The organism is Candidatus Clostridium radicumherbarum, assembly GCF_045310525.1.
In the GTDB taxonomy this organism is placed as follows: domain Bacteria; phylum Bacillota; class Clostridia; order Clostridiales; family Clostridiaceae; genus Clostridium_AT; species Clostridium_AT radicumherbarum.
The window spans coordinates 1-115,343 of the sequence record NZ_JBJHZY010000003.1 but is presented as its reverse complement, the minus strand read 5'-3'; the positions used below and the strand labels follow the sequence as shown (position 1 = coordinate 115,343).

Below are 115,343 nucleotides of genomic sequence, written 5' to 3'. Positions count from 1 at the left end.
GCATAGTTAATTTGATCTACTGGTAAAAGTCCTGTTAAATTTCCAGTTCCATCAGTATTATAGGTATCTGTAGCAATTTGATTAATTATATCAGAATGTGCTGTTATTGAGTTATAGGAAGAGCTGTCTCCAGGATAATAATAGGTTGCATAGCCTAAAATTACTTTAGAGGAAGGCTCACGCAATAAGGCATTAACAATAAGGTCAGAAACAACTGCGGTTCCACCAAGTACCTTTAAGGATGAAATATTATAATACTCTGATTTAATAAAATTATTTGTATTATAATCTGTACCATCAGTTAAAACTAAAGAGGAAGAGGTTAAAGCCGCTGCAGCTGATCCAGTTAGTGCATCTGCAAAGTCATTTCCTGTACTTATATAAACCTTATTAAAGTTTATAGCACTTGAGAACTCCTTAATTACAGCCAAATTTGTCTCATATCTGTTAACTCCAGCTAGTCTCTTATATGAGCCTAACGAAGCTGCTACAGTGTCACTAATTACACCACTGCCACCTATTACATATTTTTCTCCGCTGCTATTTAACGCAAGGTTCTTTATATTTGAAGCTATTGTATTAGAATTTGTTAATAGTATTGGCATTTGCTTTGCGGCAGCTATGGGCGCAATTGACAAGGCATCAGGAAAATTTTCTCCTGAAGCTATAGCCACACCATTACTTGTCCCAATTATCTGAGCTACTTTAGCACTGGTTTCATACCTATCCTGCCCTTGTATTCTTGTACATTGAATATTCAGTCCATTAAGAACACTTTCAGCAGCTGAAGATATGACTCCAGTACCACCAACTATAAATACGTTCTTGGCACCAAGTCTTTGAATTTCTGCTACAACATTAGTAGGAATTGCAGCATTTTGGGTTAATAAAATAGGTGCATCATATTTCTTAGCTAAAGGTGCGGCACATAGAGCATCTGGGAAATCTTCCCCGGAAGCAATAACTACGTAATCTGAGCTTTGCCAAGAATCTTGTGAAACCTTTATTGCTGTCTCATACCTATCCGTTCCTGAAAGTCTAGCAGCGATTGGTGCAGCAAAGGCCTTATATGGAACAAGCTGTGCTGCAATGCACAGTGCCATAACGGCTAATATGATTTTTCTTTTTACCATTCATGTCCTCCTATCATAACATTTAATAAAATCCATTAAATAATACCAAGGAATTATACGTATATTATCATATTTTTTAGGGACAAAATCATCATGAAATATATCCCAACAAGGTTATTAGCCTGCAGAATAGAGCCTTTAATTTAAATAAATGATGCTAATCTTATAATTTATTTTTTTAATAAGGTAACAAAGCCTATTACTAAAAATATAATATTACTGTAGGTAATTTTTTTTGGAGGGTTTTTAATGTATTATAGTTTTCCAGAAGAGGATATCAATGATGAATTAGATATCAATGCAGATCAAGACCGCCGCAGAACAAGCGACCATCACCATCATATGGGTTGTAACATGCCAATGCCTTATATGATGGAACCAATGCATATGTGCCCATATATGTACATGTGCCCTATGATGTATAACGTAAGCCCAATGATGATGGAAAATAATCAGATGCCAATGGACCATGAAATGGAATCTGATATGAGCGAATACTCTGATGATGATATGATGTCAAGACAACGTCGTCCATATCACTACATGCATCCATACTATCATCCTTATTTCCCAATGTATCCAATGCACCCAATGCACCCACAGCATCCAATGCACCCAATGCATCCAATTCACCCAATGCACCCAATGCACCCAATGCATCCACAGCATCCAATGCACCCAATGCATCCAATGCCTCATCATATGGGAAGGGATGAAGTAGAATAAAATAATGGCAGCCATATGACTTATTATAAAAGTCTTATGGCTGCCACTATCTTTTTAACTTTTATCCTCCTGAGTGGCTTCTTCCACCTTTTCTAAATAATCTGTCTGATTTACAATATTATTTTCAAACTGCTTTATTGCATTTTTTGTGAAATTTCCTAAAGCTTTTGCATTAACTCCACTTAAATCATTGAAATCATCTTTTTTACTCAAGCTGCTTCACCACCTAGTTTCTTAAGTTACTTAGATATAATATGTGATAATAAAGTGGATTTATTCACTAAAAGTCTTTTTTATATAATCTTATTAAATATTATATATGCTATTATATTTATTCTAATTTTAATTATTCAGTCTGAGGAACATAATCCAAACTTTGAAAAAAGTATACAAAATATGCCTATATATGTTAGTATTTAAATTAATGTATATATGGTGGTGATTTCATGAATAAGAAAGTTATTCTAATAATGTCAGTAATATTAATATCAGTTTTACTTATGGTGTATTTTAATGAAACTAATCTGCATTCAACTCCGGTTATCCAAAATAATTATCCTATTAAGCAAAACTTACAAAGTAATCTTCAAAATGATAATTTAAAGATTACCTATAAAGATGGTGTAGATGCTGCAAGCTATGCTTTTTCAGGTATGCAATTTTATTTAGATAAAAAAGCTCAATTACCAACTCAAGCTTATAACTATTCAACAAAAAGTAGTGAGCCGTTTATTGATTTCATTAGTGGACTCTCAACTATATCTGCATATATGGCAACTGGAGATGTTAAATACCTTGAAACTGCAAAAAAAACAGCGGATTTCTTATCAAAGGTTTTACCGGCAAACAATATAGTACCTGTATTCTCTACCAAGGATGAAAAAGTAGTTGATAATTCATCTATTATGGCAGGTACAAATGGACAAGCTACTATCCTAGAATTCATTTCATATTTAGCTAAATATGATTCTACCTATAAACCATTAATGAATAGAATAGCAAGCGGTTTATTAAATAATTGTATAAATCCATCTAATAATTTAGCATGGTTCCAAATAAATACTTCTACAGGAAAACCAATAATGTCAGATACTTTTGGCTATGAAAGCCAATTAGGAAGCCAAAGTGTCAGTTGTGCTCAAGCATTACTAACGGCATATGAGACTGATTCTACGAAACAAATTTATAAAAATGAAGCGTTAAATATTTTGAAATCTATATGGAGGGTTAGAAATAAATCAACCAATCTGATAAGTGAAACCTATGATGTTATGAATAACAAGGTTGGGAAAAAACTATATCCCTATGATAACTTTAGATACGATGATATGGGTGGAGCTTATATCAGAGGATTAAGTATGGCTTATTTAATTACAGGTGATAAAGATATTAGTCAAATTGCCCAAACTTATATACCAGCTATGATAAATGCAGTATGGGATAGCAGTATTGATGGTGGAGCATTTAGATATTTAACTACAAAAGATGGACAAGCAAATGTAAGTTCAATAGAAACAATGCATGGACTTTTTATTGCAACATTATTGCAAGCAAATAGTATTTTTTATAATAATCAAAATGAAAATATTATAAATAAATGTACATTAAATGCAGAACACACTATTATTAATAATTTTTCAGTAAAAAATAATATGAATCCCCATATGGTGGATAAAAATGGTAACTATGCAAATAAAGCAAGTGACTCTCAATTAGGGTATTCTATAATTCAATACCCTCTAGGGTATGAATTATTATCACAAGTTACCCAAGATAGTAAATATCGACTTAAAAGTAATACAATAGTAAAGACATTATTGCAAAGGCATAAAATAGGCGATAATATAGATTCCCCCCAGGGTTTCTTAAATATAGTTGAAACGCAACCTCCCTATGGATTCGAAATGAACTACTCAGCACCACTTTGGATGAATCAAGCAATGTATATACCTTCTTTTTTATTGTTCAATAGTATTCATCCCAGCAAAGGCGTAAACATAGAATGGTATCATGGGAATGTTCCAGGAGTTTTTGGCTTAGCATGTGATATGCCGTTTTGGGACAATGATGCTGTAAGTGTATCAGATAATAAAATAATATTAAGTAATGTAACAGGTGAAGGAACTATTGATTTTAGTGATGTAGGTTATGATCTTACAGATGTCTTAATTGACGGCAAAGAATATAAAGATAGTTTATCAAATAATATTTTAAAAACTAAATCTGGTTCACATAAGTATGAAATTGTCTTACAAAAATAAATGATGTATTCTCATGGAATGCACCTTTTTGAGACATGAAGCTTTATAAAAAATTCAGTATAGTAATAAAAAGCTCCCTAATTATAGAGAGCTTTCTTCTACTGTATTTTTTGTGATAGTAGTTTAAATTTATTTATAAATATTATAATTTATCTAATAAGACTGTGATTTTGTACTTGGAATTCCTAGTATGTCTTGGACTGGTACAAAACTATAGCCCTGTTTTTCAAGTAAATTTATTATTTCAGGAAGCGCTTTAACAGTATTCGATAAATCCTGGTTTTTTCCACCAGCGCAGTGCTGAAGAATTATTCCACCTGGATAAACTTCTTTGCTTACAAATTTCATTATCTCTGGAGCCGGAGTTTTAGCCCAATCTCTAGTATCCACTGACCAATCTATTATACTGTACCCCATCGAAGATATCTCTTTAACTTGCTGAGGTGCAAGTGCCCCATAGGGAGGCCTGAACATGGCAGTCCGTACACCAGTAATTTTATAGAGCTCTTCTTCAGTTTTATTTACTTCTTCCTGCATCTTATCAGCTTGAATTTTAGTCATTAGAGGATGATCCCAAGTATGGTTCCCTATTGAATGACCTTCAGCAAAAATACGTTGTACTATCTCAGGATGAGCTTGGGCTCGTATACCTACTATGAAGAAAGTTGCTTTAATATTATACTTTTTTAGAATATCAAGAATTTGTGGTGTATAATAAGCATCAGGTCCGTCATCAAAAGTCAATGCTATTTGTTTTAACTTTCTATTTTTAGAATTATAAAAAACCTGTGATGCTGCTTGCGTATGTTCTGGAGGACTAGGTATTACCTCAGGTCCACCTTTTAAATCTGGAATACTTTTATCAACCTTAGGATTAATAAGCTTCAAATCACCCTTTTCTGATACTTGAGGCTTATAGTTGTTTTTAACTTCCTTAGTCCTACCTAAAAGTTGTCCTGTAATAAATACACCAATGATAAGAATAAAAGCAACAATTAATGCAATAGATTTTGAAGATAATTTCATAGCCAATACCTCATTTCTAAATGTATTTAAGTACATAACACCTAAATTATATAATATTATGCTTAGAGGTAATCATAGAGAACTGTATGTCACTTTTATTATATAATAACTAAGATAAATTAATCAAAAGGTAAATAATTGCACCTAATTAAATCAATCCTTATATATTATGCATATCAAAACAAAAAAAATGAGCCTCTGCTCCTTTTTTATCTAGCATACTCATTATAAATGAAGATATTTATTTTCTTGTCAAGCTCAACACTTAAATCTAATAATTCTAAATCGTTGGTAATTATATCTTTAGCTGAAATCATTATATTTAGTTTAGCTCTTAAATCTTCAATTTCACTATTTATAGTCATTATAATTCACCTAATTTCTCAGTATATAATTTAATAACAATTTTATTTTATCTGCTTAATTAGCATAATTCAATATATATTAAGAGAATTTAACATTATTATAATTAATTCCCATAAATTAAAAATGGCTTATTTTCTCAAAGAAATATCATCCTAATATGCCTTAAAAATATTATTTCTTGGTCATTGGTAATATACGCTACAGGCCCTGCATTATTGTCCTATAATCTTGTTTGCATTTCACCACCTACCTTCCACATAGTAACTTCTATGCTAAAAGGAGGATTTCTGCTTTGTCCAATTATTTAGTTAATGTTTCTTAATCAACATTCTAAAGCCATTAATTATAAATGTCATTACAAATGGGCCTAGCATCGTTACAATAATTATTGCCCATACTATCCTTATTTTAGTTTTATCAAGTTTCAATTGGCTCACCTTCTTTATAATAAAAATATCATAAAGAAGAACTATCTTCTGTAAATAAATTGTAAATTCTTATTTATTTTTGCTCTAAAGCTCCATGCCTATTTCTTGCTCTTTTATATAATAAAGCTGTAGGCTTCAAAAGCTACTACAGCTTCTAGTAATCCAGTGCAACGATTTTAATAACATTACGCACAATTGCTTGTTGATAACTCTAATCATTAGTTTATAATTATTATTTTTTTTTAATAATAATAAGCAGTCGGTAGTTTATGCTTCCAACTGCTTAATATTTGTGAATTAAAAGGGGGACCTTATTATTCTACACATTTATTATTAAGGCAGTGTTAAAATAATAAATATTATTGTTAATTTGTTTTGAATAATCTGCAAGTAAAAAGCAGCTACAAAATGTAGCCACCCATTATTGATTCTTATTAGTTGCATTTATTTCTTGCAATCTCTCCTCTGCCGATTTAATTGCTTCAACACCTGCTTTACATAGTACATTAATACCTTTTACAATAGTTACTATTACAAATGCTTCTACTAACTCTTCCATAGTTAAACCTGATTCTATTGCGGAAACAGCATGTGCCTTTGCACCACTTACTTCATCATCTAAACTATCTAATATAGTGAAAATTAATTCCCTTGTCTTTTTTGGCAAATGCCCATTTTGAATAGATTCACGCATTACTAAATACCCTTTTAACCCATCTGGAGAATATTTAGAGAGTGCTTCAGCAAAAGGCGGGTTCCATTTTAACTCATCTTTATAATAATTAAGTATACCTTTAAAATCGTCCATAACCAAACTTTACCTCCATTTGAATTCTCATTTATTTTTCATTGTGTTTTAGTGTTATTATTATATTCTGCATTCAACTTACGATCCCTCTAAAATATAAAAGATCCTAAGGATTTCTCCCCCGGATTTAATTATTTACTAACTTTGGTCTTGTCTATTTCTAAAATCTTCTTTTCACTTCTTATGGGTTCCACTATTTCCTTAATAGCCTCCATTGGTGTCCCCAGCGGACACTTTATTTAATCATAATATAGTTAATTTTAATTTTTACAAATTCATATCTCAACGACATAAAAAAGTCCTATGTGACGTTATTTATTAATGTCTTATGGGACTTTTAATGAACGTAACACAATATGTATTGTGTCGAGTTCATTAAGTTTTATAGATGGATTATTTAGCATTGCTAACTATATATCTTTTTTTATAAAAGTTTCAATATAATGAGGAGCTATCCCAGAAATTTTTGTTATTGACTTACTACATTATTATCTTTTTGCTTATTTAACAGTAAGCTTTATTATATTATAAATTTCATCATCAGATAGACTTGATTCCCCTTCAATAAGTTCTAATACTTTACTATGTTTATCATACCTTCAAATTAAATTTTTTCTAATTATATATAACTTAGTAGACATTTACTTTTCCAAAATCAGAGTATATAATTTAAATGCAAATTATATTTATTGGGGGATTTAACTATGAAAATATCTTTTAAAAAGGTGCTTAGTGTTTTATTATTAACAACACTAATATTCTCTTTGCTAGGGTGTTCTAAAATGCCGAAGCCCGATGAATCTGTTTCAGGTTTCTTTGATGCATTAAAAAAACAAGATGTAGTCACTGCTGCTAAATTTATTAAATCTGACACCAAAAGCGGATTAAATTATGATAATACTGAACAAGAAAAGGTGGTTAAGGAAGTATTTTCAAAGCTTGATTATCAGATTGAATCATCTGAAGTAAAGGGTGATAACGCAACAGTTAAGGCTAAGATAACCTCAGTTGATTTAGTAAAAATTACTGGAAAAATGATTTCTGATTTATTACCAACTTTTATGGCACAAGCTTTTAGTGGAAATCAGACAAGTGATGAAGAATCTCAAAAGCTCGTAGACCAATATTTTTCAAATAGTATTAATGATCCTAAGGCAGAAATGACTGCTACTGAAGTAACAATAAATTTAGTTAAAAGTGATGATAAAAAGAGTTGGATTATTGTACCTAATGATGATCTATTAAATGCTATGACGGGAAATCTGCAAAAGGCGTTTGCTTCTCTTAATTCGAATAAATAAAAAACAAAAACCCGAGGTTTCTCTCGGGTTTTTGTTTTTGTGGACTATGTAGTGTAACATTATCATTAATTGTATTATCTATAGGTTCTTCATGAATAGACTCTGTCTATATTCCGTTAGGTGTAATAGTTTATAAATTTTCAAACCATTCATAAACTGGAGCTCCTAAAGAAAATCGAACCCACGACCTACTGATTATGAATCCGAGAAAGCTGATTCTAGATAATTATATATTGTTATATCTTGTTATGTTAAATCAATAATCTCAGATAATGATGTTTATCTTATGTTAAGATATTATGCTAAAGTACATCGTATTAGGTGTATGAATAGGTGTATTTCAATATAATAGAAAATACTACTTTATTCATATAAGTAATTAAAAACATTTTACATCCCCTTATTTTATTTATATATCAACATTATTAACAATAACGGTGTGAATATATGCCGCGAAATCCTATTTACTAATATGTATATACTTAGTGAAAAAAAGCCTCTATACCACTTATCGGCTACGTAAAATCCTTTACGCTACTTACAGGCATACAATAACTTTTAATCCTCACTTACAACCCCATCCTCAATTTTAATTATCCTATCTGCATGTTTTGCCACATTCATATCAAGGGTAATTAAAACAAGAGTCTGATTATTATATGACAGCCTGGGGGAGTTGTTGACTTCAGGCTGTCACCCCAGCGGAGTTTTACCCCCATGGGTACGCGACATATGTCGTTAACTGTCTTATTCATGCAGCGTCTGCTTAGTTACAGGATATTCAAATAATACTATGATTATGATTAAATATATAAAAATGTAATATTGACAGAATAATGTAAAGATGCTACACTTAAATCGTAAGTAGTAAGTAGTAAGTGATAAGTAGTAAGTAATTGGCAAAAAAATACTTTTAAAAATTTGTTAATTAGGAGGAATTAATATTATGGAACTTCGTTTTTCTCAGAACTTCTCACTGGTAGCACTAAATGCACAAGATAGTCTTCATCTAACCAATGCAAAGAAAGTGGCTCTGCGCTGCATGGCTGCCGCTGCCATTTTAGAATTGTATCTGGAGCAAGGATTTACTATAGATAAGGGTATGGTTACTTTCAATAGGAAGGATCTGGAGAGACCTGAAATCACTCTGTATCAAGAAACAGTTTTAAAAGCTGTTTTAGGCAGAAAAGAAAGCTTAAGTGATACTCTTCCGCATTTACTCACCGTTGTCAGTAAATTATCAAAGAAATATTTATTAAAAATTGAGAGGGCCTATGCAGATTCTCTTATTGGGGATCATGCCTTAGAAGAAATTCCGAATTTGCTCGGATGTGATTTACTGTTTGACACTGCTGGTGTATCAATGAAGGAATATCGCAGTAATGAAGAATTATTTACAAAAGTGATTGAAAACCTTCGTGCTGAAACTCTGGAAGAGGGGCTAATGACCGATGAGTCTATCTTCATGCTCTGGCTGATGCGGGAAAGCGGCTGCTTTAATGATATCTTTTCCGATGAGGAGTTGAAATGGGTAAGAGTACGCATGAGTGAATTGTACGAAAACAGCAATCTGGCAAGAAAAGTTTTACCTGTTGATATTCATAGTTCACTAGAAATAGCAATAAAGAAATTTCTTAGGCTAAAAAGAGCTGCTATGAGTACTCCTACAGGTACAGGTATCACTTTTGCTTTCCCTGTTTTTGAGCGTTCTCAATCTGTTTTTATCGAAACTGAAGCTTATTTCGAAGGTAAAGAAGAACGATTGCGTGATGTACTGACACGGCTTAGGGAAAAGGGTCATAACTATACTGTTTTACGTGAAGGGGCTGTGCCGCTTATAAAAATAGATAATCTCATCTATGAAGCCGTACCATATGCATTTAATGGTGGTAAAATGCCAATTCACGGTGTCCGTTTAAGAAAATATCCAATATATTTATGATTGGGAGGGATTTGTATGTCCCGTCAGCGTACCATTGAAAAAATACTAGCATCAGAATATGTGTCCATCGGTGAACTAGTACGCCTAACAGGATGCCGTTACAGCACACTAAAATTCTATACTGAAGAAGGAATGCTTCCCTTTGAGCAGGAAGAGGAAAACCTGACAAGGCGATTTCCGAGAGCTAAAGCGGTAGAGAAAATTAAAGAAATACAGGAACTAAAAAAAAGAGGGCTTAGTATTCCGGAAATAAAAGATATTTTGTTACGATAGATGACAATTGCAATCGGGATGACCTAATTTTGACCTTAAAATTTATCAGTAGGTGTATATTAAGGTGTATTAAATAAAATTTAAGCTCTAGGATTTCCTAGAGCTATTGATTTCATATGGAGCTCCTGAAGGGAATCGAACCCACGACCTACTGATTACGAATCATATACCTTCTTTTTTAATGAGTATTTTTAAACTTAAATAAATCTCTATAATCCTTTATTCATCAGCATTTAAAACAATATCTTTCTCATTCATTCTTATTCATCGTCAAGTATGTTTTTGTGTTTTCCCGTCATATTTCCCGTCATTTTTATAAACCCTATTTTTTACTCTTTACTCTCTCATCTTTATCAACAAGTCTCTTTATATGTTCTTTTTCAAGTGGATAAGTAATATCATTTATTTCGGCATACTGTCTCCATTTCCTATAAAGCGGTATTCCATCAAATAATGATTTTAATTTAAAGGCATCTTTCACAGATACAGTTTCTATTTCATTATTATATTCAAGAACTGTTCCATTTGATACCTCGTACTGAAGATATTTGCTACTCAGGGATGCATACGCGAGCTAAGTGAGCAACTTAAGTATTTCATTGAATGACCTCAGAAAAATCATAGAACAAGTGGTCTAACTCAATGCTTCCAATAGCATCAGATTGATATAGGCAACTATAATGGTAAAATTCTACGTTTTCATTATTAAGAAGCACAAAATCATCCACCAGCACTCCTAAAAGCAAGTCCCTTTGCAACTGTTCAATTATGGCAGTGTTCTTTGGAACATCAATAGTTTTTACAACATATCCAAACATTATGTTACGCTTATGATAAGAAGGATACTTAGGTGAATTAACAACAAATCGAGAGACACCCTCTAAAATATACTGGCGATTCAAGTGATTTTCTCCATCAATACGCTTACATTCAATGAGGTAGTAATCATTTAGGTCGGCGAACCAATTATTGGATACAACCTTTATGTCACATCTCCCTCTATACTGGTCTTCGTCAGGAATAAACGTTTCCGGAGATTGCGGAATGAACCTTAAGCCCCAATTGTTGAAATTAAGGTGCTGAGCCACAAGCCGATCCGTGATCCTGTCTTCATGATTGTGTAGGTGCCTTCCAGTGTTTTTGCATGCTTGGATCATATCTCGGCTACATTGATATAGGTGCACGATTATTAAACTAAAAAGCCCTTTCTCAAACGCTATATTATTAGACTCATTCTTAAAGCCGCCCATCAAATATCCCCTCCATTTCTTGAGAGAATTTGATTAACAGCTTCCATCAAATCAAGTTGTGCTATTGCAGGATGCCAATTTTTATAGTGGTTTGGCTTAACTATATAGAAAGAATTTTCTTCGAAGTTAATAACATCTTTTAATTCAAAGAACAAATCGTTTATTTTATACGCTGAAAATTTGGTTGAAGCTTCCTTGGAAGAATCACGATCATTTATAACTTGAAACCATTTTTGTGGTTTTTCATCTTGCAAAACTACTTCAACTGCACTGTAATGTTTGGCAATTTTTTGATAAACATTAATTAGTATATGCTTTTTTGATGTTGCAAATACTGCAGCTAAATAATCGTAAAATGGTTTAGCATACAATTCAAAATCCTTGATTTCAGCGTCACGATATATATTATGGTCATTACTTTGGGTTAATTGTGGAATTTGTATACTAAGTGCGTAATCAACAAATTCATTGTCTAAAAGATGAAATGCTTTAAGGATGAGATATTTTAGTTCTTCCATATCGCAAGATGTATCTTTCGAGATAGAAAGTTCATTATTTGTATTATTTGCATTTTGGATTTTCTCCACAAGTTGAGCAATATCATCTGCATATATATACGGAAACAAAAGGATTTCATCCATCTGTCTTTGTTCCCGTTCAACGCCTAAAGACGAATTAAGCATTAAATTAAAATAGGCATAAGCATTTGAATTTAATAATCCAACAATATTAAGTAATTGTGTTTTTTGTTCAACAGAGCCCTTAATTGCATAAAAAGCTTCTCTAAAAATAAAACTTGTCTCGGAATAAACAGCTCGCATAGTATAATCACTCATATCAAGACCGCGTCTGACCAAGCAGTAGGGGGCCTCGTATAACTTTTCATTGCGAATACTCTCTACTTTTCTTTGATTAAAAGAAGTTAAGCGGCTTAAATCAATTTGAAAATGATCAATCGCTGTAGATTCCAAAAACGATCTGCCTATTAAATGTGAGGCATCTTTTTTATTAACTTTACCATTACTATCTTTCGCACTATATTTCATGCCTGTTCCGACTATCAATTTCGGAGATTGCTCACTAATTGCATCTCCAAGGGTCTTATATTCATTTTTTATTCTCAGAATGTTATCAATATCTCCTGTTAATCCATAAACAAGTGTTTTCCATACCCAATCATTCTCAGCGAGTAATCGCTGCTTAATTTGCTTAACATCGTTCTTTTCAACAACAATAATGTTAAACAAACGAAAGAAAATATTCGGTTTCATAGAAATGTATTCAAAGCGATTCTCGAGCACATTCTTATCTGAGAAACGATATGACAAGACCACCGCAGGAGCATCAGCGTTTTTAAACACAAGCTTGCGAACGGAAGACAATTCAACAATTCTCATGATTTCAGTGTTATTGAGTAGGTAGCCTCTGAAACTTTTTGAAGGCTGTTTTTGCATATACAGTAGCTTTGAGTGCAACACAAAACAGCATTGCGTGTTTGCACTGCTAAAATCTTTCGAGCGAAGAATAAATCCTCTGCACGTATCGCTATTCTGCATATATTTTTTATAGTTTCGTTTTGTGCAATAGTCCGTTTGCAATTGATTACCTTTTCCCCACGGAGGATTACCAACAATAAAATCAAATGCGACTGTCTGAAGTGATGATAATGCATCCTCATCAAAAAAATCCTTGGCAAAAAGGTTTTTCCCCTTAAGGTTAGGCAATACAAACTTGTTAAGTGTCTTTGGGTTTTTATAATCTAAAACAGCAAGGTATAGTGAAAAAATAGCAACATCTATAGCATCTGGGTTAAGGTCAACGCCATAAATATTTTCGGTCAATATACGCTGTAGAACTTCATTGTCATCAGTAAATTGCGCCCCGTTAAGTTCTTTTTCAACCATGCGGCGATAGCTTTCAACTAAAAATATTCCGGAACCACAGGATGGGTCTAAGACTTTACATTTTCCATTATCTCTGACAAATTGCGAGATGGAATGATCTAAAATATAATCGACCAAGTATTGTGGTGTATAAAAGGCATTATCTTTATCTCTTTTTTCTTGTCCTAACAATATTTCATAGATATTACTAATCAGTTCCACGGGAATAATGTTAAAATCGTATAGGTCAAAAAAGGAAAGTTGACCTGTCTTGGTGTCAATATTGGCCGATAGGAAATCGCGCAATACCTGTAGAACATCAACCGTTAGGCTAGAATCATAAATCTCATTATTAAGTTCAAATAAGTTTCCATTAAATTTTTCTTTTAAATGTGAAAATAACGCATATAAATTTTCCTTATGGTCTAATAATTCCAAAAATGAATTTCTCGAAACTTGAACATCAGACGAAAAACCAATGTAGTCCAAATCGACACCACGATCAATAAGGTATCGAATAAAAATAAGTCGTAACATCAGTTTGGTCGCGAAAGAAACATGGTACAAATTTCTTAGCTTCTCAGTGATATCAGCTAAATTGCTCAACAAGCAATCGTTAAGCTTTTCGCCGCTGAACTGTCTATCATATTTTCCCCAAAAGTTCTGATTAGTGATATCCCAATAGGAAAAGGGAGAGTTTTCGTCAATTGTGTCTGCTGCAATGCTCCCCACTTGTTCTAAAATGCACTCTTCTCTGTCAATAAAACATCCATTATATATTTTTACATCACTGGTTCCACAAACTATTACAATTGGAATTTGAGCGTTCCAAATTTTTCTGTTTAATTGTTTGCTTTCGTCTTGATTTGGGTGCTCTTCAAAAAACAGAACAAAAGGGTTATCATCGATCAGGTAAATGGCATACGGAGAAAGTTCATCCAGCACCTTTGCTGTGTGGGCAGAAAGTAATGCATCACTAAAGTTATCGTGCTTATATTTTAAGCATGATGACTCAGCATATCCCATTTGTTTGATGATTTCATCAATGTGTGCCAAAAACTCACCCCTATCTAATTTGTGCGTGTTCTTTTATCAAGTATTACCTTGAAGAAAAATGCAATACGGACACACCAAATCTATTTTAATTATTATAACAGACAACAAGCTTAATATCAATTATACAGTAACTTTTAAGCCTAATTAAAGAGATTGTAAATCCATCTTAAAAGCATTCATAACTCTCTTCGATCGTTTCTTACGGCCGAAACCTGCAAGATATTCTGCTTTACCATTTGCTCGTAAAACATGCCTAGTCCGAGTTCTTCACAAATCAAAGCTTTAATAGTCATATCACTAACAGCCAGGGACATTTACAAACTAGTTCTATATTATACTAGCACCATATCCGGATTTATCTTTATATTATTCGCACTTGCCAATGTATCTGGATTTATTTTAAGATTAGCTAAATCACCCCATGTTAAAGTATTTTTCCCTATTATCTTTATTAAACCTATATATATTTAATAGTACATTAGCATCTAAAACAATTATTCCATCCTTTTTAATATTATCAATAATATTTCCACTTTTCATATTATATTCAAAGAAAGCTTGTTTCATTATAGCTCCCCCTTTTAATATAAGGTAATACTCAATCTTAATATTCTTTTCTAAATAACACCCAAATTTACATTAGATTATTATTCATGTTTAATTATATCTTTCAAAAATTCTATTTTAATTATACAACTGTTAAATCTCTCTATATTTGAATGATATACAACAAAAGCATATGGTAAAGATAAAACTTGAATTATCCATTTTAAATATTCAATATCATATTCTTTTAAAGGTGCACTAAAAATATAATTTAAAATATATTCTTTTATAGGAGCATTTAATAATGCAAGAATCAAAAGTACAATAAATGGAAGCGTAACTTGAGACGTTTCTTTCTTTGATGAAAGTTTATACTTCCAAAATGATAATATTTCTTTTTTAGGTAGTTTATCTTTATATATCAATTTATTTATATTCGGAAATTTATTGTCAGTTAAATATGTATTATATTTTTTTAACTCTGCATAATTGAATATTTCTTCAACTCTTATACATATATCTATTTCATTTTTAAATAAAAATCTTACAGGCCCTTCAAAAATAAAGTTTACTATAAAAAATATGATATACAAAAAAGCTACGCTGATTAAAACAAAGCTTATTGCCAGAAATTTTGATTTTATCGATATTAATATTGAGGATGCTAGTATCAGTATATAAATGAAAATTATATACAATTTAACAGAAATTTTTTCGTCTTTTAATAAAATATGTTTCAAAATTTCTTTATTGCATTTTTTAAATAAGCTTTTCGTTTAAAATCCCCCCCGTAATTTATTCAATTACCATACCATTAAATAAATTAAGATCAATTCAAATATTATTTATATTATTTTCGCATTAGTTTTACAATTTACGAATATATTCGCAAATAAAATTATAACATTCTTGGGTTCTATTTCACATGTTTTTTTGTTAATTTGTAAAAGTTTACTATTACGAATATTATTTCAGAATTAATTAAAACATATAAATCTATTTACATTTTTCTAAATAAAAACACAGACCTTATCGAGTCTGTGTTAAGTCAATCCTGTAGTTTATTATTTAAAATTGAAATTAAAAATAATATAGGTATCCTTAATCCTAATAAATTTATAGAGTTACTCTCAATTATAAATGCTCTATAATAACTTATTCCCTATACTTTGAACTTATTTAAATTATTATAAATTTTCATATTTATAATACTATTTATATACCTTATTATTCCAAAGGTTTTTCCTAATATTTGGAGAACTATTATTAATAGTATATAATAAACTGGAGTTGATAATGTGGATGAAGAATCATTAAATACTAACTCACTTAATAAACTATTTAATACCGTATTAAAATATTCTATAATCTTTCCTATAGTTATCTATTTTATAGGATTTATATTCACTACTGGGTTTTTGGGTGCATTTGTCCCAAATAGTTCGCCATTTGAGACATTAACTACCGCCTACTGTGGATTTTTACCTTTCTCAAAATATTTATATATTTCTAATGGAATTATTTATTCAATAACTCTTATACTTTGTACATTCATTTCAATGATTTTATATTACTCTTTGTATAATTTTTATATTGAAGATAAATTTCCTTTTGTCAAAAGAGTAATTACTAGTGATACTTTTCTAATCATAGGTGAATTAATACCAATCATAATCTGTTGTTCTTTAGTAGCATTTATGCAATATAAATGGTTCACTTTCTATCATGAGATTCTTTATAATGCCATGCTTATCTTTTCTCAAATAATTATATATAAAGTAATAAATCTAAGATTAGAGTTATTAGAAAAAACCAAGACGAATGACCAGCTTGTTAAAGCTCGGAGCGACAAATACAACTTACTTTTACACAAGTTTTATATTTTCATACTTATTTTCTTTACTATAATTATCTCAACATATATTTGGGGAGTACAAACATTGGATAAAAAGTTAAGCCTTTACGAATCTGGAGCCCGGTCTTTTACATTTGCAAAAGTAACTACAATAAACAATTTGTCCAAAACTTATTATTATTTAGACACTACCTCAGATAGTTTTATTGGATTTACTGCAACCCCATATTCATTAGTTGTTATTCCAAAATCTCAAATAAGTAAATTAGATATTTTTCAACTAAATAAGGAACAAACCTATGAAAAATACAGCTTCACTAAGCAAGAAAGCAAGGATGATATTAATGAAGAGTTAGAAACAACAGTAAAGGAGTATTATGAATCTAGATTTATAAATAAAGATTATAAAAAATTTGCTAGCTTATTATCAAAATCATATTTACAAGAAAAATATCATCTTTCAATCGATACTTTAATTAAAAGCTTAGAAAAAAATTCGAAATATTCAGATAGAGATATTAGTGAATATATTAATTATGAATCTTCTATTCCTGTTAAATTTAATGACTCTTATCAAATAAATGTAATTGAATATTGGGTAAATGACCGGTCTTATTCAACCTTTTTCTTAAAAAAAGAAAATGATTCATGGAAAATTAGTAAAATAAATTTATCGAATCAACCTTTTTCATTAGTTGAAAAATAAAATTTTCAAAATAAATAATTATGTAAATACCTCTTGTTATTATCACATGAACAAAAGACTGAGCTATAAATAATAGCTCAGCCTTTTTTGTCTCCATAAATACCCACGATATTTTTTTATGTCCCTTCGTGGCACCAGAGGGATAGTCTAGTTTGTGGTGTATGGAGTACGTCTACATTCCACATTAAACTCCAAAGCTCTAATGCTCTGCACTAATAATATTATACCATATATCACTAAATATCTAACTGTAATTATGTATACCTCTTATATTTTAATAATGTAATTCTTTTCTCATCTCCTTAATAACAAGTTCTATATCTGGTAATATTAAATACTGTTCGACAAAACTATAATCTTTTTTTAGCTGCTCTTCACTTTGCTTATATTGTTCTTTACTTATTATAATTCTTTTATCAACTTTATTTATCAAATTAACAATAAAGCTTAATTCCATTACTAGTCTATTTAATGAACCTATAATACTGGATACCTCTTTATTTTCTTTGATGTCCATAAATTTAGATGTTCCATAAACTTTTTCGTAATACTCATCTGTTAAACTTTCCGATATATTTTTTATTTGCTCTAAAACTTGTTCTCCTAATATTGCTATTAAATCTTTTTGTTTATGTGTTGGATATTTGTTGTTTATCATTATTTTCTCCTTTTTTAAATTGTTAATTTAGTTAATTGGGTTTCAATGTTATTTAACGAAACTATTCAATTTTTTCTATAGGTAATCCAAGGTCAGAAAGATATTTTATTGGAATATATATTCCTTCATCTTCCTTCCAAGATACAGCATCTCTTTTAATGTGAATTCCTTTGCCTTGAGGAACTTTGTTTAAGAATAAATCTAAATTCAACTGCCAGTTATCTACTTCATTATTCGGCGTAGCTGTCCATGAGAGAGAATCTGTCCATGAATAAGAAATAGATTTGCCTGAATTAATTCCTTCACGAATACTTTGATTTGTGCCTTCTTCTAATCTAGACAAGAATATTTCTAAATCTCTAAGGTAAATAAACCCTTCGTGTGGTGCATCTGTGGTGTAGTCACTCCCTGAAGGTAAATTTTCATAATCACATGTATAAGTTACCCCATTAGCTGATAGATTGATTTTAGTATCTTTATCCAAAATTTGTAACTTAAGAGATTTATCTTCAAATTTATTAGTTGTAAGCTTATTAACATTTTTATTATTAACTTTATTATTAAAATTAGAATACAAATACACTCCAGATATTATTATAGATATGCCTATACCAATCATAATACTTTTAAATGATATTTTCATAATAACTCCTCCTAAAATTGTTCCAATTCATTTTTCCTATTAAAATACAGGTGTGATACTGGGGGCTACTCATGAAGCCCTTTTTTATACTCCATAAGTATCCATAAGCTTTTTATATTTTGATGTTTTATAAGCAAGTAACTTGTCCACTTCTATAGGTTCTTTAAAGCCAAATATAATAGATTTTTTATCTAACCCTAGTTGTCCAAAACGTTTATGCTTAATTATTTTCTCCTCTACTAAGCTATCTGTATGCCCTTTTTTCATTCCTAGTAATCCATTAGTGTTATAGCTCTTCTGCCATACCTTCTCAGTACCTGCTAATTCACTAAAGTATTTCTGAGTTTCCAATTCCCCAACGCCTAAAATTACCTTATAGGAAGTATTATCAATAATAATTTTCCTTATTTCTTTGCCATAATGTCTATCTAAATCTGATAATGATTGAACAATAGGCACTATATGGACATTTCTACTTCTTAAAGTACCCATACCTTCGACTAATCCTTCAACTTTTCCTAAACGTGGCAACTCATCAAGTAACATTAATATTGCTGGTTGTTGTTTGTCTTTCCTCTTTGTTAAATATCTAAATGTCTGTGAAATAATACTCGCTATCAATCCTTTGTATTGACCTAACATACTTTCGTGTATTCTTAAGTAAATTGTAGCCCCCTCTTCCAAAACAGCAGGTGTCCAACTTGTTTTCCTTGTAGCATTTCTTATTTTTTCATCACTTGCAAAAGTTAATATATATGTCCTGAGAGTTGAAAACACGCCAGTTAAAGTATTTTCAGCTATTCCATTAGCAGCACTACACAATAACTTAACCCGATTATCCTCACTGTTAAACAGCTCTTGTATTAGCTGATTAGGTTCTGTAATTAGTACCCTTTCGCAAATGTCACCAAACGCTTGATTTTTATTAATTCCATCCAATATTGCGGAAGCAAATACCCCTTGAGCACATTCACTCCAGAATTTATCTCCAGTAAGTGGTGTTGGTATTATGTTTCTAGCTAATTCTGTAGCTCCATCTATTCCTTTAATCTGCTCTAATGGATCATAGCAATCACAATCAGCACTATCAGGGTCGAATACATAAACTTTACTGCCCATAACTTTTTCTCTATATGCTCCTGTAAATCCATGAAGCTCTCCCTTTATATCAACCACTATAGCTGCACCATTCCATGTGAATAGTGTTGGAAGTGATATGGATTGTGTTTTTGCAGTACCTTGTCCACCTATTACAATTACATGACCATCTTCTGTTTCAGGCATAGAATATACTGTCGAGCCTTTCTTTCCGAATATAATTCCTTCTCCATCATTACTACTCGGCTTAATACCTTTGGCATCACCACCTAGAATAACCCCCTTAAACACTACGTATATCAAATAAACAGTACCAATGAGCCATATCCATCCTAATAAACTTGATAATACTTTATTTGTTACTAGATTCGTGATACCACCCATAAGCATCAAACCTAAGAAGAAAATACCTACGCTTTTAATTATTTTATTAATTAGCGTGTTATCTTCTAATTTAACAGCTAAAAACTTCTTATAAGCCCCTAGAATGAATATATCCATCACTAGGTAAAACAAACCATCTTGTACAGTTCTATTCTTTGTTACTGAGCTAATAATAAGCAATGCTATAAAGAATACTGCAAACCCCTTAATCATTGTACTTATTAATCCTGATGGCTTCTTTGGAGTTTTCCTTTTCATACTGTCACTACCTTTCTAATTGTACTTCCTTAGTCCTTGTGTTCTGTTGTTCTTTAACACTTGTCTCTAATTGCTTTTCAGGCTTTTGTTCCAACTGTTTTGATAACTTTTCTTCCTTTTTCTTTTCCTTCAACTCCTCTTTATATCTAGCATTTTCAGAATCTATAAGTCTTTTAACAGAGCTTTCTCTTTTTGAAACTTCATCCTTAAGCTTATAAAAATCTTCCTTGGTATTAATTCCATTGTCTTTTAATACTTGTTTTTGAGTCTCAATTTCCTTCTTAATATCTTTTATAACCTGGTTTCTTTCAATATTGCCCCTTATGTCCAGGAGCTTGTTTTGGCTCTTTAAGTCCTCAATTTTCTTTTCAGCATTATTTATATAATTCATAGCCTTTTCAGAACTCTTTAAAACCTGTTGTTCCTTGTTTTCTCCTTTAATTACACTTACTAGCTCTGCCTGGTGAGTTTCTATGCTTCTCTTACTCTCTTCATAAACCTTTATACCTGATATTCTTTGGTCATAGCCTAGATGCAAATTACATTCATTAGCCATGTTTAGTAAATCATTATATTGCTGATAAGTATTATTTAGGTGCTGCATTTCCCTACCGGTTATTCTGTCTATAGATTCTAGGTTTTTGTAAAGTTCCTTATCTATCTTCTTAGCATTATCAAGCTCTTTTTTCATATCAATCGTTTTAACTTCCTGTTTGATAGGCTCTTTTTCTTTTACAAAATCCAAGCTCTTATTAACATCAATCTTATTTTCAGTAGGCTTTTTAAATGAATGAAGAGAATAGGCAGCATCTTCAACTAACTTATTACCTGATTTATGAAGGCTGTATGTCATATCCTCAACTAACTTGTTGGCTGACTTGTGAAGGCTTGTAGTAATATCCTCAATTGTGTGATTTGTTATCTTCATAAAATCATATATTATTCCACTCGGTTCTTTTTTGTTAATTTTTGCTTTTTTAGCTTTAAGCCTTTGCTCTTCAGATAACCTCTTCATATATTGGTCAAGTTCATTTGTGATAGGATCAGGAAATCTATTTTCATCTGTTTTCTTTTTTCCCTTGTATTTATCAGCTTCTTTGAGATTTTTGAAATAGTCGTCCATTTCGAAATTTATACGATTCTCCATATATACCCCCTAATTTGTATCCACTAGGAACACTTTTTATATTGAATGCCCACAGTGGACTTTTTTTAAATGTTGGTATCAGCTCCTTTCAAACATATTTTATATAAAGATAATACCTACGTAATACCAGGTATTATAGTAGTATTACTTTAATAATTTTGAAAATTATCTTTCAAGTCCTAAGTTCTTTTTATTCTCTACTTCTTTAGAAAGATTATTGCTAATATCGTTAGCAGACATATTATTGCTGTTGGAAATGCTCCTATCATTGTTATTGTTACTTTGTCCATTAGTGTTAGTTTTAGTTTCTCTTGCTTCGGAAGATTCTTGTAAACCTCTTGTTGTACCTCCCTGGCTAGATACTTCGTAAACTTGTCCATCTGCTGCGTTTGCTCTGATACTATGTTTTTGTAATTGCTCGCCAGCTCTTCCTGACCCTTTAATATCTGTTCTTGAAGATCCACCACTTTCCCTATTGATGTTATTAGCTCCTTTGATTGCTCCTTGTTTTGAGAGTTCTGTATATAGATCTGCTCCAGTAGGCTTTGAAATACTGCTCTCTGCTCCACTAGATTTCTGCTTACTTCCTTCAATAGCTCTATTGGTGGCACTTGCAATAATTCCTGGTTCTGCTGCTCTTGTAATTCCTGAAATGTTTCTTTCTGCTCCTCTGTCATATTGTTCTTTAGTAACTCGTTTAAATCCACTTTCCATGACCTCCTTCAATAAAGTTCCATCATGTAGCTTATTATCTCTAATCTTTTTACCGTCAGGAGTTGTATAAGTTATATACTTCCTGGTATCACTCCAATTAACTTTGTAACCTTTGCTTTCCATATCCTTTATAAAATCCTCTTTGGTTTTACATTTTAATTGAGATTGCTTTATATCAATTATGATCTGACCTTTCCACCAGGGAGTATCTTTGTTGATAGCAGCTCTATACTCATTATTAGACATTCCTTTTACTTTTGCTGTACCTTTATCTTTTTCAGCTTTCTTTTTATTTTCAATAACACTTAAGTTCTCTCGCTCGCAAATCTTATCACTTTCTTTTTTGATTTTATAAGCTCCGTTTTCAACTTGATACTTTTTGCCATTCTTATAACTAACTGAATTTATTACAATATGATTGTGTATATGGTTTTTGTCCGTATGTGTTACTACTAAACATTCATGATATGGAGCTATTTTACTAGCTAGCTCCGTTCCTATTGCATGAGCTTTCTTTGGGTCGACCTCACCAGGTTTAAAGCTCTGTATTACATGAAAATATTGAACGCCATTCTTTTTATGATAATGAGTTTTAGTGTAATTCATTTCATCCTTTACATTCTCAGGACTGCAATTAACACCAGAAATTAATTCTTCATTTGTTTTTTTGGGATTAGTAACATATTTAACTATTTTACTTACTGGACTTTTTGAGCTAAGAGATTTAATACTTGCCATATTTTATTAAGCTCCTTTTGAGTAAGCTGTAAATCTTTATTACAATCAAAGATATTTCCACTATTTAAGACCTTAGCAATTTGATTAAGATTAGCACCTATCTTTTTAATCTGTGTAACCAATTCATCCAATCCCTCAATGACAATAACCTCATTATCAATTACCATAGTTCTCAAAAACTCGCTCTGTTTTAATTTAGACTTTCCTACATTTTCTTTTAATTTGTGCAGCTCTTCATCTGACACATAGAATTTAATCTGATGATTTTTAGAACGTGACATAACTAACCTCCCTTCTCTATTTTCACAAAAACGGAAGCGTTAGCTTCTGTAAACTAAATTGAATTATTTCAATTTAGCCCTAAAGGAGTCCAGGGGAATACCCCCTGGCAAGCAGTGTTTGAGTACTCAAACACGAAGCTTGCCATCTATCTTCCTACTCACATTTTTTCATTAAGAAACGAATGTTTTTTAATAAAATTGAAGTAGGGATACTAAGATTTTGATAACTCAAAATCCGTTCTTGTAGGAAGATGGATGTGAGACGACTTAAATGACAAATCAATTTTTAATTTTAAAACTTTCTTAATGAAGATATTTTTAAAATAATTTCTTCTATCAAGATTATTGCTAATACAAAAATAATAATTTGCAAATTATTACTTGTTTTAATTTGTTCTACGGGATGTTGAAGAAATAAAGATATTCTAGTGTTATCAAATCTAAATAAAAATTGTCCTAATTCTTGTTCCACCATCATGAACATTAAGATTATCCATCCAGTTATAATGATTCCTATTACTATGATTTTTTTAATAAAAGTTGTCATATAAAACTACCTCTTTTTTTATGTGATATAATTAATTCTTTACCTTGGTTCTTATTTTTCATTCCCATCCAAGAAGCTGTTTCTCTAACTTATCAAAATCATAGGTACGTTGTTCAAAGTTGTTAAATGTACCTTTATTACCATAACTCTTATATTCAGACCTCTCTTTAATCTGTTTTATTCTACTCTCTTTTGCCTTTCTATTTATGGTTACCCATTTGGACAGATAAAGATTAACTTGTTCTATAGTTTTAAGACCTTTTTCACTCCAATCGTTGACTATCGTTACTATATAATCTAAATTCTTAGCATTTTTCATAGCTGCAATAATAATAGCTTTATTTAGTATATCTTTACCTACTGACTTTTGAATGTTTGCAAGAATTTCTAACTCCTTATCACTTACTTTCTTGGAAATGCAATCTCTATAGTTCATAATAGTATCATCATCAACTTCAACCATTAGGGTGGTTTCTTCTTCATTAAAATCTAACCTATCCTTACCTAACCTAACCTGTGTATCCAAGTTGTACTCATCTTGTATACAAATTTGATATGAGCCATTTTCATCCAGTTTGAGAGTACTCATTTCATTATGATATTGGGTTTTCCGATAACGATCCTTTTGAATATTGTTATGTACTTTCCAATCTTTAATTACACATACCCCACTTTCAAATGGAATTATAAATTTTTTTAATATTAGAATTTTCATATCATCATCACTACAATTAATTAGTCTCATAATTTTTTTCGGATTTGAAACAAAGCCATCATCATCAGCCCTCATTGCCAAGTGAAAATATAGAAGTTGGGTGCTAATTGGCATATCAAGAAATAAATCAGTATCTACTATTCTTAAACTAAACATTCTACGCTGCGCCATAAGCTTTCTCCCTTCTTACTCAACATTTACTCTCATATATGAATATCCTTCTAAATAGCTATTGACTGCAGTTTCGCTGATTATATACCTTTTTCCTACTTTCACAGCTTTTAGTTTACCTAGTGCTATAGCTCTATACAGACTTGTCCTAGTTATCCCCTTAGGCTCTAATATTTTTGCTAGCTCTTCAATATTGTAAATAACGGCTATCGCCATATCATCACCCTCCTAATCTAAAAACAATTCTTTTACTGAAACATTAAGGGCTTTAGCTATTTTACCAATTGTGTATTCCCTTGTATTACATTGAGTTCTAAATAGCTTTATAAGTGTTATCTTTCCTACATTGGCCTTTTTAGATAAATCAGAAATAGATAGCCCTTGTTCTATTCTTAACCAGTTTATTTTATCAGCATTAGCCTTTAACAAAATTTTCACCTCCTTAAAGGTATATTTTAGTATACCTTCCCATTATAATAGTATAATTAGATATACTTGTCAACTATTATTTTCCTTTTTGTATATCTTTTTATACTTTTTATGATATTATAATATTTAAGGAGATGAATTTATGGATAATACAATAGGTAATAAAATAAAAATATTGAGAAAAAGCAAAAAGTTAACTCAAAAGCAATTAGCAGAAATTGCGGGAATTTCTGAAATATCGATAAAAAAATATGAGAGAAATATAATTACACCAAAATATTCCACATTGGAAAAAATAGCAAATGCTCTTAATGTTTCGATAATTGAATTTCTCGAATTAGAAGCTCAGATTGAAGCAGAATTTGAAGAGCGATATAATATCTCCGAAAAAACTGATACTGATTTGGAAATCCAGACAATGCTAAGCACTACAGATAAAAAATTAGCAATCTCCTCAATGTTAACAAATTTTAGCTCTATCAAATCATTAATGCCCATTGATATATTAGATGAGGATTTAGATTTATTATCTGAAGCTATTGTAAGTAATATAATTTCTACAATAACAATATTTAAAAATATAAATTCAGGTTTATTAAGAGAAACATCAAAGCTTCATCAAGAAAATACTGAATTAAAAAAAGTTAATATAAACTTAAATGATCAAATTTTTTCACTAAAAAATGATGTAAAATTAAATACCATTTATGAGCCATTTACCAGTTTAGAAGAACAGAAAAATTTTGAAGAGTCACTAAAAGATGATATTGAAAAAGGTTATTTTGATAAGAAAAATAATTAAAATTACTAACTTTAACATTATTCTTGAATTAATTATGTATGAAAATGAAATATAAAATATAAAAACTTTACTATTGCAAGTAGGTGTATATATGTCCGTAACAATTAGAGATTATTATTCCAAGAGACTTAAAAAGAAGACTTTCGGTTATGAAGTCGAGGTTATAACTCAACATGAGAGGGTTAGAGAAGCAAAGAGGGGATTTCTAACAAAAACCGAAGCCCGTGAAGAAGGCCAAAGAAGAGAACTTGAAATCAAGAAAAAATCACAACAAGGATATGACCTATCGGATATCGTCAATAAAGATAAGAATAAAATCACTGTTAAAGAATTACTAGATTTATGGCTTACGACAAAGAAGGCTAATGTATCATATAAAACCTATAAATTCTATGAATTTTGTTGTGAAATGATAATAACCGATATAGGTAAAATAAAAGCTCGAGCTTTAAAAACCGAAAATATTGAATTAGCAATAAATAGGCATCTAGAGAATGGGCTAAGCTCTACAACTGCTGGTCATTATTATACAGTGCTTAAAATTGCGTATAATTGGGCTGTAGACAGAGGCTATGTTATAAAGAATCCTTGTGATAAAATGAAAAAGCCTAAAAGCTCGAAAAGTAAGTTACAAGTATATGGTCAAGACCAATTAGATAAGCTATTAGATGCTATTAAAGATATGACTATATACATACCCGTTATACTGGCAGCTACTACCGGTATGAGGCTAGGAGAGATATGTGGTCTTAGGTGGTCAAATGTTGACCTAGAGAATGGCTTTATTCAATTAAAAGAGCAACTCCAGGAAGAGTATAATAAATTAGAACTTGTTCCACTAAAAACTGCTAGCAGTAAAAGAAAAATTATTTTATTAGAAGATACTTTAGATGCACTAAAATCCTTAGAAGAAAATCAGAAAGAGAATAAGAATTACTTTAGAGATAATTATAATAAAATGGATTATGTAGTATGTCAGAATAATGGTGATCCATATAAGCCGACATATATAAGTAGGAACTACAGAAGAGTATTAAAAGAATATAAACATACGGTTACTATTGGTGAAGAAATTAAGCAATTAAGCCTATATGAGATTTTAGATATTCCATTAATAAGATTTCACGACTTGAGGCATACCCACGCAACATTGATGCTAAAAGCAAATATACACCCAAAAATAGCAGCAGATAGACTAGGACATAGTGATACTAGGTTAATAATGAGTACATATTCTCATATACTTCCTGATATGCAGCAGCAAGCAGTAGACGCATTGAACAATATGATTAAGAATAAACGAAATAATGAGAAAGCTCCTGTTGAATAAGGAGCTTTTTCCTATGTAAAGAAGATATTTATTTATTTTTGGGGCTCGATAAATGCTGCAACCCCTCATATATCAACATTCTATATAATTTTATGAATGTAAGATTTTAACTAAAACCTTACATTCATTTGATATTTAAATAGCATTTCATAACCAAGGATATTTTAATTTTTTTGGTTTTAATATTTTTAAAAAAGTTACTATTGGAAATTAATACTTCTTAAGAAACACTATCTTGGCAATCTGCCAATAAATATCCTGTTTGATCTCCCATCAATATTAATCTTGAAAAAATTTCCCTTCTCTCGGTATTGCTCTTATTTGTAAAATCAACTTTGTTATACCAATCTATTAGCTCTGCTTTATTACTCTCATCTATTCCCTCACTGTTAAACACAAAGTATCCTGTTAGATAAGTTATATAATCAATTCTATCCGGTTCTTTTAAATTATTATCTTCTATAAACTCTAACGCCATATCCAATGCATCTAGAGTCATTTTAAAACATTTAGTGAGCTCTTCAGGATCTAAATTACATAGCTGATTTTCCTTAGTATCAGATGGAATTGGTGTATATCCATCAGTATGCCTTCTACCTGTTATAACCTCATAAGCAGAGTTTAATGTTGCTACCGGATAAGAAACACCTGTCTTTTGAGGAACAAAAAAATCATATCCTAAGTCTTTCAAACGTTCCTTAAATTTACTTGTGTATTGAACGTAAATATCAATACCATGAGCCTTTAATTTTGAAAAGCGCATTTGTAAAATACTTACGCGACTTCCTGCGTTATTAAGTACTTCAAACCATTCGATTTGTTCGTCTTCATTTAAATCTTCTGCTTGATTAATAGTATAATTATAGTTTTTCATTTTACTTCTTATTTGAACTAATAATGACATTACCTCAGGATCTTTTAGAACAGAAGACTTATTAATATACTTAAACAAAACATTATCCTCTTTGTTAAGCAATACCCCCACAGGAATTTGATGTTTTTTAATGGCATCCTCCGCCTGGGTAAACTGACCCTTAGCAAGATCTAGCACTACATTTCTAAAATCATCATGATGAATGTAGGCCTTATAGTTTGTTGTTAACCTCTGCTGGCCATCAGCCACAGAAAATTGACCTCTAACGATATTATTAATAAGTTCTCTCTCAACAAATGATACCTGAGGTACACAATCATCGGTATTGTTTATAACATTGATTGAGATTGGTGAGACTGGCGCCTTACCTAGTAATTGATAGTTAAATAAATCTATGGATTTTTGTACAGTCCAACTAATATCACGCTGATACAACGGAAGTGAAAATTCTTGCACATCGATCTTTTCATTCATTTCAGAGACTGTCATCTGAAATGTTTTCTTTGTTGGATTGAAACTTGAGGCAGAAATCAGTTTTTTGTTAATCTTCATACATATCAACCTTTCTTATTGATTTTTACAGCTGCGCTTTAAAGCTGCGTCTATCTTTATTTAAAAATATACTACTTTATGGCATTTTTGTCAAGCGCTGCGCTTATATTTTTGTTTTTGCATTTTTCGACACTAGCCGCTTAAATGCTTTTTTTAGATTTTACTTATCACCGAATATATAATTTCAATATAAATAACCTAACGATTTAAACCCCAATTTGATATTGTTATACTTTAAATTTAAAAATGAAATGAGTGTGTACTAATTGGTAATTATCTAATAAAAATAAACCTTCTTAATGCAATTTATTTTTTAGATATATAATTACATTTCATTTTGCATCTCATTCCCCGTCATATTTTCACGTCAAAATAAAAAAATCAAGAGTTTAATTTCTATAACCCTTGATTTTACTGGAGCTCCTGAAGGGAATCGAACCCACGACCTACTGATTACGAATCAGTTGCTCTACCGACTGAGCTACAGGAGCATATATAAATTTTACTACAATTAACCTTTCGAATCAAGATTAGCAGATAATCCTATTACTTGTACTGCCAATCCCATAAAGTAATGCACACACCTTATTTACTGTTTGTAAAATTTTTATTTCATAAAATTTTATAAAGATCTCTAAATTCCTTCAATAATCATATTTTATTTTTAATTAGGTTGATTATACTAAATTAAATATTTTAATTATTAAGTTTTATGAGTTTTCTTTTATTATCTTCATTTTTTAGACTTTGACTTTCTTTGACCTTTGTTGTATTATATAAGCATAGAAATTAAATAAATTAATTGGAGGTATTTGATTATGTTTGAAATGATTCCTTTCAGAAGACATATGTTAAATAGAGGTGATGATGATTTTGGACAACTTTTCAAAAACTTCTTTAATAATGATTTTACTCAAGAATTAAGTAACATTTATGGAAGTTTTAAAGTTGATCTAAAAGAGACAGAAGATAATTATCTAGTGGAAGCAGATCTTCCTGGTATGGATAAAGAAGCTATTAACATTGACTATGAAAACAACTATTTAACTGTTAGCGCAAAAAGAGATGACACAATAGAGGACAAGAAGGAAAACTATGTAAGACGTGAAAGACATTATGGAGAGTTTAAGCGAAGCTTTTACATTGATAATGTAGATGAGGATAAAATAGAAGCTTCCTTTAAGGATGGTGTTTTAAAAATCACTCTTCCAAAGCTAACAAGAGGTAATGACATAAAGAAAAAAATAGATATTCATTAATTTAGATGTGCAGTCTTTAAAGGGCTGCACATCTTTTGTTTTATCTATTAGTGAACAACATCCAATATTCCAAACTTACTGTATTGCCCAATCCATGCCAGCTTTACTGTGCCAGTAGGACCGTTTCTCTGCTTTGATATAATACATTCGGCTACATTTTTGTCTTCTGTTTCCTTATTGTAGTATTCATCTCTATACAAAAACATAACTACGTCAGCATCCTGCTCTATAGAACCTGATTCTCTTAGGTCTGATAGCATCGGTCTATGGTCGGCTCTTTGCTCTGGTGCTCTAGAAAGCTGTGAAAGAGCTATTACAGGGCACTGCATTTCTTTTGCTAAAGCCTTAATAGATCTTGAAATTTCAGACACCTCTTGCTGCCTGCTTTCAGAATTGCTACCGGACATAAGCTGCAAATAGTCAATAAGAATCATATCTATTCCATGCTCTATTTTCAGCCTTCTACATTTTGATCTCATTTCCATTACAGATACACCTGCGGAATCATCTATATATATCTTAGCTGCCGCAAGGGGTCCAGAGGCTCTGGCTATGTTTTCCCAGTCTCTGTCATCTAAATCACCAGTTCTAAGTTTAAGCATATCCACATTGGCCTCAGCACAAAGAAGCTTATAGGCGAGCTGTTCTTTAGACATTTCCAAGGAGAAAATAGCTATACTCTTACCACCTCTTAAGGCTGCATTTTGAGCTAAATTAAGCGCAAAGGTAGTTTTACCCATAGAAGGTCTTGCTGCAACAAGTACCATATCCCCCTTTTGAAAACCAGAGGTTTTAGCATCCAGGTCTGGGAAACCAGAAGAAATACCAGTGATTTCACCCTTATTACTAAACAGCCTTTCAATTTCCAAAAAGCCTTTTTCAAGTACTGTACTCATTGCTTCAAAGTCTGAATTACCTCTTTTTTCTGCAATATTAAATACCTTTTGCTCAGCTGAATCAAGTACAGCAGGTACATCATCCTGCTTACTGTAGCTGTCCTCTATAATTTCAGAGGATGCTTTAATAAGCTTTCTAAGCATAGACTTTTCAGCAACAATCTTTATATAGGAACTAAAATTTACTGTAGATACAACAGAATCACAAATCTCACTTATATATGTAATTCCACCGGCAGCCTCCAATTTTTGCATAGAGGATAGCGCCTCTGTCAGTGTTACCATATCTACTGGTGTATCCTTTTTATAAAGCTCCAGTACAGTATTAAATAAAATCTTATGCGAATCTCTATAAAAATCCTCAGCCTTTAAAACTTCCACAGCCTGAGCTATGGAAGTTTTATTTAATAGCATGGAACCAATAACATTTTGTTCAGCATCTATATTGTGAGGAAGACTTCTAAGAGGAGTCTCCATAATGCTTTCCCCCTTGTATTTCTTTTACTAAAAAACTATATCCATTAATTCTTCTATGGTTTCTACTGCCTTAACTTCTATGTCCTGAAGTCCTGAAGGAACTTCTTTTAAGTTATTCATTGGAACAATAACAAGTTTTATGCCCTTTCTTCTGGCTCCATAGACCTTTTCAAAAATCCCGCCTACTGGTTTCACTTTTCCTCTTAAAGATATTTCACCAGTTATAGCTATGTCTTGTCTCACTGGTTTATTTAAAATAGCGCTTATTATACAAATTGTAATAGCTGCTCCAGCAGATGGACCATCTATATTTCCACCACCTATGATATTAACATGAATATCATAGTCCTTTATGTCCTTATTTGTTAATCTTCTTATTACAGATGCTGCATTAAATACAGAATCCTTTGCCATACTGCCGGCGGTTTCATTAAAACGTACTTGACCTGTTCCTTTATCCTTAGCTTCAAATATTGCTGCTTCAATTTCAATTGTGGAACCTATGAATCCGCTGACGCCTAGCCCATAAACATGTCCTATTTCCTTGTCCTTATCTACGCTGACTTCCTCATATGGAACAAGTCTGCATGCAGAAATTGTTTCTTTAACATCTTCAAGTGTTATTTTTACCTTTTCATCTTTTTTAAAGCTCTTACTGTTATATAGCACATAACCATAGACATCAGAAAGCAGATTAACAGCCTTTCTGCCTTCAATAGTAAATCTGCTGATAAATTCTGAAACTCCACTTTCAAGCTCCATATTAAGCTTAACAGCGGCATTTTCAACTATTTCTTCAATATCCTTTGCAGATAATGGCTCAAAATATACCTCTGTACATCTTGAACGAAGTGCTGGATTTATCTCATGAGGCTCTCTTGTAGTTGCCCCAATTAAAACAAAGTCAGCAGGTGCTCCATTATCAAACAAGTATTTAATATATTTTGGAGTATTTTCATCCTCTGGATCATAATAGGAGGAGGAAAATTCTACTCTCTTATCTTCTAACACCTTTAATAGCTTGTTTTGCAGAATGTCATCAAGTTCACCAATTTCATCAATAAATAAAACTCCGCCATGAGCTTCTGTAACAAGTCCTGGTTTTGGCTCTGGTATTCCAACCTCAGCTAAATCTCTTTTGCTTCCCATATAAATAGGATCATGTACTGAGCCTAATAGGGGATTTGTTATTTCTCTAGGATCCCATCTTAGAGTAGTTCCATCTACTTCTACAAATTTTGCTTCCTTTTTAAAAGGAGTATATTTAAGCTTTTTAGCCTCTTCTAGGGCAAGTCTTGCTGCTGTTGTCTTCCCCACTCCCGGAGGTCCATATAGGATAATGTGCTGAGGGTAGGGTGAAGCTATTTTTGATAAAAGTGCCTTAATAGCTCTTTCTTGACCAACAATTTCACTAAAACTTACAGGTCTAAGCATAGTTTGAATATTTCTTGTTAATTTTTTAGAATCTAACACTTCAAGATCAGAATATTTTTTAAGAGTCTTTGCATTTTCTGGCCCCTTTTGCTTTCTAAGTATGCCAAGTCTAACTTCTTCAACATACTTATCCTGTCTTTCCATAAGGGCAGCTTCAACTTCTTTTTCAATTTCATTCTGTACATATTTTTTTGCTACTGCATCAGCTATCCACTTATTTGTGTCTTCTAACGCCTCATGTATGTTTTTTACATTAGGTATGATATCTATTCCTTTACCATCACTTGCAATTTTATTTAATGCATAGACCCTTTTATATATGTCTCCGCTATGAATGTGCTTTTGAAGCTTATATTTAACTATTCTTGCCTTCATGGCACCTTCATCTAAAACATTTTTTATAACCTCAAAGAGCACCTCAAGTTGAGATTCTATGGTTATATCTTGGGCCTTAATTTCTTCGAAATTTGTTTCAAATTTAAACTCTGACTTCAATATTTTTCCTCCTGTATTAGCATTTAAGGAGAAACAATGCTATTATTGTTCTACAATTACAACCTTTATTTTTGTAGAAACCTCTGGATAAAGCTTAACTTCAACTTCATAAGTTCCAAGCTGCCGTATAGCATCTACAACTAACTTCTTCTTATCGATGTTCAATTTATACTGTGCATTTAAAGCATCAGCTACATCCTTGTTAGTTATAGACCCAAATAATCTGCCGTTTTCTCCGCACTTTGCTGATATTTTAACTTCCTTACCTTTTAGCTCATCAGCTTGCTTTTGAGCTTCTTCAATTTCTGCCAGCTTTTTTCTTCTTTCAGTTTCTTTTTTTTGATTTAAAACACTTAAATTAACTTCAGTAGCTTCCTCTGCAAGTTTTCTTGGAAATAAGTAGTTTCTTGCATATCCATCTGAAGCATTTATTACTTCACTTTTTTTACCTACACCTTTAATATCGGCTAATAAAATAACTTTCATTACTTTTCACACTCCTCTAAGTATTTGTCAATTGCTTTTTTAACACTATCTACAGCTTCCTCTAAGGTTATATCGGACAATTTAGCGCCTGCCATGGAAATATGTCCCCCACCCCCTAGAGTTTCTAAGATTATCTGTACATTGACATCACCCAGGGATCTACCGCTAATAAATATCTCGTTCTCTATTTTAACAAGAACGAATGAGGCTTGAATACCTGTAATATTTAGCAGTTCATCCGCTGCTTGTGCAGCAAGTACAGTATCTTCAATTTCTGGTGGGCAAATGGCTATTGCCGTACCATCTTTTACTTCTGCAGACTTAATTATTTCTGCCTTTTTAACATAAGTATCCAAATCTTCCGCAAACATTTTTTTTATGTCTATTGTATCTGCACCAAGTCTCCTTAAAAAACCTGCGGCTTCAAAGGTCCTTACACCTGTTTTAAAATAAAAATTCTTTGTATCTACACAAATGCCAGCAAGCAGCGCCTCTGCTTCTATAGGCTTTATCTTAGGATTCTCAATCATATATTGAAGCATTTCGGTAACAAGCTCCGAAGTGGAGGAAGCATAGGTTTCTATATAACTAAGCAGTGCCCCCTCAATTGCATCTGTAAGCCTTCTATGATGATCGATTATAACTATCTTTTTAAATTCTTTAACAAGTTCATAATCCTGGACATAGCCCCTATTATGAACATCCACAATAATTAAAAGGCTATCTTCTTTTAAATTTTGTCTGCAGGTTTCTGAATTTATGAAGGTATTTTCATAGGCTGGATCCTCCATAATTTTATCAACAATTGATCTAGAAGCAGAGCTCTTATTATCTAACAAAATAGAGCAGGGCTTATTTAAAAGTTTCACAGCACTATTAATACCTATAGCTGCACCTAAACAATCTGTATCAGGATTCTTATGTCCCATGATAAACACATTGCTGCTGCCATTTATTAAGTCCACAAGAGCATGAGCTATAACCCTGGCTCTTACTTTAGTTCTTTTTTCTACTTCCTTAGTTTTTCCACCATAAAAAGATAGTTTATCATTACCTTTTACAACTACCTGATCACCGCCTCTTCCAAGTGCAAGTTCTTTTGCAGACAATGCAAAGGTGTAATTGTCCATGAGTGTGCTGCCATTTCTTCCAACACCTACACTTAGTGTCACTGCTAGTTGGTTAGTCTGATTTATTTCCCTGACAATATCTAGTATATCAAATTTCTTTTCAATTTCACTTTGTATATACCTATCCTGAGTAACAAGGATGTATTTGTTATTATTATACTTTTTAAATATGGAATTAAGCCCTTGGCTATAATTATTAAGGGTTCTTTCTATCTCTGCTATAAGAAGAGGTCTTTTATCCTCATTTGCGGTCTTTACCACATCATCTAAATTATCTACTTCTATAAGCATAACTGAAGCTTTTTCATCAGCAATACTATTTTTTAAGTTTACATATTCAGTAGTATCATAAAAATATAATATAATTATATTATCTTCATTTCCTTTACTTTCTGAAGTGTTTACAATACTTGCATGAACATGGTAATACCTATTTTTTAAGTTAATATCCTCAAAATATGTTTTTTTCTCATTCAGAACCTGTTTTAAATTGATATTTCTTATAAGTTCACCTATATTTCTTCCTAAAAGGTTTTCCCCTTCCATCATAGTTGCTGCATTTTGATTATACCAAACTATATTACCTTTATCTCCAATTATCATTAGTGGGAATGGAAGTTTAAGAAGGGTGCTTTTAGAGGCAAAGTCAAGCTGAGAAGAAAAATCTTCAATGAACTTCTTCCATTCGTCTTTTCTAAGCCGTGAATGCTTAATATTAAACACAATTAAAAAGCCGTACATCACCAAGGCAGAGATTCCTGCCACAAGATGACCATAAGCAAAGAGAACTATTATAATAAAAGCTATAATAACTAAATACATCTTGTTATTGGTATTAAAATAATTAAATTTATTATCCATGTTTAAACCGCTCTCCCTAAATATTATTTCTTTAGGATTCTGTCTGGATTTATTTTTCTAAAGTCAAAGATCATATCAGCTAAACCTACATATAAAAATATTGTTGCAAATAAAGAGTTTGTAAATGCAGCTATTATTATTATAGCAACTATACCTTTAGTTAATTTATATCTATTTAAAAGAAAGTATGCTACCACAGATATTCCTATAACCATGAAAATATACTGCATCATAATTTGCCCTGAAGTTAAAATAGGTGCACCAATTGGCACTTTTTTAGCTTGCAGATATACACCTAGAGGTATAGGCATTATAATTATTGCGCCAGCTAAGCTATTAATATAAAGCTCAGTAAAGGCTCTGAGTTTCTTTAAATTAAGCCCTAGTCTCTTTAATACTGCCTTAGCAACAATATAATTTATAATTGATGATAAAAAAGCACCTAGAATAAGACTTGCAGCTGCCATATTTATAAACAGCTCAGGTGTAAATAACTTGATAATTGCTTGGAACTGATCCAATTGCTGTTGGGGCATACCCATACCTTTATATATATCTAAGGTCTGTTTTAAAGCATCATTAAACATATTAATAGATGATACTATAAGGGAATATAACGATGTCTTTTCAATAAGGGCTGCAGTAATAACAATATAAAGAACAGTTGATATAATCGTTACAGCTGTAAGTAAAAGTAATGTGATAGTAGAATCCTTATCCTTCCTTATTCCATAGCCTAAAACAAGACCAACTAAACTAAAGGATAATGCTGAAAGCAGCGCCTGCACCGGATTAAAAGCCAATGCTATTATTATTGTACTTACCAAAATAGCTAAAATAGTAACTTTAAGATCATGGCGAACATAAAGTATAGCTACTGGAAGTGGAAGTATCACAGTACCTATAAAGGGTATAAAAGGCATATAGCTTGTAATTAGCATTAATACAATTATTATAGCTGAGATAATTCCTGCTTCAACGATAGACTTTGTTTTATAGATGCTGTTATCCATATAAATTTTAACCTCTTTCTTTTAAGTGAGCATATAATCTAGTTAAATCCATATCCGGTTTTTCTTCCTCTTCCTCAACTATTCCTAATCTTAAATTTTTCTTCATACTTTCATCAACTGCAGTATGGGAATACCCAAGTCTGTCAGCAAGTATATAAAGTATAATTATAGCTTTAGAAATACAGTCTAAAATAGCATCCTGGGCTACGTTGCTGCCTTTTGTAAGTAATTTAAAAAACTCCCCAATAGTACATAAAAGCTGTGCCTTATATTGTTCTATCTTAGTCACATTCTTCATTATATTAAAATCTTCGTTTCTCACCATTCCACCCCCATATTTAATTAAGAATAAACAGTTACTAATTGCAGCTAATTTATACACAAAAAGCTTTTATTTAATATATTCTTAATACTCATTTCATAATCTCTATACATTATAAAACATACTTGTTTTATTATAAATTAATATAAGTATATTGTAGTTATATTTCAAGATTTATGCAACTATAGTTTGTCTAGGCAAACCGCAATTACTTTTTTTGGAAACAATTAATAGTAATTTTCATTTGTTTCTGATATAAAAATGCATTTGTATTTCATTCTCAATTGATAATTACATTCTGTAATTATTTTAATAAAATTGTAGATATTATGTAACATTTAATGTATAATTAGCATATACTAGATTATCAATTGATAAAAACTTTTTTAAAAGGAGACCTTTTTATGGATAAAAGAAAAGCAGCCTTGCTTTCTGTTTTCTCAAATAGCATACTTATTATCTTTAAGCTTATTGCAGGTATATTTATGGGTTCCATAAGTGTTATTTCAGAAGCTATACATTCTTCTATTGATTTACTTGCTAGTTTTATAGCATTCTTTTCCATAAGAAAAGCAGCTGAAGCAGAAGACAAGGAGCATCCCTTCGGTCACGGCAAATATGAAAATATATCTGGCTTTGTTGAGGCACTTTTAATATTTGTAGCAGCTGCATTAATTATTTACGAAGCAATCAAAAAGATAATCGAGGGCGCACAAATAGAGAGTACAGGTGCCGGAATTATAGTAATGCTAGTATCTTCTGTAGTTAATTTAATAATATCCATGATGCTTTTAAAAATTGCAAAAAAGACAGATTCAATTGCTCTTGAAGCGGATGGTATGCACTTGCTTACTGACGTAGCTACGTCTTTTGGTGTTTTCATTGGACTTATTATAGTAAGATTTACAGGACTTAAAATAGTTGACCCAATAACTGCACTTTTTGTAGCAGTTTTAATAATAAAAGCCTCCTATGATTTAACGAAAAAATCCATGGTAGATTTGCTTGATAGCTCTCTTCCTCAAGATGAATTAGATAAAATAACAAAAATTATAGCTTCTTATCCTGAAGTTAAAAACTATCACAGATTAAGAACTAGGAAAAATGGACAAAAAAGAGAAATTGATATTCACATAAGGCTTGATAAAGATATGCCATTAACTGAGGCTCACGACCTATGTCATGCTATAAAAAATGATGTTTTAGCCCAATTCAAGGAAGCTTATATTGTAATACAATTAGAGCCTTTTAGAGAGGAAACTATACAAATAGAAGGCAAAAATTAAAGCGGTCTACTGACCGCTTTTAAATTATTATTCTTACTTCTGTTCCGTCCTGAGCTTTTACTTCCACAAGCTCTAAGCCCTTATAATCTTTTAAAACATTAAAGCCCTTTCGAAGTTCTTTAAAATCAAGGCACTCAATATACTGCCTTTGATCTTCAGGGATATATCTTTTAGCAATATTCATTCCAAAGCCACCGAGGCTAAGTGCAGCTTTTACAAGACCTATCGGGGCTGGCACTTTAAAACTTTTTCCGCTGTTAAGTTTTATATAAACTCTCACCTTAATCAATCCTTTCACTTAAGGCATCTAGGCTTTCACTTAAAAAATACATGAATCGTCTATTCTATAGAAACCTCAACTATATCACCATTTCCACTTTTTACATCTACAATTTTCCCCTCAAGTCCTGAATCAATTGCTTCCATAATCATTTTTATGTCAATACCCTCCTGTTCTGAAACACCAGGGATTTTAATGTTATTTACTGCATTACCTATGGCTTTTAAAAATTTAACTGGAACATTTACATTAACAGTGTCTTGCGTAGCTGAAAGCACCTTGACTTTAAGCATTTTATCTAAGTTAGAAGCTGCAGTTAGCTGAGTGTCATTTGAAGATTTATTTAACGCCTCAATAAGTTCTGTCGCCTTATCAGAATCAATTTTTCCTTCTTCAACCATTTTTAAAATTCTCTTAACTTCTTCTTTCATTTTATTACACACCCTTTAAAATAATATTTTTTATTCTTCTTAAACCCTTATTTTAATCTTCCTTCATCATGTTTATAGCCTGCTCCGCTGAGATTTCGCCTTTTTCAAGCATATCCAGTATTTCTGTGCTGCCGATTGTAGGCTTTTTAAAAACGGTATAGCCTAGTGCTGTAACCACATCATCTAGCTTTGCTCTCACAGTTGGATAGGAAATGCCTAGTTCTTTTTCCACATCTTTTATATTGCCCCTGCACTTTAAGAATACTTCCATAAAACTTAACTGTTCTTCTTCTAAATACTCAAATTTCGAAAACTCGAAGTCATTTTCTATGACAGTACCGCATTTATTGCATTTGAGCTTTGCGATTTTTAATTTTGAATTGCAGACTGGACACTTGCTTATAACCTTATAACTCATATACTCCTCTCCTTTACTATGATTCTATTATAATACCATATTTTAAATAAATCAATATGTAAATTAATTATTTTAATATATTAATTAAAATAATTAATTATAGTTAAATGTAATATTAATTATTTTAATTTTATGTTTTATGGCTTAGTTAATTCCTAATTCTCAGCTTAGTTAAAAGGGCACCGCATATAAGCAGCAGCCTATCAATTTAATTTTAATTTGAACTCCTATATATTTTTTCAAGTATATAAAAACAGGATCTAAATAAAAGTATAAATATATTAGTATTTGTTTAATTTTGTCATAAAACCCCATTTAGATAAATATTCTAAAGTGATAATAAATATTTTGTCTGAATATTTTACTTTATTTTCCAATTAATATATATCATAATATTCTTGTATACCTTATATAATTAACTATTGAAAATAAATATAAATACCTTATTGAATGGGAGTCTTGTAAATGATAAAACTGAAATGTAAAAAGTGCGGTCAAGCTTGGTATACAGCAAATACAAGATTAGATCAGAAATGCAGCGAATGCGGCGGACTTTTAGTTGAGGAAGAGCTTAACTTCATAAAATCAAAAGACGTTTTGACTGATCACGAACCTACAAAAAACTGTGAATCCAAGGTTATACACGTAAACTGGTAACTAGTAAAATGAATTAGCTAAGAGGTAAATTCAAAGGAAATAATCAGCCATTACATGCAAAACACTAACTAGTTATATACTAGTTAGTGTCTTATTTTTTTACCAACCTATTTTATAAAAACAACTTAAAAATTATTAAAAAAATCACTCCTGGAACTCCGAAAAAACCAGCTATAAGAGCAGTGGCCCAATTTATACCTATGGCAAAGTGAAAATAACCACCAATAAAATTAGTTAAAGCTAGAAGTATTACACCTAGAATCGCATTTGAAATTAGCTTTATAAATATTTTTATCGGCCAGGAAAATATTTTTACTATTAAAAATAAACCTATTATAGCTAATAAAAAATAACCCATATATTCCATGAAAATAACCCCCTTTATTTGCCTTTGTATTGATTTTAATTTATTTTATTATATTCTGTAATTTAAGAAAATATTATATCTATTTAAATTAAACTTTAATAGTAGGTTATTTCGGTAAGAATAATATTTGTGTCAATCTTAACACCAGCAGCCCTTGCCTTACTTAATAGATATATAAACTTTGCTTTTGCTGCATCTTCCATGTAAATGGCATGATCAACGAGCATAGGTGAACTGACCATTTCAAAATATTGACTAGCCCTTTCCATTTCTTCTCTGGCATCTTCAATAGCTTCAATAAGCTTTTTATGTTCTTCTGTATATTGAATATTTCTAGATAAATAATCAATAATAGCTTTCTTATTCATAATAACCTCCCATGCGGACAATCTTTATAACAAAATAATTGCCACAAATATGGAAAATTATACGTAATTATTGAGTATGTCTTAGAGATATGCCTTATGCTTAGCCTTGCCTTATTTCTATTATTGTTTATCTATTATAACTATATCTCTCTTCTTCCCTCTAAAGCTTTTGATAAGGTAATTTCATCTGCATAATCTAAATCTCCGCCCACTGGTATTCCATGGGCTATTCTTGTAACCTTAACTCCTAGAGGCTTTATAATTTTAGATATAAACATTGCTGTAGCTTCTCCTTCAATATTTGGATTGGTAGCCACAATAACCTCCTTAATATCGCCGTTAAGTCTTGATATAAGTTCTCTTAATTTTATTTGCTCAGGACCTCTTCCTGCCATAGGGGAAATTGTACCATGGAGCACATGATATACGCCATTGTACTCCTTAACTCTCTCCACGGACATTATATCCTTTGGCTGCTCTACTACGCAGATTGTACTCTTGTCCCTGCTTGGATTACCGCAAATAGCACAAGGATCACTATCTGTAAAATTGCCGCACACTGAGCAGTACTTTATTGTACCTCTTGCCTTAACTAAGGCCTCTGCAAAGCCTCGAACCTCATCCTGTGGTAGATTTAATATATAAAGAGTAAGTCTTTGTGCAGTCTTATAACCAATGCCTGGAAGCTTTGCAAACTCTTCTATAAGTTTTTCTATAGCAACTGGATAAAAATCCATAACTTTTTCCTCCTTTAGTGGTCACACTGAGCAATTAAGCTCTCTGGCTCCCACTCGATAATTGCTCGTAAATGTCCATTTAGGACATTTACCTCCGTTTACTCTCTTAAATAAATTAAGAATGAAAAATTAAGTGCTAAATACTGCTAAGAATTGATTTAATTCTTCCTTCAGCTGTATTTTTTAATTCTTCATTCTTTATTCTTCATTGCTTATTACTTGTTAATTCGTAGTAGTCTTAACTAACTATGAAAAACTTAAATGACCTATTGCTTTATGGATTGTTAAAACATTCCTGGTATATTAAGTCCGCCTGTTAATTTTCCCATTTGACTTGTTGTATCTTCTTCTGCTTTTCTAAGAGCCGCATTACAAGCAGTCATTATTAAATCCTGCAGCATTTCTACATCATCTGGATCTAATACTTCTGGATCTATTTTAATATCTATAAGTTGTCTTTTGCCATTTACAACTACAGTTACAGCACCGCCACCTGCTTTTTCTTCATAGGTTTTGCTTTCAAGATTCTTTTGCATTTCTTCCATTTGCTGCTGGAATTTTTGCGCTTGCTTCATTAGATTATTCATGTTAGCCCCGCCGCCAAGACCAGGGAAACCACCTTTTGGCATACTTTACCTCCTAAAAATACATTATTTATTATTTAATTAAACTAATATACATAATTAACATTATATACTTATTGGTCAATTATTTCTACAACTTCCTCACCAAAAGTTTCTTTTAATATGTCTTCAGGTGATTTTACTATCTCTTTTTCCTCTACAGTATATTTTATTCTGACTTTTTCTTTTAATACTGAAGAAACCACATCTTCAATTACCTTTTTTATATCCTCTCTTTCAAGCCTTTGCCTGCTAAATGCATACTGCTTATCAAATTTAACCTCTATAATTCCATCTTTACAATTAACTACTTCCCCGGTACCTAGTAGTGCAGAGTTTGCAGCAGTGCTTCTAACCTTAACCATCTCCAAGATATCTCTCCAAGATTTTCTCACAGTATCTAAGGTTAAGGTAGAGGCAGTATTTTTTTCTTCAAATTGTTCTATTTTATTAACTTCTACCTTTTTGGCACCTAAGGCAGGAGACTTTTTAACAACTTTTTCAGGTTGAGTTTCACTTAATGCAACAGCTATTTTACCGCTTTTTAAAGCTTCTTCAAGCTTATTAATCCTAGAAAGAAGTACCTCCTTAGAAGTATCATATTCAATTTTACATAACTTTATAATAGCAAGCTCTAAAAAAATTCTGCTTTGCTTGCTCCATTTTGATTGTTCTTCAGCTTCTTGAAGAATTCTTATATTTCTCATAAGCTCTTCTACTCTTATTTTTTGAGCCTGTTCTTTTAAACTCTCTATATTCTCAACAGACATATCTAATATTTCTTCTGGATTTTTACTTATTTTAGCCATCATTAAATTTCTCGTATGGCTGATCATTTCTTTAATGAAGTTATAGATATCCTTGCCGCTAAAAACTATATCATCAACAATTTTCATGGACTTTTCAACATCTTTGTCTATTACTGCATCTGTAAGCTTTAGTAAATTTTCATTAGTAACAAGTCCAAGCATATTTATTATTTCATCATATTCCACTTTGCCATTTCCCATAGAAATTGCCTGGTCTAATATACTTAATGCATCTCTCATAGCTCCATCTGACATTCTGGCAATAAGATTTAAGCTTTTATCATCTGCAAAAACTCCTTGTTCCTTAACTATCTTTCTAAGCAGTCCATAAATATCTTCACTTCTTATTCTCGTAAAATCAAACCTTTGACATCTAGAAAGTATAGTTATAGGAAGTTTTTGCGGATCTGTTGTAGCCAAAATAAAAATTGTTCTGCTTGGAGGTTCCTCTAAGGTTTTAAGAAAGGCATTAACAGCCCCGTCAGAAAGCATATGAACTTCATCCATTATATATACCTTATATTTTGCTTCCCTTGGAGGATATTGAACTTCGTCTATAATATCTCTAATATTTCCCACTCCATTATGTGAAGCAGCATCTAATTCAACAACATCTATTGAAAGTCCTGCATTTATACTTTTGCACATTTCACACTTATTACAGGGCTCTCCTTCTTGTAAATCCAAACAATTTACCGCCTTTGCCATAATCTTAGCAGTAGAGGTTTTTCCTGTTCCCCTAGTACCACATAAAAGATAGGCATGGGCAATTCTATTATTTATTATTTGATTCTTTAAGGTTGTAGTTATATTTTTCTGACCTACCACATCACTGAAATTTTTAGGTCTCCATTCTCTATATAAAGCGGTATATGCCATTTTCTCACCTCTTTGCTGACATGTGGGGGTGGTATGTGGCACAGGGACGTTTCTCGTGCCGCATGCCACTCTTAACTTATATTATACCTTAATGTGATATCCTTTAACACAATATAATCAAAAAAATAAAAAAGATGCCTTAAGAGCATCCTTTAATCTAGTTTCAATTATTATAAACCGTGCACCTCGCTTCGACTGCTAGCATATAAGCGTTATCTATACAGTTAGCTCAAACCAGGTTTCCCTACGGCACACGAAAATATTCACTTACCGCTGCTTCCTTCCGGACCTGACGGGGTTCATGAGTTTTCGTTGCGTAGGACCCGATTCTCAACGCCACTTTTATAGACCAGACCTTACACGCTAGAGCCTAAGCGAGGAATTCAACCCTGCTGTAGCGGTTTGCAGGTTACAGGGCACCGCTAGTTCCCCATCTAGCACGGAAAGTTCAACTGGCGGAGAAAGGGGGATTCGAACCCCCGGTAGAGTTTCCCCTACACACGCTTTCCAGGCGTGCTCCTTAAACCACTCGGACATCTCTCCATATACTCATGAAACTAAATTGTTTATTTGTAATCATTAAGCATTTAACCTAACGACAAGTTAGATTATACTATGTATTTTTATTTATTTCAATATATTTTTATATAATTATTAATGGAACCTTTAGCATTATTACTTAATTATTGAATAAAAATCATCCAAAGACTAATAATATTATCGTAATCTCGAGCTTTCACTGACTTTATATCAAAACAGAAGAAAAGCTTACTAAAATGAAGATAAATAGGTTTAATTTAAAAATTTAGTCTATAATACCATTTGATAAGATATTATATTCTATGTATAATAAAATTCGTCGGTTAGATAAATAAATTGCATGGGCGCATAGCTCAGCTGGGAGAGCATCTGCCTTACAAGCAGAGGGTCACAGGTTCGAGCCCTGTTGTGCCCACCATGTAACTTAATATGCTGGCATGGCTCAACGGTAGAGCAGCTGACTTGTAATCAGCAGGTTGTAGGTTCGATTCCTATTGCCAGCTCCACTTTTGGAGGAATTCCCGAGCGGCCAAAGGGGGCAGACTGTAAATCTGTTGTCAGTGACTTCGATGGTTCGAATCCATCTTCCTCCACCAAAAGATATACGTAAGTATATCTTTTTTATTTGCTCAAAACTTTATATTTATTAAGTTTAGCTAATTTATTCATATATATAAGGGGTTACAGGTTTATTTATTTTCGTAACCTTACCTTCAATAATTAATGGAAGCTTTCTATTAATCTTGCTATTCTCATTTTCCTTAAAGCTTACCACCCCTTCTACCCTTACCCATGTATCATTCTTTAAAACCTTATTACCATCAGTTTTGCACAAGATACCAATAACCTGAGAATCAGCAGCGCAGCAGTTTACTAATAGTCTAGTAATAATAAATTCATCCTTATTAAGCTTATCATCTTTTGTTACATAACCACTAATTATTATACCCTTTCCAATATGTTTTTCAAGATTTCCACTTAAATCTTCAAAATAATGAATGTAGTTTTCATCATTAAAGCTAATTACATTTCCGTTTATAACATCATCTTTGGTATGAGTATGACTTCCTATATTCTCAGTACTGCTTGAACTTACAAAAGTAATACCTTTTTTCTCTGCTATTTCAGAATTTAAGCCTCTTGGTGCAATAAATATGCCTATAACTAAAACTAAAATAAATAGTACATAGCCTTTCTTAAATTTAATTCTTGTTTTAACTGTAAATACATTGAAAATTTGCAGTATTGTAAGTTCTCCAAGGACCACTAAAGAAAAGGCGGAATACTTAGCAAGCTTAGGGTGGACAAACATTGTAATCTTGGTAGATGAAAGTAAATAATAGATGTAGAAGGTAAATACAAGCAAAATTATAAACCATATAAATTCATTAATATTAAATCTCTTCATTTTAATTTGACCCCTTTTTATAAGCAAATAAGTCTCACCAGCTCTGTTTATCTTGCAATATGTAATTATAATTTAAAAAATACATTTATAATATAGGCTGCAGCAAAACAAAATGCGAATATTAAAATTAGCTGCTTAGCAATAAAACCTTTCTTAAAAGAGTAATTTAGCATTAAGGTATTTTTAATGTCTATCATAGGTCCTAAAAGTAAAAATCCAATTATACTTCCTAAGGTAAATTGCCCAATAAAGGTACTTGCTATAAAAGCATCTGCCTCAGAACATAGTGAAACTAAAAATGCAAATAGTAGCATAACAATTATAGAATATGTAGAATTCTGACCTAAACTTAGAATCTGGTTTCTGGGCACCACTGCTTGGAAGGCAGCTGAAATGAAGGCTCCAATTATAAGAAACTTACCTATATCATAAAGTTCAGTGTTTACATGATTAAGGACTTCCATAAACCTTGAAGCTTTCTTTTTATAACTGTGATTATAGCCGCAGGAGCAGATATTTTCGTAGTCAGAATAAGAGGGCTTTAAGCAGTTTAAGTTTTCTACAGCTCCCATTATAGTGCCAATTGTAAGTGCAATAATAAAGCCTACTAGGCCTCTTATAAGTACTACATAAGGTCTTCCATGGAAGGCATAGTAAGTGGATAAAAGAACAATGGGGTTAACTATTGGCACAGAAAGCATGAAAGCTACAGCCATGTTTACTGGCACACCTTTCTTTATTAATCTTCTCCCAATGGGAATAACTGCACATTCACATATAGGAAAAACAAATCCCGATAGTGATGCCATGAGAATTCCTAAAAATTTATTTTTGGGCAGTAGTCTCGCTATGGTATTTTCAGATATAAAAACCTGAATTAGCGCTGATATTATAACTCCTAACATTACAAAAGGAAGAGCCTCAAGTATTATGCTTATAAAAATCACAGAAAAATTTTGTAAAATCTCTGCATTCAATTTTATCTACTCCTAACAGCCTTATTTGCCTGCCTGTTTTTTATTTTTATAAAAACTTTTTTTACTAGTCCTCTATCTATGATTTCTGCTTTCTTAAGTACTTCTTCTAGTTCTTTTAGATTATCATTCGTTAAAATAATAGTCCTAGGATTTAATTCCTTTAGCTTTTTTAAAATTTTGTTTTTTTCTTTAAGGGATATGTTACTACAATTATTAATCACGATAAGATTGCTGTTTATAATAAAAGGTTCTATAAGCTCCTTCATGTTATTGTAATAAACAAAGAAAGTAGAAGCTTCCAAAAGATTATAAATTATCGGTTCCCTTAAGCTTTCTACTAAAGTTCCATCCTCGAGTACATTTAAAATTTCCATCAAAAGCTTTGTTCCATTATATTCAACAATAATTCTATGAGGATTGTAGAAGTCTATCATCTGTTTTAGAAATGCTGCAGTTAGATTTTTAGAATTGTCTACTTGTCTTATAATAAGCTTTGACTTAGGTTTTTCAATTATTTTAATATCCGCATTACCAATTTCACCTTGAATTATTATAACTATTTCTCCTGATACAAGAGAATTTTCTAATAGTGCATTTATAAAGGTTGTTTTACCAGAGCCTAAAAAACCAGTTACTATTTCAATTTCTGTTTTAATATTCATAGACGCCTATATAAACAATTTTTTAAGTGCGGCTTTATTTAAATTTATTCCAATAATGCATACCCTGCCTGAAAAATCTGCTTCAGTATTTTTCTGGTTAAACTCCTCTGGTACATAGTCAAATTGAGCCCATTCACCTTTTTCAAGCTGCACTATCCCTTTTGCTCTTAAAATACTTCCATAAAGCTTTTCATTACTTATCTTGTCAAATATACTTTTTATATTTGCTAAGCTGAACCTTTTAACTGTTTCAAAACCTATGCTTTCAAAACTTAAGCTTTCACCTGGAGTTATTTTATAAGAAACCTTCGAACCAGGCTTTTTTAATAAATTTACTTCCTTATGAATTCTTTCTCTTTCATAACTCTCACTAATTTCTATAATCCTTTTCGCAGTTAAATTATCCCAAGGAGTGGTAACTACAAATGCTTCCTTATTTAAAGCATCTAGTGCTTCCTTTACTGTAACTAATTTCTCAAGCCCTACTCTTTGACTTCTGCTTAGCATTATTGTTTTGGCATTTATTATTTGATTTTTATAAAACTCCCCAAAGTTAGCTAAATACATATGAAATTTTAAAATATCAACTACAGTAATAATCATATTTATCTCTGAAAATTTTCTTAAGTCCTCACTATTGCATACCTTTATTATTTCTGACAGCTTTGCAACACCTGAAGGTTCTATTATAATTCTATCTAATCTATAATTCTCCAAAACCTCTAATAGAGCCTTTTTAAAATCCCCAGTAATGCTGCAGCAAATACAGCCTGCATTTATTTCCTTTACCTTTACCTTTGTACTTTTTAATGTACTTCCATCTATGCCAACTTCCCCAAATTCATTTTCAATAATTGCTATTTTTTCTTTATACAGCTCTTCAGTTATAAGTTTTTTAATGAGAGTGGTTTTTCCTGCACCTAAAAACCCTGAAATTATATCTATTTTGACTTTCACGCTGAGCCTCCTTGTATTAAACAACACTGTACTATTTAATTTTATTTGTAAAATTAAATATTTATACTATTTTAGATGATAATTAATACTAAATAAAAAAGACTCCAGCGCCTATGCTAGAGTCCAGATTTAATAATTATTAATTTATAATGTGAAACACTTATTTACTGATTATCAAATTATATATAGCATTTCAATACTATATTGAAATATAATCTAAACCTAGTGAAATTCTCTATCAAGAGTAACAATGCCTCTATACTTAGGAGAAATACTGTGTATAGCCTCTTGTATTTGCTCTTGTATCAAATTACTTTGTTCTTCTAAAGCATAAGATCTATTAATTACTGCGTCAAAAATTAAGGTTTTTTCCTCTCCAGCCCCTACAACTCTGAAGTCATGTATAGATAAGACACCTTTAATTTTATTAAGTCTTTCCTCCACTTGAGTCTTTAATAAATCTACCTCTGGGCAATTTATCTTAACAGGATCCATATGGATAGATAAATATATATTATATTTAGCGCCTACTTCCTTTTCAGCTTTATCGATAACATCATGTATGTCCATTATTGATACATCATAAGGAACCTCTGCATGCAGTGATGCCATATATCTTCCTGGGCCATAATTGTGTATTACCAAGTCATGAACTCCAAGTATATAGGGGTATTCTTTTAAACTTCTTATTAGTTCTCCTACAAATTCTTCACTAGGTGCCTTTCCTAGTAAGGTTCCTATAGTATCTCTTAGGAGTTCAACTCCTGAATGAAGAATAAACAGTGATACTATAAAAGCTACGTATCCATCAATAGGAAAGTCAGTAAATCTAGATACTAATAAAGAAAAAGTAACCATAGACAGTACTAGTATATCTGTAAAAGATTCCAAAGCTGAAGCCTTTAAAGCAGAAGAATTAATTATATTGCCTATATATGCAGTAAAGCGATTAAGTGTAATCTGAAGTGGAAGTGCTAAAAGCATACAAATAAAGCTTACAAGATTAAAAGGTACCTTTACAGGATGTAAAACACGTAGTACTGAGCTCTTCAAAAATTCATAGCCTACAACCAGAATAGCTACTGAAAAAAGTAATGCTGTAAGATATTCAATTCTCCCATAGCCAAAAGGATGCTTATCATCAGCTGGCTTGTTTGCAAATTTGAAGCTAATTATAGTAACTAAAGATGATAATGCGTCTGTAAGATTATGAAAGGCATCCGCAGTAATAGCCATGCTATTTAATAAAAGACCAATAACAAGCTCTACAGTAAGAATAGTAGTATTAATAATTATTCCAACTACTCCCCCTAAAGCGCCATAAGCTTCACGAGTTTTATCTGAATTAACATTTTTATAATCCTTTACAAATTTATGAATTAAAGAATCAAAAACTAACTTCATTATATCCCTCTCCTCTAACACAATATATTTAGAGATATTAATATTATACCACCATTTTACAATGGAAGTTACATATCTAAGAAACAACTAGAAATATAAAAGTAAAAAAGTCCTCTTGGGACTTTTTTATTCTCTGTGCAAAGTTACTTCACCGGAAATAACCTTTTCAATTTTTCCATGTTTATGTTCAATTACAAGCAGTCCCTCATCACTTATATCCACAACTTTCGCTGTAATTAATTCTCCCCTTTTATATAATTGAATTTCTTTTCCTATGAGATAGGAGTTTTTTCTGCAAATATCTATGGTAGAGCTTAGATTGTTCTCTAAAATAAATTCTTCATAGAGCCTTTCAAAATGATTTAGTATAGCGGCAGTTAATCTTTGTCTTGAAAGGCTTTTTCCAGCTTCTATTTTTAAAGAAGTAGCAATTTCTTGTATATCCTTTGGAAATTCCTCACTGGTAATATTTACGTTAACACCTATTCCTATAACTATATAATTAATTTGATTTAATTCGCTGCTCATTTCAGTTAAAATGCCGCAGAGCTTCTTATTATTTAAAATAATATCATTTGGCCATTTTATCTCGGTTTCTATATTCAAATCCTTCAAAGCCTTATAAACAGCCGCAGCACCAATAAGTGTAATGGTAGATGCATTTATAGGATCAATATTTGGTCTTAAAATAATAGACATCCATATACCTTTATATTTTGGCGAGCACCATTTTCTATCAAACCGTCCTCTACCGCCTATCTGCTCTTCACCTATTACTATGTCACCATCTTCGGCACCGCTGGAAGCTAGTTCCTTAGCCTTTGTATTTGTGGAATTAATGGAATCAAAATGATTAATATTTCTTCCTATATATTTTGTATTAAGAAAATCACTAATTTCGTAAATTGTTAATAGATCAGGAGAAGAAACCAGTTTATATCCATTTTTGGATATAGAATCAATAACATAACCCTCATCTTTAAGCTTATTAATATTTTTCCAAACAGCTGCTCTGGTAACCCCTAATTCTTCACTTATTTTTTCACCAGAAATAAAGGATTCCCTATCCTCTTTTAACATGGCTAGTATCTTATCCTTCACATTGTTTTCCTTCTTTCATTTTAATGTCTTTATTTTATAGTACACAATATTCTTCGTCAAGCTGATAAAATCCTTGAAAATAAATAATTTTTATTGTAGAAAAAAGGTAAATTTGATAATATTATATATAAGTAAATCAAAAGATTCTTGAATAAATAATATGTGCCTTATTCATCCTAGAGCCTTTAAATAGTATATTTGCATGATAGGAGATATTTTATGGAAACTTGTAAATTAGAAAAAGTATTTGCTGATTATTCTCTCATAGAAAAGATAGACAAGTTAAACATTTCAGCAGAAGAAGTAATAAGACATACTCCCATAAAATCTATCGAGTTATCTGGTGAAGCCTTTAAGCTTTCAAAACGCATACAATATAAAAAAGGCGCTGCTAAAAGTTTATTTATTAAAGGAAAGGCTTCGTATATATTTGGAAATTCTGAAGAAGCAATTAGCTTTTTAATGGATGCACTGCAGATTACAAAGGAAGAAAATTTGAAGGAATTTGAAGCAGATATATTAAATGTTCTAGGTAATGTTAATCTTGATCTTTCAAACTATAACTCGGCTTTAGATTATTACATGAAGTCATTAGAAATAATACATCAGTTTGATTATAAAAATAGTGAATGCAGGGTGTTAAATAATGTTGGTGAAATCTATAAGGATTTAAAAAATTATGAAGAAGCTTTAAAATACTATCTACAAAGCTTGGAAATTTGTAATTTAATCAGTGCTGAAAATGTTAAATGTATTGTATTACAAAACATCGGGGAAGTGTATTACTATTTAAATGATTTCCAAACTGCAAAGGATTTTACAGAAAAAAGCTTGCAGCTTTCACGTATGGTTAAGGATAGGATGATTGAGGCAGCTTGTCTGCATCAACTTGGTAAAATAAACCTTAAGCAAGATAATTCAATGGAATCTTTAAATTTATTTTTAAGAAGCTTAGAAATAAGCAAGGAAACTAATGAACGTTATTTTATGATAACTGTAATGATAGACCTTCATAGATTACTAGTGAAGAATAACAAAAATGATGAAGCTATTGATTATTTAGGTAAAGCCTTAAGTTTAGCTTATGAAATTAATTCTAAAGAACTGATTTCAAAAATAAATTCTTATTTAGCTGAAACCCATGAAAAAATAGGCCAGTTTGATAAGGCACTTTATTATTATAAAAAGTTTCATGACCATGAGAAAAAAGTAATAGATGAAAGCGTTGAACACAAATTAAAAAATATTACCCTTCAGTTTAAAATGGAACAATCTCTTCAAGAAAAGGAAATTTATAGGCTCAAAAATGTTGAGCTTAAGGAAAAAACAGACGCCTTGGAAAAGAAAACTGCTGAATTATTGGAATTCTATAATAATATGAAAACTATAAGTCAAATTGGACAAGATATTACATCTACATTAAATTTCGAAAAAATTTTACAATTAGTATATGTAAGCATAAATAATTTAATGCCTGCATATACCTTTGGAATAGCTTTATATGACAAAGAAACCGAAACTGTTGAATATAGTTTATTTATCGAAAACTCTAAAAGATATCCCGTGTTCTCAAATAGAATTGGTAATAAAAGCGGCTGGGCTTCCTGGTGTATTGTAAATAAAAAAGAAATACTTATTAATGACGTTGAAAATGAGTACAAACTGTATCTTGAAGATAGAAAAATAACTCCAGGTGCTAGAACTCAGTCTCTTATATATTGTCCGTTAATATTTGAAGATAATGTATTAGGGGTAATTACGGTACAAAGCTTAACAAAAAACGCATACTCTCAATATAACTTGGATACTGTAAAAGCACTTGCTTCCTATATAGCCATTGCCATTAGAAATGCTCAGAAATCAAATGACCTTGAAGAACTAAATGAAAGATTACTTGTTTTATCAAACTTAGATGGGCTAACTGAAATACCTAACAGACGGTACTTTGATGAACAAGCAGAGGCAGATTGGAATAATGCAAAAATAAATAAGGAGCCTTATACCATTATGCTCATTGATGTGGATAGCTTTAAGGAATACAATGACAATTATAGCCATCTTGCAGGAGATTACTGTTTAAAGCAAATTGCAAAAACCTTACAAGCAGCAGCCAATGAATTTCATGGTTTTGCAGCTAGATATGGGGGAGATGAATTTGCAGCAGTTTTCAAAAATACCTCTACTGAAGCTGCACTTAATATAGCAGATAAAATGAAAAGTTTAATAGATGGGCTAAATATAGAACATAAATTTTCCAAGGCAGCAGATCACGTAACATTAACTTTTGGACTTTGCACTATTAACCCTAAAGAAGAACTAACAGTAAATCATATATCAGCCTTGGCTGATAAAGCCTTATATGCAGCAAAGCAAAAAGGCAGAAATAGAATTGGAGTATATTAATTATAAATGGCATCCAGATGACTTATTACTTATCTAAATAAATAAGTAATAAGTCATCTGGGTGTCATTTATTTTGCCGGAGGGAGTTGGGTTTGGTCCGGGATGCTTAAGACATCAGGTTCCAAGCAAACATGCCTCATTTTCATATTTATGAAAATCATGGTAATACAATCATTATATGTAAAGTTATACAAATATTTTCCGATATAATTAGTAAGACTTAATATATTTTTTCAATCAAAACTATTTGAGGTGTAAAGTCATGTACATTAATAATATTAATTCCGTAAATTCAACAGCTCTAATTGCTAATTCATATAGCGGTGGAAATACAGTTATAGGCACTAACTCAAATGATGTAGTACCAGCAAACTCTGATACTATTGAACTTAGCTTAAATTATTCCAAACCAGTATTATCAATCCTAGATGAAATAAAGAATACATTTAGTAAAAAGGATTGGATAGATTTAGAGGACAATTCATCTATTTCAGATTATACAGCACAATATGGAAATATTTTGAATAGCATAAAATCAAATCCACAATTTGATGATAATCAAATAGTAAACTTAACTAAAATCTTGGACTCTTCTTTTGATGATTATGCTGAAAATTTAGCTGAGAACCTATCAAAAAATATTTCATCGTTTTTTAATCTAGCATACAACGCAGAGCAAATATACACCTCTCAGGGAACAGATATGGGCATAAGAGGCGAAAAAATTATTAATAAAGATGAATTTAAGAAAAATATTTATAATATGCTTTCCGCATCAAAAATCTTTTATAAAAATAATACTAGCGGAACAAAAGATAAACTTGAACAATTTCTTCAGGACAAGTTTTCTGAGACTCAAAATATTGATAAGCTAAGCTATAAAGATTTTACAGCACTTAGGAATACATTGAGTGCTTATTATAAAACTGATAGAGCTGCATATTACGATACTAACTATAATGATCCATCTAGAAGGTTAGAATTAATGAATACTGCTTTAAGTAGTCTAAAGACCTCTAACGCCTCCCAAGCATTAGTGAATGCATTTGAAAAGGCAAAACAGCAAGATAACAACTATTTCATCAGGATGAATGCTTATAGGGAAGTAAGAATGGGGTATGAAATCAACTCAGACAAGCTTATTAAGGAATATGTAAAATATTCAGCTAAGTTAGAGAACTTAAAAAAGCGTAGGAAAGAGATGATTAAGGAGCATGAAAAGGAGATGCAAAAGCTGAAAGAAAAACTTAGGAAACAGATGCTTCAACTTATGCTTTTAGGTTTATCAGACGGTGAAAAACAAATTGAAAATCTGCAAAAACTACATGAAAACAAGCTCAATAACCTTTCTATGCAGGAACTAGAAATTGAAAGTAGACTAAAAAGCATTGGTGAAAATATAAAAAGTAATTCGGAAGAATACTTTAAATTCCTGAAAGCACCAGCTTCCTACATTGATAGTTATTTAAGTAAATCTCAATCAAATAGCCAGAATTCAGAGAAAAATCAGGAAAACCAAACATTAACCGAAGATGGTAGAATTTAAATCCAAGGACAGTTATGGAATTGAGTAAGAAATATTGCTAAAAACAATGAATAAAAATCTAATATAAGGCTCTAGCAAAAACTGCTAGAGCCTTATATTCTGGCGGAGAGAGTGGGATTTGAACCCACGGAACGGAATAACCCGTTCGCCTGTTTTCGAGGCAGGTACCATAGACCACTCGGACATCTCTCCATAGAATTTACATTACAATTATACTAAATATATATATATAAATCAATTTTCATATTCTATAAATATCTATAAGCCATATGTGAAATAATATATTCTACAGATAATTAGTATTATTTTACACTGCAGGTTTACATAAATACTAAAATAGTAATATAATTATATAATTAGGATAATTATCAAAAGAATATTTTTAGTAAAAATACTTAATAAAAAGAGGGAGATGTCTATATGGACTATAGGGAAGCCTATAATAATTGGGTATCAAATACATATTTTGATGAAGCAACAAGAGCTGAACTCACTTCCATTGAAAAAGATGAAAAGGAAGTAGAAGATAGATTTTATAGAGATTTGGAATTTGGTACTGCTGGGCTAAGAGGAAAACTTGGAGCAGGAACTAATCGTATGAATATCTACATAATTTCCAGAGCTACTCAAGGGCTAGCAGATTACATTAAAGATAAAGGTAAGCAGTACATGGATAGAGGTGTTGCAATTGCATATGACTGCAGGCATTTCTCAAAGGAATTTGCCTTAAGAGCTGCACTTGTATTGGCTGCAAACGGTATAAAGGCTTATCTTTTTGAAAGCCTTAGACCAACACCTCTTTTATCCTTTACTGTAAGACATCTAAATACAGCTTCAGGAATTGTTGTAACTGCAAGCCATAACCCAAAGGAATACAATGGCTACAAGGTGTATTGGGAAGATGGTGCACAAATAGGTCAGGACTTAGCAGACGCTATTACCGAAAAAATATTAAACATTAAAAACTTTGAAGATATCAAGGTTATGGATGAAAAAGAAGCACTAGCTGCAGGTCTTTTAAATATTGTAGGAAAAGAACTTGATGATATATATGTTTCTAAGGTTAAGTCACTTGCACTAAGAGAAAATATTGATAAGGATATTAAGGTTGTTTATACGCCCCTTAATGGAACAGGCAATATATTAGTAAGAAGAGTATTAAAAGAGAGAGGCTTTACAAACATATCAGTAGTTCCAGAGCAGGAGAACCCAGATCCTAATTTTACTACAGCACCATTTCCTAATCCAGAGGATACTAGGGCCTTTCAGTATGCAGAAAATTTAGGTCAAGAACTTGGAGCTGAGCTCTTAATTGCAACTGACCCTGATTGTGATAGACTTGCAATAATGGTAAGAAATAAAGAGGGAAAATATATCTCCTTTAATGGTAATCAAACTGGAGCAATGCTGGTTAAATATATTGTAGAAGCTAGAAAGGAATTAAGTAAATTACCTTCTAATGGCTTTATTGTTAAATCTATAGTTACTGGCAATTTTGGGAAAGTTATAGCTGAAAAATATGGCATTACTACCTACGAATCCTTAACTGGCTTTAAAAATATTTGTGGTAAAGCAAATGAGCTTGAGAGTGCAGGAAATCACAGCTTCGTCTTTGGTTATGAAGAAAGCATCGGTTATGTAACTGGTGACTTTGTAAAGGATAAGGATGGAGTTATATCTTCAATGATGCTTGTTGAAGCAGCTGCTTATTATAAAAAACATGGTAAGAGCCTTATTGATGTTCTAGAAGAAACCTATGAGGAATTTGGCTACTTTAGAGAAGCTCAAATTTCATTAGTCTTAGAAGGAATCGAGGGCAGCAGAAGAATAAGCAGAATGATGGAGGTTTATAGAATTGAGTATCCTACCGAAATAAAGGATACAAGTGTTGTAGAATATACTGACTATAAAATAGGTAAGAATATAAGCCTTGTAACTGGTGACGAATTAGACGTTGATATTCCTGCTTCAAATGTTTTAAAATTCGTTTTAGCAGATGGTTCCTGGTATGCAGTAAGACCTTCAGGTACTGAACCAAAAATTAAGCTTTACCTTTACTCTAAGGCTGATACCGAAAAAGCAGCAGAAGAAAAAATTGCTGCAATGAAGGAAATAGTTCTAGGAAAGCTAGAATCAGTTGAATAAAATAATCATGAGCCACGGGAACGTTTCTCGTGGCTCATCTTTTGTCATGAAACTGTCAGAATTAGCTTTATCACCTCTTAGAAATAAAAAATTCCTTAAGCAGCTTGCTGCACTCTGCGTTATACATCCAGTCTATTTGAATATTATAATTTAAATTTGGATTATCTAATACATTTATTACAGATCCACAGGCTCCTGCTGTGGGATCAAAGGTACCAATATAAAGCTTGCCTATTCTGGCTTGAGCTATAGCGGAGGCACACATAGCACAGGGTTCTAAGGTAACATACATTTCACAGTTTGTAAGTCTCCAGTTATTAAGAGACTCACACGCTCTTTTTATTGCCAGTATTTCTGCATGTGCTGTTGGATCCTTTAAAGTTTCTTTAAGATTATGTGCTCTTGCCACAACTTCATTATTCCTAACTATAACAGCGCCTACTGGAACTTCCTTAATATATAAAGCATTTCTCGCCTCTCTTAAAGCTTCTCCCATAAAAAATTCTTTCATATTAAATACCACCATAAAAAAGTTTAAATATAATTCCTATTCTTGCATAACCGCCTTATTATTTCAAGATTACATTGAAATATATCTTGCGTTAGTAATTAATCATACTATAACCTGCAAGGTATAATTATTGTCATAATTTTTAAATTTAAATATTATAAATATGTTAGTAATAATTATTAGGAGTTTTCTATTTTATGGCTGTTAATGGTATTCAAACTGCTCCAATTAATCCAACTAATTCAGAGAGACATGAAATGTTAAAGAACTCTTTGAGAAATGCAGGAAGATCTGAGGATTTTAATAATATAATAGCTCTATTAAGCCCTCCTAAGGATATTTTAAATTATTGCTCGCCAGGAAAACTAAAAGGGGTTAAAATAGGAATTATAGGAGGGGGCCTTGCTGGACTTTCAAGTGCCTTTGAGCTTAGAAAACTTGGTGCAAACATTACTATCTATGATGCATTAACCGATAGAATTGGTGGAAGAGTTAATACCTATTACTTTGATAAGGATAAGAAGTATTACGGAGAACTTGGACCCATGAGAATTCCAGTAGCCCATGAAACTACCTGGCATTATATAAATAAATTTAAGCTTAATACAATGCCTTTTGTACAGGATAACCCAAATGCCTTTATTTATGTTCATAATACAAGAATTAGAAATGATTCTGCAGGAAAAAACGTTACAGAAAAGCTTTATCCAAAATATAACCTAACTGAAAGAGAAAAAAACATATCTTGGCCTACCTTGTATAATTATGCCATGAACGAACCATTAAATAAACTTCCGGAAAATATAAGAAAAGAGATTTTAAAAATACTCCCTAAATATTCACCTCCCTATTCTGAGCTTATAAATATGAGTTTTCGCCAAGTCTTTGAAATGTTAGGCTTAAGTGAGGATGCAATAAATTTAATTTCTAGCGTTGACTCACTTACAGGGGCGTCACTTTATATTAGTTATGCAGAATTATTGTCAGATAATTATCCACTTGATTTTTCAAACCTATACAGAGTTGATGGCGGAAATTCAAATCTTCCACAAGCCTTTTACAAGTCATTAACCTCAGAGCATCCTTCAGAATATGAAGATATACCAAATAACTTGTTAGGTAAGGTTGTATTTAAGTCCGGTCACTACGTTAATGGAATTTATAATATAGATAAAAATAATAAAGTAATTATAAAGTATAGAACTAAACTACTTTCTCAGGATTTAATAGAATCCTTTGACTATGTAATTTGTGCTATTCCCTTTTCTACCTTAAGACTAGTAGATATTAAACCTCTATTTAGTAATAGAAAGATGCAGGCTATTAGGGAATTTAATTATGAAAATTCTCAAAAAACACTTCTTTTATGTAATAGACGGTTTTGGGAAGAGGATACTGACTATGGAAGAATAAATGGCGGAGTTTCTAATACTGATCTGCCAATTGAAAGTATAATTTATCCCTCAGATCACGCCTTATATGATGAGTCAAATAAATACTCACCTAAAGAACCAGGTGTACTTGTGGCTTCCTACAATATAAATTTAGATGCCGTAAGGCTCGAAAATACAAATAAGGAACGCAGAAAGGAAATTATTAAAGAACAGGTTGAAGAAGTGCATGGGCTCCCTAAGGGGTATTTAGACCATATAGTTGAGAAATATAAGACTATAAATTGGAATAATGAGCAGTGGTTTAGAGGTGCTTTTTCAATGACTAGGCCAGGGCAAAAATCTATTTTCTTATATGATATTTTACAACCAGAGTATAAAAATAAAGTATTTTTCGCTGGAGAGCATGCCTCTGCAACACATGCCTGGATGCAGGGTGCCTTATATAGTGGAAAATTAGCAGCAAATAATCTTGCATATAATTATAATTTTCAAAAACAGCATAGTTAAGGATCTCTTGAAAGGTTGAACTGTACTGTATCCTTTTATTGTACTCCACATCAAATTGAAAAAGAGGTTTTTGCAAGATACAATATAACTTCGGTAATTTTGCAAAAACCTTTTTTATGGATAATATATTATTTTCCTACGATTTCATTAAATAACCTCATAGGCTTTAAGAAGCTTTTCAATCTCAGTACCTTTTACTTTTTTCAGAGCTTCCTTTAGTGCAATTTTTGCTTTGAAGGGAAGCTCCTTATCTGTAAGTTTCTTTCCATCAGAAAGCTTAACTGTAGCATCTAAAAGTGAGCGCACATCGTATACGCTGCCCCAAACCTCAGGTACTCCACGATCAACATTAAGCAGGGTATAAACTGCTTCCATACCGGTACGAACAGAATACTCGGTAGTAAAGATGGTATCACGAAGGGTCTCAGCGAATTGACCAATGAAGGCAAAGTTCACGCTTCCATCTGGTACTACCTTCGGACGATCGCCCTCTCTACGAGGCATGAAGAAGGCTGTGATATAGGGCATCATGCAGGGAATCGTGTTGGCACTGTTTTCTGCTAGGTCTTCAATTTGATCTTCTGGAACACCTAAGTGATACAGCCATTCCATGCAGATTTCTTTACCTGTGCATTCAAGCATGGTCTTTTTAACAAAGTTACCAGGCTTGTCACTGAACAGCCCATAAATCCACCCTACAAGCTGATCCTTTGGCTGTGCGTGGAACTGGGGCTGACGGTTGAAGGTCCAGCTAAGAAGCCAGTTAGAATCCACGGCTGTTACGATACCACCAGTAACCACCTTACCACTGAAGGGATCACGCTTGCAGATTTTCTTGATATAAGGGACAATACGCTGATCTAAGGTGGTTACTGTAGCAGACATCCAGTTTGTTTTCTCAGGTGTAGTGCAGAACTTGTCAGGCCGTCCGAAAGACGGGTCTTGTGCAGCAATTTTACGCCACATATCCCAGCCGCTGCCGTCCTTGATTTCTATATCCATCTTAGCCTGCTGATTCTGATGACCTAAAGAAGAATTCTCAGTACAACCTCCATTGGTGATGAACACAAGATCATCCTCAGTAAGATCAATGTTATTTTCTTCACCCTGGTGGAGGCATATGATACGTTTAGCTATCTTTTTATCTAGCTGTACATCAAATTCGACATTGACAACTTTAGTATTGTAGTGAAATTGAACTCCATGATCCTTAAGGTATTTTACCATTGGTAGGATTAGTGACTCATACTGATTATATTTTGTGAAGCGTAGTGCCTTGAAATCAGGTAAACCACCTACATGGTGTACGAAGCGCTGCAGATACAGCTTCATTTCCAGTGCAGAATGCCAGTTTTCAAAGGCAAACATAGTGCGCCAATACATCCAGAAGTTAGAGTTCAGCACCTCTTCACTGAAGATTTGGTCAATGCGGACATCGTACAGCTTTTCATTAGGCGTCATAAAGAGATGCATAATTTCCATTGAGGCCTTATCAGACAGGCCAAATTTTCCATCTGTATGTGCATCCTCTCCCTGTTTGACTGTGGCACGACAGAGTGAATAGTTTGGATCTGCCTTATTGAGCCAGTAATACTCATCTAAAACACTGACTCCTTCTGTCTCAATTGATGGTATGGAGCGCATTATATCCCACATACATTCAAAATGATTGTCCATCTCTCGTCCACCTCTCATAACAAAGCCGCGGTCGGGATATTGATAGCCGTCACAGGATCCTCCTGGAATAGGATCCTTCTCCAATACATGAATGTGTTCACCTTTCATTTGCCCATCACGGACTAAAAAACATGCCGCAGATAGGGCAGCTAAACCTGATCCTATGAGATAGGCAGATTTTTGATCCACACCTTCAGGCTTTAGAGGGCGTGCGAATGCTTCATAATTACCACTTGAATAATACATAACCTTACCTCCATAATAATTATTTTTAGTTTCTGACTATAGAATACTGCTGCTTTATGAAGGCTACAATAAACAAAAAAGCCCCTATGATGAAACTTTCATCACAGGGGCAAAATTGTAAAAACTTTAATCAAAGGAGCACTTTTGATTAATTTTTGTCTATACGGTACTTATCTAAAGCCTTTATGATATCTCCTTGTATCAATACACTTAAACGGTCGATAATGGACAATGGGTCCTCTTTCATCCCATTTCGTATCCATTCCAGCATTATTCCTACAAAGGCGAACTTATAGAAATCGGCAATGAATTTTTTATCTTCCTCACGTACGCTCATTCCCGCAGATTGCTCTTCTACAACACCAATCATTAAATCATATGTAAGCTTATATAAATAGATCTCCACTTGTTCACGACTCATAGAATGATAAACATTTATAATAAAAGCCTTGTTTTGGAGAACAGCATTAAAAATTTGTAAAAAACCTTGCTGCCAGGTGTCATATGTTTTTTTACCACCAATGGCTTTGGCTGCATTCTCAACGCAAACCCACTCTATTAAGTCGTATATATCCTTAAAATGATAATAGAAAGTCATGCGGTTGATCCCACAATCTGATGCAATATCAGAAACCGTAACTTTATCCAGAGGTTTTTGCAAAAGAAGATTTTTTAAAGAGGCTTCAAGAGCCTTTTTTGTTGTCTGCGACATAATAATTACCTCTACTTCTAATCCCTTGAATAGTCTGTAAATTTATATATTTTAAATAGTATAACATACTCATTTTCAAAAATAAATCCAATATTATAGGCGCTAATAATAAAAAGAGCCCTTATAAGCTCTTTAGTTTATCAAAAATAACCACATCGTTTTTTTATTTGTAATGACCTTTTTGTTAGATAACAATATAAGTCTTCATCGGCTTTTTTCTTATATTTTTCCCTATCTCTTTTCTTATTTCTTTGATATTGAAGTGCAAGTAATTTGAACTCTTCTAAACTTAATGAATTTTCCAATATTATCACCTCAATATTACTATAACACTTTTATTGTTATTTTACATTAAGAGAATGTAAATTTTTGTTTATCTTCTTACTAAATGTCAAAATAAAATAGCAGTAAGTTTAATAAAAACCTACTGCTATAAGGATGGGGTAACTTTAATTGTTTTACTGCTACATTTATATATTAACTGTAATCTGTTACAAATTTATTAAAATACTAAATACTAACTGTTAATTACTTTTAAACAATTTGCAAATAAAATGTGAGATAAAATAAAAAAGTGAGTTGCTTGTGCATCTCACTTTCTTGGTGTGCGTAAAGGGATTCGAACCCCCGGCCTGCGGTTTAGGAAACCGTCGCTCTATCCTGCTGAGCTATACACACAGATTATTAATTTACCCTAACATTCTATTACATCTTCTTTTTAATGTCAATAGTATTCACTATATATTGGAAATGTTATAATTACATAATATATTATATGCAATATAAATTTAAGCAATAAAGAAATTGGGTAAGGCTGCCTAAAATATATAAATATATATATTTCAGGCAGTCATTTTTTATACTATACTAATATCTTGATTTGCCTCTCTGAACTTTTCTTGTGCTTTATCAGCATGACCTTTAAATAATACTGAAATTAATAAGAATACTATCATTACGCCTAAGAGCACCGAAACATCCTTTGTAAATACAGCGTAATTAAGGCCAGCAATAACTTCCCTTAAGCCAGATACTGCATAGGTAAATGGCATATATGGATTAATAACCTTGAAGAATTTTGGTACAATTTCCAATGGGAAAGTACCAGCGCAAGCTGTTAACTGAAGTATTAATAAAACTATAGATAGCAGTCTTCCAGCCATGCCTAAAAGGAATATTAAACTTTGCATTATAGCAATAAATACAAGAGATAATATAATATTAAATAGGAAATACAGCGGTACATTATTAGGTCTTAGGCCAAGCACTATAACTATTGCACTTGCAAGAACCGCTTGGATAATCCCAATATATCCGTAGGATAAATATTTTCCTAATACTATAGAGGCTGGGCTTGCATCTATGTCATCATCTACTTTGTCAGTAATGACAAAGAACATTAGTAGAGCTCCAACCCATAAGGATAGTGGGATGAAATATGGAGCAAAGCCAGTTCCATAATTTTTAACTGGATCTATTGGACTTTCTTTAATTGTTAAAGGCTGTGACACAAACTCTGCCATTGTATTGCTGCTATTTATAAGATTCTTATTTATCTTATCAGAGCCATCCTTTAACTTATCCTTTAATTCCTTTGAGCCATCGTAAAGCTTAGAAACTCCATTATTAAGCTCCGGAATATTACTATTTAAAGTACTTAGTCCATCTCTTAATTGAGTTCCTCCCTCATTTAATTGTTTTGCACCAATTGAAAGCTCATTTGCACCAGCTGCTGCTGCGGTCATTCCTGGCATTAGCTGAGCAGTGCCATTTTTTATTTGATTTATTCCTGTAATCACGCTTGGCTGATCCTTTGAACCTACATTTACAGCATTATCTAATTGAGCTACGGCACTTACTAAGCTTGGGCTGGTACTGTTGCCAACGTTGACTCCATTATTAATTGCCGTTACTCCAGCAACTAAGCTTGGATGCATAGCATCAGTTCCCACATTTACCTTTGTGTTCAATACACCTATTGCTGCTCCCAAACCCTTGGTTGGATCTGAGTTTGTAATACCATCATTTAAGGAATACATTGCATCAAAAAACGTAGGTGCCTTATTAATAGAACTGTAATTAGGTGCTGAAGGATTTGCACTTGTACTCATAGTTTGAACTAGACCTAATAGTATTTTGTTTGCATTAGCTGCATCGCCATTAGCTGCAAGCACTTGAGCCTGTTTAACCATAGTCACTATTTGACTGTTATAAGCTGTATAAGCTCCACTCATTCCATTTATTAAGCTTGGATGTAAAGGATCAGAGCTTGTATTTACCTTAGTATTTAAAAGAGCTACAGCTGAGCTAAGACCTTTAGTAGGATCACTATTTGTTATTCCATCATATAAGGACTTTACTCCAGTAGTTAAGCTAATACTTTCTCTTGTATCTTTACTTACAGCTGAATTTAATTGATTTAATCCTGCACCAACCTGATATAAGCCAGCCTGCAATTGATTAGCTCCCGCATCTAGTGATGCTGCACCATCTTTTGCTGCTGTTAAGCTTGAGGCTAAAGTATTTGTTCCATTTCCAAGTTGATTTAGTCCGCTGCTTAAATCACTTGAACCCTTGTAAAGCTTACTTACACCATTTGTAAGGTCAGGAACCTTTTCATTTAGCTGCGATGTACCATCATATAAATCTTTGCTGCCATCAGCTGCTTTTTGCATGCCATCCTTTACCTCATAAAGGTTATCAAAGGCTACTTTTGTATATTCATTAACTATATTTTTGGTTAGCTCAGATTTAATTTCTACTACTACCTTACTGTTAACTTGAGCTGCTAGAAAGTTTCTTTTCTCATTTGCAACATAGGTTATCTCTGATTGTTTTGGTGTACCATCTTTCGCGCTGAGCACATTTTCAGAAAAATTTTCAGGAATTACAAACATTGCATAATACTTACTTCCATTAACGCCTGCTTCGCCATCCTCTTTAGATACAAATTTCCAGCCTACACTCTTGTTATCTTTAAGGTTATCAACTAAATCTTTTCCATAGTTTACATCCTTTCCATCCAAGGTACTCCCCTTATCGAGATTAACCACTGCTACAGGCAGATCTGCTAATTTGCTATAAGGATCCCAAAATGCATAGAGATAAAGTAAACTGTATAAAAGAGGCACTATAATTATTGCGATTACAGATACTCTTAAGAATCTGTTTTTAAAAATACTAACAATATCTCTTTTTGCGATTCTAATGAAATTCATTGTATCACCCCTTTGTTTTATACTGACTGTCCAGTATATACCGACTGGTCAGTTATAGTTATAACTTATTTTTTTATCTATGTCAATAGGTTTTAGAAAATTATTAGGCAATAAAAAAAATAGAAGATAATAGGAATTTCACCTATTATATCTTCTATTTCAAAATAAGTAATATTTTACTTTTTTTAAGATTGTACCTATTAATAAATCAACTCAATCTGATATAATGAATTAATTAATTTTATCTTTAAGCCTGTATTCCATGAAGTACATAGCTCATAACCTTCTCAGCAATAGCATCAGTATTGCTTATACCGTCATTAATTATCTCATAAACTGCTGTTGAACACAGTGTTCCAAAGAAGGCATAGGCCATTAAATAAGGATCCTCCTTTTTAATAACACTGTCTTCCATCGCCTGTTTTAAATAAATTTCTATTTTGCATATATATTTTTTAATAAAATCTCTAAGCTCTAACTGCCTCACCTCTTGCCCCCACAGCTGACTCATAACAACTTTAAAAAAATCTCTTTTCTCAGAAATCATTTCTAATTGAAGTTTGCAAATTGCCTTCAATTTATCTAAGGAACTGCTTTCTTTTAAAGCAGCTTCATCTAATTCCGTACTTATTAGTTCCATACCTTCTGTAATAATATACTTAAATAACTCTTCTTTACTTTTAAAATGATAGTAAAGAGTTCCTTTAGCCACCCCTGCATCTTGAGCAATATCATCCATGGTAGCACTGTCATAGCCGCTTATTGAAAATATTCTAATAGCTGCTTCAAAAATATCTCTTTTGGTTTTACTCATCATAATTGATCACTCCAAATTTGTTTTTACATAGGTTAATATATTATTGACCAGTCAGTATTAAGTTTGTTTGTTAAGTTTAATTTTAGGTATTTTTCTGCGACTTGTCAAACAATCTAGTTAAGAAATGTTTTTTATGATAAAATAAAATACTGTATAATAGTAAAATGAAATAAAGTATACCACTTTGGAGAGATATAACTATGATAAAGTATTATAATCGAAAAAACAAAAGCTATGAAATAGAAAAGGTAGCCGGAGACAAATATTTAAATTGGATATATTCTTCTCCAATTGGAATGAAGCTATTAGAAATGATAGTAAAAAAGAAACTGTTTTCAGGTATCTATGGCTTCTATGTTGATAGAAAGTCAAGCAGGAAAAAAATAGGCAGTTTTATAAAAGAATTTAATTTAGATTCTACAAGTTTTGAAAAGGCTGCTGAGGACTTCTCATCCTTTAATGATTTTTTCTATAGAAAACTAAAGAAGGAAGCACGACCTATTGATATGGATAGTAATTCTTTAATTTCCCTTGGAGATGGAAAGTTATTAGCCTATGAAAATATAGATTTAGAAAAATTAATTCAAGTTAAAGGCTTTACTTACAGCTTGAAAGAACTAATAAAAGATGATGCAACTGCTTTAAAATATGAGGGTGGAACCTGTTTAATTTTAAGATTATGTCCTACTGATTACCACCGCTTTCATTTTGTAGACGGGGGTACATGCAGCAAGGAAGTTAAAATTAAGGGTTCCTATTACTCCGTTAATCCTATAGCCCTAGATAAAGTACAAAAATTATTTTGTGAAAATAAAAGAGAATGGAGTCTGCTCCATTCTGATAATTTTAAAGATATTTTATATGTAGAAGTTGGCGCAACCTGCGTTGGCGCAATAGTGCAAAGCTATGAGCCTAATAAAAGGGTAGAAAAGGGAGAAGAAAAGGGATATTTTAAATTTGGTGGCTCTACAGTAATAATATTTTTTGAGCCAAACACAATAAAAATTGATAGAGAAATAATAAATCAAACAGGCTTAGGCTTTGAGACCTCTGTACTTATGGGAGAAAAAATAGGTCAAAAGCTTTAAATTTCTGCTCTTCCTACTTTATCAATCTTCACTTTTACATTAACCTCTATTGGGGAACTGGTTATTACTTTATCCCAATCAGTTCCTGTGTCTCTTCCATATTTTGCAGCTGCGACTCTTCCAAGTTCTAGACAATCTATCTTGTACTCACTTTTTATCTTTTGTAATTCCCTCTCACATTTTCCCTTAACTTTTTTTGCAAGAGCTTCTTCTATTTCTTTTTCAATTTCGGGGTGATTTATAATATCCTCGTATTTTTCATTTGCTGTTACATCGCCTGTTATACTTAAATTTATAATAAATCTATAATTGTTATCCTCCCTTAAACATTGTACCTTTCTTTTACTCTTTCCAAAAAAATTTACATATTTCTCCCCAGTGTCTTCTGTAGTGATCATTCCGGTTACATTATTTTCCCTTAATAAATTTAACGTCTTTGTCTCCTGTATATCAACTACTTTAACTAGTTTTTCCTTATGGAAAAGAGCAAGGCCTGCCATAATAATACTGCCATCCTTAGCTTCAATGTATGGAATTACTATATTCCTTCCCTCAGCACTAATCCTCAGTGCTACATCTATTAGTTTATAATTTTTAGAATAAAAATTATATTCCTGAGAACTCTTTATTAAACCCTCTATAAAATCTCCAGAACTTGGATAGCCTTCTATCTTCATTTTCATAATGTCCTCAGCTTTTCCCTTGCATACACAAATTAAAGATGTGTCATTAACTTGAGGATGATGTATCAATACATCTGCTATTTCTTTTATTCCATGAGTACCCATAGTTTCACTAACTATATAAACCCTCTCAAAGCCTAGCAAGAATTTCTTATCTATCCTGTTCTGTCTTGATTCTCTAGTTTGTGCAAGAGTTAAACCCTTAGATACTTCAGTTGTGGAAGAATTTACCTTTTCTTGCGTGTTGTAAGTGGTTATCGGTACACTATGTATGGTAATTCCATCTATAGTCTCCTCCAAATCATAACCGATAGCTGATGCAACAGAAACCTTTTCTACTGGCACTCTATAAACTCCACTGAGGAAATATGCAATTATAGCAATGATAATTAAGCTAGCTAAAACATATCTATGAAATCTCATTTTTATTCACCTTCTTAAAATGAACAATTATGCCTAATAAAGTTAGATAAATTAAATTAAAACATATTATTATAGGATTTAATTTTTCTAATAAGTTCCTTCTGCTTATTTCATTACCATACTTTATGGTCAAAACCAGTAAAAAAGGATATATGAAGAAGCATACCTTTTGAACTCTAAATTTGAAGGTAGAATTACTTAGGCCATAAGTAAAGCTATAGTATTGATTTACAATTGTTTTAAATATCATTAAAGACCAAAAGAACATAAATATAAATCTAAAGCTATTTATAAAAGGAAGGTTGACAGTTTCATTTATAACCATAACAGACCAAAATGCTTGTAATATAGCATCTGGTCCCATATAGAATATAGTCATAAAGGTAACGTAGGTATATATAGCTGCTGTGACTAAGACCCCTGTAACTGCTCTTTTGGCTATTTCTTTCTTTTCAGTTACATAAGGATATATAAGAAATATTATCTCTATACCAGAATAGGCAAATATGGCATTATTACTTGTCTGTACGATCTTTTTTATTCCTGACCCAAATACAGGAGAAATGTTTAAAACACTTCCATCTCTCAGTACTATTAAAGGTACAAAAAGTAGTGCTATTAAAAAATAATAGGATACTTCACTTATTCTACCAACTACTTTTAGACCTTGAAATGTTCCATATAACCCTAAGATTAATATTACAGAAATTATCTTAGATGGAGTTAAGAAATCTACTATATATACTCTGGAAACATTAGAAAAGCCTGCTGAAACTGAAAGAAGACCAATTAAAAATTGTAAAGTAAATAAAAGTGACAGAAGGCTTCCTATAAAATTTCCAAAACATTTTTTATTCACTTTTAATATATCTTCATTAGGATATTTTTTAGAAATGTATATGCCTAAGATTACAACATATAAAGGATACCATAGAGCAATAATTACAGAAATCCAGCCATCTTGCTTTGCGCCCTTCGCCATATTATTTGGAAGACTAAGCACACCCGTTCCTATCATAGTACCTATTAAGATATACATGAATTGATTAGCAGTAATATCATTTACTCCAACCTTTTTCATTTTTCTTTTTCCTCCATTTAAACCTAAAGTCCTTTTGTCTTATGTTATCTTTATGTGGAATTCCTCCACCTCTATTATTCATCTTCCACAGTGGACCTCTTAAAAATTTATCTTGAAATCCTGTATTCACAGTTAAATAAGGTACCCCAAAGCTGTCTAAGGAAAGTAAATGAACTAATAAAATAAACCAGCCGATTGTAATTCCAAATACTCCTAAAACATCTGCTAAAATTAACATTGGAAATCTCAAAAATCTAAGGGACAAGGACATTTCATAATTTACTATAACAAAAGTTGCCACTACGGATATCCCTATTACAAATAGGGTTGTTGGACTTACAAATTTTGACTTTGTAGCAGTATCACCAACAATAATGCCTCCAACAACACTTAAAGTTTGTGCAATTTTGCTTGGTAATCTAAGTCCACCTTCTCTTAAAAATTCCATTACTATTTCCATAAGTAATATTTCTAATAGTGGACTTAAGGCAATGCCTCTCCTTGACTCTATAATAGGTAAAATAAAATTTACAGGGATAAGTTCAGAATTAAACTTAATGAATACTAAATATAAGGGGCTAGCAGTGATAATTATAAATATGGCAAGAAACCTTATGAGTCGTACGAAGTTGGCAACAATAGTCCTATCATAATAATCCTCTACAGCATGAAAAAACTCTGTAAAAATAGCAGGCGCAGTCATGGCATTCGGTGCTCCTTCAATTAATAGACATACTCTTCCCTCTAGTATATGAGAGCAGGTCTTATCAACTCTTTCAGTTATGTTAACTTGAGGAAATATTGAATATGGGCTGTCTTCAATATATTGTTCTATTATACCTTGTGCATTAGTTCGGTCAGTATCTATTACTTTTATTCTTTCTTTTACTTCATTAACCACATCATCATCTGCTACATCTTTAAGATAAACAACTAAAACATCAGTTTGAGTCCTCTGGCCTAAGGTAAATCTTTCAAAAACTAAATTCTTATCTTTGATATACCTTCTTACCATACTCATATTAGCTTCTAAATTTTCAACAAAGCTTTCTCTAGGCCCTCTAGAAGCGCTTTCTATAAAAGGGTCAGTTATTTGTCTATACATCCCCCCTCTAGTATCAATAATAATAAATTCCCTCTCATTATTAATAAATATAACTGAATTTCCTCTTTTTATATTGATAATTGCTTCATTTAAATTATTTTGAACCACAGTGTTACTCATGGCTACATATTTTTTTGACAGATAGTTAACCAAGTCTATCTTCCCACTTATATTCTCATTAATAGATAATAACAGTGGATTTAAAACGTCCCTATCTATAATTGTCTTATCTGCAATACCATTTACATATATTAAGATTGCCTCTACTGGAGTGCCTGTTCCTAAAAGTATATGTTTAATTACAATAGGACTCTTCTCTCCTATTTCTCCTTTTATTAAAGCCATATAATTTGTAAGGCTGTATTTTACATCATATCCCATCATAATCACCCCATTACTTAATAATTATTAGTTTAGTAATATGCAATTTGAGGTAATTTTAAACAAAAAAATATAAGGCATATATTTGCCTTATAAGTTCAAGCTATTTCCGTTTATTTTAAGCCATTCCTTACATTTTAAATAGCTTGGAAAAACTTCTTTTACTAATGCCCAAAATTCCTTAGAATGATTTAAATGTATTAGGTGGCACAGCTCATGTACTATTACATAATCCATTACTTCCATAGGTGCCATTATAAGCCTGTAATTTAAGTTAATGTTTCCTTTTGAAGAACAACTGCCCCATCTGGACTTTTGATCTTTTATAGCAATTCTCTTAGGTCTTACATTAAGTATATTAGAATAAAAATTTACCCTATCTTGAAAGATTCTTCTTGCATTATTTATATACCATTTAATCAATAGTCCTTTAATATTAAAAAGCTTATCTTCTTCAGTTAATTTCTCAGGAACATATACATTAAAACTACTTTTATCAAATATTAATTTTAAAGAATTGTGTTTTACATTTTGTATAATAACTCTATAGCTTGTTCCTAAAAATAATATGCCTTCTCTAAAGTCTCTCTTCTCATCTGTTTTTATTGAGTTTAACTTTTCAGCAATCCAAGTTTCTTTATTCTTTAATACTTCTATTATTTTTTCATTATTTATAAAAAGGGGAGCACTTACAATAATTTCAGTTGGGCTTGAAATTTTTATGCTAATGGTTTTACGATTTTTTCTTATTACTATAACACTTACCTCTTTGTTTTCAATTGTTATTTTCATGGATTTATCACTTTCTTTATTTATATAATGCAGCTTAAAATAGAGATTTCACTATCAAAAAAACATAAATACTCTTAATAAATTACCTCTTTATTATAATATAAAAAACATAAAAATTCATATATTTAGCATTAATGCACATCCTATTACTGAGGTGATAATTTATGGTTAGAGACAAACATGAACATAACAATAAAAAAATACACAAGGCCCTTGATGAACACAAAGAAGCTAATGGTTACATCGACATTAACAATATGATATATCAAATGCATGGAGTACTTGAAACTGACCCCTATACACAAATTAGTAAGGCTCATAAATATCTATAAGAATCTTATAAATTAATTTCCTAAATAAAGCATCACTAAGCCATACAAGGTGCAGAATCTAACCTGTCACTATGTATGGCTTTTTTCTAAGGCGAATTTTAAGAAATAATCTTTTCATACTAATATAAAGGCTTTTGGCTTAACATAAATTTGCAAATTGGACTTGTCAGCATTAGAAGACACTTAAAGAGTTCCTTTTTAGCATAACCAAGTTTCTATAAACCATTTTATTTAATATAACTTAAAGAAAATCTCCTCGTATATGACGAAGAGATTTACAATTTTCATTTACAAATAAACTTCCAGAAAGAATGAATTATTTGAGATGTATTTATTTAATTAGTCCATGACTATTAATATGTAACTTTACATCAACATTAAAAGTAGCATCTTGATAAGCTTTAAGCCATGTTGTATTGCTCCAATAATTAGGATAATTAGCTCTTAATATGTCCCCAATTCCCATAGGATCGCTTCCGGCTTTCTGGCATTTATCCAGCACCATCATACTATCATCCTTAATATTTTCAGCAATCTTGCTCTCAATATTAGCCTTTATTTCCTTATTTGTAAAATCAATCCCCCATCTAGCATCATCGCATCTGGCCTTATAACTTAATGATATATTAACAATTGGCCTGCCATTTTCTAGTGTAACTTTTATTTTCCTTTTTGCGTCCTTTAACGTAACTGCCATTCCTACTAATTTATGTGAACTAACCTCTGTATTATCTACTGTTTTACATATATACTCCATTGGTTTCTTTTTTCCCATTAATGAAAGAAGTATGGAAGTTTCCCGAATGTTTATACTTCCCACCATCTTATCCTTATGAAATAGTGCTGAGCCAGTTAATTCAACCTCTTCATTCCCTAATTTCATCATTGGAACTATTAAATCTATTGTTCCTGAAAAGAGGTTTATATCATAATCATGTACAGCTGTATCTGGAATGTAAGAGCTTTCTATTCCACTTTCAATTAAGGATTTAAGATAAATATCAGATCTAGGCTTGGTTTTAAACTCACTGATACTGCTCAGTAACTTCCTTGGACTTCCATCTACAATAACTAAATATGACTGTGTTGGATCATCAGCTTCCCTTTCTAATACTGATAATATATCATCTAGTCCTGAAGCAGCTAATTCACTTGAAAACAAAATATGATCCAGTACTCCAGATTCAACTTTTTTGGAGCTAGAAAGCTTTGCTTTTTCTCTAGCTTCCCTCAAAGTTGATACACCATCAAGCTTTTCAATTGAAATTATTTTACCTGACTCATCAGGTGCAATTAATGGACTTACATATGAAACTGATAAGCCATTGGGATTACTCTCAACTCCAAGTTCAAGATTGAATCCAATTTTTTCAAGTATTTTCTGATCCCAGCATCCAGTAAAAATACAAGCTATTAGTGGCAATATTATCAGCAATTTTAGTTTTTTCATTTGACCTCAGTCCCTCTTTTAATGATAAAAGATAATATATAACAAGCAATCAAGTAAGAATTTACTGCAACTCCAAAAATAAATAGTATATTTTCATAACGATATATAGCATCAAAATCTGAAGGTATTCTGCTTAGTAAAATTATAATAACTACAAGTAAAATATAATAAACTCTATTTACTTGTAGTTTTAATACCTTCCTAATGCCATAAAGCATGCTTATAAAATATGCACGGCTTGAAGAGAGCATTAGCGGAAACCAAATTCCAAAAAAATATAAATCCGTTCTTTCAATATAAGGCACGCTAATTATTTTAGGTACGCTAAGAAGCGGAAACACTAAATGTTTAACAAGATTTTCTCCAAGTATTGCAGTTGAAAGAAATACCACAAGGGTATAAAACACTCCTGATATTAAATTTCCAATAAGCACATATTTCCCAGCCTTATCTTTATCAGTTACGTATGGGTAGAAAATTGTTATAAGTTCCATACCCACAAACGTAGAGAATGAGGGTAGTAACCCATTACTAATTATTTTTATTCCGCTATAGCCAATTGGTTTTATAAAATTAATTTTAAAGTCATTATATGCTAGTATAAAAATTATAATAAGTATAAAAATACTAGTAATCCAAAAGCCAGAAAACCTGCAAAATGACTTAATGCCAAACCAAGACACATATATGGTTGGAGCTATCAATGCACCCGTCAGTATAAGTTCTGGAGTTAGCTTATATAAAGTAATATGTAAAGCTTCTTCGCTTTCTCTAAGTAAAATAACTGTTGAAAAACAAGTATAAGCTATTAAAGATAAATTAATTAATGTGCCTATATATTTTCCAAAAACTAAGGTATTTATTTCAAGTATTGATTTATTTGAATATCTTTTCATTAATGCCAATATAAAAAGAAGGACAATGTTTGAAATAAGCCACCCTAATATTACGGATATCCATCCATCATGACCTACATTCTCTGCAAGCCGGCCTGGCAGAGTAACGGTACCCGTTCCAATTTGTCCTGTAATTAAAAATATCATTAGCTGCTTTGAAGTTATAATATCTTTTCTTTCATCCATTATTTTTTCCTCTGATTTTGTCTTTTGGCTCTGCTACATCTGGTCTCTTTTTCAAAACCCCTATCGGCAATCTTACTATACTATCCCTTAAATCACGAAGCTTTAATGGAGAGAATGGTTGAAGATACGGCTGCCCCAAGGACTCTAAAGTAACAAATTTTATTAGTAATAAAGAAATACAAACCATAATACCTAATATACCTAATGCTGCTGCAGCAATCATAAATGCAGCTCTCATACTTCTTAGTGCAACTTCTAAATCATAAGTCGGTATCATATAAGAAGTTATTGCTGTAATTGCAATAACAATTATAAAAAGGTTACTTACAATACCTGCGCTTACAACCGCTTGCCCTAGTATAATGCCACCTATTACTCCTATAGAGGCGGAAATATATGTTGGAAGCCTGATAGCTGATTCACGAAGGGCCTCAAGTACTAATCCCATTATTATTCCTTCAACCACTGGTGAAAATGGTACCTTTGATCTGGAGATTGCTAGTGGAATTAACAAGGAATATGGAACCATATAAAAATGAAAGGTTGTCAATGCAACATAGATTGCAGGTAATGTGACTGAAATAATTGCACCGAACACTCTAAGAAATCTTATGGTGCTGCCGGAAATCCAATGAGAGCTGTAATCATCTATAGTAGTAAAAAAAGACATTAAGCTCACCGGTGCTATGAGGGCACCAGGTGTACCATCAAGCATAATAACGAAACTGCCATCAAGGAGAGCTTTTTCAGCAACGTCTGGCCTTTCCGTCATTCTGTATTGGGGGAAGATTGAATTTGGAAAGTCAGTTATTATGTGCTGAATATATCCAGCAGCCAGCAACCCATCATAATCTATTGATTTTATCTTACCATCAAGAACTTTTAATATTTCGGGGTTTGCTATACCTTCCATATACCCTAGAACTACCTTTTGACTTGTAGTTTCGCCTAGGCGGTATCCTTTTAATTTAAGTTTGCTGGAATTAATCCTTCTTCTTAACATTGAGATATTTGTATCAACAACTTCAACAAATCCCTCATGAGAGCCTTTTGCACCTTTTTCTACTTCGGGTTCAGTTATACTTCTCTTTTCAAATTGTGTAAGACTACATCCTAAAGCATAGTTTAATCCATCTAAAATAATAATAGTCTTCCCTGATAAAATTGCTTGTATTATTTCTTTAAAATCCTTAAAAATAAGTAAGTTGATGGTAGGCAATTTACAAACTTTTGTCTTATCTAGAAAATCTGAAAATTCCATATCCAATATAGGGGTAATAAAATCCCTTTGAACAGCAGCTTCATCCGCTAAGCCCTTTATATAAAATAAATAACCTTCAGTATTATCACGTAAATATATGTCTCTACCTGCCAAATCCATGCAATCCCTGAATGTATCATTGAGTTTTGCTATGTTTAATTTTAAATCTATTGAAATATCATCGCTTTTATTATTCAAGGCTAATCACCTCGTTAATTATTGTTAGTAAAACATAAATTATTATACAAATTTAGTGACTTTGAATATTTCTTACATGAAAATCCAAAATTATTACTATTTGATAAAGCATAATTAAAAAAAGATTATACCAATATAGATGTCAAATGGTAAAATACTACTGTGGTTACTACGTGTAATAGAATGTTTATTTTAAAAATATACCGAACTGGTTATTTATAGTATATTTATTATGTACAAAAAAACACTGCCGATATTTATATCGACAGTAAAAAAATATTAAGCTCATGCCTTTTTCATACTCTTTATGATTGAAATAACTTCTTCTTTTTCTATCCCCTTTGAAAAAGAAAGCGAGTAAGAAGAACCATCCTTTGCCCAAGTTGCAAGGTTGATCATAGATTTGTTTCCTTTAAACACAACTTTGGCATCTCCAATTCCTGCCACATTAGATTCTTCATAGGCTCTATAATCACCGCTAATATCCTTTGCTCCTTTAGCTTCTCTATATATTATTTCATTACTTCCATCTGTATATATAATTTGTGCCAATTCTCTTGATATAACCGAAGTTTTATCAATTTTATAACCTGTTGGAAGTTTTCCCGGTATTTGCAGCTGGAATGGAACAACTTTCTTTAGCTCTTCAATCCCTTCGGTATTTACAATCTGGTAAGGAATTAAAACCTGCCCTCCTGGCTTAGTATTAGTTCCATTAGAATTGTTTGCTGATTGATTTCTCTGAATATGCTGACTTACATCGTTATTATTCATAATTGATGGATAGATGAATATGGCTCCAATTACAACAGCACACCCAGCAGCAATGCCAAAGGGTCTCATCCATTTATACTTCTGCTGCTTTTTCGTCTCTATATTTAATTCATTCTTACTTGTAATATTCTTTAGAATTCTTTCCTCCATTTGAGGAGAAACTTTGATTTTTTCCATTGCAGAATGATATTTATTCATAAAAATCATACTCCCCTTTCAGCTTATTTTTAAGTATTCCTCTTGCCCGGAACAAAAGTGAACGTACTGTTGATTCTTTTTTTTGAAGAAGAGAGGAAATTTCAGAGGTGGAATACCCCTCGTAATAAAAAAGATGGATTACTTCTCGATACTTTATAGGTAGGTTATGAACTGCCTCCAACGCCTCTAATTCTTCGTCTGCTATACTTTCTGCCGTGAGATCTTCTGGAATTTCCATAGTTTTTAACCAGGCAGATTTTAATTTATTTTTACTTAGGTTAATTGCCACACGCATCAGCCATGCTTTTTCATGTTCTGTACTTGAAAAAACAGGTTTACTTTTTATCAAATTGAGCAGAGTATCCTGCAGAACATCCTCTGCATCAGAAATACTATGCAAATATGAATATGATAATCTTAAAATCGTGTTTCCGTACTCTTTTAATGCGTGCACTACTATCTCATCTGTGCACATTGAAACGTTGGGCACTTTACTCCCCTCTTTCATTTGTAAGCATTCTGTAGAATTATACTATGATATCATTTGATATATCCTATATGGTATCTAAAAAAGGAACAAATGAAACTCTCAATTCTCCTTTTCAATAGATAAACTAATTATTTAATACTTTCAACCATTGTTGAAACTGCTTTTTCATTAACAGCTTCGGCAAAGGACAAAGAAAAGCTTACCCCTTCCTTGGTCCATGTAGCAAGATTGATACCATCACTTTTACCTTTTATAACAACCTTAGTATTTCCAGCAGTAATAGTTTTAACTACATCATAAGCATTATAATCACCACTAATATCGGAATTTCCTGCAACTGTTCGGTATATAATTTTTAAATCGCCTTTCTTGTAAGTAACCTCAGCCATACTGCCGTTTATAACTTTAATACCGTTCATTTGATAACCATCTGGTAGAACTGTAGGTATCACAAAGTTAAATCCTGCTGCTTTTCTTGCTTCATCCAAAGTACTGTATTCTTTCATTGGGTTAGGAATTTGCTTTGAAGACAATTCTTTGTTTGGTTTAGTAGAACTTGAATTCAGAGAAGCGCTTGCTTTGATATTCTTAACGTCATAGGTATAAACACCCACGGAAATAATAATTGCAACACATATGAAACTAATAATAAAATTTTTCATTTTAAAATATTCCTCTCTTTGCATATATTGTTTTGAAGATTAACTTCTATCCTATATACAAATGAGCTTGTGAAAATGTTGCATTTTTTTTAAAAATTTTAATTATTAATAGTAGTAATAAAGGCTATGATACTGTGGTATCAAAAATAACAAGTATTGTAGGGAAGAATGGTACAAATAATGAATTTGATGTTTACTATGAATTTTTTCATTTGAGTATTAGATATAGACCAGCGGTTGAGTGTAAAGATAAGAGGAATCCTGTATCAATTGGTGAAGTAAGTGATTAGATCCAAATTAAATGAATTAGCTAATATAGCAGGGGTTATGGTTGCTAGATCAGGCTATCAATCTGGCGCAATAGATTATGCTAAACCCTCAGACAAAAAATCAGCTTCATTTTGGATGAAGGAGCACATAAAAGAATGCAGCCACTGCAGTGAATGGTCTAAAAACTACGAGAAACTGACCCCTATACACAAATCAGTAAGGCTCATAAATACTTATGAAAATAGGAAGTAATAATATAAAGACAGCAGAAATATGAAATATATTCTTTGCTGTCTTTGTTTTTTAACTTATGTAGAAATATAAATGTTTTTAAAACTTTTTGTATTCTTTTAGCGTCAATTATTAAGAAAGGCCATAAAACGCTAAATATTTTATTTATATTTTAGCTTGAATCTTAATTTTAAAATTTAGTAATTGATTAATGAAAGGAGATTTTTATGTTAAATAATACGCAAAGCCATAGTTATATAGCTAGCTTAGATGGGCTTCGAGCCTTTGCAGTATTAGCCGTAATAGCATACCACTTTGGCTTCAGTTGGGCTGGAGGAGGCTTTTTAGGGGTTGATATATTCTTTGTTATATCTGGTTATCTTATAACATCTAATATTTTAGCATTACAAGAAAATAACCATAATTTTAGTTTTCGTGAATTTTGGATTAGACGTATTCGAAGGTTGTTACCAGCTGCTTATGTAATGATAATAATAACTTTTGTATGGGCTGCGCTATTGCATCCCGAAATAGTGAGCACAATAAAGGGAGATGCAGCTTCCTCTCTTGTTTATATAAGCAATTGGTGGTTTATTTTTCATAAACTTTCTTATTTCAATAGTTTTGGACAACCATCACCTTTAAAGAATCTTTGGTCCTTAGCAATAGAAGAACAATTCTACATAATATGGCCTATTGTGCTTATAACAGGTCTAAAGGTTTTTAAAAAACGAACAAAGCTTTCCAAATTTGTTTTTATGGCAGCATTATGTTCAGCTACGTTAATGGCTATACTGTATATACCAGGAGAGGATCCCAGCCGTGTCTATTATGGGACAGATACTCGTGCCTTTGAGCTACTTATAGGGGGGTGGCTGGCTATTATTTATCCAATGAACAGAATATCCTCTAAAAAAATATCTGTTAAGCAAAAAACTGCATTAAATATTACAAGTATAATTACTTTTTCTGTATTTATTATTAGTGTTATTTTCACCAATGAATATCAATCATTTCTATATAGAGGAGGAATGTTACTTATTAGTTTAAATGCAGCCATACTTATAGCTTGCATTTCACATCCTAGCTGTTATTTAGGTCGTTTACTTTCATTGAAGCCTTTAAGCTGGCTGGGTAAGAGATCCTATGGAATTTATCTTTGGCATTATCCTATAATTGTTTTAAGTACTCCAGTTTATGAAATTGGAAATCCAGCATACTGGGGTGTGTGCTTGCAAATAGTTATTATAATTATTATTGCTGAACTTTCATATCGCTTCATTGAAATGCCTATTCGAAAATATGGATTTAAGAAAATATTAATGAAGTACTTGTCTATTAAAGTAAAAAACCCTGTTTTAGCTAGAGGAATTTCCGTTATGATTATACTACCTTTAGTAATTTCTTTATTTACCTCTTGTATCAAAGGTGTTCAGAAAGATAAAGCTCAAGCAGAAAAGAATGAATCATCTACAATTGAAATAGAAATAAATAATTCAAAACAGTCTTCTAAAATTGAAGATTCTAATACAAGCTCTGCTGATGATTCTAAGGCTAGCTCTATTGAAGAAAATAAAGCAAGTTCTAAGTCTACCGGTAAGACTTATAATAAAATGCTGGCCATTGGAGATTCTATCATGCTAGATATTGCTGCAGATTTAAATAAAAAACATACTAATCTAACAATTGATGCTAAGGTTGGTAGGCAATTAAATCAAGCAGTTGAATTAGCCCATGCATATTCTGCTTTTAATAATGCAGATAATGCAGTTATCATTGAGCTTGGAACAAATGGTTATTTTACTGACAAACAGATAGATACTTTACTTAGTTCATTCTCAAAAGCACATATTTATTTAATAAATACCCGTGTGCCGCGTCCATGGGAAAAGGTAGTAAATGAAACTTTAAATAAAAAGTCTATGGAAAACAAAAACATTACACTAGTTGATTGGTATTCTTCAGCAATTAATCATCCTGAATACTTTTCATCTGACGGTGTGCATTTGAACCCTAATGGGGTACAAGCCTTAACATCCCTTATAGACCAAGCTATAATAAGCGGAAAATGATATACCCTATAGTCTAGACACTACTTTATAGTTATTAGCTTAATAATATGCAATTTTGAGGTAATTTAAAATAAAAAGTATAAGGCATATATATGCCTTATACTTTCAATCCACTTCCTTTTATTTCAGCCATTTAATTTAGTGCTATCTAAAATATTTAATTAGCCTTATTACTTCTATTACAAATATAAGTACAACCAAAAACAAACAAATACCTCTTATATATAAGCTGCCATAATATTTTCTCCAAAACTCTCTATCTCCTGGTTTTGGTTTAACATCAACTAGGAACTCTTCACAAACCTTTATTTCCTCACTGCAGTCCGTAATAGAGTTATAAAGCTTTAGGCACTCACCACATTCTTGAAAGTGCTTCTCTACTGCGTCTTTTGTATCACTTGATACTTTCCCAGCTGCATAAAAAGGAAGCAAGTCTCTTATAAGAAAACACTTCATATGTTATCACCTTCACTTTCAAAGAGGAGCTTAAATTGAATTCTAGCTCTATAGATAACTATCTTTACCTTAGATAAATTCCATCCAGAAAGCTCTGCAATCTCAGCGTAAGAAAATTCCATTACATCGCATAGAATTAGCGCAGTTCGATGCTCTTCCTTAAGTAGATTCAATACTTTTCTTACCCGCTCTCTTCTTTCTCTCTTCTCCAAAGAATCCTCTGGTATACCCTCCTCAGATAAAAAATCAGCTTCATTTGTATTATCCAAAGTGGTCATACCATATTTTGTTTCCCTTTTATACCAGGTAGCATATAAATTATGAGCTATAGTATAAAGCCAAGTTTTAACAGAGCAGTCACCTCTATAAGTAGATAAGCTCTTGAAGGCTCTAAGAAAAACCTCCTGTGATAGTTCTTCTGAAATTTCTTTACTTCCTGTTTGATAGAATAAATAAGTATAGATATAGGGTCTGTATTTTTCATAAAGCTCTTCTATGTTCTGTATAGCTTCCATCTAGTCCACCTAAGTACCAATCCAAACAGACATCCAAAGGGCTATGAATATTATTAATCCCATTCCAATAGATACAATTAGCTTTGTCTTTTTAATTACATCTTTTGCCTCGTCATACATGTCCTTTTGTACGCTTGTATCTATAACTTTATCCTTTTTATCTTTCTCGTAGTCTTTAGACCATTCACTGCAGTGGCTACATTCTTTTATGTGCTCATTCATCCAAATCCTAGTCTCTTCTTCAGTTTCACCTTGAAGGAAAGCTTCATATAAGTCTTTAAAAATTGAACATTGGCTCTTACCCACTCTCATATTTTTCACCTACCCATTAATAACTTACAGGCTCTACCATACCTGTATTCACATCTACTAAATAATATAACTTTTCTGAACTCATAAATGGCACTACTCCCACTCTCCATTTAAGTTCCGTATTATTATAATCATCTGTTGTTAATACCAAAGCAGCCTTCACTGTATAAATTTTAAAAGGATTGAACCTTTCTTCTACTAATTTAATAGCTTCCTTGCTATTAATTTTGAAGGCATTACTTGAATATTTACTATTATCCGGGACTATATTCTGCCTAAAATTTACCAGTTCCCCCTTGATGTTGACAAGTGTTTCAATTGTTATTTTTATCCCTGGAATTTTACCTATAAAGTTGTACTGTCCATAGGAGTATGATTTTCCAAGCTGTGTTTCTTTAAAATCTGCTTTAGCCCATAATGAGGTTATGGCTTTTGCATAGTTAATAGCCTTTCCTCTGTTTTTTATGGTGCCTTCCATTGTCTTATCAAATTTGTTATCAACCTTTAAGTTGTTATAGTTAATTATTTCACCACTTGTAGCATCAATTTCAAAGCTATCACCATTTTCGCAAGTTATATCCACACCACTTCTCCAAATTTCTCTAATACTAGTTATGACGTAATTAGGAGTACTTTTGTTAAGCTTTTTATAAAAATCATTTAAAATTACCTTTATCTGTGATTCATTAATCTTAACCTCTGAATAATCTTTAATATTAAAGACTCCTGTTATACTTAAATACTTTAACCTTGAATCATTATTCCATATGAATTCACACATTGGAAAGGTATCAGTGAGCTTACCATCAGTATATTTATGATAAAAGCTTATAGTATAGTCACCATTTTTCATCCAATTCTTTACATCAACTATATCAGGATTATAGCTATACCCAAGTTGCTTTAAGAAGTTTAAACTTTTTTTCATAAGCTCTGCTTTATTAAAACTTATACTGCCGATTCCTGCTTTTTGATAATCATTTCGCGTGATTCCCAGAGTTCTACCATCCACACCTAAAACCCTAATGTCATATTCTCCAAGTTGAAGTTCATAATCTTTGCCGATATAAGAATTGGATACTTTCTTAATAAGCAGTTTATCATTTTTGTCATCAAGGGCCCCTCTAATTCTTTTTTCCATGTCATTTAGGGAAAAATTCTTTACATCTTTATAAAAAATATTACTTACTGTATAAGCTTGTTCGTTTTCTATTAATGTCCATAAATTATAAAAAGGATTAGCAGCAAAGATAAAGATGATAGGAGGTATTAATAATAACGGCATGTATATTTTTATTTGGAGGTCTGCCATAATTAAATCATAAATTCCAAGCAGGAGCATAAAAGCTGCAAAAGGCAGCATTAGCTTTAAGGACTTAAACTTATAGGCACAAGTAAGTGTAATTACTGTAGTTATGAAGAAGGCAGCAAAATAGGTCAGTTTTCTTCTCCAATAGTATTGATAAAATATATAAATACAAGCCGCTGGTAATGGTATCAATAACAGTGTCTCTATACCACCACTATAAAGGCCTTGAAAAATCCCTAAAACTAATCCGAAGACTAAAGGAATGCTCATCATTGATATATCGAAGGTATAAATAAAGCCTCTATATTTCTTTATACCTATGGTTAATAAATAATATATTCCTACTACTGCAATGTATCCCCAAAACAGAAAATGAACTAATTGTATTGCAGCGTCCCACTTAGCATTATAAATTGGCCTATATTTATCGTAGGTTGTCATCTGATGAGCAAATTCTATTGTAAACCCAAGAAACATTAATATTCTTGCAGCAATGCCTGCATAAATCATATTACGTTCAAAAAGTTGTTTCTTTAAAAACAGATGAACTATATATACAATGCTCATAATAATTATGGAAGTACTCATTAAGTACAGCGTAATGTTGCTGATAATCATATAATTATTAATATGACTTATTAATTTATCTAAAATCATTTATATCCCTTTCTTTCCTAATGTTGGTTCATCTATATATATAGACTACCAACATTAGGAAAAGTTACAGGGAAAATTAAATATTTTTAAGTAACCACTAACTTCTTTAAAGCAACTATTCTATAGGAATAGTAATTTTAAGGTCAGGATACTTAGCTATTAGATTTTAATTGATGTATAAGTAGATTCTTTATGTTAGTATCATTTATTAAAGTTACGCTAGTGACTCTGCTATCCTTATTAATTCAGATTTAGGTATTTTACTGCCACATACATTATAAAATTTGCTATCCTTTATAAACATAACCTGAGTCCAACCACCATTAGATTCACAAATAAAGGCTTCAACGCCTTTTATAATTCCCTTTTCTGTTAAATTAATTGGATTTAATGGTGTATCTGTAACTGCGTTTGATTGAACAATGATTAGCTGTTTTTCGTTATTTCCTTTGTATTCCTCTGTATAATAATCATAGGTCTTTTTACTTTTGGGATCATCTTCATTAATTATTTCTTTTTTGAGGGTAACATCTACTTCCTTTAAATCCCCTAGATCTATAGTTGGTTTCTCTATTTTAAAAGTAATTTCCTTCTGAATCCTATCTTTGTCTTTAATTTCTTCATTCTTGATTTTTATATTATCAAGAACCCCTTTTGGCACTTCTTTATCAATCATATTAATACCATTATCTTTGTTTCCCTCAATTTTATTCTGGTCCAATGGGTTACTTGATATATTAGTAATAGATACCTGCTTATTCTGTGTTATTATTATGGGTAAAACAAAAGTAATAAAAAGAATAATTATCACTCCAAACGCTTCACTAATGCGTAAAAATGATAAGTAACTTCTAAATTTCTTAGTGACCTTTGTTAAAATATTACCTTGAGATTTGTCTATATTAGATAAAATATAATTCAATGTTTCAATTTCTTTATTTTGGCTTAGCTCTACCTTAACAGCCTCTTGCTCATAAGAATTTTTAATTATATCATCGAGATTCATATATAGGACCTCCCACTGTATTATTAAAACTTGAGTTATATTCACTATCTAATAAGTCCTTCAGTATTTTCTTTCCATAATATAACCTTGATTTAATTGTCCCTTCAGAACAGCCCATTATATCTGCTATTTCTTTTAAGCTCATATTATTAAAATAAAATAATGTAAGAACAACCCTATGTTTATTAGGCAAACCATATATGCAATGCATAATTGCATCTTTCATTTCATTTTGAATAACTATGTTATCAGGAACATTTTGCTCATCTCTATCAGGTTTATTTAAACTTGAATTTTCATCTAATTCTAATAAATTGTTTTTTTTATCTTTCTTTAAAAGCTTAAAACAATAATTAACAGTAATTTTATAAAGCCATGCTTCAAAAGCTTCTGGAGCATTTAACTTATATATCTTTAAGTACACCTGCAAAAATGTTTCTTGAACAACATCTTCAGCATACTGACAATCTTTCAAAATAAAATAAGCGGTGCTATAAACCTTTGACCTATAGGTATTATAAATTAATATAAAAGCATCTCTGTCTCCCTCCTTAATCCTTTCTATTACACTACAGTTAATCAAAGCCTCACCCCGCTTCCATTAGACATTTTTTAATTTCACTTATATAGATACTTAAAAATAAAAAAGGTTCAACGTATGTACTAAAATTTATAAACTTTTACATTTCTTATCGATTTATCTTGGTATATATTCTATAATTTTTTCTCCAATCCTTCCAATTAGAATTACACTATTAATAAAAGTTGGGATTGAAAGATAAGTATATGAGAATAAAATGACACAAGAGAAATCGTTCTAAGATAATTTTTATTAAAGAGGATTTTGAAAAGCGTTTATGGAATATATTTGTAAATAAAATCTCAAAAGTTGTAAAAAGTTTATCTCTTCGCGAACATTTTATATGTTTTATTTATCTAATAGATGTAATGATTTTTAATAGATTTAAATTATCTATCAAGGAGGTAGTGAAGTGCAAATTGCATCACTGATTACAAAAGGGATTGATACAGAACTATATGTTCGGCTCTCCAAAAAAGGAGATAAGCAGGCTTTTGAAAGACTTATCCAAAATAACAAGGCATCAATGTATAGAATAGCATTAAGTATTCTAAGCAATAAGGAAGATATTGAAGATGCAATTCAAAATACAATAGTGAAGTCATATGTTGAAATAATTAATCTTAAGAAAGATGAATATTTTAAGACATGGTTAACTAGGATACTTCTAAACGAATGCAATAGCATATTAAAAAGAAATAAACGGTCAATACCAATATATGATCTGAAGGAAAATACTTACTTCATAGAAACCTTTCATAATCTTGAACTTACAAATGCAGTAAATTCACTTGAATATGATTTAAGAATTATAACAACATTATTTTACTTCGAAGATATGCCTCAAAAGGAAATTGCAAAATTGCTTAATATTCCCGAGGGTACTGTTAGATCAAGACTATCTAGAGCTAGAAATAAGCTGTATGAAATCCTTAAGGATGCATAGGAGGTATTTAGATATGGATAAAGACTTGTTATTAGATGATATATTAAAAGAAAAAGCTAGCAGTGAGAAATTACCAATTCCTGATGCTCTAGATTTAATAATAAAAAATACCATAGCCAACCTACCTGACGATAGGAAAAATAAAGGCACTATTCTAAAGAAATTAGCAATAGCAGCTTCCTTAGCAGTGATTATTATATGTAGTATCAGTATAGCATTCCCAGTTGCTGCAAGAAATCTTCCTGTAGTTGGCTCAGTGTTTCAATTTTTAAGTGAAAATAATATTATTGATAAAGACTATATCACCTACAAAGAGAGTTTAAATGTATCTAAATCTTCAAATGGAGTAGAAATCACAATAAATGATATAGCCTATGATGGTGTGCAGTTGGCATTAGGTTATACAGTTAAGAGTGACAAAGACCTAAAAACTGACCCATTTATTTTTAAGAGCAACATAATGATAAATGGAAAAACTGTTAATACAGGCAGTGGTGCAAGTGGATTATTTAAAGACAGCAAGTCTTATATAGGAGTTGAATATATTAATTTAGGAAACAGTTCTTCTATAAATGCTTCATCAGTAAACATAAAGATTCCTAATGAATTTTTAATAAACTTGGATATAAGAGAACTTGTTGGAGAAATAAAAGGTAATTGGGACTTTAAATTTAAAGTATCTAAAGAAAAAATAAATTTAAAGTCTAAAGAAATAAAAACTGATATTGATTTATCAGCATTAAGACCAGGACTTAAAGTTAATGGGATAATCCTGACTCCTATAAATACAGTTATAAAAACTAGTGAGAACTTTAATGGAGGATTTTATGGAGATAAGGGTGGATATTTGATATATGATGATAAAGGAAGAAAATTAAATTATAAATCAGGAAGTGGAGAAGGTTCACAAAAATCAAAGATTTACAGTAATCAATTGATATACAGTAATGCTTTAGAAGATACTCAAACAATAAATATAATCCCATATACTACTATCCAACAGTTCATGCAAAAGAAAAACAATGAGAAAGGAACAGTACCTATGGATATGAAAGAGGTTCCAATAAGCATAAACAATAACACTATACTAGATGAAGGAAAGTTAGGGGGGTATATAATAACTAAAATTGATTTTCAAAAGGATAAAACTTTAATTTATTATGAATGCAGCGATTTGATGGCTCTCTTATCCAATTCAAAGCTATGGATTGTTGATAATGATAATAAGGAATATGCCTTTTATGATGGAATCGTTAGAGAAGATCAGCCAGGAAGTAATAAATATATTGCTGAACTTCAAAATCTTGATAAGAATAAGTCCTACAAATTGAAAGCGATAGACTATGAAAAACGCTATAATATAAGAGATGATTTAAAATTTACAATTAAGATAAGGTAATTATTATCAAAAAATACATCTGACACTCTATTCAAAACTATTAACAATGTAGTAAATTGTGACATGAGTTCTATAGGTGCAATAATATAATTCTTGTATTTGGAGTAAATTAATAATTGTTTTTAATTTAATATTTATATAGAATAGAATGTGGAGTTCGTATCTCTATTGAAGAATAATAAAAAGTATAGATATAAGTCTTGAATTGAATCATTATACTTAGGTTTAAAAACACTAGGAGGATACATTATGAAAATTTCAAAGAAAGATGCCTTGGCATGGTTTGAGTTTTTTTCAATATTGCCAGAGGAAGAGGAGTTAATGACCAAACAAAAGGAGATTATGTACTCTACCTTTGCACAAATTGAGGAGGCCATTGATCATAGAAATGATATGCTAATGTCAGAAATTAAAGGTTTGAAAACCTTGGAGAACAGAACTTTATTTGTGGGAAATGAAAGCAAGTTCGCCAAAGGATGTCGTTCTTGTTTGCTTGGCACAGGACTCGGTGCAATTAGGAAAACAAATAAATGTAATATAGAGTGTAAGTTCTGTTACAATTATGGAGAACTAGATGATATTCCTCCAGTTGGCGAAGGTATGTGGGAAATTGGAGGCACAAAGTTTTATGAGAAGGATATTGATTTACTTCTATCTATCCACCAGAAGCCTACTGGTGTTGCCTACGTTTATTTAGAACCCTTCATGGAAATTGAAAAATACTATTCAATAATAAAGAAATTTAATGATGCAGGCGTTCATCAACATCTATATACAAATGGTACTTTAGCTACAGAAGAGACGTTGAAAGCATTAGGTGAAGCCGGTCTTGACGAAATACGTTTCAATCTTGGTGCTTCTAATTGTTCAGACAAGGTTATTAAAAATATTGGAATAGCGAAAAAATATATTAAAAATGTAGGTATTGAAACTCCAATGACTCCTGAGTTTTACGAAGCTTTTTTTAAGAAAAAGCAAGCGATCTTAGAGACAAACCTGGATTTTATGAATTGTGCAGAATTACACCTAAATGAGAATAACATTGATAATTACTATGGGGAAAACTTGTATATTGCAAGGCAAGGCTATATATCTCCAATTTGGAGTAGAGAATTAACTCTGAAATTCATGAAAATAGCGGATGAAGAAAAGTGGGATTTAGCAGTTCATGATTGCTCAAACTCTACTAAATTTGCTAGAGATTTAAATTTGAGCAGCAAAGAAGGCAAATGGTTTGGAGCCAGTAATTATGCCTGTGAGTTTCCAAGGATACCATACGAGGCATTTTTACCAATACTGCGTGATGACAACTTCAAATTTTTAAGTGAGGAAGATTTGCCTGAGGGCTATAAACCGGGAGAATTGATTTTTTAAAATCTTATCATTTTGTTTTCCATTAAAAAGATAAAAACCTAGCAATCTTTCACTTGCTAGGTTTCTTTTTGGTGCGACAGAGAGGTTTCAAACCCCCGACCTGTTACTAACTTACACTTACATTAGCTTCTACCCCTCTTATAGATAATTCATTTTTTAAACTTTCATTTAAAGCTTTTTTTAGTTGTTTTTTTATTTCTTCTTCAACTTTACCACTTAAAAGAAATGTTGGCACAAGCTTAAAAATTGCACCATGACTTTGTGCAATTTCTTTATGATTTTCTACGTCAACCTGAATTTTTATTTCTATCATCTTAAATTCCATCTCCTACTTTTTTATTAAAATCTAATTAGTAATTTTTAATCTTTTATCCTCTGCTGTAGAGCTTCCTTTATTTGTTTTTTGATTTCACATTCAATTTTTTAATTTATAATTCCTTCTGTAAGAATCTGATTTTTTATTTCTTAGGAATACTTTTTGCTAATTCACTGTGATTGTAAACATTAATTTTCATTGTTACTTCTAACATATAATAACTTCTCCCCCAATAATAATTTTTTTGATATTCGTTAATAATTTCCTTTAATCCAGATTTCTTAATATAATTTAAAAATTATATAACTCTTTTAAAAAATATACATTACCTATATTCTACAAATAAATTTAGTTTCCTTTATATCTGACAAAATATTCTACTGATCTTTATTACTATAGAAATTTATACAACCACACTTCAAACTATAGAAGTGGCTCTTTATAATCCAATTTTTTGGGCAAAAGAAATGAAAAAGGCCCTTGGATAACTCCAAAGCCTTTATTTTTGGTGCGATAGAGAGGATTCGAACCCCGACCAACTGGATTATTAATTAAAATCCTTTGGATCAGTAGAAATATCAACAATTACATTAACATTAACTATTAGCTCAGTATTATCTAAAATGTTAGTTTTGCTATACTTTGGATAATGTCTATAAAAATCCTCTTGAACATTTAAAATATCAATACCCTTTTCTTTATTGTCCGTAAACAACTTAATAAATCCATCTTTTAATCTTGAAGAAGCTTCTTTTTCTATTTTTTTAACATTTTCATTACTTAGTTCTATTTTCCCAAAGCTGCCACGAGCGATGCTATGAACAGTAATATATTTTGATATATGAAATTGCCCATTTGAATAATTGTATTTAGTTTTAGTTTTAGCTTTTGTTACTCTAAGACCCATTGATTTATTATCAGAGCTTGGGTTTATAGTTTCAATACCTGTAGTAATAATTCTATTTAAAAGAAAATTAGTATATATAGTTTGTGTATCATTTAATTCACCAATCAGTTTATAATTTCTTAAAATACCTGAGCCTTTAAAATCTAAATAATCTGCATTGGGTTTATGTACTATTTTAATAGTTGGAATAATACATGTCTTACTGCCTAAAGAACTTTCATTATGTAATCTAATTATGGTCATATCTTCAGTAACTCCGATTAACTTTCTAGTATTACTTAATTGGGAGATTACAGATAACCCAAAAAACTTTTCTCCTGTTAAGTTAAGTGAATATAACTTTTCTGGATCACCATGAAAAATGGCTATGAAACTTCTTTTTAGGAATTCTTCTCCACGAGAAAAAACATCTAAAATATTGTCAATTCCATCACTAGCCGCCCTTTCCGTGAAAAAAATAATCCTATTATGCGTAAAATTTAACTTAAGATTTGATTGAGCATTAACTTTAGTTATTAAATCAGTTACATTATCAGCATACAAATGAAGAATGGATCTTTCTCCTTCTTTTTTCATACCTGAAGTACTAGTGGCTGGAGTAAAGGCTTCAAAATAAATACTATAAGTATCAGAATTAGTCTTATCAATTACAATTGAGGTAACTAGCAATAATTTATCTAAATCATTATAACTAGTTATCGGCATTACTACAGAAAAAGATAAAACAATTACAAAAGCCAATATTCTTTTCATGCCTTCTTACTCCTCCAAAAGATTTTACCTGAAATCTCCTTAAGCCTTCCTCTTGTAATGTAATCTTTCCCTTTATTCTTAAACTCATTAGGCGTTCCAATTGGGAAAAGGTATGGGTATCCACAGCTATTTAGGGATGCAATATGAGCAATTATCAATATTAAAAAAATAAAAAAACCATGTAACCCAAACATACCAGATACAGCTACATTCATTAGAGTCCAAATAGGTGTTATACTTGATAGCTTTGGATTAATAAATGAGGTTATTGCATATATTCCTGCAATAACAATAGTTCCTTCTGAAGCTAATCCCGCACCAATAGCTGCTTGACCAAGAATTAATGAGGATACCATGCTTAAGGATTGACCAATTGTTGATGGCATTCTTTTAGAAGCCTCCCTGGTTAGCTCAAAGAAGAACAGCATAATAAGTACTTCGATAATTGTAGGGAATGGCACACCAGCCCTAGACTCCGCTATTTTAAATACAAAGGTTGGAGGTATAAGTGAAGAATGATGAGTAAATAGTGCAATATAAAATCCAGGCAAAAATACAGTTAAAAAAAAAGTAAATACCCTTAGTATTCTCACTAAATCAATTACATTTTTATTTAAATAATAATCATCCGGAGCGTGAAAATATTCTATAAAGAAATAAGGAGCAGTAATGGCTGTTGGACAGTTATCAACTAAAACTGCAACTCTTCCTTGATATAACTTTGAAGCTAATATATCAGGTTTTTCCGTATATCCTATAGTATCAAAATCCGTTCCTTTGCATTTTAACTCCTCTTCAATATAATTGGTATCCAATATATATTCTACTTTTAAATTATTTATAGTTTTATTAAATAAATTAACCAGTTTTTCTGGAGCTTTATTCTCTATATACATAAGAATTACAGAGCTATTACTATCAGTTCCTAGGTGAAATTCTTCTATCTTAAGAGATTGGTTCTTGACTCTTTTTCTTATTAGATTAATATTATCACTGATTGATTCGTTAAAACCTTCTTGTGATCCTTTAATAACAGGCTCATTAATTGATTTCTCAACTAACCTATGAACACTTTTTTCTGCATTACAAATTATTACTTTGTCACTAAAACTTGAAAGTATTATTACTTCACCTGATAGTATTTGATGCACACAATCATCTATATGTAATAATTTTGCAGTAGAAATACAAAGCAGGGTTCTATTTATAATAATATCTATACTTAATTGTTCTTTTTGATCTTTTAAAAGTGGTGAAATAATAAAATTATTTATAAAATCCTTATCCACCAGGTTTTCAATAAAAATAAGAGTCAAAACTCCAGTAGGTAAATTAATATTTTTATATCTTACATCTTGATTTTTGTTTAATTTAGTTTTTATATATTCTAAATTTTCAACATACATAGTTTGACTCCTTCATTTAATGTATTTACTTATGATATATGTATATAAAATGTGTCAATAATGAAAATATATACATTTTTAAAGGAGTTTATAATATGTCTAATTTAAATAAAAGACATCTCTTTTTTCTTATTACAGGACTTATAGTGGTACCAATTAAAACATATCCAACTATTTTCACAAAAACTGGCGGCAGAGATTCTTGGATTTCTCTAATATTTGCCACTATTTTTATAATTATCTTTTTTTTATCTATTTTATATATTTGTAAGAGAAAGAATTGCTACGATATTATAGATATATATAAAGCTGCATTTGGAAATGTAATAGGGAATTTTCTTATAATAATGTTTGCACTAAATATATTTCTATCTCTTGTTGAAAGTGCAGCAGTTGAGGCAAGTTCAATTAATGTACAATTTCTTATATATACTCCTGTCTGGAACCTATTACTTTTAAGTGTTCCAGTAGCTGTGTATATTGTAAAGTGCGGGTATTCCGCTGTCTTAAGTTCTGTTCTCATAGGAATAATATTTATAAGCACATCTGGAGTTATACTTTTTTTCTTAACATGGAAATACAAGGATTTTATTAGACTTTTACCAATATTAGAGCATGGTTTTGATATGAATTTTTTTATAACAGTGATTAAACTAATTGGTGCTTATGGAGGGTTGTACATAGTACTGCTATATTTAACTGACATAAAAGACACTAAAATAATATCTAAATATAGTTTATATGCATTAATTTATGTAGCCCAAATGCAGATTATTTCAATGACAGGTACAATTGCTACTTTTGAAATTACCATACTAAACTCTATGTCCTACCCAAAGCTTATGCAAACACAACTCATACGGCAGTTTAACTTTCTGGAAGCAGGTGAGCTTTTTGTAATGCTTCAGATAGTTGCAGGATGGCTATTAAGAACGGTAATAACTCTGTTTGCCATTATGAAAGTATTTAAAAAGCTTAATATTGATCGTCCCTTTATGCTATATTTAGTTGGGATTTGTCTATACTTTTCAGCATTCTTTGCAGGTAGAAATTTATTTACCTTATTTAAATTATTAGACTACTTGCAATATATAAATTTAATGAATTACGTGATTATCCCTATTTTCGTATTCATCATATTCTACATTAGAAAGAAAAACGTGAACATAATTAATGAATAGGGAATAAGAATGTACTTCTTTAACAGTGCTAAATTGACACTCTGGTTTACTTTTTTGAGGATTTATTTTTGAGTAATATACTTAGTTCTAACAGTACCCCAGTTTCGTGTTATGGACAGGCTTGTGCATCACAGCCATTTGCTAGTACATACAGGCCCAAGTCATAGACTCACAAATTCCACCATGAAATCCCAGTAATGGAGGTGGGGTGCTTCAAAAATTAACTTCAGAAGTGCTTTAAAATATACTTGCCAAAAACAATTTAAATCACTAATTAGATGAACTAAGCCGCTAATAAGTTCCATATAAATATATATTTTTATCAATATATTCTATAATTTTACTCTTAATACTTCCAAATAAAAATACCTGAGGAATTATCTTCCTCAGGTATTTTACTTGATTATATTTTACCTTTGTTTATTTTAACAATTTATCTTCTAAATTATGGAGCAGTTGTCATATAAGGTACAAGGTAGTTTGCTTTCGGACTACCTATTCCTGTTACCATATCATAACCACTTTGTGCATTATAACCTCCATTACTGCCTTGGATAATATCATGGTAATTAGTAGAATATCCTGAACTTCCTGCAGTTCCAGCTAAATTATAAAGTTGAGTCATAACATCAAAGCTTGTATATGCATTTGTTCGATTTTGATCAAATAGTGCAACCATAGCTGCCCAACATGGAGCTCCAAGGCTTGTCCCACCTACTTGAAACCAACCAACTTGACCATTATCTCTAGTACTATCATAAACTGCAACACCAGTATTAGGATCTGCATCAAAAGAAATATCTGGATTCCCTCGATGTGAGCCTACAATGCTTGTCCAATTATTTTGATAATTTGGTTCTGTTTGATATACACTTGTTCCTCCGCCTGACCCAGTCCAACCGCTTTCACTCTGATAAGTTCCGGTTGAATCAATGTTTAATGTAGTTCCACCAACTGCAAGTACATTAGGGGATACTGCAGGCCAGCCTACACCAGAACCATTGTCACCTGTGGAAGCAACATAAGTAATTCCTGAATGCTGAAAATGAGAATCGTAAGTGGTTTCTCCTGAGAATTCAGAACCACCCCAACTGTTGGATACTACCTGAACACCAAGTGAAGTAGCATAATCCTCAGCAGCAAGTAAATCTGAAATGGAAGCTGATTTAGCAACACACAAAAGTATGTTAGCGCTTGGTGCTATAACGTGTGCCCATTCTACATCCATTGCTGTTTCAAGAGCCCAACCACCATCAGTTTTCCCAGGCTTACCGCTTGGATAGACAATAGTTAAGTTGGCTTGGGGCAGACCGAATTGGTTATTGAAAGTGGTTAAATCATTTTGCATTGTAGGACTGCCATAGGCATCTACAATTGCTATTGTCTTTCCTGCTCCTGTAGCCGAAATTTGGTCTAATCCATATGCTTTTTTAAGTTGTGCTGGAGTTAATCCAACTGGACCTGAGGTTGATGATCTTTTAACTTTGACTTGTGGTTGTGCTGCCCAAGAGTTTTGGGCATTAGCAATACCTGTTGTTGATGAGACTTTAGTTAAAGTGTTTGCTGGTATAAATGTTGTTGCAAGTGCCAGCCCGAGTACAAACAACTTTCTTAACGGTTTGTTCATAAAAAGACCTCCTTTATATTTTTACCATAATTAAATATGGTAATGATAACTAAATAATAATATACTTCAATGCTTTCTGTAGTAAATTAAATTTTAGCTAAGGGGTCTTATGCAAATATGTTAATTGCAAAATTATGATATTAAGTTAATTGTATTCGTATAATTTTAATTATGTATATATAATACATCTTATAATTTCATTTGTAAATAGTATGCAACAAATTTTTCTATATTTTTTGTTGCATATTTGTTGTTTTTTACATAAAGATAAATAATTACCTTAATAATATTAATAGGGCTACCAATTACTCCTATGTAATCAGCAGCCCTATTATTTAAGTAAAAGTATATCATATTTTAACATTAATATGATGTTTCTAACACATCTAATATTTTAAGTGATTGCTGTATATCCTTCTCTGACAAAAATATGCGCAATAGTTCTACACAAATCTTAACTATTTCATCTTTATAGTTTTTAGAACCACTATCTGTCAATAAGTTCAATATTCGTATATAATTTTCTTTAACTTCTTTATCAAATTTTAATGTCTTATATATTTTTATAAGTTGATAATGTCCCTTTAATATATATTCTATATCATTGTATTTTATTGCTAGGTCAATTGATGATTTAATTAAAGTAATTGATTCTTCATAAAGATTTTGCTTAATAAATACTGATGACTTTTCTAGCAAAGTATGTGAGAGGTTTTGAATATCTTTTTCTGATCTGATTTCCTCAGACATATTAAAGCATTGCAAACTTTTTTCGAAATATCCTTGCTTACAATATAGTGCTCCTAAATTATTATAAATATATCCAAATACCAAGTTTTTAGTATCAATTGTATGTTCTAGCAAATCATTTAAGACTTCTATTGCACTAATCAACTCTCCCTTACAATCATAACAATTAGCCTTAAGTATATTTGCATATGAATATATTAAAAAATCTTTCTCTTTATCGCATATTGAAATATATATATCTATATATTTCAATGCATCATCTATTTTATCAAGCTTTCTATGGCAAAGAGCAATATTGTATATTGATTTTTTCTTCATTTCCTCATCCTTATATAACAAAGAATAGTGATACGCAAAATTAAAATAATTTAAGGCTTGAATATTCTGGGCTTGATTAATGCAGCATCTTCCTAACATATCATATATATAAGTTATCTTACTTTTACAATCAATGTTTTTATAGTTCACCAAAGCGTTAATATAATCAACTTGAGAATTTGCATAATCTAGTTTTTCAAATCTTATATCTGCAAGCTTTAAGTAAGCATCAGCTAATGTTAAAGCTAATGCATATTTTTTTGCTATTTCTATTACAGCTATAATTTCATCTATACTTATTATACGATTAAGCATTCCTGTACAATAGACTTGAGCATCATCCTTGGCGCTGCTTTGAAAATATGATAAATCTAAATTAAATTCAAGATTTAATTCCTTGGACTTTTTTTTAAACTTATATATAATACTCTCCATGTTTTCCTTACTAGGCTTTCTCTTTCCTATTTCAATCATACTAATCAAAGCTCTAGAAATATTTACGTCCTCAAAATCTTTTTGTTTCATATTCAGTTCTTTTCTAGTTCTTTTAATTTTTTGTCTAATTTCTAAAAATTCCACTTAAATCACCTATTCTTTATACTTAATATTACCTTCTTTAACTAATTATAACATATACATTATAAATAAAATCTAATAATTAGTTTTAACTTAACAATTATTATTTTGAAATTAATATATAATCATTTTAAATTTTATTTTTCATTTCTTATATTAATGATAAGCTTTATTTTTTCTTTTATAGAATACGACCATTAAATATCTATACTTACAAAGTAATTAAAACTGCCAATTATGAAGTGAGTAATTGGCAGTTTTAATTACTTTGAGAAATATTAACTTAACATATAGTGTTTGAATATGGTGGAGTTGATAATACTGCAGGTGGATCCTCAGTTGCAGGCTTCATAATTGTAATTGTAGCAACAATACAAAGTATAATTCCTAAACAGAAAATTGCCTTTTTCATAAATTAACCTCCTTTTATAATTTAAATTAATTATACATCGGTTTTTTATTAGTTTCCATATTTTGTTATTAATTAAAGCATCATTCATATTTTCTACAAGCTTTAATACTTCTAAGTTTTTTAGGTACTATTAGATGTGTTATTTATTGTGTATTTTTATAAATTTTTCTTTAGGTTGAGTTATTTGAGATGAAAAAAGACCTACAAAACTCGGAAACCCTTGGTTTTGGTGCGACAGAGAGGATTCGAACCCCGACCAACTGGTTCGTAGTTATATTTTTATTTTAATTTACAATTTGTCCTATTTATTAAATTCAGTTAAATTAACGTTTCTAGTCATATTATCTAATACTTGCCCATTTAATTTTACATTGTATTTATCAGTTTTTAACGACAAATTCGCGACATAAATAAATTAATCGTAAAATTACTTGAAAATACCCACTAATCTAGAAAGATTAGTGGGTTCTAGTGATGTTATAAATATATTGTCTTTACTAAGAATTTCTTTTAACTATTTCAAATGATGGTCTTAAATCGTTATATTTTGTATACTCTTGCATTGCACTAAACAAAATTTCTTACTAAATACATTGAGTTAAAGAGCCTTCGCTATGTGAATAATAGTGACACCTGTTGCAGCCATTACAATTATTTATTTTATCATCATCAAACCTGCTAGCCTTAACTATAGCGTATGGATCAGATAATAAGAGCCTCCCTATAGAAAAAGTTAAGTTTTCTGCCTCTATCTTGTCTATTACATAAAAATCATCTATATTCCCAGCAATATTCCAAATCTTTTTAGGATATTTCTTACTAAAATATATACCATAATCAAGATAGACATTACTCCCATCAGATTTAGGTGGATAGATCATGTCCTTGTTTATATTATAAATACCATTAGAAATGCTAATTATATCGACTTCTGTATCAACCAACTTTGATAATAGAGAACTTTTATAGATTAAATCCTCATCTTTAGAATTTATTCCTTCTAAAAGAGAAATCCTTAAATCTAGTATTATCCCAGGTTCCGTTTCCGTAATCTTACTAATTATCTCTCGTATTGCCAATGTTCTATCTATACCATAAATATCTTTTCTGCAGTTAAAAGTTTCGCTAAGAAGTAGCGAAAGAAAATATCCATGTGCTGATTTCATTATCTGCGTTAGTAACTTATTTTGTCGTTGTAGTCGTTGCTATATTAGATGTTACATTAGATGATTATGGATTACTATTCATTTTACGTTTTACATTTCTAATATAGTCATTTTTTAAAGTTGTATATGTTTCTTTAATTTCGCTTTGTGAACTTAAACTATAATATTTATTTGTCTTAGAGTTATAATTATTTATTAAGTAATTATAGCTTCCAAGGTAAATAATTTTATTTAGCTCTGGATAAGTAGATTTAACATGTTGCTTTTTATAGGCGGTTAGCATTGAATTTAAAGAATGCTTTCCTGCAAAACTAAAACTTGAAATAATATTATTATCTGTTGAACAATCAATTTCAACAAAACCGCTTTCTGTACCATTAGTCGTAATATCAAATATGTAGCCATTGATATTATAATCTAAATCATATAGTGTAATTATATGGTCCATCTTAGACGATGAATTCCAGGTACATTCTTTAAATTTTGATATGAAGTCTTTTATTGTAGATTGAACATACTTAGTTAAATTTGGATCAACGCTTGCTGTTGATTTTTCATTAGCATTGTTTGTTACAGGTTTTTCATTAGTATTATTTGTTGCTAATTTTACATAAGCAGCAACACCAATGCTTGAAAATATTAATAAAGGAATTAATATTTTCAAAAGAAATTTTGTGAATTTATTCATAAAAAACCTTCCCTTTTATTATTTGTTAAAATAAACCTTAATATGAAATTATTATATAATAGATAAGGGACATAATCTATGTATTTGATGAAATTTTATAAATTAAAGGTATATCAAAATAAAGGTTAGTTTTTAAATTCCCTTATTCGTTATTAATTTTGGCATTTTAATATAGCCAAGCTTAAAAATACTTTTAACGACAAATTCGCGACAAATTATATTTTAACGACAATTTATAAAATAATAAAACCCTGCAAACTTAGTATTTGCAAGGTTTCTTTTGGTGCGACAGAGAGGATTCGAACCCCCGACCAACTGGTTCGTAGCCAGCTACTCTATCCAACTGAGCTACTATCGCATAGATATAAAATTATATTAGCATATAGCTTAGTAAAAATCAAATATTACTAAGTGCTATGTGAATTAAAAAACATCTACCTAATTGGTAGATGCTTTTGGCGGAGACGCCGGGATTCGAACCCGGGCTAGAGTAAACCCCTACTAACGGTTTAGCAAACCGTCCTCTTCAGCCACTTGAGTACATCTCCAAAAATATTAAAATGGCGGAAAGATAGGGATTCGAACCCTAGGTACGGTCACCCGTACGCCGGTTTTCAAGACCGGTGCCTTAAACCAACTCGACCATCTTTCCATGAACTAACGACAAGGATTATTATAGCAAACCTTTTTTAATGTGTCAACAACTTTAATTTTAAAATTTTTTATTGTAAATTTAAAAAATTTTATTGTTTTAAATAAAAATAATTTTTAAAGTAAAAGAGAAAGTATAATTAAATATATTATGTTATTTAACTGTTCTTATTTTATTTAGGTGGCAGAAGAAACGTCCCTTTGCCACCTAAATGTTACACGAGAAAAATCCGCGTACCAGGCTACTTTATAATTTCTTTACCGCCCATATATGGTCTAAGTGCCTCAGGAATTGTTACAGTTCCATCCTCATTTTGATAATTTTCTAAAATGGCTGCTACTGTTCTTCCTATAGCCACTCCAGAACCATTTAGTGTATGAACATATTGAGGCTTATCCTTAATGGTTTCTCTATATCTTATATTTGCACGTCTTGCTTGGAAATCCTCAAAGTTGCTGCAGCTGGATATTTCTACATATCTATTGTAGCTTGGCATCCAAACTTCTATATCATAGGTACATGCTGAGGAGAATCCTAAGTCTCCTGTGCAAAGCCTAACAACTCTGTACGGAAGTCCTAACCCCTGCAAAACTCTTTCTGCATCATTAGTAAGCTTTTCAAGTTCCTCATAGGAGTCTTCCGGTTTTGTGAATTTAACTAATTCTACTTTATTAAATTGATGCTGCCTTATAAGTCCTCTTGTATCTCTTCCTGCTGAGCCAGCTTCTGATCTAAAGCAAGCACTATAAGCTGCATGTTTTAATGGAAGCTCTTCTCCATTTAATATTTCATCGCTGTATAGATTAGTTACTGGCACTTCTGCTGTAGGTATTAAGAAGTAATCAGTATTAGTTACCTTAAAGGCATCCTCTTCAAACTTTGGTAATTGACCAGTACCTGTCATGCTTTTTCTGTTTACCATGAAAGGAGGCAAAATTTCTGTGTAGCCAGCTATATCTACATGAGTATTTAAGTAATAATTTATTATTGCTCTTTCAAGCCTTGCTCCTTGAGCTTTATAAACAGTAAATCTAGAGCCTGTTATCTTTCCTGCCCTATCAAAATCTAAGATGTTAAGCTTTGTGCCTATATCCCAGTGAGCCTTAGCATCAAATTTAAAGCTTGTAGGCTCTCCCCATTTTCTAATTTCTAAATTATCTGCATCAGATTTACCAATTGGAACAGATGAATTAGGTGTATTTGGAATCTTTAGTAAAATATTTTCAATACTGTCATCAATTTCAGTAAGTTCAGCATCTAAATTCTTAATATCTTCTCCTAATGTCTTCATCTCTGCCATTATTGGAGCTACATCTTCTCCTGCTTTTTTAAGCTTTGGAATCTCTGCTGAAACCTGATTTTTCCTGCCTTTTAAAGTTTCTACCTTAACTAAAACTCCTCTTCTCTTTTCATCCAAGAGAATTATTTCATCTATGAAGGCTGGATATGCCTCTCCTCTTTTTAGTAAAGCCTTCTTAACTTCTTCTGGATTGTTTCTTATCCTTCTTATATCTAGCATAAGTATCATCTCCTAATAAATTTACTCTTTATCTACATTTTTAGTGCAGATAATATCTACACCTGTATTTAATATGTTTTTACAAACCATGTCACCAATTTTTATAGGTGCTCCTACATAAATTCTGCTTAATGCCTTTGAACATTCCAGCCAAAGCTTTTTATCTATTGGTTTTGTACTCTTTACTGGAACTACATTATGTTTTCCGCCCTTTATCCTTACTAACGTAGTTAAAATTCCTCCATCAGTTTCCATAGCTACACTCCATCAAACTCTTTTATTCTATTTAATAATATATGTGAATTTTTAGAGTCCTTTACTATTTCAGTTAATTTCTTATTTGTTTCTCTTGCTAAAATTGGAACTATTTTATTTATACAATACGCGCCTTGGCAGCTACCTAAAGTAGCTCCTGTCCTTCTCTTTACACCTTCTAAGGTACGAGCACCAAGAGGCCTTCTAATTGCATCAACAATTTCACCTTCTGTAATCTGCTGACATAGGCAAACTATCTTGCCATACCTTTTATCAAGTTTTATTATCTGATTTCTTTCTTCATTACTTAAGTCCCTAAACCTATAAAAGTCTCTTCTCTTGTCATTAAAATCCCTTTTGGGCTTACAATTTACATTACTTACAACAGTTTCACAAATTATTTTTGCTATAGCTGGAGTCATAGTAACTTCCCCATAATGCTTTGCTGAAACCTTAATATAACCCTTATCTATAGAACTATCGTCAATAATTATAGAATTTCTATATATCAGAGATTCATATGAGCTAATAATGTTCTTATCCTTTATTGTGGTTAAAAGTGTGGAAATTTTATTAATCCCCTCATTGTGATCTAAGTAATCAACCGTGTTTAATGCTGCTATAGTATTACCTTGTACAGAAGGAATGGTATATATACGTTCGCTTTGCTCATTTATAGTAAAAATAATATTAGAAAAACTTTCTTTAAAGTCTTTCTCAATTAAATAGTACTTTAAATATGCAGTATTATTCACTACATCCTTTTCACCATTATCTATGCTGTATGACTTTCCTGGAGTAGTGTTTATAACCATCTTACATGTGAATTTATTTTTATTAGTTTCAACTCTAAAGCCTCTGGAAATTTTCTGAATGTCTATAACCTCTTCTTCAAGCTTAAAATTTACTCCATTATCAAAGGCAACCTCACCGTAGCCAATTGCCAGATCATAAGGACATACTACCCCTAAATTTTTAGAATATAATCCCTTATATACCTTTGAATTAAGATTTGGCTCCATTTTGTACACTTCATTACTATCTAAAAGGCTTATGTTTTCTATGCCTCTTTTAATAGCTAAAGCATACATTTTCTCTAATTTTTGCTTTTCCTTTTCATTGGCAGCAATAATTAACCCGCCTGTTCTTTTAAAGGGAACATTAAATTTTTCACTAACCTCATTATAGAGTTTATTTCCCATAAGCTCAAGTTTAGACTCTAAGGAATCTTCACATTCTACTCCATCATAAACAATTACCGAGTTTATTAACGCTACATCGTCAGCTATATCATAGTCCTTTTCAATAAGTGCTATGTTTAAATTGTATTTTGAAAGTTCATAGGCAGAAGCACAGCCTATAATACCTCCTCCTATAATAAGTACATCATAATCCATAAACTTATCTCCTTAATAAGCAACTTATGTATGCATTGAAAAAATCAATTATTATTATACCATAATTTCTCTTTTTTATCTTAAATTTATTAACTTCTACCACTCTATTAGAAAATTTTTTATAGGTACTAAATATATAATAAATAGGGATATAATTTAAGCTACAATATATAAAACTTAATTTCTCCCATTTTATATATTGTAGCCATCATTGTTTAATTTTAATTTACTTATTTATTTCAGTTAAAATATCCTGCAAGTTCTTTATATATTCTCCATACTTAGCCCAATCTCCATTTTTCTGAGCTTCTATGGCCTTATCAAAGTTATCCTTTGCAGCTTTAATTTTATCTTTCATATTTGCATCAACAGCAGGTACCGTTGCTGAAGTTCCTGGCAGTGTCTCTGGCACCGAGGTATTAATGTTAAATATCTGCTGCAGAGCCTTGTCAATACCTTCAGCCATAATAATTTTATCTCCGTAACCTACTACTAACCTTTTCATCTCAGGAATACTATTCTTTCCCGTAGCCCTTATATAGATTGGTTCTACGTATAGAAGAGAATTATTAATTGGAATAATCATAGTGTCTCCATAAATAACCTCAGAGCCTTCCTTATTCCATAAGGATATTACCTGGGAAATAGATGGGTCCTGATTAAGCTTTTGTTTAAAGAAATACGGACTATATATAGTTTTTTGTGGAGGGAATTTATAAAGTACCATTTTCCCGTAATTATCCTTATCCATTCTTACCCCATATAACCCTACCATATTATCTTTGGTCCTCATGTTGAAGTAATTTAAGAGCACCATTTCTTCTCCCTTATTTTCTTCAGGAAGCCTCATGATTATATAAGAGCCCTCATTTAATTTCTTATCTTCTTCAACCTTTTTTTGGTTACCTGCAATTTCCCATATATCTTCCCCATTATAAAAGACCGCAGGATCTGTCACATGATACTTACCTAATACACTGCTTTGAATATTAAATAGATCTTCTGGATATCTAAAATGATCTCTTAAATCTTGAGATAAGGTGTTTACATCCTTGAAAAGGCTTGGGAATATTTTTGAATAACTATTAGCTATTGGATCACTCTTATCTACAATATAGAAGTTAGTAGTTCCATTTACAGCATCCACAACAACCTTTATAGAATTTCTTATATAATTAACGTTGTTATTTGGCTGAGAATATGGAAATTTATCAGAAGTTGTATAGGCATCAATAATCCAATACAGCTTCCCGTTGCTTATAACTACATAAGGATCACTATCATAAGTTAAAAATGGCGCTATTTTTTGAACTCTATCCTTTATATTTCTATTTATAAGGATTTTACTGTTGCTGTTAATGTCTCTAGATAAAAGGAAATTAAAGTTCTTTTCATTAATAGCAAAAAGTATTCTATTTCCGAGGCTCATCTTAATACCAGCAGCACCATCATAATTATTCCATTGGTTATCTCCACCTTTAGGATAATCAAATTCACTTCTAGCTGTATCAACTATTGCATACTCATCAGTCTTCTCACCAAAATAAATTCTAGGATTATCTAATTTAATATTGGTATTATTATCAGGAGGAATATCCTTTATAACAAAATCAGGCTGCCCCTCAGAAGTTACAGAGTTTACCTTGCTCATTACTGCACCATAGCCATGAGTATATATTAGATGTCTATTCTGCCAAGTATTTGCGTTTCCTTCTAAGGATTGCATGTTTATTTCTCTTGCCGCTACAAATACCTGATTATATTTTCCATTAATGTTATATCTATCAATATCTATATCATTAAAGGTATAGTAATATCTAATAACCTGAACTTGGTTATAAAACTCTAATGCTGGCTGGAAAGAATTTATGTTTATATTATTGATGGTATCCATATTGCTATTTATATCATTTATTGTTAAATTATCTTTAACCTGAAAATCCTTTTGTTCAACCTTGTCTATGTTAAATGCCTTTCTTGTAAAGTCGATATTATTTGCAATATAAGGCTGTTCTAGACCCATTTGGTTTGATTTAACTATAAAGTTTTCAACTAAGGCTGAGGCCGCACCTTCTCCTACAATAAGTATGAGTATAATTATAACAGACGCAATGATTGGTTTAACCTTGGATTTTAATACACTTATAAATATTACAATTGCTGCTATTACTGAAACTATAGAAATGATTCTATAAAAAGTGAGTGTAACATGTGCATCTGTATAACCTGCTCCATAGACTACGCCTCTTGTACTATACACTAAGTTAAAACTCTTTAAAACATATCCAAAAGATAAGGCTAGTAAAATTAAAGCTGAAACTATAGCAAGCTGTTTACCTGCAAAGTTAGTAAGTCCATTTTTCATGCCGCCTTTTTTAAAGAAGGTAACGTTTCTAAATTCTCCAGAAACTATTCTATCCTTTGCACTTAATATAAAATAAGTGACTAGGGTAAATACTACTAAAAACACTAGAAGTACCATTATAGATGAGTAAAAGGATTCTATTAACGGTAATTTAAAGACATAAAAGGATACATCAATATTAAAAATAGGATCTTTTAAGTTAAAACTTGTTGAGTTCTCAAATTGAAGAATTCTATACCAATAGTTTGATGCAATTGAAAAAGATATTAAAAAAGATATTACTCCATTTATTATTATGAAAATTTTCCTTTCTAGGGATTTTTTTGCCTTAGTGATTTCAGTATAATTAATGAGCCTTATAATACTTCCTCTTAAGCTTCTATAATATAGCCAAATTCCTAAGTAAACTAAAATAAAAATCGGTACCATTAGTCTAATTACTGCAAGTAGTTTTGTGAAATAAACACTTACATATCCTACTTCTTTAAACCATTTTACATTAATTATGAAATTAACTATGGAATCAAAAAATACAATTATAATAATAGCACTTATTAAAAGAGTTGATATTCCAAAGAATCTTTTTTTCATATTTTCTCCTCTCATTATATATTTTTTAGTAGTCTCCCTATTACTGTATTTTTAGTTTCTATTGCTCCAGCTGGGCATAATTCCTGGCAGCAAAAACATCTTATACAATTCTTCATATTCCAGGTAGGTCTTAAGCTATCTCCTGCTTTAACCATTTTTATAACTTTTCCCTGCTCTGGACATACCTCTTCGCATCTTTTGCAGCCAATGCATTTGTCGCTTACAAGTGATGGACTAGGTGCTACCATACCAGTTAAGAATTTAGAAACTGCTGGGCTTGAGAAATGAAAACCTTCTCCCTTTCTTGATAGCTTAAAATTCTTAGCCTTCATATTTTCTATTTTCTCGCCCACGACCTCTATATCTTCTGGAAGTACTGCTCCCCAATTATTATCATATACTTCCTTTAAAGTTGGTGTTTCTAAAGGAGAATTATAACCTATAAGCCTTACAGCTACAGAATCTACAGCACTAAGAGAATCACCCATAATAATAGTATTCATTTTATGAGGGCTTCCATTTTTAGGTCCATTTCCTTCCATTGCAATTATTCCATCCAATATGGCAAAGCTTGTTCCTACAAGTGTATTTAAGTCTAAAAGCATTTTGCAAAAGTTATTGGCATCTGGCATTCTTGTATGCCATAAAGCCTTTTGAGTCCCTGATATGCAGCCAAATTGATTCTTAATGGCCCCTGTAAAATATGCCATAGCATGCGTTTTAAGCTTAGGCAGTGATATAATTACATCAGCTTCATAAGGTGCTTTAGCAACATCCCATGACTTGCAGAGAATAGAATTATCAAGCTTAACATGAACGGTCTCTTTGAAATCTTCAAATGTCACACCATACTTCTCAGCAACCTCCATAAGCCCGCTTCTTTCTGCTGCCCTTTTGGGATCTCCAAACCCTGGAGAATCACCAAAGCTTATATTATTAGTATATTCTTTAACTATTCTTATAACAGCCTCAAATACTGCAAAATGAGTTATTACAGGTGAACCTGCCTGCTCAACACTTAACATATTTGGCTTAATTAGCACCTTACTATCCCTTGGAATAAGCTTATTAATATAAGCCTCTCCCCCTAATAATTCAAAGCCATCTCTAATAGTTTTTTCAATTAAATCGGTGTCATAATCTGTACATTTTAATAAAGCTACCTTATCCATATTTCCTCCAATACTAATTTTGCTCTGCGAAATTAATTAAAAATAAATAACTATACTGGTTCTCCTGCAGGATAAATTCCGTTCATTAATCTGATATCAATAAGTTTTTAATTTTTAGTTCCTTTATTATTCTATCCAATGTTTCTTCGTCATCGGCTTCTATTGTATGCAGGTGTATGCCTCTTGTTAAGGTTAATAGGGGCTCTGCATTGTATTGCCTGCATTTTTCCATAAAACTTTGTACATCATAAGGGGTTTTAATCATAAGCATCCCCCTCATTTCACCATAAAGAGGATGTTCTATTATAACGTCTTCTACTTTACCTCCAAACTTTACAATTAAACTAAGCTCCTCTTCTATTTCCTCTATCTTATGACATACTGCTATAATCCTCTTTACTTTATGTATTTCTTTTCTAGGAATAATATAACCTTCAGGCGTTGCTATAATAGCCGTTCCTTCAGCTCTTAAAATTGCTATATCCTTAACTATTACCTGCCTTGTTACACCTAATTCCTGAGCAAGTTTACTTCCCTTTTGAGGCTCCTCTCTTTTTATTAATATGTCTTCAATAAGTTTTCTTCTTTCATTTGAACTCATATTTATTTTCCTCCAATTTTATACCTTAACTGAAGTTATTTATACATTATAACACTATATCCCTTAAACAAAAATATATTTAAAAAGCGTGCCAAAATTAATTTTGCCACGCCTTTATAAGCTTAATTTTTACTATCACAAATTTTTAATATATCTAATTCCCTATCACCTATAACATTGTCATTATGATGATTTTTTACTAAATATAAGAAACGTTCATCATATCTTCCTTTACTTTTTAAAATATTATATCCCTTATCAGCATGATTATAATATACATCAATTTTCTTTAGCCTCTTAAATCTTTTAAGCTTTCCCTTTGAAATATTGTCAAGCATGACCACTAATGATTTCTCAATAGGATTTAATTTTTTATATATTTTGCCTATATCATGTAAAAGAGCCGCCTTAATTAAACATTCATTTATTATTTTGTCGGCTTCACATAATTTAATAACATCTTCAGCCACCCTTGCAGAATGCTTTTGTTCATAAATTGACAAGTTATTAAATAGTTCTTTTTCCTCTTCAGTTAGATACTTATCAATTAATGCTGCATCCTTTAAATCCAGTTTTGATGTTATAGACCAATAAAATTGCTTTACTCTATATATAGACATAGGCCTACCTCCTGCATTCCTCTGAAACACGTAATAATTATTAATTATTACGCCCCCTACAATATTTACATTTTAATACATTTATAAGTTTTTGTGTATTAACAATTTGTTAATGAAGGTACTTTTAATGAAATGCTTTGATTTTTAATAATATTTATATTAACATTGATATTGGGGCATAATTTCATAAACGGGGGCGATTATTTGAAAATTTTTAAAAAACATCATAGAACTAATATGGAATACAATTTTTCTGTTAACAATATAAATGGATTGCTCCAGGCACTTTCATTAAATCTAGTAATACCATTTGCAAGCCTATATACAAAGCGATTAAATGGAACAGATAATGATATTGCACTTCTAAATTCCTATCCTTCAATATTCTCAATAATTGCTGTCTTTTTAGGTACTTACCTTTTTAGAAAGTATAAGAATAAGAAGAAACTAACATCCATTTTCTTTAGCTTTGGAAGAGCTTTTTTTCTACTATTCGTTTTTATTCCATTTTTACCAAGTTATCTAAGACCTGGCCTTTTTGTACTATTATATGGAGCCATGAGTTTTCCAAACTCCATAGCAAATATGGGCTGGCAATCCTATATTGCAGATTTGTTTCCTGAAGGCTGGAGGGGCAGGGCCCTTTCTAGAAGAAACAGTCTCTCAAATATAGGTGCTTTAATTATTACCTTAATAACAGGAAACCTTCTTTATTACATACCAAAAAATAATTCTGAAAGAATTAACTTATATCAATTGTTTTTTATTACAGCATTTATTGTTTCAATTTTTGAAATTTACACTCTTACAAAGCATAAATTAGATAAAAATAATAAACAAATTGAAACCATAACTGAATTTAGCAATGAACCTTTATTAGCAAAATTTAAAGAAACTTATAAAGTAGTATTCTCCAATAAAAAGTTTTTAGATTTTTGTATATGTGTAGTTGCTTTTCACTTTGCTTGGCAAATGGGATGGCCGCTTTTCTTTAGTTATGAAGTGGATATTCTTCATTCAAATGAATCCTGGACAGCAATTATAGGCACAGTGAGCTTTATATCGCAAGCAATTGGCTTTCCACTTTGGCAAAAACTATCTGAGAAAAAAGGAAATGCTATATCCATTACTTTTGCAATTTTAATAATGTCTATAACTCCTTTTTTATATTTAATTTCAACACATATTTATCACATTGCTATATTTAACTTTTTTACTGGTGCTGCCATTGCAGGAACCACACTCTTACTTTTAAACAGCTTATATGAAGTTGCTCCAAATGAAAACAGAACACTATATATAGCAGTTTATACAATACTCACTAATATAACCTTAATGTTTGCTCCCATATTAGGTGTAAAATTAAAGGCTGTTACAAATATTTATACTGCATTACTTGTTGTAGGAATATTACGATTAACTTCCACACTATTATTTTATTTCAGACATTTAAAATATAGAAAAGCTAGCATGTAACTGTAACTGCTAGCTTTTATCCTATTACTATTGTTTCTTTGTGCTTTCACCTAGATAAGCTTTCTTCACATCTTCGTTTAACAGTAATTCCCTGCCTGTTCCCTTTAATGCAATCCTGCCTGTCTCTATTACATAGCCAAAATCAGCTATATGTAGTGCCGCATTAGCGTTTTGCTCAATTAGAAGTATAGTTACTCCCTGCTTATGGATTTCCTTTATTATACTAAAAATATCTTTTACAACTAGTGGGGCAAGCCCTAATGAAGGTTCATCCATCATTAATAACTTTGGTCTAGACATTAAAGCCCTTCCAACTGCTAGCATCTGCTGCTCTCCCCCCGATAGAGTACCAGCAAGCTGCCAGTTTCTCTCCTTTAATCTAGGAAAAAGGCTATAAACCCATTCCATATCACTTTTTATATTCTTATCATCTTTTCTAATAAAGGCTCCAATCTTCAAATTTTCTAATACAGTTAAATTAGAAAATACCCTTCTTCCTTCGGGAACAAGCACTATTCCATCCTTAACCATATCCTTTGTTTTTTTATTTATTATATTTTTGTTCATGTAGCTTATGGTGCCGCCCTTAGGCTTTACAAGGCCAACTATTGATCTAAGCATTGTACTCTTGCCTGCTCCGTTTGCACCAACCAAGGTTACTATTTTTCCTTCTTCTACATTTAGGCTTACTCCCCTTAAAGCTTCAATACCACCATAACTTACTGTAAGGTTATCTATATTAAGCATTTTCTTCATTCACCCCCAGATAAGCTTCAATTACCTTTTCATTATTTTGTATTTCATAGGGACTTCCTTTAGCTATTGTAACACCATAATCAAAAACATAAATTCTCTTGGAAATACCCATAACAACCTGCATATGATGCTCAATCATAAAAATTGTTAAATCAAATTCATCTCTTATTTTTTGTATAAATTTTGTTAAGTCCTCTGATTCCTTTGGGTTCATACCTGCTGCCGGCTCATCTAAAAGAAGGACTTCAGGATTAGTAGCCAGTGCTCTAGCTATTTCAAGCCTTCTTTGCATGCCATAGGGAAGGGAACTTGATTTTTCATTTATAACGCCTATTAAACCTACCTTTTCAATTAATTCTAAGGACTTCTTCCTCATATTTCTTTCTTCTCTGTTATACCCAGGAAATCTAAATACAGAGGAAAATATATTAGATTTTATATGAAGGTGATTAGCTATAAGAACATTATCAAGTACACTTAAATCTTTAAATAGTCTAATATTTTGAAAGGTTCTAGCTATTCCAAGTTTGGTTATTTGATCCGGTCTTAAATGCGTTATATTTTTATCCTTATAAAAAACTTCGCCAATTGTAGGCTTGTATACCCCGGTAATCATATTAAAGGCTGTGGTCTTTCCAGCGCCATTTGGACCTATTAAGGCCACTATTTCACCTTTATTTAGATCTAGATTAAAATCTTTAACTGCAGTTACCCCGCCAAATTTCATGGTAACATTATTCATTTTTAATAAGCTCATCATTTACTACCTCCTTCTTCTAGAGGCTTCTTTTTAAACTTATTTATTATCTTTTCTAAACTAAATTCCTTATTTCCCATTAATCCATTACTGAAAAATAGTACTACAATAATTAAGAGTCCTGAAAATACAACCATTCTAAGTCCTGGAATGCCAGGGATAACAACAAATCCTAAATCCATAGATTCATCTAAGAACCTTAAAGCTTCTCCAGCAGTAGTTATAACAAAAGCTGAAATAATTGTACCTGTAATACTTCCCATTCCTCCCAATACTATTATAAGGAGTATATTAAAGGTTAGTATAAATCTAAACATTAGGGGGTCAATAGTTCCTAAAAGGTTTCCTAATAGACCTCCCCCTACACCTGCAAAGAAAGCACCTATCATAAATGATAATACCTTATGCTTAAATAGGCTGATACCCATACTTTCTGCAGCAACCTCATCTTCTCTTATTGCTTTTAATGCCCTTCCATAGCTGCTGCTAATAAGCAATACCATAAATATAACAGTAAATACTGCTACACCGAAGGTCCACCATAAATTTGTAGTGTCAGGAATACCTTTTATACCTAGAGCTCCATTTGTAATGTTTTGTGTATTTGTAAATATTATTCTTATAATTTCTGAAAATCCAAGTGTTGCAATTGCAAGGTAATCTCCCTTTAACCTAAGTACTGGTGCACCAATAAAAAATGCTACTATAGCTGATAATATTCCAGCTAGCAGTAAAGCAATGAAAAATGGCAGGCATATAGAGTCCAATGGCTTTATCAAAGGAACCATAAAGAAGTTCTGTGCCTTTACATCAGGAGACATTGTAAGTAATGCAGTTGTATATGCTCCTACTGCCATAAAACCAGCATGTCCAAGGGAAAATAAACCTGTGAAACCATTTATTAAATTCATGCTTAGTCCTAGAACTACATATATAGCACATAAATTTAATATTCTAACTACATATGAATCTAAGTAATTATTTGCAAAGAACACAAATAAGATAAGTAATAAAATAACCACTATGGTAAAAATTATTTTTTGTTTTCTCATAATATTCACCTACACCTTCTCCGATATTTTTTCGCCCATGATGCCCGTAGGTTTAAATAGTAGTATTGCTATAAGTAATATAAATGCAAAGGCATCTCTATAGCCTGTTAAGTTTGGAAAAAAGGCTACCAGCATTATTTCTCCTATACCAAGTACAAAGCCACCTATAACAGCACCAGTTATATTTCCTATTCCACCAATAACAGCTGCTATAAAGCATTTTAAACCTGGCATAACACCCATTAGCGGAGCAATCTGAGGAAACTTCATCCCCCACATTATGGCGCCAACAGCAGCTAAAGCAGATCCGATTCCAAATGTAAAGGAAATTGTTTTATTTACGTCTACTCCCATTATACTTGCTGTCTCATAATCTTTAGAAACTGCTCTCATAGCCATGCCGCTTTTTGTTCTATTAATTAAATATAGTAGAAAAAATAAAAACACAAAGGTAACTATTGGTATAATAATTGTTAACCTTTGAAGAGACACACTTCCAATATGAATAACTTTAGTAAATAAATCTGGAGCTGGAAAAGCCTTTGGCCTTCCTCCAAAAACAACAGTTGCAAGATTTTCTAAAAAAAAGGACATGCCAATTGCAGAAATAAGTATAGATATTTTAGGTGCATTTCTAATTGGTCTATAGGCGGTTTTTTCTACCAATATTCCTAATAAGGTTGTAAGAACTATTGCTAAGAAAAAGGAAAGATACCAAGGCAGAGTAAACATGGCAGCATAAAATGCAAAATATGTTGCCATCATGAAAATATCCCCATGAGCAAAATTTATAAGTCTAAGTATTCCATATACCATTGTATAACCAATTGCAATAAGTGCATATAAACTCCCCAGTGAAATGCCATTTGTTAGATGCTGTAAAAATGAGCTTAAACTCATTTGATTTACCCCCTTAATAACTGTGGAACTTTAAGACATCTTAAAGCTCCACAATTAATTTTATAATGCATTATTTAGTAGGCTCTATAACTTCTTTAAATGTAAATTTACCATTCTTAACTTCTTTGATAACAGCGCTCTTAACTGCGTTTCTATTTTCATCAAAGTTAATAACCCCTGCTGCTCCCTGAAAATCTTTTGTTTTTGCAAGTTCGTCTCTTAATTTAACAGAGTCAACACTACCTACTCTATTTAAAGCATCTATCAATAATAAATAAGCATCATAACCAAGTGCTGCAACAGCTGCTGGTTCTTTTCCACCATATTCCTTTCTGTATTCTGTTAAGAATTTTTCTGATTCTTTAGTTATTGGTTTTTCAGTTGCAAAGAAGGTTGAGAAGGTGGCACCTTCAACTGCTTCTTTTCCTATTTGAATAAATTCAGGAGTTTCCCAAGTATCTCCTCCTATAATTGGAACAGTTATACCAAGCTGTCTAGCCTGTTTTATAACAAGTGCAGATTCTGTAAAATTACCAGGTGCAAAAATTGCATCAGGATTTTGTGCCTTTATATTTGTTAGTTGTGCTGTAAAGTCCTGGTCTCCTGTATTATAATTTGAAACTGATAATATAGCCTTTTCATCACCTGTAAGCTTTTTAAAAGAATCAGTAAAGAACTTAGCAAGACCAACAGCATAATCATTTGAAACCTCTTGCACTATAGCAACTTTCTTTGCATGAAGTTCATTATAAGCATAATTAGCCATAACAGTACCTTGGAATGGATCTATAAAGCAAACTCTAAAATAATAATCATTGCCTTGAGTTACTAATGGATTTGTGCAGGAAGTTCCTACCGTAGGTACCTTAGCCTGCTTTATAATAGGTCCTGCAGCCATTGAATACCCGCTTCCCCAACTTCCTATAATCGCAGTAACCTTATCCTTTTCAACAAGTCTTGATGCTGCATTAGCTGCTTCTGACTTATCTGACTTGTTATCAACTAAAACAAGTTCAACTTTCTTCCCTAAAGCCGTTGGATAAAGTTTATTGGCAAGCTTAATTCCTTCTATCTCTAATGCTCCCCCTGCTGCGTTAGCCCCCGTCATTGGTTCAAATACACCAATTTTAATTACATCTGAAGAAGATTTATCAGCTGATGTATTAACCCCAGTTTTTTTACATCCCCCTAGAAAAACTGTTGATGCCATTACAACACATAATAGGATTGCTAACTTCTTTTTCATTTTTTTCCCCCTTATTAAATATAAATTTTGAAATTTTTATTTATACATCATTCATATATTCTACATATTTTTGTAAATCCCTGCAAATATCCTTAAAAATAGTGCAAAATAAGTTAATATTTTGCACAATAGCATTTTATGATAAAATATAATTCAATATTCAGAATACATTGAAGGAATTTCATGCAGATTTATATGAACTCTATATATTGCATATTTATTACTCCAATATAAATTTATGCTATATTTTTTTATAATTATGCTGTACTTTTGCACATTCCTACAAAAATAATAACAAAAAATAAAAAACAGCCCTTTTGGACTGTTTTCATTATGGTGGAGATAAAGAGGCTCGAACTCTTGACCCCCTGCGTGCAAGGCAGGTGCTCTCCCAGCTGAGCTA

At 31.5% G+C, this 115,343-nt stretch carries 106 protein-coding genes, 10 tRNA genes, 1 other RNA gene and 1 pseudogene (1 of these 118 running past the window's edge); 28 read left to right on the top strand and 90 right to left on the bottom strand.

The annotated features are described in order from the left end of the window. On the bottom strand, positions 1-1,133 hold the 5' portion of the coding sequence (locus tag ACJDUH_RS14350) for a cell wall-binding repeat-containing protein (RefSeq protein ID WP_406765897.1). The gene continues 775 nt to the left of window position 1, outside the view; only the first 1,133 of its 1,908 coding nucleotides appear in the window; its start codon is at positions 1,131-1,133; its stop codon lies off the left edge, out of view. A gap of 249 nt (positions 1,134-1,382) precedes the next feature. Between ACJDUH_RS14350 and ACJDUH_RS14345 the strand changes: the two genes are divergently transcribed. Then, on the top strand, positions 1,383-1,859 hold the full coding sequence (locus ACJDUH_RS14345) for a hypothetical protein (protein WP_406765896.1): 477 nt from the start codon (positions 1,383-1,385) through the stop codon (positions 1,857-1,859). 54 nt (positions 1,860-1,913) lie between these two features. Here the strand turns inward: ACJDUH_RS14345 and ACJDUH_RS14340 are convergent, their stop codons facing one another. Further along, entirely contained in the window at positions 1,914-2,072 is a 159-nt protein-coding gene (locus ACJDUH_RS14340; RefSeq protein WP_406765895.1) for a hypothetical protein, read from the bottom strand. A 233-nt stretch (positions 2,073-2,305) separates the two neighbouring features. On the opposite strand from ACJDUH_RS14340, the gene ACJDUH_RS14335 reads away from it, so the two are divergent. Next, on the top strand, positions 2,306-4,120 hold the full coding sequence (locus ACJDUH_RS14335; RefSeq protein ID WP_406765894.1) for a hypothetical protein: 1,815 nt from the start codon (positions 2,306-2,308) through the stop codon (positions 4,118-4,120). A gap of 153 nt (positions 4,121-4,273) precedes the next feature. Here ACJDUH_RS14335 and ACJDUH_RS14330 read toward each other — a convergent pair whose 3' ends face one another. The 3 genes from ACJDUH_RS14330 to ACJDUH_RS14320 all read right to left on the bottom strand — a co-directional run bounded on the left by ACJDUH_RS14330 (position 4,274) and on the right by ACJDUH_RS14320 (position 6,748). Further along, positions 4,274-5,146 (bottom strand): polysaccharide deacetylase family protein, encoded by an 873-nt coding sequence (locus ACJDUH_RS14330; RefSeq protein ID WP_406765893.1) that lies wholly within the window; start codon positions 5,144-5,146, stop codon positions 4,274-4,276. Between the two features lie 209 nt (positions 5,147-5,355). Next, positions 5,356-5,511, bottom strand: a complete 156-nt coding sequence (locus ACJDUH_RS14325; protein ID WP_406765892.1) for an aspartyl-phosphate phosphatase Spo0E family protein — start codon at positions 5,509-5,511, stop codon at positions 5,356-5,358. 850 nt (positions 5,512-6,361) lie between these two features. Next, positions 6,362-6,748, bottom strand: coding sequence for a carboxymuconolactone decarboxylase family protein (locus ACJDUH_RS14320; RefSeq protein WP_406765891.1), 387 nt, complete (start codon positions 6,746-6,748; stop codon positions 6,362-6,364). A gap of 704 nt (positions 6,749-7,452) precedes the next feature. Here ACJDUH_RS14320 and ACJDUH_RS14315 point away from each other — a divergent pair. From ACJDUH_RS14315 to ACJDUH_RS14305, 3 genes are all read left to right on the top strand, one after another. Continuing rightward, on the top strand, positions 7,453-8,049 hold the full coding sequence (locus tag ACJDUH_RS14315; protein ID WP_406765890.1) for a DUF4878 domain-containing protein: 597 nt from the start codon (positions 7,453-7,455) through the stop codon (positions 8,047-8,049). Between the two features lie 946 nt (positions 8,050-8,995). Continuing rightward, positions 8,996-9,991, top strand: coding sequence for a hypothetical protein (locus ACJDUH_RS14310; RefSeq protein ID WP_406765889.1), 996 nt, complete (start codon positions 8,996-8,998; stop codon positions 9,989-9,991). Between the two features lie 15 nt (positions 9,992-10,006). Then, positions 10,007-10,264, top strand: a complete 258-nt coding sequence (locus tag ACJDUH_RS14305) for a helix-turn-helix domain-containing protein (protein WP_406765888.1) — start codon at positions 10,007-10,009, stop codon at positions 10,262-10,264. A 322-nt stretch (positions 10,265-10,586) separates the two neighbouring features. Here the strand turns inward: ACJDUH_RS14305 and ACJDUH_RS14300 are convergent, their stop codons facing one another. The 5 genes from ACJDUH_RS14300 to ACJDUH_RS14280 form a co-directional block, all read right to left on the bottom strand. Beyond that, the gene (locus tag ACJDUH_RS14300) at positions 10,587-10,745 is read right to left on the bottom strand and encodes a hypothetical protein (protein WP_406765887.1); all 159 of its coding nucleotides are present in this window, start codon (positions 10,743-10,745) and stop codon (positions 10,587-10,589) included. A gap of 115 nt (positions 10,746-10,860) precedes the next feature. Then, complete coding sequence (locus ACJDUH_RS14295; protein ID WP_406765886.1) at positions 10,861-11,352, bottom strand: hypothetical protein; 492 nt, start codon at positions 11,350-11,352, stop codon at positions 10,861-10,863. Positions 11,353-11,513: 161 nt separating this feature from the next. Further along, complete coding sequence (locus ACJDUH_RS14290; RefSeq protein ID WP_406765885.1) at positions 11,514-14,453, bottom strand: HsdM family class I SAM-dependent methyltransferase; 2,940 nt, start codon at positions 14,451-14,453, stop codon at positions 11,514-11,516. 414 nt (positions 14,454-14,867) lie between these two features. Next, positions 14,868-15,020 carry a hypothetical protein gene (locus ACJDUH_RS14285; protein ID WP_406765884.1) on the bottom strand — a complete coding sequence of 51 codons (153 nt, stop codon included), beginning with the start codon at positions 15,018-15,020 and terminating at the stop codon, positions 14,868-14,870. An 80-nt stretch (positions 15,021-15,100) separates the two neighbouring features. After that, complete coding sequence (locus ACJDUH_RS14280) at positions 15,101-15,739, bottom strand: hypothetical protein (protein WP_406765883.1); 639 nt, start codon at positions 15,737-15,739, stop codon at positions 15,101-15,103. 558 nt (positions 15,740-16,297) lie between these two features. Between ACJDUH_RS14280 and ACJDUH_RS14275 the strand changes: the two genes are divergently transcribed. Further along, complete coding sequence (locus tag ACJDUH_RS14275) at positions 16,298-17,560, top strand: hypothetical protein (protein ID WP_406765882.1); 1,263 nt, start codon at positions 16,298-16,300, stop codon at positions 17,558-17,560. A gap of 274 nt (positions 17,561-17,834) precedes the next feature. Here the strand turns inward: ACJDUH_RS14275 and ACJDUH_RS14270 are convergent, their stop codons facing one another. The 10 genes from ACJDUH_RS14270 to ACJDUH_RS14225 form a co-directional block, all read right to left on the bottom strand. Then, the gene (locus ACJDUH_RS14270; protein ID WP_406765881.1) at positions 17,835-18,218 is read right to left on the bottom strand and encodes a hypothetical protein; all 384 of its coding nucleotides are present in this window, start codon (positions 18,216-18,218) and stop codon (positions 17,835-17,837) included. 61 nt (positions 18,219-18,279) lie between these two features. Next, the gene (locus ACJDUH_RS14265) at positions 18,280-18,861 is read right to left on the bottom strand and encodes a hypothetical protein (RefSeq protein ID WP_406765880.1); all 582 of its coding nucleotides are present in this window, start codon (positions 18,859-18,861) and stop codon (positions 18,280-18,282) included. An 84-nt stretch (positions 18,862-18,945) separates the two neighbouring features. After that, positions 18,946-20,601, bottom strand: coding sequence for a type IV secretory system conjugative DNA transfer family protein (locus tag ACJDUH_RS14260; RefSeq protein WP_406765879.1), 1,656 nt, complete (start codon positions 20,599-20,601; stop codon positions 18,946-18,948). A 7-nt stretch (positions 20,602-20,608) separates the two neighbouring features. Then, the gene (locus ACJDUH_RS14255; RefSeq protein ID WP_406765878.1) at positions 20,609-21,748 is read right to left on the bottom strand and encodes a hypothetical protein; all 1,140 of its coding nucleotides are present in this window, start codon (positions 21,746-21,748) and stop codon (positions 20,609-20,611) included. Between the two features lie 165 nt (positions 21,749-21,913). Then, complete coding sequence (locus tag ACJDUH_RS14250) at positions 21,914-23,200, bottom strand: relaxase/mobilization nuclease domain-containing protein (protein WP_406765877.1); 1,287 nt, start codon at positions 23,198-23,200, stop codon at positions 21,914-21,916. Next, entirely contained in the window at positions 23,161-23,481 is a 321-nt protein-coding gene (locus tag ACJDUH_RS14245) for a MobC family plasmid mobilization relaxosome protein (RefSeq protein ID WP_406765876.1), read from the bottom strand. The genes ACJDUH_RS14250 and ACJDUH_RS14245 overlap by 40 nt, the downstream gene beginning before the upstream one ends. 292 nt (positions 23,482-23,773) lie before the next feature. Continuing rightward, a complete protein-coding gene (locus tag ACJDUH_RS14240; RefSeq protein ID WP_406765875.1) occupies positions 23,774-24,028 on the bottom strand; it encodes a hypothetical protein in 255 nt (84 codons plus the stop codon). 58 nt (positions 24,029-24,086) lie between these two features. Beyond that, positions 24,087-24,914, bottom strand: coding sequence for a DnaD domain protein (locus ACJDUH_RS14235; RefSeq protein WP_406765874.1), 828 nt, complete (start codon positions 24,912-24,914; stop codon positions 24,087-24,089). A 15-nt stretch (positions 24,915-24,929) separates the two neighbouring features. Then, on the bottom strand, positions 24,930-25,130 hold the full coding sequence (locus tag ACJDUH_RS14230; protein ID WP_406765873.1) for a helix-turn-helix domain-containing protein: 201 nt from the start codon (positions 25,128-25,130) through the stop codon (positions 24,930-24,932). Positions 25,131-25,142: 12 nt separating this feature from the next. Beyond that, complete coding sequence (locus ACJDUH_RS14225; RefSeq protein WP_406765872.1) at positions 25,143-25,343, bottom strand: helix-turn-helix domain-containing protein; 201 nt, start codon at positions 25,341-25,343, stop codon at positions 25,143-25,145. Positions 25,344-25,485: 142 nt separating this feature from the next. Here ACJDUH_RS14225 and ACJDUH_RS14220 point away from each other — a divergent pair, with 142 nt between their 5' ends. Continuing rightward, complete coding sequence (locus tag ACJDUH_RS14220) at positions 25,486-26,145, top strand: helix-turn-helix domain-containing protein (protein WP_406765871.1); 660 nt, start codon at positions 25,486-25,488, stop codon at positions 26,143-26,145. 91 nt (positions 26,146-26,236) lie between these two features. Beyond that, positions 26,237-27,475 carry a tyrosine-type recombinase/integrase gene (locus ACJDUH_RS14215; RefSeq protein WP_406765870.1) on the top strand — a complete coding sequence of 413 codons (1,239 nt, stop codon included), beginning with the start codon at positions 26,237-26,239 and terminating at the stop codon, positions 27,473-27,475. A 220-nt stretch (positions 27,476-27,695) separates the two neighbouring features. Here ACJDUH_RS14215 and ACJDUH_RS14210 read toward each other — a convergent pair whose 3' ends face one another. Together ACJDUH_RS14210 and ACJDUH_RS14205 are read right to left on the bottom strand one after the other, a co-directional pair. Then, a complete protein-coding gene (locus ACJDUH_RS14210) occupies positions 27,696-28,901 on the bottom strand; it encodes a DUF262 domain-containing protein (protein ID WP_406765869.1) in 1,206 nt (401 codons plus the stop codon). A 415-nt stretch (positions 28,902-29,316) separates the two neighbouring features. Beyond that, a tRNA-Thr gene (locus ACJDUH_RS14205) sits at positions 29,317-29,392 on the bottom strand. A 327-nt stretch (positions 29,393-29,719) separates the two neighbouring features. Here ACJDUH_RS14205 and hsp18 point away from each other — a divergent pair. Beyond that, positions 29,720-30,160 carry a heat shock protein Hsp18 gene (hsp18, locus tag ACJDUH_RS14200; RefSeq protein ID WP_406765868.1) on the top strand — a complete coding sequence of 147 codons (441 nt, stop codon included), beginning with the start codon at positions 29,720-29,722 and terminating at the stop codon, positions 30,158-30,160. A gap of 47 nt (positions 30,161-30,207) precedes the next feature. Here the strand turns inward: hsp18 and ACJDUH_RS14195 are convergent, their stop codons facing one another. Genes ACJDUH_RS14195 through ACJDUH_RS14170 form a run of 6 tightly spaced genes read right to left on the bottom strand, consistent with a single transcriptional unit; the run spans position 30,208 to position 37,274 of the window. Further along, on the bottom strand, positions 30,208-31,533 hold the full coding sequence (locus ACJDUH_RS14195; RefSeq protein WP_406765867.1) for a replicative DNA helicase: 1,326 nt from the start codon (positions 31,531-31,533) through the stop codon (positions 30,208-30,210). Between the two features lie 27 nt (positions 31,534-31,560). Next, positions 31,561-33,462 (bottom strand): Lon family ATP-dependent protease, encoded by a 1,902-nt coding sequence (lonC, locus tag ACJDUH_RS14190; RefSeq protein ID WP_406765866.1) that lies wholly within the window; start codon positions 33,460-33,462, stop codon positions 31,561-31,563. A 42-nt stretch (positions 33,463-33,504) separates the two neighbouring features. Further along, a complete protein-coding gene (rplI, locus tag ACJDUH_RS14185) occupies positions 33,505-33,948 on the bottom strand; it encodes a 50S ribosomal protein L9 (RefSeq protein ID WP_406765865.1) in 444 nt (147 codons plus the stop codon). Next, positions 33,948-35,939 (bottom strand): DHH family phosphoesterase, encoded by a 1,992-nt coding sequence (locus ACJDUH_RS14180; RefSeq protein WP_406765864.1) that lies wholly within the window; start codon positions 35,937-35,939, stop codon positions 33,948-33,950. The genes rplI and ACJDUH_RS14180 overlap by 1 nt, the downstream gene beginning before the upstream one ends. A 23-nt stretch (positions 35,940-35,962) precedes the next feature. Beyond that, positions 35,963-36,952, bottom strand: coding sequence for a YybS family protein (locus ACJDUH_RS14175; protein WP_406765863.1), 990 nt, complete (start codon positions 36,950-36,952; stop codon positions 35,963-35,965). Positions 36,953-36,959: 7 nt separating this feature from the next. Continuing rightward, positions 36,960-37,274 (bottom strand): MazG-like family protein, encoded by a 315-nt coding sequence (locus ACJDUH_RS14170; RefSeq protein ID WP_406766200.1) that lies wholly within the window; start codon positions 37,272-37,274, stop codon positions 36,960-36,962. 404 nt (positions 37,275-37,678) lie between these two features. On the opposite strand from ACJDUH_RS14170, the gene ACJDUH_RS14165 reads away from it, so the two are divergent. Further along, positions 37,679-38,560, top strand: coding sequence for a cation diffusion facilitator family transporter (locus tag ACJDUH_RS14165; RefSeq protein ID WP_406765862.1), 882 nt, complete (start codon positions 37,679-37,681; stop codon positions 38,558-38,560). 19 nt (positions 38,561-38,579) lie between these two features. Here ACJDUH_RS14165 and ACJDUH_RS14160 read toward each other — a convergent pair whose 3' ends face one another. The 3 genes from ACJDUH_RS14160 to ACJDUH_RS14150 are packed head-to-tail and all read right to left on the bottom strand — an operon-like array spanning position 38,580 to position 39,689. Further along, complete coding sequence (locus tag ACJDUH_RS14160) at positions 38,580-38,840, bottom strand: hypothetical protein (RefSeq protein ID WP_406765861.1); 261 nt, start codon at positions 38,838-38,840, stop codon at positions 38,580-38,582. A 59-nt stretch (positions 38,841-38,899) separates the two neighbouring features. Continuing rightward, positions 38,900-39,271 (bottom strand): SHOCT-like domain-containing protein, encoded by a 372-nt coding sequence (locus ACJDUH_RS14155; protein ID WP_406765860.1) that lies wholly within the window; start codon positions 39,269-39,271, stop codon positions 38,900-38,902. 52 nt (positions 39,272-39,323) lie between these two features. Beyond that, on the bottom strand, positions 39,324-39,689 hold the full coding sequence (locus tag ACJDUH_RS14150) for a DUF2089 domain-containing protein (RefSeq protein WP_406765859.1): 366 nt from the start codon (positions 39,687-39,689) through the stop codon (positions 39,324-39,326). Positions 39,690-40,154: 465 nt separating this feature from the next. Here ACJDUH_RS14150 and ACJDUH_RS14145 point away from each other — a divergent pair, with 465 nt between their 5' ends. Further along, positions 40,155-40,346: a hypothetical protein gene (locus ACJDUH_RS14145; protein WP_406765858.1), complete on the top strand. Its 192-nt coding sequence runs from the start codon at positions 40,155-40,157 to the stop codon at positions 40,344-40,346. A 112-nt stretch (positions 40,347-40,458) separates the two neighbouring features. Here ACJDUH_RS14145 and ACJDUH_RS14140 read toward each other — a convergent pair whose 3' ends face one another. The 7 genes from ACJDUH_RS14140 to ACJDUH_RS14110 form a co-directional block, all read right to left on the bottom strand. Then, positions 40,459-40,713, bottom strand: a complete 255-nt coding sequence (locus tag ACJDUH_RS14140) for a pro-sigmaK processing inhibitor BofA family protein (RefSeq protein WP_406765857.1) — start codon at positions 40,711-40,713, stop codon at positions 40,459-40,461. Positions 40,714-40,808: 95 nt separating this feature from the next. Beyond that, a complete protein-coding gene (locus tag ACJDUH_RS14135) occupies positions 40,809-41,081 on the bottom strand; it encodes a DUF2508 family protein (RefSeq protein WP_406765856.1) in 273 nt (90 codons plus the stop codon). A 140-nt stretch (positions 41,082-41,221) separates the two neighbouring features. Beyond that, positions 41,222-41,818, bottom strand: a complete 597-nt coding sequence (gene recR / locus ACJDUH_RS14130) for a recombination mediator RecR (RefSeq protein ID WP_406765855.1) — start codon at positions 41,816-41,818, stop codon at positions 41,222-41,224. A 284-nt stretch (positions 41,819-42,102) separates the two neighbouring features. Then, positions 42,103-42,447, bottom strand: coding sequence for a YbaB/EbfC family nucleoid-associated protein (locus tag ACJDUH_RS14125; protein WP_406765854.1), 345 nt, complete (start codon positions 42,445-42,447; stop codon positions 42,103-42,105). A 68-nt stretch (positions 42,448-42,515) separates the two neighbouring features. After that, positions 42,516-44,129: a DNA polymerase III subunit gamma/tau gene (gene dnaX / locus ACJDUH_RS14120; RefSeq protein ID WP_406765853.1), complete on the bottom strand. Its 1,614-nt coding sequence runs from the start codon at positions 44,127-44,129 to the stop codon at positions 42,516-42,518. Positions 44,130-44,306: 177 nt separating this feature from the next. Then, positions 44,307-44,572, bottom strand: an RNA gene (gene ffs / locus ACJDUH_RS14115) — signal recognition particle sRNA large type. Between the two features lie 10 nt (positions 44,573-44,582). Further along, positions 44,583-44,672: transfer RNA gene (locus tag ACJDUH_RS14110), tRNA-Ser, on the bottom strand. 339 nt (positions 44,673-45,011) lie between these two features. Between ACJDUH_RS14110 and ACJDUH_RS14105 the strand changes: the two genes are divergently transcribed. From ACJDUH_RS14105 to ACJDUH_RS14095, 3 genes are all read left to right on the top strand, one after another. Beyond that, positions 45,012-45,087: transfer RNA gene (locus ACJDUH_RS14105), tRNA-Val, on the top strand. 13 nt (positions 45,088-45,100) lie between these two features. Continuing rightward, a tRNA-Thr gene (locus tag ACJDUH_RS14100) sits at positions 45,101-45,175 on the top strand. Between the two features lie 5 nt (positions 45,176-45,180). After that, positions 45,181-45,265: transfer RNA gene (locus ACJDUH_RS14095), tRNA-Tyr, on the top strand. 65 nt (positions 45,266-45,330) lie between these two features. Here the strand turns inward: ACJDUH_RS14095 and ACJDUH_RS14090 are convergent. The 6 genes from ACJDUH_RS14090 to ACJDUH_RS14065 form a co-directional block, all read right to left on the bottom strand. Next, positions 45,331-46,077: a TIGR03943 family putative permease subunit gene (locus ACJDUH_RS14090; RefSeq protein ID WP_406765852.1), complete on the bottom strand. Its 747-nt coding sequence runs from the start codon at positions 46,075-46,077 to the stop codon at positions 45,331-45,333. A 65-nt stretch (positions 46,078-46,142) separates the two neighbouring features. After that, positions 46,143-47,054, bottom strand: a complete 912-nt coding sequence (locus ACJDUH_RS14085) for a permease (protein WP_406765851.1) — start codon at positions 47,052-47,054, stop codon at positions 46,143-46,145. A 2-nt stretch (positions 47,055-47,056) separates the two neighbouring features. Next, complete coding sequence (locus ACJDUH_RS14080) at positions 47,057-47,716, bottom strand: GTP-binding protein (protein ID WP_406765850.1); 660 nt, start codon at positions 47,714-47,716, stop codon at positions 47,057-47,059. Positions 47,717-47,722: 6 nt separating this feature from the next. Continuing rightward, the gene (locus ACJDUH_RS14075; protein WP_406765849.1) at positions 47,723-48,673 is read right to left on the bottom strand and encodes a CobW family GTP-binding protein; all 951 of its coding nucleotides are present in this window, start codon (positions 48,671-48,673) and stop codon (positions 47,723-47,725) included. Between the two features lie 222 nt (positions 48,674-48,895). Next, complete coding sequence (locus tag ACJDUH_RS14070; protein WP_406765848.1) at positions 48,896-50,077, bottom strand: cation diffusion facilitator family transporter; 1,182 nt, start codon at positions 50,075-50,077, stop codon at positions 48,896-48,898. 126 nt (positions 50,078-50,203) lie between these two features. Continuing rightward, positions 50,204-51,178 carry a biotin--[acetyl-CoA-carboxylase] ligase gene (locus tag ACJDUH_RS14065; RefSeq protein WP_406765847.1) on the bottom strand — a complete coding sequence of 325 codons (975 nt, stop codon included), beginning with the start codon at positions 51,176-51,178 and terminating at the stop codon, positions 50,204-50,206. A gap of 219 nt (positions 51,179-51,397) precedes the next feature. Here ACJDUH_RS14065 and ACJDUH_RS14060 point away from each other — a divergent pair, with 219 nt between their 5' ends. Next, a complete protein-coding gene (locus ACJDUH_RS14060) occupies positions 51,398-53,581 on the top strand; it encodes a sensor domain-containing diguanylate cyclase (protein ID WP_406765846.1) in 2,184 nt (727 codons plus the stop codon). A 262-nt stretch (positions 53,582-53,843) separates the two neighbouring features. Further along, positions 53,844-55,127 carry a hypothetical protein gene (locus ACJDUH_RS14055; RefSeq protein WP_406765845.1) on the top strand — a complete coding sequence of 428 codons (1,284 nt, stop codon included), beginning with the start codon at positions 53,844-53,846 and terminating at the stop codon, positions 55,125-55,127. Positions 55,128-55,227: 100 nt separating this feature from the next. Here ACJDUH_RS14055 and ACJDUH_RS14050 read toward each other — a convergent pair. Beyond that, positions 55,228-55,319: transfer RNA gene (locus ACJDUH_RS14050), tRNA-Ser, on the bottom strand. Between the two features lie 228 nt (positions 55,320-55,547). Here ACJDUH_RS14050 and ACJDUH_RS14045 point away from each other — a divergent pair. After that, complete coding sequence (locus ACJDUH_RS14045; RefSeq protein ID WP_406765844.1) at positions 55,548-57,272, top strand: phospho-sugar mutase; 1,725 nt, start codon at positions 55,548-55,550, stop codon at positions 57,270-57,272. A gap of 70 nt (positions 57,273-57,342) precedes the next feature. Here the strand turns inward: ACJDUH_RS14045 and ACJDUH_RS14040 are convergent, their stop codons facing one another. After that, the gene (locus tag ACJDUH_RS14040) at positions 57,343-57,783 is read right to left on the bottom strand and encodes a nucleoside deaminase (protein WP_406765843.1); all 441 of its coding nucleotides are present in this window, start codon (positions 57,781-57,783) and stop codon (positions 57,343-57,345) included. 197 nt (positions 57,784-57,980) lie between these two features. On the opposite strand from ACJDUH_RS14040, the gene ACJDUH_RS14035 reads away from it, so the two are divergent. Continuing rightward, positions 57,981-59,684 carry a flavin monoamine oxidase family protein gene (locus ACJDUH_RS14035; protein ID WP_406765842.1) on the top strand — a complete coding sequence of 568 codons (1,704 nt, stop codon included), beginning with the start codon at positions 57,981-57,983 and terminating at the stop codon, positions 59,682-59,684. A gap of 147 nt (positions 59,685-59,831) precedes the next feature. Here ACJDUH_RS14035 and ACJDUH_RS14030 read toward each other — a convergent pair whose 3' ends face one another. From ACJDUH_RS14030 to ACJDUH_RS14010, 5 genes are all read right to left on the bottom strand, one after another. Continuing rightward, a complete protein-coding gene (locus tag ACJDUH_RS14030; protein ID WP_406765841.1) occupies positions 59,832-61,607 on the bottom strand; it encodes an oleate hydratase in 1,776 nt (591 codons plus the stop codon). A 148-nt stretch (positions 61,608-61,755) separates the two neighbouring features. Beyond that, a complete protein-coding gene (locus tag ACJDUH_RS14025; protein WP_406765840.1) occupies positions 61,756-62,319 on the bottom strand; it encodes a TetR/AcrR family transcriptional regulator in 564 nt (187 codons plus the stop codon). A gap of 601 nt (positions 62,320-62,920) precedes the next feature. Next, positions 62,921-62,997 (bottom strand) — tRNA-Arg (locus tag ACJDUH_RS14020). A 179-nt stretch (positions 62,998-63,176) separates the two neighbouring features. Next, positions 63,177-65,537 carry a YhgE/Pip family protein gene (locus ACJDUH_RS14015; protein ID WP_406765839.1) on the bottom strand — a complete coding sequence of 787 codons (2,361 nt, stop codon included), beginning with the start codon at positions 65,535-65,537 and terminating at the stop codon, positions 63,177-63,179. Positions 65,538-65,784: 247 nt separating this feature from the next. Next, on the bottom strand, positions 65,785-66,354 hold the full coding sequence (locus tag ACJDUH_RS14010; RefSeq protein WP_406765838.1) for a TetR/AcrR family transcriptional regulator: 570 nt from the start codon (positions 66,352-66,354) through the stop codon (positions 65,785-65,787). A 200-nt stretch (positions 66,355-66,554) separates the two neighbouring features. On the opposite strand from ACJDUH_RS14010, the gene ACJDUH_RS14005 reads away from it, so the two are divergent. Beyond that, complete coding sequence (locus ACJDUH_RS14005; protein ID WP_406765837.1) at positions 66,555-67,442, top strand: phosphatidylserine decarboxylase; 888 nt, start codon at positions 66,555-66,557, stop codon at positions 67,440-67,442. Here the strand turns inward: ACJDUH_RS14005 and ACJDUH_RS14000 are convergent. From ACJDUH_RS14000 to ACJDUH_RS13985, 4 genes are all read right to left on the bottom strand, one after another. Then, a complete protein-coding gene (locus tag ACJDUH_RS14000; protein ID WP_406765836.1) occupies positions 67,439-68,548 on the bottom strand; it encodes a Ger(x)C family spore germination protein in 1,110 nt (369 codons plus the stop codon). The genes ACJDUH_RS14005 and ACJDUH_RS14000 overlap by 4 nt on opposite strands. Beyond that, a complete protein-coding gene (locus tag ACJDUH_RS13995; RefSeq protein ID WP_406765835.1) occupies positions 68,535-69,629 on the bottom strand; it encodes a GerAB/ArcD/ProY family transporter in 1,095 nt (364 codons plus the stop codon). Before ACJDUH_RS13995 ends, ACJDUH_RS14000 begins: the two co-directional genes overlap by 14 nt. Beyond that, positions 69,607-71,118, bottom strand: a complete 1,512-nt coding sequence (locus ACJDUH_RS13990) for a spore germination protein (RefSeq protein ID WP_406765834.1) — start codon at positions 71,116-71,118, stop codon at positions 69,607-69,609. Before ACJDUH_RS13990 ends, ACJDUH_RS13995 begins: the two co-directional genes overlap by 23 nt. 87 nt (positions 71,119-71,205) lie before the next feature. Further along, positions 71,206-71,907 (bottom strand): M48 family metallopeptidase, encoded by a 702-nt coding sequence (locus tag ACJDUH_RS13985; protein ID WP_406765833.1) that lies wholly within the window; start codon positions 71,905-71,907, stop codon positions 71,206-71,208. A 164-nt stretch (positions 71,908-72,071) separates the two neighbouring features. Here ACJDUH_RS13985 and ACJDUH_RS13980 point away from each other — a divergent pair, with 164 nt between their 5' ends. Then, entirely contained in the window at positions 72,072-72,239 is a 168-nt protein-coding gene (locus ACJDUH_RS13980) for a hypothetical protein (protein WP_406765832.1), read from the top strand. Between the two features lie 331 nt (positions 72,240-72,570). Here the strand turns inward: ACJDUH_RS13980 and ACJDUH_RS13975 are convergent, their stop codons facing one another. From ACJDUH_RS13975 to ACJDUH_RS13950, 6 genes are all read right to left on the bottom strand, one after another. Then, a complete protein-coding gene (locus ACJDUH_RS13975; RefSeq protein WP_406765831.1) occupies positions 72,571-73,689 on the bottom strand; it encodes a Ger(x)C family spore germination protein in 1,119 nt (372 codons plus the stop codon). Continuing rightward, complete coding sequence (locus ACJDUH_RS13970; protein WP_406765830.1) at positions 73,686-74,771, bottom strand: GerAB/ArcD/ProY family transporter; 1,086 nt, start codon at positions 74,769-74,771, stop codon at positions 73,686-73,688. The genes ACJDUH_RS13975 and ACJDUH_RS13970 overlap by 4 nt, the downstream gene beginning before the upstream one ends. Continuing rightward, positions 74,764-76,230 (bottom strand): spore germination protein, encoded by a 1,467-nt coding sequence (locus tag ACJDUH_RS13965; protein ID WP_406765829.1) that lies wholly within the window; start codon positions 76,228-76,230, stop codon positions 74,764-74,766. Before ACJDUH_RS13965 ends, ACJDUH_RS13970 begins: the two co-directional genes overlap by 8 nt. A gap of 285 nt (positions 76,231-76,515) precedes the next feature. Then, complete coding sequence (locus ACJDUH_RS13960) at positions 76,516-77,202, bottom strand: DUF4367 domain-containing protein (RefSeq protein WP_406765828.1); 687 nt, start codon at positions 77,200-77,202, stop codon at positions 76,516-76,518. Continuing rightward, positions 77,195-77,710 (bottom strand): sigma-70 family RNA polymerase sigma factor, encoded by a 516-nt coding sequence (locus ACJDUH_RS13955; RefSeq protein ID WP_406765827.1) that lies wholly within the window; start codon positions 77,708-77,710, stop codon positions 77,195-77,197. Before ACJDUH_RS13955 ends, ACJDUH_RS13960 begins: the two co-directional genes overlap by 8 nt. Before the next feature lie 110 nt (positions 77,711-77,820). Continuing rightward, positions 77,821-78,354, bottom strand: a complete 534-nt coding sequence (locus ACJDUH_RS13950) for a DUF4367 domain-containing protein (protein ID WP_406765826.1) — start codon at positions 78,352-78,354, stop codon at positions 77,821-77,823. Between the two features lie 134 nt (positions 78,355-78,488). Between ACJDUH_RS13950 and ACJDUH_RS13945 the strand changes: the two genes are divergently transcribed. The 3 genes from ACJDUH_RS13945 (at position 78,489) to ACJDUH_RS13935 (ending at position 80,927) form a co-directional block, all read left to right on the top strand. Next, positions 78,489-78,644: a hypothetical protein gene (locus tag ACJDUH_RS13945; protein WP_406765825.1), complete on the top strand. Its 156-nt coding sequence runs from the start codon at positions 78,489-78,491 to the stop codon at positions 78,642-78,644. Beyond that, a complete protein-coding gene (locus ACJDUH_RS13940) occupies positions 78,637-78,876 on the top strand; it encodes a hypothetical protein (RefSeq protein ID WP_406765824.1) in 240 nt (79 codons plus the stop codon). Before ACJDUH_RS13945 ends, ACJDUH_RS13940 begins: the two co-directional genes overlap by 8 nt. 206 nt (positions 78,877-79,082) lie before the next feature. After that, on the top strand, positions 79,083-80,927 hold the full coding sequence (locus ACJDUH_RS13935) for an acyltransferase family protein (protein ID WP_406765823.1): 1,845 nt from the start codon (positions 79,083-79,085) through the stop codon (positions 80,925-80,927). Positions 80,928-81,071: 144 nt separating this feature from the next. Here the strand turns inward: ACJDUH_RS13935 and ACJDUH_RS13930 are convergent, their stop codons facing one another. The 6 genes from ACJDUH_RS13930 to ACJDUH_RS13905 all read right to left on the bottom strand — a co-directional run bounded on the left by ACJDUH_RS13930 (position 81,072) and on the right by ACJDUH_RS13905 (position 85,765). After that, positions 81,072-81,383, bottom strand: a complete 312-nt coding sequence (locus tag ACJDUH_RS13930) for a zf-HC2 domain-containing protein (RefSeq protein WP_406765822.1) — start codon at positions 81,381-81,383, stop codon at positions 81,072-81,074. Beyond that, positions 81,380-81,898 carry an RNA polymerase sigma factor gene (locus ACJDUH_RS13925; protein ID WP_406765821.1) on the bottom strand — a complete coding sequence of 173 codons (519 nt, stop codon included), beginning with the start codon at positions 81,896-81,898 and terminating at the stop codon, positions 81,380-81,382. The genes ACJDUH_RS13930 and ACJDUH_RS13925 overlap by 4 nt, the downstream gene beginning before the upstream one ends. A gap of 9 nt (positions 81,899-81,907) precedes the next feature. Next, entirely contained in the window at positions 81,908-82,210 is a 303-nt protein-coding gene (locus ACJDUH_RS13920) for a zf-HC2 domain-containing protein (RefSeq protein WP_406765820.1), read from the bottom strand. 16 nt (positions 82,211-82,226) lie between these two features. Continuing rightward, complete coding sequence (locus tag ACJDUH_RS13915) at positions 82,227-84,176, bottom strand: SLC5/6 family protein (RefSeq protein ID WP_406765819.1); 1,950 nt, start codon at positions 84,174-84,176, stop codon at positions 82,227-82,229. Between the two features lie 214 nt (positions 84,177-84,390). Next, on the bottom strand, positions 84,391-85,182 hold the full coding sequence (locus tag ACJDUH_RS13910; RefSeq protein ID WP_406765818.1) for a DUF4367 domain-containing protein: 792 nt from the start codon (positions 85,180-85,182) through the stop codon (positions 84,391-84,393). After that, positions 85,169-85,765 (bottom strand): RNA polymerase sigma factor, encoded by a 597-nt coding sequence (locus ACJDUH_RS13905; protein ID WP_406765817.1) that lies wholly within the window; start codon positions 85,763-85,765, stop codon positions 85,169-85,171. The genes ACJDUH_RS13910 and ACJDUH_RS13905 overlap by 14 nt, the downstream gene beginning before the upstream one ends. Positions 85,766-86,174: 409 nt before the next feature. On the opposite strand from ACJDUH_RS13905, the gene ACJDUH_RS13900 reads away from it, so the two are divergent. From ACJDUH_RS13900 to ACJDUH_RS13890, 3 genes are all read left to right on the top strand, one after another. After that, a complete protein-coding gene (locus ACJDUH_RS13900; RefSeq protein ID WP_406765816.1) occupies positions 86,175-86,708 on the top strand; it encodes a sigma-70 family RNA polymerase sigma factor in 534 nt (177 codons plus the stop codon). 13 nt (positions 86,709-86,721) lie between these two features. Then, positions 86,722-88,107 (top strand): DUF4179 domain-containing protein, encoded by a 1,386-nt coding sequence (locus ACJDUH_RS13895; protein ID WP_406765815.1) that lies wholly within the window; start codon positions 86,722-86,724, stop codon positions 88,105-88,107. 249 nt (positions 88,108-88,356) lie between these two features. Beyond that, entirely contained in the window at positions 88,357-89,481 is a 1,125-nt protein-coding gene (locus tag ACJDUH_RS13890; RefSeq protein ID WP_406765814.1) for a radical SAM protein, read from the top strand. A gap of 106 nt (positions 89,482-89,587) precedes the next feature. Here the strand turns inward: ACJDUH_RS13890 and ACJDUH_RS13885 are convergent, their stop codons facing one another. The 3 genes from ACJDUH_RS13885 to ACJDUH_RS13875 all read right to left on the bottom strand — a co-directional run bounded on the left by ACJDUH_RS13885 (position 89,588) and on the right by ACJDUH_RS13875 (position 92,863). Beyond that, positions 89,588-89,794 (bottom strand): hypothetical protein, encoded by a 207-nt coding sequence (locus ACJDUH_RS13885; protein WP_406765813.1) that lies wholly within the window; start codon positions 89,792-89,794, stop codon positions 89,588-89,590. Positions 89,795-90,344: 550 nt separating this feature from the next. Next, a complete protein-coding gene (locus ACJDUH_RS13880) occupies positions 90,345-91,457 on the bottom strand; it encodes a Ger(x)C family spore germination protein (protein ID WP_406765812.1) in 1,113 nt (370 codons plus the stop codon). Then, a complete protein-coding gene (locus tag ACJDUH_RS13875; RefSeq protein WP_406765811.1) occupies positions 91,454-92,863 on the bottom strand; it encodes a spore germination protein in 1,410 nt (469 codons plus the stop codon). The genes ACJDUH_RS13880 and ACJDUH_RS13875 overlap by 4 nt, the downstream gene beginning before the upstream one ends. 95 nt (positions 92,864-92,958) lie before the next feature. Between ACJDUH_RS13875 and ACJDUH_RS13870 the strand changes: the two genes are divergently transcribed. After that, positions 92,959-94,044, top strand: coding sequence for an endospore germination permease (locus ACJDUH_RS13870; protein WP_406765810.1), 1,086 nt, complete (start codon positions 92,959-92,961; stop codon positions 94,042-94,044). Positions 94,045-94,489: 445 nt separating this feature from the next. Here the strand turns inward: ACJDUH_RS13870 and ACJDUH_RS13865 are convergent, their stop codons facing one another. The 15 genes and pseudogenes from ACJDUH_RS13865 to ACJDUH_RS13795 all read right to left on the bottom strand — a co-directional run bounded on the left by ACJDUH_RS13865 (position 94,490) and on the right by ACJDUH_RS13795 (position 108,753). After that, on the bottom strand, positions 94,490-95,671 hold the full coding sequence (locus ACJDUH_RS13865) for a S53 family peptidase (protein ID WP_406765809.1): 1,182 nt from the start codon (positions 95,669-95,671) through the stop codon (positions 94,490-94,492). 363 nt (positions 95,672-96,034) lie between these two features. Further along, complete coding sequence (locus tag ACJDUH_RS13860; RefSeq protein WP_406765808.1) at positions 96,035-97,318, bottom strand: helix-turn-helix domain-containing protein; 1,284 nt, start codon at positions 97,316-97,318, stop codon at positions 96,035-96,037. A gap of 280 nt (positions 97,319-97,598) precedes the next feature. Next, positions 97,599-97,727, bottom strand: coding sequence for a hypothetical protein (locus ACJDUH_RS13855; RefSeq protein ID WP_406765807.1), 129 nt, complete (start codon positions 97,725-97,727; stop codon positions 97,599-97,601). A 584-nt stretch (positions 97,728-98,311) separates the two neighbouring features. Next, a complete protein-coding gene (locus ACJDUH_RS13850) occupies positions 98,312-98,893 on the bottom strand; it encodes a beta/alpha barrel domain-containing protein (protein ID WP_406765806.1) in 582 nt (193 codons plus the stop codon). A gap of 64 nt (positions 98,894-98,957) precedes the next feature. Continuing rightward, positions 98,958-99,581, bottom strand: coding sequence for a hypothetical protein (locus ACJDUH_RS13845; RefSeq protein WP_406765805.1), 624 nt, complete (start codon positions 99,579-99,581; stop codon positions 98,958-98,960). A 281-nt stretch (positions 99,582-99,862) separates the two neighbouring features. Beyond that, a tRNA-Arg gene (locus tag ACJDUH_RS13840) sits at positions 99,863-99,939 on the bottom strand. Positions 99,940-100,037: 98 nt separating this feature from the next. Beyond that, positions 100,038-100,129 (bottom strand) — tRNA-Ser (locus ACJDUH_RS13835). 13 nt (positions 100,130-100,142) lie between these two features. Then, positions 100,143-100,233, bottom strand: a tRNA-Ser gene (locus tag ACJDUH_RS13830). Positions 100,234-100,474: 241 nt separating this feature from the next. Next, positions 100,475-101,752, bottom strand: coding sequence for a serine--tRNA ligase (gene serS, locus ACJDUH_RS13825; RefSeq protein ID WP_406765804.1), 1,278 nt, complete (start codon positions 101,750-101,752; stop codon positions 100,475-100,477). A 21-nt stretch (positions 101,753-101,773) separates the two neighbouring features. After that, positions 101,774-101,989, bottom strand: a pseudogene (locus ACJDUH_RS13820) (DUF1667 domain-containing protein); the annotation flags it as partial. A gap of 20 nt (positions 101,990-102,009) precedes the next feature. Next, complete coding sequence (locus ACJDUH_RS13815) at positions 102,010-103,404, bottom strand: NAD(P)/FAD-dependent oxidoreductase (protein ID WP_406765803.1); 1,395 nt, start codon at positions 103,402-103,404, stop codon at positions 102,010-102,012. A 226-nt stretch (positions 103,405-103,630) separates the two neighbouring features. Next, positions 103,631-106,360 (bottom strand): UPF0182 family protein, encoded by a 2,730-nt coding sequence (locus tag ACJDUH_RS13810; RefSeq protein ID WP_406765802.1) that lies wholly within the window; start codon positions 106,358-106,360, stop codon positions 103,631-103,633. A gap of 14 nt (positions 106,361-106,374) precedes the next feature. After that, the gene (locus ACJDUH_RS13805) at positions 106,375-107,532 is read right to left on the bottom strand and encodes a DUF362 domain-containing protein (RefSeq protein WP_406765801.1); all 1,158 of its coding nucleotides are present in this window, start codon (positions 107,530-107,532) and stop codon (positions 106,375-106,377) included. Between the two features lie 85 nt (positions 107,533-107,617). Continuing rightward, a complete protein-coding gene (locus ACJDUH_RS13800) occupies positions 107,618-108,133 on the bottom strand; it encodes a transcription repressor NadR (RefSeq protein WP_406765800.1) in 516 nt (171 codons plus the stop codon). Between the two features lie 122 nt (positions 108,134-108,255). Continuing rightward, positions 108,256-108,753, bottom strand: a complete 498-nt coding sequence (locus ACJDUH_RS13795; protein ID WP_406765799.1) for an HD domain-containing protein — start codon at positions 108,751-108,753, stop codon at positions 108,256-108,258. 204 nt (positions 108,754-108,957) lie between these two features. Between ACJDUH_RS13795 and ACJDUH_RS13790 the strand changes: the two genes are divergently transcribed. Then, positions 108,958-110,229 (top strand): MFS transporter, encoded by a 1,272-nt coding sequence (locus tag ACJDUH_RS13790; RefSeq protein WP_406765798.1) that lies wholly within the window; start codon positions 108,958-108,960, stop codon positions 110,227-110,229. Between the two features lie 27 nt (positions 110,230-110,256). Here ACJDUH_RS13790 and ACJDUH_RS13785 read toward each other — a convergent pair whose 3' ends face one another. From ACJDUH_RS13785 to ACJDUH_RS13765, 5 genes are all read right to left on the bottom strand, one after another. Then, positions 110,257-110,976, bottom strand: coding sequence for an ABC transporter ATP-binding protein (locus ACJDUH_RS13785; RefSeq protein ID WP_406765797.1), 720 nt, complete (start codon positions 110,974-110,976; stop codon positions 110,257-110,259). Next, the gene (locus ACJDUH_RS13780) at positions 110,969-111,742 is read right to left on the bottom strand and encodes an ABC transporter ATP-binding protein (protein ID WP_406766199.1); all 774 of its coding nucleotides are present in this window, start codon (positions 111,740-111,742) and stop codon (positions 110,969-110,971) included. Before ACJDUH_RS13780 ends, ACJDUH_RS13785 begins: the two co-directional genes overlap by 8 nt. Next, on the bottom strand, positions 111,742-112,794 hold the full coding sequence (locus ACJDUH_RS13775; RefSeq protein ID WP_406765796.1) for a branched-chain amino acid ABC transporter permease: 1,053 nt from the start codon (positions 112,792-112,794) through the stop codon (positions 111,742-111,744). Before ACJDUH_RS13775 ends, ACJDUH_RS13780 begins: the two co-directional genes overlap by 1 nt. A 9-nt stretch (positions 112,795-112,803) precedes the next feature. Further along, entirely contained in the window at positions 112,804-113,694 is an 891-nt protein-coding gene (locus ACJDUH_RS13770) for a branched-chain amino acid ABC transporter permease (protein WP_406765795.1), read from the bottom strand. A 70-nt stretch (positions 113,695-113,764) separates the two neighbouring features. Beyond that, complete coding sequence (locus ACJDUH_RS13765) at positions 113,765-114,940, bottom strand: ABC transporter substrate-binding protein (RefSeq protein ID WP_406765794.1); 1,176 nt, start codon at positions 114,938-114,940, stop codon at positions 113,765-113,767. Positions 114,941-115,343 lie beyond the last annotated feature (403 nt).

Excerpts from the sequence above, each read along its gene's own strand:
- ACJDUH_RS14345 (WP_406765896.1), top strand. The coding sequence starts at position 1,383 with ATGTATTATAGTTTTCCAGAAGAGGATATCAATGATGAATTAGATATC.
- ACJDUH_RS14335 (WP_406765894.1), top strand. The coding sequence starts at position 2,306 with ATGAATAAGAAAGTTATTCTAATAATGTCAGTAATATTAATATCAGTT.
- ACJDUH_RS14330 (WP_406765893.1), bottom strand. The coding sequence starts at position 5,146 with ATGAAATTATCTTCAAAATCTATTGCATTAATTGTTGCTTTTATTCTT.
- ACJDUH_RS14325 (WP_406765892.1), bottom strand. The coding sequence starts at position 5,511 with ATGACTATAAATAGTGAAATTGAAGATTTAAGAGCTAAACTAAATATA.
- ACJDUH_RS14320 (WP_406765891.1), bottom strand. The coding sequence starts at position 6,748 with ATGGACGATTTTAAAGGTATACTTAATTATTATAAAGATGAGTTAAAA.
- ACJDUH_RS14315 (WP_406765890.1), top strand. The coding sequence starts at position 7,453 with ATGAAAATATCTTTTAAAAAGGTGCTTAGTGTTTTATTATTAACAACA.
- ACJDUH_RS14310 (WP_406765889.1), top strand. The coding sequence starts at position 8,996 with ATGGAACTTCGTTTTTCTCAGAACTTCTCACTGGTAGCACTAAATGCA.
- ACJDUH_RS14305 (WP_406765888.1), top strand. The coding sequence starts at position 10,007 with ATGTCCCGTCAGCGTACCATTGAAAAAATACTAGCATCAGAATATGTG.
- ACJDUH_RS14285 (WP_406765884.1), bottom strand. The coding sequence starts at position 15,020 with ATGAAACAAGCTTTCTTTGAATATAATATGAAAAGTGGAAATATTATT.
- ACJDUH_RS14270 (WP_406765881.1), bottom strand. The coding sequence starts at position 18,218 with ATGATAAACAACAAATATCCAACACATAAACAAAAAGATTTAATAGCA.
- ACJDUH_RS14265 (WP_406765880.1), bottom strand. The coding sequence starts at position 18,861 with ATGAAAATATCATTTAAAAGTATTATGATTGGTATAGGCATATCTATA.
- ACJDUH_RS14260 (WP_406765879.1), bottom strand. The coding sequence starts at position 20,601 with ATGAAAAGGAAAACTCCAAAGAAGCCATCAGGATTAATAAGTACAATG.
- ACJDUH_RS14255 (WP_406765878.1), bottom strand. The coding sequence starts at position 21,748 with ATGGAGAATCGTATAAATTTCGAAATGGACGACTATTTCAAAAATCTC.
- ACJDUH_RS14250 (WP_406765877.1), bottom strand. The coding sequence starts at position 23,200 with ATGGCAAGTATTAAATCTCTTAGCTCAAAAAGTCCAGTAAGTAAAATA.
- ACJDUH_RS14245 (WP_406765876.1), bottom strand. The coding sequence starts at position 23,481 with ATGTCACGTTCTAAAAATCATCAGATTAAATTCTATGTGTCAGATGAA.
- ACJDUH_RS14240 (WP_406765875.1), bottom strand. The coding sequence starts at position 24,028 with ATGACAACTTTTATTAAAAAAATCATAGTAATAGGAATCATTATAACT.
- ACJDUH_RS14235 (WP_406765874.1), bottom strand. The coding sequence starts at position 24,914 with ATGGCGCAGCGTAGAATGTTTAGTTTAAGAATAGTAGATACTGATTTA.
- ACJDUH_RS14230 (WP_406765873.1), bottom strand. The coding sequence starts at position 25,130 with ATGGCGATAGCCGTTATTTACAATATTGAAGAGCTAGCAAAAATATTA.
- ACJDUH_RS14220 (WP_406765871.1), top strand. The coding sequence starts at position 25,486 with ATGGATAATACAATAGGTAATAAAATAAAAATATTGAGAAAAAGCAAA.
- ACJDUH_RS14215 (WP_406765870.1), top strand. The coding sequence starts at position 26,237 with ATGTCCGTAACAATTAGAGATTATTATTCCAAGAGACTTAAAAAGAAG.
- ACJDUH_RS14210 (WP_406765869.1), bottom strand. The coding sequence starts at position 28,901 with ATGAAGATTAACAAAAAACTGATTTCTGCCTCAAGTTTCAATCCAACA.
- hsp18 (WP_406765868.1), top strand. The coding sequence starts at position 29,720 with ATGTTTGAAATGATTCCTTTCAGAAGACATATGTTAAATAGAGGTGAT.
- ACJDUH_RS14195 (WP_406765867.1), bottom strand. The coding sequence starts at position 31,533 with ATGGAGACTCCTCTTAGAAGTCTTCCTCACAATATAGATGCTGAACAA.
- rplI (WP_406765865.1), bottom strand. The coding sequence starts at position 33,948 with ATGAAAGTTATTTTATTAGCCGATATTAAAGGTGTAGGTAAAAAAAGT.
- ACJDUH_RS14180 (WP_406765864.1), bottom strand. The coding sequence starts at position 35,939 with ATGGATAATAAATTTAATTATTTTAATACCAATAACAAGATGTATTTA.
- ACJDUH_RS14175 (WP_406765863.1), bottom strand. The coding sequence starts at position 36,952 with ATGGATAACAGCATCTATAAAACAAAGTCTATCGTTGAAGCAGGAATT.
- ACJDUH_RS14165 (WP_406765862.1), top strand. The coding sequence starts at position 37,679 with ATGGATAAAAGAAAAGCAGCCTTGCTTTCTGTTTTCTCAAATAGCATA.
- ACJDUH_RS14155 (WP_406765860.1), bottom strand. The coding sequence starts at position 39,271 with ATGAAAGAAGAAGTTAAGAGAATTTTAAAAATGGTTGAAGAAGGAAAA.
- ACJDUH_RS14150 (WP_406765859.1), bottom strand. The coding sequence starts at position 39,689 with ATGAGTTATAAGGTTATAAGCAAGTGTCCAGTCTGCAATTCAAAATTA.
- ACJDUH_RS14145 (WP_406765858.1), top strand. The coding sequence starts at position 40,155 with ATGATAAAACTGAAATGTAAAAAGTGCGGTCAAGCTTGGTATACAGCA.
- ACJDUH_RS14140 (WP_406765857.1), bottom strand. The coding sequence starts at position 40,713 with ATGGAATATATGGGTTATTTTTTATTAGCTATAATAGGTTTATTTTTA.
- ACJDUH_RS14135 (WP_406765856.1), bottom strand. The coding sequence starts at position 41,081 with ATGAATAAGAAAGCTATTATTGATTATTTATCTAGAAATATTCAATAT.
- recR (WP_406765855.1), bottom strand. The coding sequence starts at position 41,818 with ATGGATTTTTATCCAGTTGCTATAGAAAAACTTATAGAAGAGTTTGCA.
- ACJDUH_RS14125 (WP_406765854.1), bottom strand. The coding sequence starts at position 42,447 with ATGCCAAAAGGTGGTTTCCCTGGTCTTGGCGGCGGGGCTAACATGAAT.
- dnaX (WP_406765853.1), bottom strand. The coding sequence starts at position 44,129 with ATGGCATATACCGCTTTATATAGAGAATGGAGACCTAAAAATTTCAGT.
- ACJDUH_RS14090 (WP_406765852.1), bottom strand. The coding sequence starts at position 46,077 with ATGAAGAGATTTAATATTAATGAATTTATATGGTTTATAATTTTGCTT.
- ACJDUH_RS14080 (WP_406765850.1), bottom strand. The coding sequence starts at position 47,716 with ATGAATATTAAAACAGAAATTGAAATAGTAACTGGTTTTTTAGGCTCT.
- ACJDUH_RS14070 (WP_406765848.1), bottom strand. The coding sequence starts at position 50,077 with ATGAAGTTAGTTTTTGATTCTTTAATTCATAAATTTGTAAAGGATTAT.
- ACJDUH_RS14060 (WP_406765846.1), top strand. The coding sequence starts at position 51,398 with ATGGAAACTTGTAAATTAGAAAAAGTATTTGCTGATTATTCTCTCATA.
- ACJDUH_RS14055 (WP_406765845.1), top strand. The coding sequence starts at position 53,844 with ATGTACATTAATAATATTAATTCCGTAAATTCAACAGCTCTAATTGCT.
- ACJDUH_RS14045 (WP_406765844.1), top strand. The coding sequence starts at position 55,548 with ATGGACTATAGGGAAGCCTATAATAATTGGGTATCAAATACATATTTT.
- ACJDUH_RS14040 (WP_406765843.1), bottom strand. The coding sequence starts at position 57,783 with ATGAAAGAATTTTTTATGGGAGAAGCTTTAAGAGAGGCGAGAAATGCT.
- ACJDUH_RS14035 (WP_406765842.1), top strand. The coding sequence starts at position 57,981 with ATGGCTGTTAATGGTATTCAAACTGCTCCAATTAATCCAACTAATTCA.
- ACJDUH_RS14030 (WP_406765841.1), bottom strand. The coding sequence starts at position 61,607 with ATGTATTATTCAAGTGGTAATTATGAAGCATTCGCACGCCCTCTAAAG.
- ACJDUH_RS14025 (WP_406765840.1), bottom strand. The coding sequence starts at position 62,319 with ATGTCGCAGACAACAAAAAAGGCTCTTGAAGCCTCTTTAAAAAATCTT.
- ACJDUH_RS14015 (WP_406765839.1), bottom strand. The coding sequence starts at position 65,537 with ATGAATTTCATTAGAATCGCAAAAAGAGATATTGTTAGTATTTTTAAA.
- ACJDUH_RS14010 (WP_406765838.1), bottom strand. The coding sequence starts at position 66,354 with ATGATGAGTAAAACCAAAAGAGATATTTTTGAAGCAGCTATTAGAATA.
- ACJDUH_RS14005 (WP_406765837.1), top strand. The coding sequence starts at position 66,555 with ATGATAAAGTATTATAATCGAAAAAACAAAAGCTATGAAATAGAAAAG.
- ACJDUH_RS14000 (WP_406765836.1), bottom strand. The coding sequence starts at position 68,548 with ATGAGATTTCATAGATATGTTTTAGCTAGCTTAATTATCATTGCTATA.
- ACJDUH_RS13995 (WP_406765835.1), bottom strand. The coding sequence starts at position 69,629 with ATGAAAAAGGTTGGAGTAAATGATATTACTGCTAATCAATTCATGTAT.
- ACJDUH_RS13990 (WP_406765834.1), bottom strand. The coding sequence starts at position 71,118 with ATGATGGGATATGATGTAAAATACAGCCTTACAAATTATATGGCTTTA.
- ACJDUH_RS13985 (WP_406765833.1), bottom strand. The coding sequence starts at position 71,907 with ATGAAAATAACAATTGAAAACAAAGAGGTAAGTGTTATAGTAATAAGA.
- ACJDUH_RS13980 (WP_406765832.1), top strand. The coding sequence starts at position 72,072 with ATGGTTAGAGACAAACATGAACATAACAATAAAAAAATACACAAGGCC.
- ACJDUH_RS13975 (WP_406765831.1), bottom strand. The coding sequence starts at position 73,689 with ATGAAAAAACTAAAATTGCTGATAATATTGCCACTAATAGCTTGTATT.
- ACJDUH_RS13970 (WP_406765830.1), bottom strand. The coding sequence starts at position 74,771 with ATGGATGAAAGAAAAGATATTATAACTTCAAAGCAGCTAATGATATTT.
- ACJDUH_RS13960 (WP_406765828.1), bottom strand. The coding sequence starts at position 77,202 with ATGAATAAATATCATTCTGCAATGGAAAAAATCAAAGTTTCTCCTCAA.
- ACJDUH_RS13955 (WP_406765827.1), bottom strand. The coding sequence starts at position 77,710 with ATGAAAGAGGGGAGTAAAGTGCCCAACGTTTCAATGTGCACAGATGAG.
- ACJDUH_RS13950 (WP_406765826.1), bottom strand. The coding sequence starts at position 78,354 with ATGAAAAATTTTATTATTAGTTTCATATGTGTTGCAATTATTATTTCC.
- ACJDUH_RS13935 (WP_406765823.1), top strand. The coding sequence starts at position 79,083 with ATGTTAAATAATACGCAAAGCCATAGTTATATAGCTAGCTTAGATGGG.
- ACJDUH_RS13930 (WP_406765822.1), bottom strand. The coding sequence starts at position 81,383 with ATGAAGTGTTTTCTTATAAGAGACTTGCTTCCTTTTTATGCAGCTGGG.
- ACJDUH_RS13925 (WP_406765821.1), bottom strand. The coding sequence starts at position 81,898 with ATGGAAGCTATACAGAACATAGAAGAGCTTTATGAAAAATACAGACCC.
- ACJDUH_RS13920 (WP_406765820.1), bottom strand. The coding sequence starts at position 82,210 with ATGAGAGTGGGTAAGAGCCAATGTTCAATTTTTAAAGACTTATATGAA.
- ACJDUH_RS13915 (WP_406765819.1), bottom strand. The coding sequence starts at position 84,176 with ATGATTTTAGATAAATTAATAAGTCATATTAATAATTATATGATTATC.
- ACJDUH_RS13910 (WP_406765818.1), bottom strand. The coding sequence starts at position 85,182 with ATGAATCTCGATGATATAATTAAAAATTCTTATGAGCAAGAGGCTGTT.
- ACJDUH_RS13895 (WP_406765815.1), top strand. The coding sequence starts at position 86,722 with ATGGATAAAGACTTGTTATTAGATGATATATTAAAAGAAAAAGCTAGC.
- ACJDUH_RS13890 (WP_406765814.1), top strand. The coding sequence starts at position 88,357 with ATGAAAATTTCAAAGAAAGATGCCTTGGCATGGTTTGAGTTTTTTTCA.
- ACJDUH_RS13885 (WP_406765813.1), bottom strand. The coding sequence starts at position 89,794 with ATGATAGAAATAAAAATTCAGGTTGACGTAGAAAATCATAAAGAAATT.
- ACJDUH_RS13880 (WP_406765812.1), bottom strand. The coding sequence starts at position 91,457 with ATGAAAAGAATATTGGCTTTTGTAATTGTTTTATCTTTTTCTGTAGTA.
- ACJDUH_RS13875 (WP_406765811.1), bottom strand. The coding sequence starts at position 92,863 with ATGTATGTTGAAAATTTAGAATATATAAAAACTAAATTAAACAAAAAT.
- ACJDUH_RS13870 (WP_406765810.1), top strand. The coding sequence starts at position 92,959 with ATGTCTAATTTAAATAAAAGACATCTCTTTTTTCTTATTACAGGACTT.
- ACJDUH_RS13865 (WP_406765809.1), bottom strand. The coding sequence starts at position 95,671 with ATGAACAAACCGTTAAGAAAGTTGTTTGTACTCGGGCTGGCACTTGCA.
- ACJDUH_RS13855 (WP_406765807.1), bottom strand. The coding sequence starts at position 97,727 with ATGAAAAAGGCAATTTTCTGTTTAGGAATTATACTTTGTATTGTTGCT.
- ACJDUH_RS13850 (WP_406765806.1), bottom strand. The coding sequence starts at position 98,893 with ATGAAATCAGCACATGGATATTTTCTTTCGCTACTTCTTAGCGAAACT.
- ACJDUH_RS13845 (WP_406765805.1), bottom strand. The coding sequence starts at position 99,581 with ATGAATAAATTCACAAAATTTCTTTTGAAAATATTAATTCCTTTATTA.
- serS (WP_406765804.1), bottom strand. The coding sequence starts at position 101,752 with ATGCTAGATATAAGAAGGATAAGAAACAATCCAGAAGAAGTTAAGAAG.
- ACJDUH_RS13815 (WP_406765803.1), bottom strand. The coding sequence starts at position 103,404 with ATGGATTATGATGTACTTATTATAGGAGGAGGTATTATAGGCTGTGCT.
- ACJDUH_RS13810 (WP_406765802.1), bottom strand. The coding sequence starts at position 106,360 with ATGAAAAAAAGATTCTTTGGAATATCAACTCTTTTAATAAGTGCTATT.
- ACJDUH_RS13805 (WP_406765801.1), bottom strand. The coding sequence starts at position 107,532 with ATGGATAAGGTAGCTTTATTAAAATGTACAGATTATGACACCGATTTA.
- ACJDUH_RS13800 (WP_406765800.1), bottom strand. The coding sequence starts at position 108,133 with ATGAGTTCAAATGAAAGAAGAAAACTTATTGAAGACATATTAATAAAA.
- ACJDUH_RS13795 (WP_406765799.1), bottom strand. The coding sequence starts at position 108,753 with ATGTCTATATATAGAGTAAAGCAATTTTATTGGTCTATAACATCAAAA.
- ACJDUH_RS13785 (WP_406765797.1), bottom strand. The coding sequence starts at position 110,976 with ATGCTTAATATAGATAACCTTACAGTAAGTTATGGTGGTATTGAAGCT.
- ACJDUH_RS13780 (WP_406766199.1), bottom strand. The coding sequence starts at position 111,742 with ATGAGCTTATTAAAAATGAATAATGTTACCATGAAATTTGGCGGGGTA.
- ACJDUH_RS13775 (WP_406765796.1), bottom strand. The coding sequence starts at position 112,794 with ATGAGAAAACAAAAAATAATTTTTACCATAGTGGTTATTTTATTACTT.
- ACJDUH_RS13770 (WP_406765795.1), bottom strand. The coding sequence starts at position 113,694 with ATGAGTTTAAGCTCATTTTTACAGCATCTAACAAATGGCATTTCACTG.
- ACJDUH_RS13765 (WP_406765794.1), bottom strand. The coding sequence starts at position 114,940 with ATGAAAAAGAAGTTAGCAATCCTATTATGTGTTGTAATGGCATCAACA.